The 115,343-nt window shown below is 34.7% G+C and carries 88 protein-coding genes and 2 pseudogenes (1 of these 90 only partly in view); 12 read left to right on the forward strand and 78 right to left on the reverse strand.

All coding sequences use genetic code 11. The features are described from left to right. From ade to I2490_RS02420, 3 genes are all read right to left on the reverse strand, one after another. Positions 1 to 219, reverse strand: the 5' end (the start) of a protein-coding gene (gene ade, locus I2490_RS02410; RefSeq protein WP_206458195.1) for an adenine deaminase. The gene continues 1,512 nt to the left of window position 1, outside the view; 219 of the gene's 1,731 nt are visible here — the first part of the coding sequence; it begins with the start codon at positions 217 to 219; its stop codon lies beyond the left edge, outside the window. Between the two features lie 17 nt (positions 220 to 236). After that, the gene (locus I2490_RS02415) at positions 237 to 2,021 is read right to left on the reverse strand and encodes an adenine deaminase (protein ID WP_206458196.1); all 1,785 of its coding nucleotides are present in this window, start codon (positions 2,019 to 2,021) and stop codon (positions 237 to 239) included. A 274-nt stretch (positions 2,022 to 2,295) separates the two neighbouring features. Then, positions 2,296 to 2,532: a pentapeptide repeat-containing protein gene (locus I2490_RS02420; RefSeq protein ID WP_206458402.1), complete on the reverse strand. Its 237-nt coding sequence runs from the start codon at positions 2,530 to 2,532 to the stop codon at positions 2,296 to 2,298. Positions 2,533 to 2,835: 303 nt separating this feature from the next. Here I2490_RS02420 and I2490_RS02425 point away from each other — a divergent pair. Continuing rightward, positions 2,836 to 4,199 (forward strand): annotated as a pseudogene (locus I2490_RS02425) (IS1182 family transposase). Between the two features lie 167 nt (positions 4,200 to 4,366). Here I2490_RS02425 and I2490_RS02430 read toward each other — a convergent pair. Continuing rightward, entirely contained in the window at positions 4,367 to 5,185 is an 819-nt protein-coding gene (locus I2490_RS02430) for a hypothetical protein (RefSeq protein ID WP_206458197.1), read from the reverse strand. 191 nt (positions 5,186 to 5,376) lie between these two features. Between I2490_RS02430 and I2490_RS02435 the strand changes: the two genes are divergently transcribed. Next, complete coding sequence (locus I2490_RS02435) at positions 5,377 to 5,964, forward strand: flavodoxin family protein (RefSeq protein ID WP_330634526.1); 588 nt, start codon at positions 5,377 to 5,379, stop codon at positions 5,962 to 5,964. Positions 5,965 to 6,064: 100 nt separating this feature from the next. Here I2490_RS02435 and I2490_RS02440 read toward each other — a convergent pair whose 3' ends face one another. The 8 genes from I2490_RS02440 to I2490_RS02470 all read right to left on the reverse strand — a co-directional run bounded on the left by I2490_RS02440 (position 6,065) and on the right by I2490_RS02470 (position 13,671). After that, positions 6,065 to 7,027, reverse strand: coding sequence for a DMT family transporter (locus I2490_RS02440; protein ID WP_206458199.1), 963 nt, complete (start codon positions 7,025 to 7,027; stop codon positions 6,065 to 6,067). A 321-nt stretch (positions 7,028 to 7,348) separates the two neighbouring features. Then, entirely contained in the window at positions 7,349 to 8,104 is a 756-nt protein-coding gene (locus tag I2490_RS02445; protein WP_206458200.1) for an ABC transporter permease, read from the reverse strand. 4 nt (positions 8,105 to 8,108) lie between these two features. Next, positions 8,109 to 9,050 (reverse strand): ABC transporter ATP-binding protein, encoded by a 942-nt coding sequence (locus I2490_RS02450; protein ID WP_206458201.1) that lies wholly within the window; start codon positions 9,048 to 9,050, stop codon positions 8,109 to 8,111. Between the two features lie 325 nt (positions 9,051 to 9,375). Beyond that, positions 9,376 to 10,131, reverse strand: coding sequence for a transposase (locus I2490_RS17130; protein ID WP_206458150.1), 756 nt, complete (start codon positions 10,129 to 10,131; stop codon positions 9,376 to 9,378). After that, positions 10,131 to 10,739 carry a transposase gene (locus I2490_RS17135; RefSeq protein ID WP_442859721.1) on the reverse strand — a complete coding sequence of 203 codons (609 nt, stop codon included), beginning with the start codon at positions 10,737 to 10,739 and terminating at the stop codon, positions 10,131 to 10,133. Before I2490_RS17135 ends, I2490_RS17130 begins: the two co-directional genes overlap by 1 nt. A 288-nt stretch (positions 10,740 to 11,027) precedes the next feature. Further along, positions 11,028 to 12,029: an ABC transporter substrate-binding protein gene (locus I2490_RS02460; protein ID WP_206458202.1), complete on the reverse strand. Its 1,002-nt coding sequence runs from the start codon at positions 12,027 to 12,029 to the stop codon at positions 11,028 to 11,030. A gap of 78 nt (positions 12,030 to 12,107) precedes the next feature. After that, a complete protein-coding gene (locus I2490_RS02465) occupies positions 12,108 to 12,914 on the reverse strand; it encodes an ABC transporter permease (RefSeq protein ID WP_206458203.1) in 807 nt (268 codons plus the stop codon). Continuing rightward, on the reverse strand, positions 12,907 to 13,671 hold the full coding sequence (locus I2490_RS02470; protein WP_330634527.1) for an ABC transporter ATP-binding protein: 765 nt from the start codon (positions 13,669 to 13,671) through the stop codon (positions 12,907 to 12,909). Before I2490_RS02470 ends, I2490_RS02465 begins: the two co-directional genes overlap by 8 nt. A 219-nt stretch (positions 13,672 to 13,890) precedes the next feature. Between I2490_RS02470 and I2490_RS02475 the strand changes: the two are divergent. Next, positions 13,891 to 15,259 (forward strand): annotated as a pseudogene (locus I2490_RS02475) (IS1182 family transposase). 59 nt (positions 15,260 to 15,318) lie between these two features. Further along, entirely contained in the window at positions 15,319 to 16,575 is a 1,257-nt protein-coding gene (locus I2490_RS02480; protein ID WP_442859719.1) for an IS256 family transposase, read from the forward strand. 313 nt (positions 16,576 to 16,888) lie between these two features. On the opposite strand, the gene I2490_RS02485 is transcribed toward I2490_RS02480, so the two are convergent. Further along, entirely contained in the window at positions 16,889 to 17,656 is a 768-nt protein-coding gene (locus tag I2490_RS02485; protein WP_206458205.1) for an MEDS domain-containing protein, read from the reverse strand. A 95-nt stretch (positions 17,657 to 17,751) separates the two neighbouring features. After that, a complete protein-coding gene (locus I2490_RS02490; protein WP_245157059.1) occupies positions 17,752 to 19,158 on the reverse strand; it encodes an MFS transporter in 1,407 nt (468 codons plus the stop codon). Positions 19,159 to 19,388: 230 nt separating this feature from the next. Here I2490_RS02490 and I2490_RS02495 point away from each other — a divergent pair, with 230 nt between their 5' ends. Both I2490_RS02495 and I2490_RS02500 read left to right on the forward strand, forming a co-directional pair. Next, positions 19,389 to 20,828 carry a glycosyl hydrolase family 18 protein gene (locus tag I2490_RS02495; RefSeq protein ID WP_206458206.1) on the forward strand — a complete coding sequence of 480 codons (1,440 nt, stop codon included), beginning with the start codon at positions 19,389 to 19,391 and terminating at the stop codon, positions 20,826 to 20,828. Between the two features lie 19 nt (positions 20,829 to 20,847). Further along, positions 20,848 to 21,480 (forward strand): SIMPL domain-containing protein, encoded by a 633-nt coding sequence (locus I2490_RS02500; RefSeq protein ID WP_206458207.1) that lies wholly within the window; start codon positions 20,848 to 20,850, stop codon positions 21,478 to 21,480. Positions 21,481 to 21,528: 48 nt separating this feature from the next. On the opposite strand, the gene I2490_RS02505 is transcribed toward I2490_RS02500, so the two are convergent. The 3 genes from I2490_RS02505 to I2490_RS02515 form a co-directional block, all read right to left on the reverse strand. After that, positions 21,529 to 23,886, reverse strand: coding sequence for a M56 family metallopeptidase (locus I2490_RS02505; protein WP_206458208.1), 2,358 nt, complete (start codon positions 23,884 to 23,886; stop codon positions 21,529 to 21,531). A 2-nt stretch (positions 23,887 to 23,888) separates the two neighbouring features. Then, positions 23,889 to 24,251 (reverse strand): BlaI/MecI/CopY family transcriptional regulator, encoded by a 363-nt coding sequence (locus I2490_RS02510; RefSeq protein ID WP_206458209.1) that lies wholly within the window; start codon positions 24,249 to 24,251, stop codon positions 23,889 to 23,891. A gap of 113 nt (positions 24,252 to 24,364) precedes the next feature. Further along, the gene (locus I2490_RS02515) at positions 24,365 to 24,967 is read right to left on the reverse strand and encodes a tRNA (mnm(5)s(2)U34)-methyltransferase (RefSeq protein WP_245157060.1); all 603 of its coding nucleotides are present in this window, start codon (positions 24,965 to 24,967) and stop codon (positions 24,365 to 24,367) included. Positions 24,968 to 25,228: 261 nt separating this feature from the next. Between I2490_RS02515 and gdhA the strand changes: the two genes are divergently transcribed. Beyond that, complete coding sequence (gdhA, locus tag I2490_RS02520) at positions 25,229 to 26,560, forward strand: NADP-specific glutamate dehydrogenase (protein WP_206458210.1); 1,332 nt, start codon at positions 25,229 to 25,231, stop codon at positions 26,558 to 26,560. A gap of 74 nt (positions 26,561 to 26,634) precedes the next feature. Here the strand turns inward: gdhA and I2490_RS02525 are convergent, their stop codons facing one another. From I2490_RS02525 to I2490_RS02615, 19 genes are all read right to left on the reverse strand, one after another. Continuing rightward, positions 26,635 to 26,922 carry a lipoyl domain-containing protein gene (locus tag I2490_RS02525; protein WP_206458211.1) on the reverse strand — a complete coding sequence of 96 codons (288 nt, stop codon included), beginning with the start codon at positions 26,920 to 26,922 and terminating at the stop codon, positions 26,635 to 26,637. A gap of 16 nt (positions 26,923 to 26,938) precedes the next feature. Beyond that, a complete protein-coding gene (locus tag I2490_RS02530) occupies positions 26,939 to 27,526 on the reverse strand; it encodes a DUF5714 domain-containing protein (protein ID WP_206458212.1) in 588 nt (195 codons plus the stop codon). A gap of 219 nt (positions 27,527 to 27,745) precedes the next feature. Further along, complete coding sequence (locus tag I2490_RS02535; RefSeq protein WP_206458213.1) at positions 27,746 to 28,861, reverse strand: transglutaminase domain-containing protein; 1,116 nt, start codon at positions 28,859 to 28,861, stop codon at positions 27,746 to 27,748. A gap of 74 nt (positions 28,862 to 28,935) precedes the next feature. Beyond that, positions 28,936 to 29,589 (reverse strand): N-acetylmuramoyl-L-alanine amidase family protein, encoded by a 654-nt coding sequence (locus I2490_RS02540; RefSeq protein WP_206458214.1) that lies wholly within the window; start codon positions 29,587 to 29,589, stop codon positions 28,936 to 28,938. A 593-nt stretch (positions 29,590 to 30,182) separates the two neighbouring features. After that, positions 30,183 to 30,923: a hypothetical protein gene (locus tag I2490_RS02545; protein WP_206458215.1), complete on the reverse strand. Its 741-nt coding sequence runs from the start codon at positions 30,921 to 30,923 to the stop codon at positions 30,183 to 30,185. After that, entirely contained in the window at positions 30,913 to 32,346 is a 1,434-nt protein-coding gene (locus I2490_RS02550; RefSeq protein WP_206458216.1) for a sensor histidine kinase, read from the reverse strand. Before I2490_RS02550 ends, I2490_RS02545 begins: the two co-directional genes overlap by 11 nt. Continuing rightward, positions 32,343 to 33,002, reverse strand: coding sequence for a response regulator transcription factor (locus I2490_RS02555; RefSeq protein ID WP_206458217.1), 660 nt, complete (start codon positions 33,000 to 33,002; stop codon positions 32,343 to 32,345). The genes I2490_RS02550 and I2490_RS02555 overlap by 4 nt, the downstream gene beginning before the upstream one ends. Before the next feature lie 195 nt (positions 33,003 to 33,197). Then, entirely contained in the window at positions 33,198 to 35,777 is a 2,580-nt protein-coding gene (locus I2490_RS02560; RefSeq protein ID WP_206458218.1) for a PAS domain S-box protein, read from the reverse strand. A gap of 302 nt (positions 35,778 to 36,079) precedes the next feature. Then, the gene (locus I2490_RS02565; RefSeq protein ID WP_206458219.1) at positions 36,080 to 36,895 is read right to left on the reverse strand and encodes a DNA glycosylase; all 816 of its coding nucleotides are present in this window, start codon (positions 36,893 to 36,895) and stop codon (positions 36,080 to 36,082) included. Between the two features lie 122 nt (positions 36,896 to 37,017). After that, the gene (locus tag I2490_RS02570) at positions 37,018 to 42,051 is read right to left on the reverse strand and encodes an InlB B-repeat-containing protein (protein ID WP_206458220.1); all 5,034 of its coding nucleotides are present in this window, start codon (positions 42,049 to 42,051) and stop codon (positions 37,018 to 37,020) included. Positions 42,052 to 42,122: 71 nt separating this feature from the next. Further along, complete coding sequence (locus I2490_RS02575; protein WP_206458221.1) at positions 42,123 to 42,698, reverse strand: TetR/AcrR family transcriptional regulator; 576 nt, start codon at positions 42,696 to 42,698, stop codon at positions 42,123 to 42,125. Positions 42,699 to 42,946: 248 nt separating this feature from the next. Beyond that, positions 42,947 to 43,423, reverse strand: coding sequence for a YbhB/YbcL family Raf kinase inhibitor-like protein (locus I2490_RS02580; RefSeq protein WP_206458222.1), 477 nt, complete (start codon positions 43,421 to 43,423; stop codon positions 42,947 to 42,949). A gap of 143 nt (positions 43,424 to 43,566) precedes the next feature. Next, a complete protein-coding gene (locus tag I2490_RS02585; RefSeq protein ID WP_206458223.1) occupies positions 43,567 to 47,514 on the reverse strand; it encodes an S-layer homology domain-containing protein in 3,948 nt (1,315 codons plus the stop codon). A 125-nt stretch (positions 47,515 to 47,639) separates the two neighbouring features. After that, entirely contained in the window at positions 47,640 to 52,760 is a 5,121-nt protein-coding gene (locus I2490_RS02590; protein ID WP_206458224.1) for an immunoglobulin-like domain-containing protein, read from the reverse strand. 216 nt (positions 52,761 to 52,976) lie between these two features. Then, a complete protein-coding gene (locus tag I2490_RS02595) occupies positions 52,977 to 53,576 on the reverse strand; it encodes a hypothetical protein (protein WP_206458225.1) in 600 nt (199 codons plus the stop codon). Positions 53,577 to 53,825: 249 nt separating this feature from the next. Then, a complete protein-coding gene (locus I2490_RS02600; protein WP_206458226.1) occupies positions 53,826 to 57,065 on the reverse strand; it encodes a BTAD domain-containing putative transcriptional regulator in 3,240 nt (1,079 codons plus the stop codon). A 163-nt stretch (positions 57,066 to 57,228) separates the two neighbouring features. Further along, complete coding sequence (locus I2490_RS02605; RefSeq protein ID WP_206458227.1) at positions 57,229 to 58,074, reverse strand: GNAT family N-acetyltransferase; 846 nt, start codon at positions 58,072 to 58,074, stop codon at positions 57,229 to 57,231. A gap of 64 nt (positions 58,075 to 58,138) precedes the next feature. Next, a complete protein-coding gene (locus I2490_RS02610; RefSeq protein ID WP_206458228.1) occupies positions 58,139 to 59,362 on the reverse strand; it encodes a [Fe-Fe] hydrogenase large subunit C-terminal domain-containing protein in 1,224 nt (407 codons plus the stop codon). Positions 59,363 to 59,510: 148 nt separating this feature from the next. Then, entirely contained in the window at positions 59,511 to 62,159 is a 2,649-nt protein-coding gene (locus tag I2490_RS02615; RefSeq protein ID WP_206458229.1) for a translation factor GTPase family protein, read from the reverse strand. A gap of 190 nt (positions 62,160 to 62,349) precedes the next feature. On the opposite strand from I2490_RS02615, the gene cyaB reads away from it, so the two are divergent. Next, on the forward strand, positions 62,350 to 62,907 hold the full coding sequence (gene cyaB, locus I2490_RS02620; protein ID WP_206458230.1) for a class IV adenylate cyclase: 558 nt from the start codon (positions 62,350 to 62,352) through the stop codon (positions 62,905 to 62,907). Here cyaB and I2490_RS02625 read toward each other — a convergent pair. The 5 genes from I2490_RS02625 to I2490_RS02645 are packed head-to-tail and all read right to left on the reverse strand — an operon-like array spanning position 62,871 to position 69,131. Then, a complete protein-coding gene (locus I2490_RS02625; RefSeq protein WP_206458231.1) occupies positions 62,871 to 63,503 on the reverse strand; it encodes an HAD-IB family phosphatase in 633 nt (210 codons plus the stop codon). The two genes, cyaB and I2490_RS02625, sit on opposite strands and share 37 nt — an antisense overlap. Before the next feature lie 21 nt (positions 63,504 to 63,524). Next, entirely contained in the window at positions 63,525 to 64,841 is a 1,317-nt protein-coding gene (locus I2490_RS02630; RefSeq protein WP_206458232.1) for a RuBisCO large subunit C-terminal-like domain-containing protein, read from the reverse strand. A 19-nt stretch (positions 64,842 to 64,860) separates the two neighbouring features. After that, positions 64,861 to 66,303, reverse strand: coding sequence for an aspartate aminotransferase family protein (locus I2490_RS02635; RefSeq protein ID WP_245157061.1), 1,443 nt, complete (start codon positions 66,301 to 66,303; stop codon positions 64,861 to 64,863). Positions 66,304 to 66,336: 33 nt separating this feature from the next. After that, positions 66,337 to 67,581, reverse strand: coding sequence for an MFS transporter (locus I2490_RS02640; protein WP_206458233.1), 1,245 nt, complete (start codon positions 67,579 to 67,581; stop codon positions 66,337 to 66,339). 32 nt (positions 67,582 to 67,613) lie between these two features. After that, on the reverse strand, positions 67,614 to 69,131 hold the full coding sequence (locus tag I2490_RS02645) for a xylulokinase (protein WP_206458234.1): 1,518 nt from the start codon (positions 69,129 to 69,131) through the stop codon (positions 67,614 to 67,616). 228 nt (positions 69,132 to 69,359) lie between these two features. On the opposite strand from I2490_RS02645, the gene I2490_RS02650 reads away from it, so the two are divergent. Next, positions 69,360 to 69,986, forward strand: coding sequence for a TetR/AcrR family transcriptional regulator (locus tag I2490_RS02650; protein ID WP_206458235.1), 627 nt, complete (start codon positions 69,360 to 69,362; stop codon positions 69,984 to 69,986). 95 nt (positions 69,987 to 70,081) lie between these two features. Here the strand turns inward: I2490_RS02650 and I2490_RS02655 are convergent, their stop codons facing one another. Then, a complete protein-coding gene (locus tag I2490_RS02655) occupies positions 70,082 to 72,064 on the reverse strand; it encodes an oxidoreductase (RefSeq protein WP_206458236.1) in 1,983 nt (660 codons plus the stop codon). Positions 72,065 to 72,239: 175 nt separating this feature from the next. On the opposite strand from I2490_RS02655, the gene I2490_RS02660 reads away from it, so the two are divergent. Then, complete coding sequence (locus tag I2490_RS02660) at positions 72,240 to 72,827, forward strand: TetR/AcrR family transcriptional regulator (RefSeq protein ID WP_206458237.1); 588 nt, start codon at positions 72,240 to 72,242, stop codon at positions 72,825 to 72,827. Here the strand turns inward: I2490_RS02660 and I2490_RS02665 are convergent. The 7 genes from I2490_RS02665 to I2490_RS02695 all read right to left on the reverse strand — a co-directional run bounded on the left by I2490_RS02665 (position 72,822) and on the right by I2490_RS02695 (position 79,097). Beyond that, positions 72,822 to 74,006 (reverse strand): GGDEF domain-containing protein, encoded by a 1,185-nt coding sequence (locus tag I2490_RS02665; RefSeq protein WP_206458238.1) that lies wholly within the window; start codon positions 74,004 to 74,006, stop codon positions 72,822 to 72,824. The genes I2490_RS02660 and I2490_RS02665 overlap by 6 nt on opposite strands. A gap of 248 nt (positions 74,007 to 74,254) precedes the next feature. Beyond that, complete coding sequence (locus I2490_RS02670; RefSeq protein WP_206458239.1) at positions 74,255 to 75,016, reverse strand: ABC transporter ATP-binding protein; 762 nt, start codon at positions 75,014 to 75,016, stop codon at positions 74,255 to 74,257. A 28-nt stretch (positions 75,017 to 75,044) separates the two neighbouring features. Next, positions 75,045 to 75,578: a TlpA family protein disulfide reductase gene (locus I2490_RS02675; RefSeq protein ID WP_206458240.1), complete on the reverse strand. Its 534-nt coding sequence runs from the start codon at positions 75,576 to 75,578 to the stop codon at positions 75,045 to 75,047. After that, on the reverse strand, positions 75,482 to 75,820 hold the full coding sequence (locus I2490_RS02680) for a hypothetical protein (protein WP_206458241.1): 339 nt from the start codon (positions 75,818 to 75,820) through the stop codon (positions 75,482 to 75,484). Before I2490_RS02680 ends, I2490_RS02675 begins: the two co-directional genes overlap by 97 nt. 226 nt (positions 75,821 to 76,046) lie before the next feature. Continuing rightward, positions 76,047 to 77,057, reverse strand: a complete 1,011-nt coding sequence (locus I2490_RS02685; protein WP_206458242.1) for a sensor histidine kinase — start codon at positions 77,055 to 77,057, stop codon at positions 76,047 to 76,049. Continuing rightward, positions 77,054 to 77,716 carry a response regulator transcription factor gene (locus tag I2490_RS02690; protein ID WP_206458243.1) on the reverse strand — a complete coding sequence of 221 codons (663 nt, stop codon included), beginning with the start codon at positions 77,714 to 77,716 and terminating at the stop codon, positions 77,054 to 77,056. The genes I2490_RS02685 and I2490_RS02690 overlap by 4 nt, the downstream gene beginning before the upstream one ends. Before the next feature lie 175 nt (positions 77,717 to 77,891). Continuing rightward, entirely contained in the window at positions 77,892 to 79,097 is a 1,206-nt protein-coding gene (locus I2490_RS02695) for a PucR family transcriptional regulator (RefSeq protein WP_206458244.1), read from the reverse strand. Positions 79,098 to 79,246: 149 nt separating this feature from the next. On the opposite strand from I2490_RS02695, the gene I2490_RS02700 reads away from it, so the two are divergent. After that, complete coding sequence (locus I2490_RS02700; RefSeq protein ID WP_206458245.1) at positions 79,247 to 80,521, forward strand: cysteine desulfurase-like protein; 1,275 nt, start codon at positions 79,247 to 79,249, stop codon at positions 80,519 to 80,521. A 71-nt stretch (positions 80,522 to 80,592) separates the two neighbouring features. Next, positions 80,593 to 81,750, forward strand: coding sequence for an iron-containing alcohol dehydrogenase (locus I2490_RS02705; protein ID WP_206458246.1), 1,158 nt, complete (start codon positions 80,593 to 80,595; stop codon positions 81,748 to 81,750). Between the two features lie 4 nt (positions 81,751 to 81,754). On the opposite strand, the gene I2490_RS02710 is transcribed toward I2490_RS02705, so the two are convergent. The 29 genes from I2490_RS02710 to I2490_RS02845 form a co-directional block, all read right to left on the reverse strand. Beyond that, positions 81,755 to 82,168 carry a RidA family protein gene (locus I2490_RS02710; protein ID WP_206458247.1) on the reverse strand — a complete coding sequence of 138 codons (414 nt, stop codon included), beginning with the start codon at positions 82,166 to 82,168 and terminating at the stop codon, positions 81,755 to 81,757. A gap of 176 nt (positions 82,169 to 82,344) precedes the next feature. Then, positions 82,345 to 82,614, reverse strand: coding sequence for a CD3324 family protein (locus I2490_RS02715; protein ID WP_206458248.1), 270 nt, complete (start codon positions 82,612 to 82,614; stop codon positions 82,345 to 82,347). A 265-nt stretch (positions 82,615 to 82,879) separates the two neighbouring features. Next, positions 82,880 to 83,443 carry an HD domain-containing protein gene (locus I2490_RS02720; protein ID WP_206458249.1) on the reverse strand — a complete coding sequence of 188 codons (564 nt, stop codon included), beginning with the start codon at positions 83,441 to 83,443 and terminating at the stop codon, positions 82,880 to 82,882. 273 nt (positions 83,444 to 83,716) lie between these two features. Beyond that, complete coding sequence (locus tag I2490_RS02725; protein WP_206458250.1) at positions 83,717 to 88,087, reverse strand: S-layer homology domain-containing protein; 4,371 nt, start codon at positions 88,085 to 88,087, stop codon at positions 83,717 to 83,719. 137 nt (positions 88,088 to 88,224) lie between these two features. Beyond that, entirely contained in the window at positions 88,225 to 89,712 is a 1,488-nt protein-coding gene (locus I2490_RS02730; protein WP_206458251.1) for a sensor histidine kinase, read from the reverse strand. A 211-nt stretch (positions 89,713 to 89,923) separates the two neighbouring features. Further along, a complete protein-coding gene (locus I2490_RS02735; protein ID WP_206458252.1) occupies positions 89,924 to 91,114 on the reverse strand; it encodes an ABC transporter substrate-binding protein in 1,191 nt (396 codons plus the stop codon). 67 nt (positions 91,115 to 91,181) lie between these two features. Further along, a complete protein-coding gene (locus I2490_RS02740; RefSeq protein ID WP_206458253.1) occupies positions 91,182 to 92,669 on the reverse strand; it encodes an extracellular solute-binding protein in 1,488 nt (495 codons plus the stop codon). Positions 92,670 to 92,813: 144 nt separating this feature from the next. Beyond that, a complete protein-coding gene (locus I2490_RS02745; protein ID WP_206458254.1) occupies positions 92,814 to 93,557 on the reverse strand; it encodes a response regulator transcription factor in 744 nt (247 codons plus the stop codon). A 231-nt stretch (positions 93,558 to 93,788) separates the two neighbouring features. Further along, entirely contained in the window at positions 93,789 to 94,109 is a 321-nt protein-coding gene (locus tag I2490_RS02750) for a hypothetical protein (protein ID WP_206458255.1), read from the reverse strand. Between the two features lie 18 nt (positions 94,110 to 94,127). After that, positions 94,128 to 94,892, reverse strand: a complete 765-nt coding sequence (locus tag I2490_RS02755; RefSeq protein ID WP_206458256.1) for a DUF2089 family protein — start codon at positions 94,890 to 94,892, stop codon at positions 94,128 to 94,130. Between the two features lie 114 nt (positions 94,893 to 95,006). Next, positions 95,007 to 95,414, reverse strand: coding sequence for a PIN-like domain-containing protein (locus I2490_RS02760; RefSeq protein ID WP_206458257.1), 408 nt, complete (start codon positions 95,412 to 95,414; stop codon positions 95,007 to 95,009). Positions 95,415 to 95,525: 111 nt separating this feature from the next. Next, complete coding sequence (locus tag I2490_RS02765) at positions 95,526 to 95,918, reverse strand: DUF3883 domain-containing protein (protein ID WP_206458258.1); 393 nt, start codon at positions 95,916 to 95,918, stop codon at positions 95,526 to 95,528. Beyond that, entirely contained in the window at positions 95,915 to 97,096 is a 1,182-nt protein-coding gene (locus I2490_RS02770; RefSeq protein ID WP_206458259.1) for a hypothetical protein, read from the reverse strand. Before I2490_RS02770 ends, I2490_RS02765 begins: the two co-directional genes overlap by 4 nt. A 411-nt stretch (positions 97,097 to 97,507) precedes the next feature. Beyond that, positions 97,508 to 98,017 (reverse strand): restriction endonuclease, encoded by a 510-nt coding sequence (locus I2490_RS16540; RefSeq protein WP_245157062.1) that lies wholly within the window; start codon positions 98,015 to 98,017, stop codon positions 97,508 to 97,510. Beyond that, complete coding sequence (locus tag I2490_RS16545) at positions 97,966 to 98,427, reverse strand: winged helix-turn-helix domain-containing protein (protein WP_245157063.1); 462 nt, start codon at positions 98,425 to 98,427, stop codon at positions 97,966 to 97,968. The genes I2490_RS16540 and I2490_RS16545 overlap by 52 nt, the downstream gene beginning before the upstream one ends. 13 nt (positions 98,428 to 98,440) lie before the next feature. Then, complete coding sequence (locus I2490_RS02780) at positions 98,441 to 101,764, reverse strand: DEAD/DEAH box helicase family protein (RefSeq protein WP_206458260.1); 3,324 nt, start codon at positions 101,762 to 101,764, stop codon at positions 98,441 to 98,443. 537 nt (positions 101,765 to 102,301) lie between these two features. Beyond that, positions 102,302 to 103,414: a restriction endonuclease subunit S gene (locus tag I2490_RS02785; RefSeq protein WP_206458261.1), complete on the reverse strand. Its 1,113-nt coding sequence runs from the start codon at positions 103,412 to 103,414 to the stop codon at positions 102,302 to 102,304. Positions 103,415 to 103,417: 3 nt separating this feature from the next. Next, on the reverse strand, positions 103,418 to 104,881 hold the full coding sequence (locus tag I2490_RS02790) for a type I restriction-modification system subunit M (RefSeq protein ID WP_206458262.1): 1,464 nt from the start codon (positions 104,879 to 104,881) through the stop codon (positions 103,418 to 103,420). A gap of 32 nt (positions 104,882 to 104,913) precedes the next feature. Further along, the gene (locus I2490_RS02795; RefSeq protein ID WP_206458263.1) at positions 104,914 to 105,126 is read right to left on the reverse strand and encodes a helix-turn-helix domain-containing protein; all 213 of its coding nucleotides are present in this window, start codon (positions 105,124 to 105,126) and stop codon (positions 104,914 to 104,916) included. Positions 105,127 to 105,531: 405 nt separating this feature from the next. Then, entirely contained in the window at positions 105,532 to 106,878 is a 1,347-nt protein-coding gene (locus tag I2490_RS02800) for a Na+/H+ antiporter NhaC family protein (RefSeq protein ID WP_206458264.1), read from the reverse strand. Between the two features lie 180 nt (positions 106,879 to 107,058). Beyond that, complete coding sequence (locus tag I2490_RS02805) at positions 107,059 to 107,898, reverse strand: amidohydrolase family protein (RefSeq protein WP_206458265.1); 840 nt, start codon at positions 107,896 to 107,898, stop codon at positions 107,059 to 107,061. A gap of 273 nt (positions 107,899 to 108,171) precedes the next feature. Next, positions 108,172 to 109,149: a lipoate--protein ligase gene (locus tag I2490_RS02810; protein WP_206458266.1), complete on the reverse strand. Its 978-nt coding sequence runs from the start codon at positions 109,147 to 109,149 to the stop codon at positions 108,172 to 108,174. Further along, a complete protein-coding gene (gene lpdA / locus I2490_RS02815; protein WP_206458267.1) occupies positions 109,142 to 110,851 on the reverse strand; it encodes a dihydrolipoyl dehydrogenase in 1,710 nt (569 codons plus the stop codon). The genes I2490_RS02810 and lpdA overlap by 8 nt, the downstream gene beginning before the upstream one ends. Before the next feature lie 13 nt (positions 110,852 to 110,864). After that, positions 110,865 to 111,218, reverse strand: coding sequence for a carboxymuconolactone decarboxylase family protein (locus tag I2490_RS02820; RefSeq protein WP_206458268.1), 354 nt, complete (start codon positions 111,216 to 111,218; stop codon positions 110,865 to 110,867). Positions 111,219 to 111,333: 115 nt separating this feature from the next. Continuing rightward, complete coding sequence (locus tag I2490_RS02825; RefSeq protein WP_206458269.1) at positions 111,334 to 111,783, reverse strand: MarR family winged helix-turn-helix transcriptional regulator; 450 nt, start codon at positions 111,781 to 111,783, stop codon at positions 111,334 to 111,336. Positions 111,784 to 112,917: 1,134 nt separating this feature from the next. Next, entirely contained in the window at positions 112,918 to 113,304 is a 387-nt protein-coding gene (locus tag I2490_RS02830; RefSeq protein WP_206458270.1) for a VOC family protein, read from the reverse strand. Positions 113,305 to 113,666: 362 nt separating this feature from the next. Beyond that, positions 113,667 to 113,861, reverse strand: coding sequence for a YwbE family protein (locus I2490_RS02835; RefSeq protein WP_206458271.1), 195 nt, complete (start codon positions 113,859 to 113,861; stop codon positions 113,667 to 113,669). A 177-nt stretch (positions 113,862 to 114,038) separates the two neighbouring features. Further along, on the reverse strand, positions 114,039 to 114,524 hold the full coding sequence (locus I2490_RS02840) for a hypothetical protein (protein WP_206458272.1): 486 nt from the start codon (positions 114,522 to 114,524) through the stop codon (positions 114,039 to 114,041). A 113-nt stretch (positions 114,525 to 114,637) separates the two neighbouring features. After that, complete coding sequence (locus I2490_RS02845; protein WP_206458273.1) at positions 114,638 to 115,111, reverse strand: DUF2284 domain-containing protein; 474 nt, start codon at positions 115,109 to 115,111, stop codon at positions 114,638 to 114,640. Positions 115,112 to 115,343: the final 232 nt, after the last annotated feature.

Consider the following 115,343-nt stretch of genomic DNA (forward strand, 5'->3'; position numbering starts at 1 on the left):
GTCAATAAATCCCGGTGCCGCATATTGTCCCTTTGCATCGATTTCCTGTAACCCGTCATATTTTCCTATACCTGCAATCCATTCATCACACAAGGCTATATCCCCTTCAATGATTGCACCATTGTATACGTCTACGACTTTACAATTTTTTATTACAAGATCTGCAGGAATCCGTCCTCCTGCAACATCAATTAGTTTTTTCAACTGTTCTTTTTCCATTTCTGCAACCCCTCGCTTTATTTCGATTCAATCAATTCTAAAATCGGATTAAATGTCGTTAATGCAATACAATCAACAGGACCAACATCTGTAATTGCATAATCAGGAATTGCTGTAATCGGCAAAAAAAACATGTACATTAATGGCTCCGGCAAATAACACCCCAACTGGTTTGCAGCTTTTGTAAGTAAAGTTTCACGGTAAGCAATTTCTTCCGGCTCTAAATCACTTGCAATTCCACCCACAGGTAAAGAAAGGAATTCCATTACTTGCCCATCCGCTACGACAACTTGCCCACCGCCATTTTCGATTAAATGGTTGACTGCAATTGACATATCAGAAGGATCAGCTCCCATTACGATAATGTTATTATCATCTGGTGCTGCAGAGGAAGCCATTGCACCTTTTTTTAAATTCCAACCGGAACAAAATGCCAATGATTTATTTCCGTTTCGTCCAAACCGTTCTAAAACAGAAACCATAAGAACATCCTGTTTAGTGTCCGGCATTACGATGGAGTCTTTTACGTTTAAAGTTACATCTCTTCTTTTACGTACAAAAGGACCTTTTACATCCATAGAAAGCACTTTTGCTTGTCCATTTTTTATATCTACTTTATATTCAAAATCTTCTTTTGTTGTATACGCACATTTTAATGCACTGCTCAGTATACTGCTTCTTTTTGGCGCTTTTAGATCATAGGTTAATTTCCCATTTTGAGCTACAAGTCTTCCATTTGTGATAACTGTATCTACATGAAATGCTTCAGGAGTGTCAACCAATAGGATATCTGCAATTCTTCCGGGAGAAATGGATCCAACCAAATGATCGATTCGATAAGCTTCTGCACTATTGATTGTTGCCATTTGAATTGCCGTCATAGGTTCTACCCCTTCTGCAATTGCCAAACGCACTAGATTGTCTAAATGACCTTTTTCCAAAACATCCGTAGCAGTCACATCGTCCGTACAAAAACTTACACGACGAGCGAGAGCCGGATTTACTTCAGTAACCGCTCTAATATTTTCTTTCAAAAAATGGGTAACGGATGACTCACGAATCAACATATGCATCCCATTCCGCATTTTTTCAACAACTTCCTCATGATCATAACTTTCATGATCCAAACGAATTCCTGCACAGAGATAGCCATTTAAGTCCTTTCCCCTTGCCATCGGTGCACAACCAAAGACAGGAAGCCGGTTTTTAAATGCTTCTTCAATCGCACCCAGCGTATCTTCATCTTCTTCCTGTACATATTCACGTACGGTTTCCCAAACACCAAAGCATTCCGGCCATTTTTGTACGACAGAGTGAACTTCCTGATTGAAGTTAAAAGCAACGGTCGACTGTGGAAATGTGTAAGGTGTTTTATATGGAGCTCCCCAAAATACTTTAAGCGGGCTCGCTTTTACCTCTTCAAATACTTCCTTTAAGCCTTCTAATCCGGAAACCGAGATATACTCGTCCAGCCCTGAAATGATGCTGGTTGTTCCACATGGTACCACAGCTTTTGCAAAGCTCGTTATACTTAGCTTGCTGCATTCACTGTGAATATGCCCGTCAATCAATCCCGGTACCAAATACTTGCCTGCGGCATCAATTGTTTTCGTATTCGGACCAATGTAATCACTTACATCACCAATCGCTACAATTGTGTCTTCATAAATGGCCACATCGGCTGGATAAATCTCAGCAGACATTACATTTACTAAATTTCCATGAAGTACTACCGTATGCGCCGGAGCAATTCCTCTTCCTGCACGAATCAGTTGTTTTAAGTTGTTCTTGTTTTTTTGCATAAAAAAACCTCCAATAAATAATTTTAGATACCCCGACCATTGCTGGCGAACCAGGTTTCCCGTCCTGCAGCTTGTATCTTGACGAATTTTATATTGGATTGAAAATATTAAATATAATATTTTATGATAGATAGAGTAACATAGATTAGATAAAAAATACATAAATTTTACATAAAAAACAGTTAATCTTAATAAAAAAATGAACTGTTTTGGTTAAAACACGTATCATTTAATTTTTATTTTGCATAAATGTTCGTAAATTCATTTATATATTCTAAAATAAATCATAGCCTATTGGCCGAGTGAGTGAAGATGGTAGTTTTGTATTTATATCACCTTTTGCAACATTGATTTGTGATTGTGTTAGAAATATGCTCTTTGACAAATCTGCTCCTCTAATATCTGTATCTCGAAGATCAGCTCCGATCAAATCCGTTCTGGTGAAATCTACTCCTCTTGCATCAGCGGCAATCAAGCAAGCCCCACGCAAATTCGCTCGACTTAGATTTATTTTTCTTTAGAAATAATATGATTTCCCTCCTTTAACTTCAAGTTACAATAAATTTTTGGTTTTAATATTGATTATTCCTTATCAGCAAAAATAGGAATGTATTGTCCAACTAAGTTTTCAATAATAATGAATGAAATAATTCTTATAATTAAATAAATACTGAGTTCTTAATAAAGAATTCAGTATTTCAGACTGTAGACAAGGATATCTCTATCTTTGCCTACAGTTTTTTTTACATAATGTAATACATTTTATTGTATTTATGGTAAAATATATGTATAAATACATGGAGGTATTTGCTTTATGATGGGTAAGAAAGATTTATTAGGTCGTGATCAATTTCAAATGGTAACCTTGAATTCTCTTGTTCCACAAGATCATATTATTCGTAAGATAGATACTGCGATTAATCTCTCTTTCATTTATGACCTTGTAAAAGATTTGTATTCTGATGTGGGAAAAGAAAGCATCGACCCTGTCGTCTTAATTAAAATTACCCTCATTCAATATACCTTTGGTATTCGATCCATGAGGCAGACCATTAAAGAAATTCAAACGAATGTAGCTTATCGATGGTATCTTGGTTATAGTTTAGAGGAAGAAATTCCTCACTTTTCTACCTTTGGTAAAAACTACTCTCGTCGGTTTCAAAATACTGACTTATTCGAACAAATCTTTCAAAGAGTCATTGCTGAAATTATGGAATATGAATTCATTAATTCAGAAAGCATTTTCATTGACGGTACACATATTAAAGCAAGTGCAAATAACCATAACAGTGAAAAAGAAACCGTTTTGGAATCCGTTAAATACTATGAAAAAGAACTAATGAAAGAAATTAACGAAGATCGCATTGAACGAGGAAAACAAGCTTGTAAAAAAAAACGGAAGCCAAAGAAAAGACAAAAGTAATCAAGAAAAGTACCGTAGATCCGGATTGCGGTGTATTTCATAAAGGAAAGCATAAGGTAGTATTTGCTTATGCTGCAAATGTAGCTTGCGATCGAAACAATTACATACTTGCTTTTCATACAAATCCAGGAAATGTACATGACTCAGTTGCATTCCCAAAGATTTATGAAAAAGTAAAAAGATATAAAGGTGTAAAAAATATTGTAATGGATTCCGGATATAAAACACCTGCAATTGCTAGAGAAATACTCAAAGATAAACGAATTCCTATCCTACCATACAAACGACCTATGACAAAAAATGGTTATTTTAAAAAACACGAATATGCTTATGATGAATACTATGATTGCTTTGTATGCCCAGAAAACCAAGTGTTAAACTATACTACAACAAATAGAGAAGGGTATCGGGAATATAAGAGTAAAGGAGAAATTTGCAAGAGTTGCCCTTCCTTATCAGAATGCACAGCAAGTAAAGACCATGTAAAAGTAGTCACACGTCATATATGGGAAAACTACATAGAGCAATGTGAGGACATTCGTCATACTCCAAAGTATCGAGATCTTTACAAACTACGGAGTCAAACCATTGAGCGAGTCTTTGCCGATGCAAAAGAAAAACATAATATGCGTTATACACAATATCGAGGGATTCAGAAGATAGAAATGGAACTGAATCTTCTTTTTGCGTCCATGAATCTAAAAAAACTAGCAACATGGATTCATAAATCTGAAAGAAGGAATCAAATGGCATAGAGATATCCTTTTATTTTTTCTTTTTTTAAAAGCTTTATAGAAAAAATAGAAAATACCTTGCAGAAATTATAAGAATATAAATTTAGCAAGGTATTTTGTCTACAGTCTGAAATACTGAGTTCTTAATAAAGAATTCAGTATTTATTATTGATATAAATTTTCTATCTTTAAATTGCACCTTTCATTTTTAAAAAACTATATATATCTTTCTTGTTAAATTCCGGTTTATAATCTAAATGGTAAAGAGAATGAATATATTGTTTCCCATCCGGAGTTTCAAAGTAAAACTTCTTAACGATACTGTAAGCATTATATTTTTCCATATCTTCTTCGCTAACCTTAAAATTACTCTCGAAGGTAATGGAATCTCCTTTTGAAATTGTATAAGGTAGTGAGACTTCATTGCTTTTATCCATATTAATATATAAATGGTCCTCCACTTCAAAGTCCAAATCACTTTTTACCTCCGAAAGCAGCATCTTTTCTAATGCTTTATATGTGACACTGGATGAATGATTACTTGAGGATGTAGTTGAAAGTGTAAGAAACGGAATCTCTTGTTCCATTTCTTTTGATAAGACAATTTTTCCAATATTAGTGGGTATAATTCTGCCGTCAGAAAAGAAAACCTTAGCGGTTGTAACTTTTGTTTCTGGTATATATGCACTCTCGTTTTCTTCGAAACCCATTGAAACAACGTTTAATTTATAATGTCCATACACACCATGGGCTTTAGTATCCTTTACTACGCAACGTATATCCATTCCTATAATTTCCGGAAATGTAATGTGAGTTACTATATTTTCATCAGATTTATTTGTAATATAATAGAATTTAAATATAGAGTTATCACTGATTTCTTTTTCATAATAGTGATTAAGAAATACAGGACGTTCTAATGTACTCGTTATATAAAGAAACACATTCAATATTAATACCACTATAACGACGACAAGTATCGCAATAAGTGTTTTAATGCTTTTCATATTAAATATTCCTCCAATATGGATTATGGACCCCATTTACCCTATTAAGAATTGTCTTTATAAGCATTTTCAATTGTTAGTTTAATAATACATCCAGATAAAATTTCTGTCCAGTTAAATATAGGTGTTAAGCTTATAAATACCATAGATATATGATATAATGATATAAATTTATTACCTTATAATTGGAGGTGGAAAAAATTAAAATATCAATTATATTCCATAGTGTATGCGGTAATACCTTTTTAATGGCAAAAGCATTTTATAATTCCCTAAAAGCCCAAAACAAAGATGTACACTTATATAGAATAAAAGACGATGATTTAGAAAAATGGGTTGATACTTTTTCAGTAGCAAAAGAATTTTTTAATGAGATGAAAAAAATCCCCATTGCAGAACCTGAAGTCATGTTGGAAAGTGATTATATCATATTAGGAAGTCCTACCTATTTTGGTAATGTTTCGAGTGAAATGAAAGCTTATATGGACTCTGCCTCTATATTTTGGATTGATGGAAAGTTAGTAGGAAAAAAGCTGACTGCATTTACCTCTTCAAGTAATGCAGAAGGGGGCGGAGATCTTTGCTTACAAGCAATCAATACGTTCGGTCAGCATATGGGTATGATTTCTATACCAATTCCAGCTAATCTCTCCTCCAATAAAAATTTTCCTGCTTACGGATTTATTCATTATTCTGGCGGATTAGGTGATCAAAGACCAAATGACGATTTATACTCTGCAATCAAGAAATATACTGAACTTTATATTGCAGGCTGCTAAATAGTTTATTTTATTTCCACACTATATATAAAAGCATCAAAACGATTAGATTTTGATGCTTTTATTTTCTTTCTTATTTTAATATAAATTCATTGTTTCTCTATTTTATTTCTTGTTTTATAATTTTATCCTCCATTGGTTCCTCTATTTTTATAGAGGCTTGCTCCTCTTCCCCACTAGGTTTTTCATAAATTGATGCTATTACAATACCAATAATTATTAAACTTGCACCAAACCATCCCAATAAATTTAATCTCTCATTCAAAATAATCCTTGAAAAAACAGCCGTAAAAATAGGTTCAGAACAAAAAGCTAATGACGCAAATACAGCTGATACTTTTTTTAATGCAAAGTTTTGAAAAATATAGGCTAAAAAAGTACAAGCTACTGCCGAATATAAAATAGCACCCCAACCAGTTGCGGTGATAGTTAGAATTGAAAAAGAACGTTCGAAAAATGCGATGCAAATCCAACTAATTAAAGCAGTAATAATCGTCTGCATTGCAGATAATGTAATTACATCTATATTTGACGAGTATTTTGAGGTATAAACAAACACACATGCAAGAAAAACAGAACTAAGAAGCGCCATTATCTCTCCAAAGCCAAAATGAAATCCTTGATTTCCATTGCAAAGGAAAAACAGCCCAATGACTACTATAATTACAATGGGAATATTCGCTATGTTAAATTTATTTTTTAATATTATAACCGATAGAAATGGAGTAAAGATTACTGCCAACGACATTAAAAACCCAGCAATTGTAGCAGAAGTAAGTAATAGAGAAAAAGTGCATGTAATAAAAGATAACGCTGTAAATAGGCTAACAATTAAAATATGTTTTATATTTGCAGTTTTCAATTGATAAAATATGTGTTTTCCAAAAACAATTAAAAAAATGATTCCAGCAATTGAAAATCTCAAAGCCAAGCAATAAAAGGGTAACACAACTTCGAGAGCAATTTTTGTTACGGGATTTCCTAACCCCCAAAGTAAACATTCTAGTATAATCAAGGAACCGGCAAAAGAGGATGTGTCTAATATACGATTAATTTTATTCATACAAAACGTCCTTTCAAAAAATAAAAAATCACACAAATATACGTATATACCGTAAACGATTATAAAATTTAAAATGCATCTTATTTACAGATTGATTATAATTTTGTGTGATACAATTTATTGTTCAGAATGTGTTCCAATGCTAATTTCATAATATCTTTCCCTTCATGTACTTCGCAAATATATTATAACATAATTTCTATATATAACCAATTTTTATTATATTATTTTAAACAATAATTAAATTATACTTTTTATCCTGATTAAAAAAATAAGACAGTATTGATGTATACAATACTGTCTATCATTCATTGATTGAAATTATTGTATTGTTTCCTTTTTTAGCCTCCAAAGTGCCAATGTAAAGCTACCACAGCAAAGGCAAATAAATAAACTGCTTACAAACAATACGTTTTGTAAATCAACGGTAGTTTCTAAAACTAAATTACGAAGACAATTTATTACATGTGTGAAAGGATTTATCGTAACTGCAATTTTAAGACCTCCCGATATACTGTCCATCGGAAATAATGCGGTACTGGTGAAAAAGATAGAAAGTACAATTAGATTCATAATGGTTTCATAAATTGCTTCATTAGGCAGACAAAGACTAATCGTATAGGATATTCCCGACATAAAAAATGCTGTAAGGAAAATGATTGGCAACATGAGAAGCAGTCCGGTAAATCCAGATGCAATGTGTACCGACAAGAAGATTGACAATATCAACATAATGCTAATTTCTATAAAAGAAAGAAAAACTGCTTCGAGAATTTGTCCCAATACAATAGAACTCCTTTTTACCGGGGCGATTACTATTCGATAGAAACTACCTTTTGTTTTCATGATGAAATTAAGATAACCACCACTACTGCAACAGGATAATATAACAAGCACCATAATACCTGCGAGAATAAAAGCAGTGTAGTTGCCCTGAGCCATATTCTTCATCGATTGACCTGCGATTGCACTATATAATACTAACCAAATCAGTGGCTGTATAATTGTAAGTATGATTGAAATAGGGTTTTGAAATCGCCACTTCATATTACGCCATAATATATTTATTGTATCCATTTGCTTACCTCATTTCCGTTCCAGTTAACTTTAAAAAGACATCTTCAAGACTGGGCTGTACCATTTCAATTGCCTCAAAGGGAATTTGTTTTTCCAAAAGCCATCGATTTACATCTTCAAACGTTTTTCTATCTTCTGTACAATCTGTAAAGATCGAATTCCCTCGTATATTTAAAGGCAAAAGCATCTGTACTCCCTTAAGCATCTTAGCGTATTTTTTTATCTTTTCTATATTTGAAAAACCAATTCTTAAGATATTCTGACGTGTATATTGACGTAAATCACTAGGTTTTCCTTGTATCAGTTCATGACCTTCTTTCATAATGCAAATAGTATCACTAAGTTGATCTGCTTCTTCAAGATAATGTGTCGTCAGAAAAATTGTTGTTTCAAAATCATCCCGTATTTTCCGCATGATTTCCCACATCGCTTTTCGGGAACTAATATCCATACCAACGGTCGGTTCATCTAAAAACAGTATTTTAGGATAAGAAACCATATTCATCGCAATATCCAGACGACGTTTCACTCCACCGGAATAGGAAGCAACGGGATATTTTAAATACTGTGACAGCCCAAAGCTGTCGATCAGAGTGTCAATCCTCTTTCTTGCCGTATCATTATTCACCTTGTAAAGTCGGCTTTGAAACATCATATTTTCCATAAGTGACAAATGTTCGTCAATAGAAACATGCTGTGCAACACAAGCAATTTGTGTACGTACCCATGAAGACTCTTTCGATAGATCTTTATCTAGTATCGTTACTGTTCCAGAAGTAGGTGAATAATAGGTAGTCAAAATATTGATCAGTGAAGATTTCCCTGCACCATTGGGGCCGAGCAGAGAAAAGATTTCTCCTTTCTCCACCTGTATATTTAAATCATTTAAGGCTCTAACACCATTTTTATACTGTTTCACCAAGTGTTCAATTTTAATTGCTGTCATTCTATTCCTCCTTATTTTCTTTTTTTATTGCAATCCAAACTTCTGCATACCCATGTTTAGATTGTTGATCGTTAACAAGGTAAACCTCCATTTCTCACCTCCTGATAAAAGACTATCATTATAAAAAATTAATGTCCTCTCTTTTGGTGTTCAAAAATGTAAACTTAAAAATTAAAACAATAAAAAAACTATATTCTTTGCTATAGAATATAGTTTCAGACTGTAGACAAAATACCTTGCTAAATTTATATTCTTATAATTTCTGCAAGGTATTTTCTATTTTTTCTATAAAGCTTTTAAAAAAAGAAAAAATAAAAGGATATCTCTATGCCATTTGATTCCTTCTTTCAGATTTATGAATCCATGTTGCTAGTTTTTTTAGATTCATGGACGCAAAAAGAAGATTCAGTTCCATTTCTATCTTCTGAATCCCTCGATATTGTGTATAACGCATATTATGTTTTTCTTTTGCATCGGCAAAGACTCGCTCAATGGTTTGACTCCGTAGTTTGTAAAGATCTCGATACTTTGGAGTATGACGAATGTCCTCACATTGCTCTATGTAGTTTTCCCATATATGACGTGTGACTACTTTTACATGGTCTTTACTTGCTGTGCATTCTGATAAGGAAGGGCAACTCTTGCAAATTTCTCCTTTACTCTTATATTCCCGATACCCTTCTCTATTTGTTGTAGTATAGTTTAACACTTGGTTTTCTGGGCATACAAAGCAATCATAGTATTCATCATAAGCATATTCGTGTTTTTTAAAATAACCATTTTTTGTCATAGGTCGTTTGTATGGTAGGATAGGAATTCGTTTATCTTTGAGTATTTCTCTAGCAATTGCAGGTGTTTTATATCCGGAATCCATTACAATATTTTTTACACCTTTATATCTTTTTACTTTTTCATAAATCTTTGGGAATGCAACTGAGTCATGTACATTTCCTGGATTTGTATGAAAAGCAAGTATGTAATTGTTTCGATCGCAAGCTACATTTGCAGCATAAGCAAATACTACCTTATGCTTTCCTTTATGAAATACGCCGCAATCCGGATCTACGGTACTTTTCTTGATTACTTTTGTCTTTTCTTTGGCTTCCGTTTTTTTTTACAAGCTTGTTTTCCTCGTTCAATGCGATCTTCGTTAATTTCTTTCATTAGTTCTTTTTCATAGTATTTAACGGATTCCAAAACGGTTTCTTTTTCACTGTTATGGTTATTTGCACTTGCTTTAATATGTGTACCGTCAATGAAAATGCTTTCTGAATTAATGAATTCATATTCCATGATTTCAGCAATGACTCTTTGAAAGATTTGTTCGAATAAGTCAGTATTTTGAAACCGACGAGAGTAGTTTTTACCAAAGGTAGAAAAGTGAGGAATTTCTTCCTCTAAACTATAACCAAGATACCATCGATAAGCTACATTCGTTTGAATTTCTTTAATGGTCTGTCTCATGGATCGAATACCAAAGGTATATTGAATGAGGGTAATTTTAATTAAGACAACAGGATCGATGCTTTCTTTTCCCACATCAGAATACAAATCTTTTACAAGGTCATAAATGAAAGAGAGATTAATCGCAGTATCTATCTTACGAATAATATGATCTTGTGGAACAAGAGAATTCAAGGTTACCATTTGAAATTGATCACGACCTAATAAATCTTTCTTACCCATCATAAAGCAAATACCTCCATGTATTTATACATATATTTTACCATAAATACAATAAAATGTATTACATTATGTAAAAAAAACTGTAGGCAAAGATAGAGATATCCTTGTCTACAGTCTGAAACTATATTCTTTGCTATAGAATATAGTTTTAAAGTTTGTGATTTAATTATCTGGTAAAAAGAGGTGAAGACTATCAACATAATTGATAGTCTTCACCTTTTAATATTTATTTTTAAAATTCATTTTCTATATCTAATTTAAATAATTATGGTCAAGCCGCTTATTCTTTTTCTAATTTATAACCTTTTCTGCATAGGTATTGTTTACAACTTCTTCATATGGAGCCTTTTGTTTTAATTCTCCTGCTTGCGTCATTACTTCCTGTAACAAATTAAAGGATTCCTCTTTCAAAATAGGATCGCTGTTCCATACATCAATATCTTTATATCTTTGTACTACTGTTGTCAATAAGCTTACATCTGTATCCGGGAAGGATGGAGCAACCACTTCAGCAATTTCTTTAGCATCATGGGATTCGACCCATTTTTGCCCTTTATAAATCGCCTTAGTAAATCGTTCAATCAGATCCTGGTTCTCCTCAATAAAGCTTTTCTTTGCAAAGTACGCTGTATATGGTATTTCACCGCTTTCTTCCCCGATTGAGGATACTATGTACCCCTTACCCTCTTTTTCTAACATAGATGCGGTTGGTTCAAACAATGTAACATAATCGCCGGTTCCGCTTGTAAATGCCCCTGCCATCAGAGCAAATTGAATGCTATTATCAAGAATCGTATCCTTATATGGGTCTAAACCATTCTGACGAATTACATACTCTAATGTCATATAAGGTACTCCACCTTTACGTCCCGGCAATACCTTTTTCCCACGAATCTTATCCCATGAAAAATCCGAATCCTCTTCACGAGCGACAAGAAAAGAGCCGTCACGTTTCGTTAATTGTGCAAATACTTCTGTATAATCATCCTTACCTTCATTATAAACATAAATAGATGCTTCCGGCCCAGAAAATCCAATATCTACATTATTGGATAGTACCGCAGCCATAACCTTATCCGCACCCTGACCGTTTGTAAGCTCTACTTCAATTCCTTCTTCTTCAAAGAATCCCAAATTTATTGCGGCATATTGCGGTGCATAGAAGATAGAATGAGTCACCTCACACAAACTTACCTTATCCTTTTCTTGTGGTTTTGACCCACATCCCGCCATCACAGAAATAATTAATAAAAAGCATAAAGTAATACTAAATAACTTAAAATATTTTCTCATTTCACCAACTCCTTATATATTATTATATTTAGGTTAAGAAAGGTAACCTATAACCCTTTCTAAAATGGAACGAGTCACTTAATGCCCATACCATTTCATAACTAACCTTTGCATAAGTACAACCGCTTGATACATAATTGCTGCTACTATTGCTAAAATAATTACACTTGCCATAACCAAATCAAGTTGAAATACCTGCCCTCCATAAACAATTAAATATCCCAAACCCGCTTTTGAAACCAGAAACTCACCGGCAATTACACCAACTAAAGAAAGTCCTATGTTTATCTTTAAAGAATTGAATAATGTTTTTATGTTATATGGAAATACAATTTTTTTAAATATTTGTAGTTTTGAAGCGCCAAAGGTCGTCGCCATTTTAATATACTCTTTATCCGTATTTTGAAACCCATTTAACATCTCTAACACAGTAACAATAAGAGAAATAGCCAGTGCCATAAAAATAATCGCTTTGGTCCCAGCTCCAACGATAATAATAATAACTGGGCCTAAAGCAATTTTAGGTAAACTGTTTAGTACAACGAGATAAGGTTCACTTACTTTAGCGATAAAGCTGCTCCACCAAAGTATAATTGCAAGTACAGTCCCGGTAACAACTCCTAACGTAAACCCAATCAAGGTTTCATAAACAGTAACACCGATATGCATAAGCAGACCATTTTGAGCCATATGGATGCAAGTATTCCATATACGTGAGGGCTGGCTCAAAATAAAGCTATCAATCAATCCAAGTAAGGCTGAGATTTCCCAAATCGCTATGAAACAAAATAAAATTCCAATTTGCCAAATAAGAATCATTTGTTTGCGACGTTTTTCTTTTATTAAATATATAACTCTTTCTTCTGAAAGCTGATATTCATTCATCGGAAGCTAACTCCTTCCATATATGATCAAAATACTTACTAAACTTAGGACTCTTCCTACAATTTAACGGAGTTCTATTTTCAATTTCAAAATCAATTGGGATAATTTCCTTTACAATTGCAGGTCTGGAGCTGAGAATAACGACTTTATCTCCCATACTAATTCCTTCAGGAATATCATGTGTAACCATTAAAGTTGTAACTTGCTCTTGTTTTAAAATTCGGTAAACATCATTTGTAACCGTTAATCTCGTTTGATAGTCCAATGCGGAAAAAGCTTCATCTAATAGTAAAATATCAGGATTGATTGCTAATGTTCTAATTAAAGCAACCCTTTGCCGCATGCCACCAGATAATTGTGATGGATATTTATCCTTAAAATCATAGAGTTCATAGGTTTTTAATAATTGAATGACTCTCTGTAAATTTTCAGGTGTCAAATTATTCTGAATTTCCAGACCAAAGATTACATTCCTGTAAATTGTTCTCCATTCCAACAGGTTATCCTTCTGCAGCATATATCCTATATGAGCAGATATCCCTTCTATTTTTTCTCCGTTTACAAAAATCTCTCCCGATGTTTGTTTTAATAATCCCGCAATAATAGAAAGCAGTGTAGATTTACCACAACCACTAGGTCCAACAATACTAATAAATTCTCCTTTTTCAACACTGAAATTAATTTCTTTCAATGCAGTGATTTCTCCATTCACTGCCTGATATTTTTGTTCTATTTTATGTACATCAAGTACTACCAAAACACTCCACCTCATTGTTTATTTTGTAAGCATCATCAACTCTATTTTATGCTATCCGATCTAAATCTGTGAAAATGAAAAACACACCTTTATTAGGTGTGTCTCAGACTGTAGACAAGGATATCTCTATCTTTGCCTACAGTTTTTTTTACATAATGTAATACATTTTATTGTATTTATGGTAAAATATATGTATAAATACATGGAGGTATTTGCTTTATGATGGGTAAGAAAGATTTATTAGGTCGTGATCAATTTCAAATGGTAACCTTGAATTCTCTTGTTCCACAAGATCATATTATTCGTAAGATAGATACTGCGATTAATCTCTCTTTCATTTATGACCTTGTAAAAGATTTGTATTCTGATGTGGGAAAAGAAAGCATCGATCCTGTTGTCTTAATTAAAATTACCCTCATTCAATATACCTTTGGTATTCGATCCATGAGACAGACCATTAAAGAAATTCAAACGAATGTAGCTTATCGATGGTATCTTGGTTATAGTTTAGAGGAAGAAATTCCTCACTTTTCTACCTTTGGTAAAAACTACTCTCGTCGGTTTCAAAATACTGACTTATTCGAACAAATCTTTCAAAGAGTCATTGCTGAAATCATGGAATATGAATTCATTAATTCAGAAAGCATTTTCATTGACGGTACACATATTAAAGCAAGTGCAAATAACCATAACAGTGAAAAAGAAACCGTTTTGGAATCCGTTAAATACTATGAAAAAGAACTAATGAAAGAAATTAACGAAGATCGCATTGAACGAGGAAAACAAGCTTGTAAAAAAAACGGAAGCCAAAGAAAAGACAAAAGTAATCAAGAAAAGTACCGTAGATCCGGATTGCGGCGTATTTCATAAAGGAAAGCATAAGGTAGTATTTGCTTATGCTGCAAATGTAGCTTGCGATCGAAACAATTACATACTTGCTTTTCATACAAATCCAGGAAATGTACATGACTCAGTTGCATTCCCAAAGATTTATGAAAAAGTAAAAAGATATAAAGGTGTAAAAAATATTGTAATGGATTCCGGATATAAAACACCTGCAATTGCTAGAGAAATACTCAAAGATAAACGAATTCCTATCCTACCATACAAACGACCTATGACAAAAAATGGTTATTTTAAAAAACACGAATATGCTTATGATGAATACTATGATTGCTTTGTATGCCCAGAAAACCAAGTGTTAAACTATACTACAACAAATAGAGAAGGGTATCGGGAATATAAGAGTAAAGGAGAAATTTGCAAGAGTTGCCCTTCCTTATCAGAATGCACAGCAAGTAAAGACCATGTAAAAGTAGTCACACGTCATATATGGGAAAACTACATAGAGCAATGTGAGGACATTCGTCATACTCCAAAGTATCGAGATCTTTACAAACTACGGAGTCAAACCATTGAGCGAGTCTTTGCCGATGCAAAAGAAAAACATAATATGCGTTATACACAATATCGAGGGATTCAGAAGATAGAAATGGAACTGAATCTTCTTTTTGCGTCCATGAATCTAAAAAAACTAGCAACATGGATTCATAAATCTGAAAGAAGGAATCAAATGGGAGTATCCTAAAGTTTGTGTAAACCTCTAAACTGATGTAAGATAAATATATCAGTTTGGAGGTTTTATTTATGCCCAAAAGAAGAAAAGAATCACCCCAAAAACAAGCAATCAGAAAAATGATGCAGGAATACTTAAAAGAGAATGATATTCCTATCAAAAATGGTACAGATGTCAATTCTGTTATGCGTGATATGATGTCTGTATTACTGGAGGGTTCTCTGGAAGGAGAATTAGAAGACGAACTGGGATACTCAAAATATGACTATCGGAATAAGGAAACCGACAATAGTCGGAATGGATATTCTTCTAAAATCATGCATACAAACTATGGAGATATGAATGTTGCTATTCCTCGTGACCGTAATGGAGAATATGAACCCCAGCTTATCAAGAAATATCAAAATACCGTTACGCAAGATATGGAAGAAAGGATACTTTCCATGTATGCAAAAGGTATGACTACAAATGATATTGAATCCCATATGCGTGAGTTATATGACATTGATATTTCTGACAGTACGATTAGCCGAGTTACTGATAAAATTATACCGATTGTAAAGGAATGGCAGGAACGTCCTTTGGAAGAAGTATATGCGGTTGTTTTTATGGATGCAATTCATTTCCACGTTCGTAGTGAAGGAAGAATACGAAAAAAGGCTGTGTATATTGCTTTGGGAATTGATATGAATGGTAGAAAGGACGTTTTAGGTATGTATGTTGGTGAAAATGAAAATGCTAAATTCTGGCTTTCTATACTGAATGGGCTAAAAAATCGTGGTGTAAAAGATATCTTAATAACATGTATTGATGGACTAAGTGGATTTCCACAAGCAATTGAAGCAGTCTATCCTGAAACAGAGATACAGCAGTGCATTATTCATCAAATCCGTAACTCCACTAAATTTGTATCCTACAAAGATTTGAAAGCTCTGATGGCTGATTTGAAGCGAGTCTATACTGCCCCAACAGAAGAATTAGCCCTAAATGAATTGGAGTTGTTTCAAGAAAAATGGGATGTAAAATATCCGAAAATCTATAAATCTTGGCATGATAATTGGTCAACTTTAGCAACCTATTTTAAATATCCTGAAGCTGTTAGGCGGCTTATTTATACCACAAATGCCATTGAGGGATTTAATCGTCAACTTCGTAAAGTAACAAAAAGCAAGACAATTTTTCCTTCTGACGATAGCCTTTTAAAAATGCTATATCTGGCAACGATAGATATCACAAAAAAGTGGACAGGATATCGTAGGGACTGGGGACGGATATATTCCCAGTTAGAGATTTATTTTGAGGAAAGACTAAAAAATCTCAACTTCTAAAAAACAACTTGTTCGGCAAGTTTTATTGACATGCAAAAAAATCATTGTATAATGCAAACAAGGGTAGAATCCCAAAATTGACTCTGCCCTTAAGTAACTATTCACATATCTTATATCAGATTTTTGAGTTTACACAAAACTTGAAACTGTCCCAATCAAATGGCATAGAGATATCCTTTTATTTTTTCTTTTTTTAAAAGCTTTATAGAAAAAATAGAAAATACCTTGCAGAAATTATAAGAATATAAATTTAGCAAGGTATTTTGTCTACAGTCTGAAACACACCTTTATTAGGTGTGTCTATCTTCCTGAACTATATTTTTAATTTATTTTCTAAATTCTCCTCGTTTTTATATCTTTCTAAGACTAAGTCTTTTAAAATATAAGAATGTGTGTCTTTTGATTTCTTTATAACCTCTTCATTTATGTACTTACCTTCGACAATATAATCGTAGGCATCATACACACATATCAATGAAACATTCCTGTTTTCGAGAGCTTTGCTTAAATCAATTTCCCAGTCTAAAAAATCCTCTTGGGAAGTAGTCTGAATCGCATAAGTTGGTTGCCCAATCCATCGAACACCATTGTATTCTTTTACAGCATCTTCTACGCAAATGCTATCAATTTTATCTCTTAATCCAACGAATCCTTCTTTTTTATGACACAGGATTAAATCCTTCACTGGTCTAAATTTAATGTGCTCTATACATACATCTTTGCTTCTTAAAAACTCTATTAGCTCATGGTACAAATCATGCTGCATAGAAATATAAATAAGCTCATTATTCTTAATCCCTTCTGTAATATAAAAGAACATATTTGTAAAAAGATGCTTATGTCCATAATAATAAAAACTGGAATGTATCCCAAATATATCTTTTAACCCTACACTAGCAGTGTAAATTGATTTATTCACGCATGATATACACTTATACACTAAATTATCAAGCAATTGACTTAACTCTATCACTTCTTCATCGATTAAATTATCCCTTTTTTTAATTACCTTATTATTTAGTCTTACTCTATATTCCTCTAGACTAGCATTTAAACCACAATCCTTACAATATACTCTCATATTTCGCAAACCCTTTAACATTATTAATATTAAATCAATTTTATTGTTAATTATAGCATAAATTACTACAAAAAATAAAGAAAAAAACTAGATAACTACAATCTATCCGGTATTTTTATAACAGACAATACCGCTAACGATACAAGTCCAAGTCCAATTAAAAAGGTATCTCTTTGTGCAAATAGATAGATTTCATTATCACTCAACTGTAAAAATGAATAATGTGTTTGTCTGGTAATAAGCATAACACTTCCAATGGCGGTTCCAAATGTATTACCGATCGTTCTCATAGTTGCAAGAGTCCCGGAAGCAACTCCTAAATATTCCTTTGGAACCGAACCGAGTATTGCAGAGTTGATCGCAGAAACACTTAGCCCATTTCCACCTCCAACCATAATCAATGTAAGTATAATAAATATTATATTTGAATTTTCATTAAAAAAACCAACTAAAATACAGTTTAATGCAATCAGCAAAAGTCCTGCAACAGCCGGTCTACGTGTGCCATAATAATCCGATAGCGTACCACCAAAAGGAGATGCAATCATCATAGCCAAAGGAAACGAAAGCATTACGATACCAGCTTTATCTGGTTTTAACATTACAATATCAATAAGAAAAAAAGGAAAAAGATAGGTTGTCAGCTGTTGAGTCATATAAGATAAACAACATGCAGCATTTGCAAAAGAAAACGTTTTATTATGAAATAAATTTAATTCAATCATAGGTATATCTGTATGATTCTCCCTCCATAGAAAGAGCATGAATGATAGGATTGATAATGCAATACATAAAACAAATGCAACAGAACGCAAACCCCAGTCATCACTAAAGTTCAGCCCAACGGCCAATGCTCCGATGAATACTGCAAAAAAAAGGCCGCCTGGCCAGTCTAATCTTTTCTCACCGGTTCGCCGGTAATCTTCCGGCATAATAATAATGGTTGCAATCAATCCAAATAAGCAGAACGGAATCGGAAAATAAAAAATAGAATGCCATGAAAAATGGGTTAACAGAAATCCTCCAATTGAAGGACCCGAAGCTAATCCTACCGATACAAAAATTGCATTAATACCAAGTGCTTTACCCCGTTCATCCGCATCAAATGTTTTGGTAACGGTAGCTTGTGTGATAGAAATTAGTAAACAATAGCCCAGACCCTGCATTGCTCGAAAAAAAACCAATGTAATAAGACGATCCGACAAAATCGGCGCTAATACAGATGCAACTGCAAAAAAACAAAAACCAATTTGATATTGTCGCTTATATCCGTAAATATCAGCGGCTTTTCCGCAAATTAGCAGCATGCAACATGGGATAAATGTATATACAAGTGCCAGCCAACTAACTTCTCCTTGTGAAACACCAAATTCATCCATAAGTGTCGGAAGTGCCAGATTTAAGCTGTTAATTGCAAAACATACACTGAAATTAGCCATACCTGTAATTGCAAAAATGCACCATTTTAATTTTTCGTCTCCGCATTTCATCTTATTTAGCAACGCACGAATCACCTCTATATTATATTATGATGTATAATATATATCTTATCCTGTAAATGTTAAGAATTTCATCATGCGAGTTTATATTAACTATCTGATTTAGTAATCGATTCTATTTTTTCTAAATGAACTTCCTAAGAGGATAACTGTATTTTCCAAATTTTGAGTATTTCTTAAGGAAAAAGCGACATGTTATACTTGCATAAATAAAATAAGAAAGGAAGAAACCAATGATGAAAAAACGTATCCACACAACTATACTAGCTTTATCCATTATTCTTCTAACCGTCTTCAGCAGCTCTTTTAATTATACCCTAGCTGCCAAGCCTAATCGTACTGGACCGGCAGCACCAACAAATTTAAAAGCAGCTGTTGTCACAGACACATCTATTACACTCTCTTGGAATGCATCTACAGACAATGTTGCGGTAAAATCATATTACATATACCGTGATAACTCCTATTTCGCCTCAACATCAGCAACTACCTATACCATAAACAATTTAACTCCTGCAACGAATTATCAATTTTATATAAAAGCAAAAGATGCAAGAAAAAACATATCAACTGCCAGTGATATTATTTCTGTAACAACAACATCACCGGCTCAGCCATTCTCTAAAAAAGTTGTTGGGTACTATGCTGCATGGTCTTCCTACTCTGGATATTATCCCAATCAGATTGATCCAAGTAAATTGACGCATATTAATTATGCTTTTGCAAATATCAGTTCTGATTTAAAAATTACAATGGGATACCCTGACATTGATGAAAATAACTTTAAGCTACTGAATGAACTTAAAATGACAAACCCCAGTTTAAAAACACTGATCTCCATTGGAGGCTGGAGTTGGTCCGGAAAATTCTCTGATGCTGCTTTGAGCGACGCTTCTAGAACTGTATTTGCAGAAAGCTGTATCGATTTCATAATCAAATATGGATTTGATGGAGTGGATTTAGATTGGGAATATCCGGTCAGCGGTGGTTTAACAAGCAATTCAAAGCGACCGGAAGACAAACAAAATTTCACATTACTTCTTCAAAAATTGAGAGAAAAATTGGATGAACAAGGTACTATGGATAATAAGCATTATCTTCTTACCATTGCCGGAGGAGCAAGTAGTTCTTATTTGAATAATATAGAGATAACGAAACTGTCTCAATACATCGATTATGCAACAATCATGACTTATGATCTGCACGGTACTTGGGACAACTATACAGACCTTCATGCACCGCTTTTTAATAACAATGATTCATCTCCACAATACAAGGGAAGTGTCGATTCTTCTGTAAATGCATGGATTAATGCCTCTTTTCCATCCGACAAACTGATACTTGGCATCCCATTTTATGGATATATCTATTCTTCCGTAACTAATTCAAATAATGGCTTATACCAGACATATGGCGGTGCAAATTCCATAAGCTATCAGAAGATTGCAGAAAACTATTTGAATCAACATGGATTTATCCGATATTTTCACTCACAATCATTGGTTCCTTGGCTATTCAATGGTTCTACGTTCATCAGCTATGAAGATCCTCAATCCATTTCATATAAAACAGATTATATCAAAACAAAAAACTTAGGTGGTGCCATGATTTGGGAACTAAGCCAGGACCCAAATGAAGTTCTCCTTAATACACTATACAATGAAATAAAATAGTAGGAGAGGAGATCAGCCTATGGCACAGTCTTTAACAGGAAATAACTATTCCAACCATACCATGACATTAAACGGTCAGGGGCAAGTTACGGCAACTCCCGATTTAGCCGTAATCCGATTGGGAGTTCAAACAAGCGGTTATGATTTAACCCAGATACAATCTGAAAATGCACAAATTATCCAAAGAATCATACAATCCTTGAGTCAAGCCGGAATTGCAGATATAAAAACGATACAATATAAAATCGATAAGCTGTATGAATACAAAGATGGAAACCGAATCGATAAAGGATATTCGGTACGAAATATCCTGGAAATCAGAACCAATGACATATACCAGGCAGGAGACATTATTGATACAGCAGTCAATATGGGTTCCAATGTTGTGGAATCCATCTCCTTCGAATTATCGGAACCGGAACTATATTATCAGTACGCTTTAAACATGGCGGTTGAAAATGCAATTCAAAAAGCAAAATCGATTTCAACAAATTTACATCAAAAATTAAATCCCATACCCATACGCATCATTGAAAGTGGCAGTTCACCAATTCCAATGCAGCAATTTCAACGTGAGGCTGCTGCAACACCAATCGTTCCCGGTCAATTAAAAATTGAAGCATCGATTAGTGCAGATTTTCTCTATGCGTAACAAAATAACCAACGAAGAATCTTTTCTTGCCTTAGACCTATAATGAGTTTAATTTATTGGTAGTACGCTGTCATCGTAATCCGTAATAAGAGAAATTCCTGTTTGATTAAATGTATTTAAATGATCAACCAGATTATTTCTTTGCATCTGGCGCAAATCCTCATAATTGCTATAATGATTTAGGATTATATCGGCAAGACCGGGGATTTCTCTGCCGGATAAAGGAAACGTACAAAATTCTTTGATTGAGGGCGCAAAACGTGTACCGTCTTCCGCTTGCACATATTCCTCAATAGAATAACTACCATCTACGTTTTCTGTATAAGTAATGGCAACAGGGATAATACTCCCCCCCATACTTTTCAACTTCTTCTCATAAAGTACATAATCCTCGCTAAAAATAGTTGCAAATACTTTCAACTTATTTTCCTGCCCCGTTGTATTAAAAACGCGAACAGCGGGAATACAGAATGCATTTTCATTGTGATAATTTTGATAACGTGAAATTTCTGTATCGTATACTAATTTTAAAATCTTATCATCACCGGAATAGGAAAAATGAGGTAAACGTACCGTTGCACCATCGCCAGTTTTTCCGTTTAAAAATTGCAATAGTAAAAATGATTTTGGCATATGTTTTTCAAAATCCTCTTCTCCTAATTTGCTTTGCATATTTACCGCATTGTCTTTAAACGCATCATACCAATCCTGTCCGGTTGTTGCTGAAAGATCAATATCTTCTTCCGTACATAGCGAACGACACGCAGCCATCATCAGTTGACCTTTCAAGTCCGTTTGACCACCTTGTTCAAATAATCGGTAGCAATACAAAAGTGTACTATCCCCATAACTTAATATTTCATCGAATGTTTCTTGATTTGCTTTAATATAGTCATTGGGACTCGATGACGCCTTCGGTTTTCTCATGATTGTTTCAAAATGCGCTGTGAGGAGTTCGTTAATTTCAATGGCAGATGCCAGATTGTTTTTACCATTTTCGTATTCCGACAAAACAGCAGTAGTGTATTTGTAAGGTGTACCGTTCAATTTCTCAAGCAATTCTCCAAACGTCTCCTCACTAACGGCAAACTCTCGTATATCTTTATCGAAGTTCATATCTGCCCATTGTCGTGTATACTGCATCGTATAAGGTTCTGCCACCTCATCATCAATGCAGAAATTAATATATTCTACATTTCCAACGAGCGCAAACAGAATAAGCGCATTGTTTTCAAAGGGTTTTTGAAGTGCTTCCCCTGTATAATAATTTCGTGTTTCAGTATCAGCTTTGAGATTAACAGTTACCGCATAAGGCGGTTCGTCTGTAAAAAGCTCTAAACCGTTATATGATATTTTATCGGGAAATGGAAGCAAACGGAGGATTCCACTCACCTTAGAGATATCACCAACATATTCGGTTTTAAATTTCAGAAATTCAGCAGAACCATTGTCTTGAAAATTCTCCTCACTCTTCGGATCTGCCATAAGTCCTATACAAACCATCAAAACAGTAATGATACAAACAATGATAACCCAAAATGCAGGTTTCTTGTAATTCAGTACATTTTTAATTCTCCCCCTTGTATCTCCCTCTCCAAAAGCAAGAGGAACACCATTTACAATTCTACTACCTGTTGCAAGCGATAAAAGTGAAGAAGAATAATCTTTTTTTATATCATTACCAAGTTGTTTGATTACGCTTTCATCACAGGACATCTCCATATCCTTAGCACTCATAAAGAATGCCAACCACACAAAAGGATTAAACCAGTGAAGGCACAGCATAAAAAAGCTGATGATTCTCACTACATGATCAAACCGTCTGATATGCGTCTGCTCATGCAGAAGGATATATTGACGCTCTGCGTCATTCAGATTAGCTGGCAGATAAATTTGTGGACGGAAAACGCCCATGACAAAGGGTGTCTGAAGATTAGCTGCAATATAGATGTTATCACTCTCATGCATTGTACCTTTTAACTGCTTTTTTAGCTTTAAAAGAGATACTACACTGTAAATAAGAAGTGCAACAATGCCCATAATCCAGATCAATGTAAACGTGTTTTCCATCAACGGAACAGCTTTGTGGACTGTTATTGATTGTTCTACAATAACCTCGGGACTCCCTACCATTGCATTGTCTGCATATTGTATTGGGTTCAGTGTTGTAAAATGTTCCGGAAAGGGTTTCATCTGTTCCACTTTCATGCCGCGGATTGAAAACCAGCTAAACCGGCTTTCAAAGGAAAACGGGCATAGGAGTCGAAACAATACCACGCTCCAAAGCGAATAGGAAAAAATCTTTGGGGCTTTTCGCAAAAAAAATCTTACAATTAAAACAAATAAAATTACATAACTTGCGGTAAAGCTCATGTTCAGAATCTGTAAAAATAAGTGATCCAACATTCCTATCCCTCCTTATGTGCATCAATCAGCTTCTGTAGCTCATTAATTTCCTTGCTGCTAAGTTTGTTTCTTCTTGTAAATGCAGCTAAAAACTGTGGCAAGGATCCATCAAAGGTTTCCTTTATGAATTCCTCACCCTGTACTGCATGAAAATCAGATTTGCTAATTTGCGCTGACACAGTTCCTTTGTTATTTTCAAAAAGTCCCTTATTACACAATCTTTTCAACATAGTATAAGTAGTCGTTCTTTTCCAGTTTAATTCTATCTCACATAGCTTTGCCAAATCTCCCGAAGCAATCGGTTCATTTTTCCATATCAAATCAGCAAATTTCTGCTCCTTATCACCTAACTTGTATTGATCCATTTTGTTAACCTCCCTTCGTCTAATGCCATTAGACAAATACAGTCTAACGTCATTAGACAAAATTGTCAATAAAAAAGTGCTGTTATTATAACCGCACTTAAAACTGAATTTTCTCAGCATACCTTTTCAATGCAAATAAGCTCAGATGGATGATTAATCTGATTCAAAAAAGAGAGCTTTGTTACAGTAAATTTTTTTTGATTCAATTTTGAAGTAAAATTTTCTAAAGCCTCTTTTTCCTCACTTCCGCTTAAATGCCCTGGATAGATTACTAATAATATGACTCCCTTCAGCTTAAGTATATTTAAGCACTTTTCAACTGCTTCTATGGTAGTATCTTTCTTTGTGGTAATATCATGGTTTCCTTTGGGTAAGTACCCCAAATTAAATAGAATTAATTGAACTTCTTCTTGCACATATTTATCAATGTTTTGATGACCATCCAGTATTAACTCGGCCCTTTCGAGATAGCCATATTGCAGAAGATTCTGTCGTGTATTGAATACGGCACTTTCCTGAATATCAAATGCATACACTTTCCCATCCTCTCCAATTAAACTGCATAAAAATACGGTATCATTTCCCATGGTACAGTCAATCGCAATATCTCCTTCTTTTAATCTCTGCTCACAAATTCGTTTCGATATTTCAACTGCATTCTTAAATAAATTCATAAAATGCACTGCCATCCCTTCCCATTCTTTTATTAGTTTCATAAAAAAGTTTACATTTTACCGTATCACATTTTATTCTATTTTAAAAGAGCTAATGCAAAGGTTATTTATCCATAAAATTTAACAGAAATAATTTCTGTTAAATTTTAATTTTCTACAAATATTAATGTTTTTATATTAAAATAACATCAATAACAGAAATTATTATTGCATTTTATCTTTTCCTATGCTAAAGTATTAAATTAATTCGGCATTACTTATATGAACGAGATTCAATACAACTTACAGCAAGGAGAGGATAATATGACTTACATGGTGAATCAGCTTGACAATTTAATGAAAAACAACACGAACGAACCGGAGTTTCTTCAAGCAGCGACTGAAGTTCTGCAATCGTTGGAACCCGTTATTGCGAGACATGCTCAATACCGTAAATCAGGAATTTTGGAACGCTTAACAGAGCCGGACCGTCAGATTAAATTTCGCGTTTCTTGGATCGATGATCAAGGTAAAATTAGAATCAACCGCGGTTACCGCGTACAATTTAATAATGCGATTGGCCCTTATAAAGGAGGACTACGCTTTCATCCTACAGTTAATTTCAGCATTATCAAATTTCTTGGTTTTGAACAGATTTTTAAAAACTCTTTAACAGGCTTACCAATCGGTGGTGGAAAAGGCGGATCAGATTTTGATCCAAAGGGAAAATCTGACCGTGAAATCATGACTTTCTGTCAAAGTTTTATGACAGAACTGCACCGCCATATCGGTGCAGATACCGATGTTCCTGCAGGAGATATCGGAGTGGGTGGTCGGGAAATCGGCTATCTTTTTGGACAATATAAACGTTTATGCAATCAACATACAGGAGCTCTTACCGGAAAAAGCTTATCTTATGGTGGTTCTTTAGTCCGAAAAGAATCCACAGGTTTTGGTCTTCTTTATCTTTTAGATGCAATGTTAAAAGCAAACAACAAATCAATAGATGGAAAAATCTTTGTTCTCTCCGGTTCCGGCAATGTTGCCATTTATGCTTGCCAGAAAGCACAAGAAATGGGCGGAAAAGTTGTAACAATGAGTGATTCTTCCGGATGGATTTACGATTCGGATGGAATTCACTTAGAAGTGATTAAAGAAATAAAAGAAGTAAAGCAGCAACGCCTTTCTGAATACATATCTTATCGTCCCAATGCAGTGTATCATGAAGGAAAAGGAATATGGAGCACACCATGCGACATTGCCCTCCCTTGTGCAACACAAAATGAATTGCAGTTGGATGATGCAAAAGAATTGGTTAAAAATGGTGTAATTGCTGTAGCTGAAGGTGCTAATATGCCCACTAGCTTAGAAGCTACTCATTATTTTCAAGCGAATCATATATTGTTTGCTCCTGGTAAAGCATCAAATGCAGGCGGCGTGGCAGTTTCCGCTCTGGAAATGGCTCAAAACAGTATACGCTATTCTTGGGAATTTAATAAAACAGATTTAAAGCTGAAAAAGATTATGAACGATATTTTTGAAAAAATTTCTGAATCTGCAAAAGAATACGGAGTACCCGGAAACTATGTAGATGGTGCAAACATTGCAGGCTTTTTAAAAGTAGCCGATGCTATGATGGCACAGGGTCTTTTCTAATATAGTAAAAAAAGTGAGGGCAAATTAGGCATTAGACAGCCTGATTTTTGCCCCAACTATCACTTTAAATAATGTTAATCTGTTTCTAATATACCGAGTATACTCCCTAATGTACAATCATCCCCGTCTTCCATACAGATTTCAACCAAATGCCCTGCATAATCCGACTTAACTTCACCCACATTCTTCTCTAATTCTATTTCGCAAAGGATATCTCCAATTTCCACTGAATCATTTTTATCCTTCCTCCAAAAAACTTTACCTGTTTTTTCTTCCATATTAATTTCTGTGCACTGGCATTTACAAGCATAAGCACCGACTTTTTTCATAATAAATTCAGGAACGGTAATATTTACTCTCATATTTGACACCTTCTTTTTAATTCACCGGGAAAAATGGACATTCCTTCTGTCTGCAGTCTTGGTTATTGGAATAAAAAGTGCAAGAAATTTTTTCTGTTGTACCTAAATCAATTCCAAATTGGTCTTTCGTAAATTTCTCCCCTAACAAAAGTGCAAAAAATGAATTTCGTTTGCAGCACCTCGGCCCGTTTATTTCTGCGATTTGCAATAAACTTTCTGCAACAATTCGATTTGTCAAAGCCCATGTTTCAACAGAATGAGGTGTTGTATCCGTTAGAATGCTTGAAAAAATACCCAATCCTACTGCTGCACCACAACTTCCATATAGGCCGCAAAAGCCAGCTAAAACATTTTTAGCTCTCAACATTGCTTCGGTCAATCCATCCTGCAGCATTTCAATGGGTCTTCCCTGAAATTTATAAGCTGCCGTCAGCATAACTGCAGGAATTAAATAATGATGTTGAGGGCAATGCATCTTCATTTCCGGAAATTCCATTAAATGTACCGCTAGATCGATTGGATCAATCACATCTTTTTCTCTATAATTTCGAATACACTCTTCCGTAATATACTTAGTTACACTATCATAAGATGTCAACTCCATAGTTTTTCCTCCTTTAAAAAATCATTTATTGTCTTATTCACGTTTATTAGATTAAATCAAGTATTAGATATGCTCTAGTAAAATTTTAACAGGTATTTTTATAAAAGTAAACGAATTTTTTGAAAACTTTAATATTACATACTTTAAAATTGCCTCTCCATGCAGAAAAGCATCATGAAACACTTCATGATGCTTTTACAACTGTAGACAAAAGAATCTTCAGTTTATAAGTTCTTTCTCTGTACCATCGATATTCATTACATATTTTTTTCCGTCTTTGCTGTCTGTAAATTGAATTTTATTCTTTACCAGTTTGTAGTCTTTCACATTTCTAAAATATTCAAACCGATTATCATTACAAATTACAGCCTCTTTGCCTCTTTCGAAAAATGGTTCATTCCAACTGAGCAATAACCCCTCATTTGGTCGTTCTTCATCCGTAAAATTAAAATGCTCTAAATTCTTACCACTATCAACATCATTTGTTAAATCAACATGATAATATTTACCGTCAATTTTAACTATATTCCAAGAATGAGTGTTCAATTTATCAGATATCACTCTTGTCTCTATACCTATTTTGTTATATAAGAAGTTGAGAGCTCCTGCAAAGCCAAAGCATATACCTTTTTTATTTACAATTACTCCATAAGCATTTGCAGTATTATATTTTTTTGCTCGATTGATAACTTCCGATTCCGCCATTTTTTCCCCAATATCTTCTAATTCTTCATCACTAAGCTGCATTAGCTCTTCTGGAGTCATATCGATTCCATTATCAAAAAAATCATAATTATAAGTGCAACTTTTTAACAAATAATCATATATACTAAATTGTTTTTGTAAATCCGTTGCATTTTGATCAATCATGTCATTTAAAATATGGTTTACTTCTTTAGCAAACTTATCTTTTAGTTCTAATATTTCATCTTTTGAAAAGGCATATGTAATTTTCACAGATTTATTGTCTTGAGAAACAGTCGGCATTTCCTTTAAGTAAAAAAATTCAGCATTCCCCTTATCCCATATAATTTCCAAAATATTTTGTAGCTCCTCTTTGCTTACCGTATATGCAGAAATATCTACTTCATCTTCCATCGCATTTGCTGCATCATACACAACTTCATATAAATCCATATTATTTATGGGAGCAATTTCCTGAATTTGCGAAGAAATAAAATATTTATCTTTTTCCATCCAATCAATCGTTTGTGCTTTCTCATCCTCCGCCTTAATCTGCCCCGTATCTCCTTCATTCCCAGCAGTGGGAACACAAGCAGCTAATGAAATAGCCAATATAAGCATACACAGAATGGGCCATTTTGTTTTTCTCATCTTACTATCCTTTCATAGAATAAATCGTATTTTATCACTCTTATCCCAACTCTAAATATTTCTAGTTAAAGGAACTATTTCAACTGTTTTTGAATTTCATCACACAAAATATCAACAAGTTTTTCTTGATATTCTTTCGTCTGCAGATTTGTTTCATCTTCAGCATTTGACAAAAATCCACATTCAATAATAAACGATGGCTGATTACCAAAACTCAATACCGCATATTGGTCTTTAATTATATTTAGACGAGTACCTAATGCATTATTAAATGTGTTCTGAAATTGTGTAGCAATGTCTAAATACTCCTTATCTCGAAGTAGAATTTGTACCCCTTTAATTTTACTGCTATCCTCGTTAAAATTTTGATGTATGCTCAACATCATATCGGCATCTGAACCTTCAATAATTGCCCCACGTTCCTCAAAAGATAGCTTTCTTTCATTCCTTAGCGCTTCTGTTATTTCTTTCGTCCTTGTCATCACAACACTGGCACCCATTTTTTTTAGGTTTGACTCTAATAATGTTGCAATTTCTAAATTCAAAACATCTTCTCGTATACCAGTCATTAGACCTAAAGTTCCTGAATCAGAGCCTCCATGTCCTGCATCAACTACAATTGTTTTCCCACTCAATGGTAAATTTTCATTTGCATAAGATGTCTTAGGCAATGATTTAGAAAATAATTTTAATCCATTAATCCCCAAATCCGGCATCGCAATTTTCATTCCAACAACAAAACAAATTCCCCAAATAATAAAAAGTAAGATTAACCGAATATGTATATTTTTCCCCCCTTTGTCTTTCGTTTCTTATTCCGTTCATATTTTTACCTAATCCCCCCGTTATCTCTTTCCCAATAACTTATGAAAATACTATTTAAACAAATGCTCTTTTCTACTTAATGACAGCCATCTGAGAAATACGATAACAAATTATAAAATCACCGTTATTAACTTTCCAAATATCCATCCCATGGTAATAGACATCACACATGATAAAATTAAAAAAGCTAACCGTATTATATTTTGTTGTTTTTCTCTTCTTTTCCTATTTTTAATTGCTCTTCTCGACCGAATCTTCACTTTGTTATTCATTCTTTTCCCCTAGCATATAAAAAGCACTTATCTCGAATTTATTTTACGAAATAAGTGCATCATACTTGTTGTTGTTTTGCATCAAAGTAGCATACTTATTATTATTATTTTAAGAAACTATTTTGAGATAACAATAGAAATACAAAATTAAACGCTCTGCATCTCATTATACAGAGCGTTTGTATCCAATTATTAACTTTTTTGCATCAAATTTGCATCATTCTTTAAGTCACTAAATAATAAGCAATATATTTTTTCTCAATCGTATAATAGTACTGAACTACACTTTCTTCTTTCTCTAAATAAAAATAACCTTCCCTATTTTCTATTGAATCATCATATAATACATCTTTTTTATGAAATTTTATATTTTCTGTACCATTACTAATATAATCTAAAAAATTCTTTTCAGATATGTTAGATATATCAAAATTAAATGTTTCATTATCAGAGAATAAAGAAATTAAATAAAGCATATTTGTTTCCACATCCATCCATACTTCAATAGAAACATTAGTATAATTAAGTAATATCTTCCAAATACTCACAGATTTTTCAGGGTACATACTATCCATATACATTGTCTTATTAATGTTTTTTATATAATAAGTATTTGCAATATCAAAGGTAGGTATCGCATTTTTTGTTTGAAGAATTTGCATCTGTTCTTCGATTTTCTTTACAATTTCTCCTAACCGTTCCTTATCCTTAGCAATATCGACTTTCTGCTCCGTAATGATACCTGTCTTTTGATTATTTGCATTGATAATCATTTTAATTCGCTCAAAAGATTGCATTGTATTTTGCTTTTGATGATTTAAATAATCATCAGGCATAACTGTTACAATTGGTCTATTTAATAATCGCATATTATCGTACTCGGTCAATAAAATAGGAGTTGCTGCCACAAAAAAAAGCAATATAAAAAGAAGACCCAATTTCATAAAATTCTTTTTATTTTTCATAGGCATGCCCTTTCATTGTTATAGTAACCGTAGTTCCTTCATTTAATTTGCTGTCAAAGTCAATGGTAAATCCATGCATTTTTAATATTTGATCACATAAAGCTAAGCCAAGCCCAGCACCGCCCTGTTTTCTAGCTCGTGACTTATCTACCATATAAAAAGCATCTTTTATTTTTAATAATTCCTCTTCTTCCATTCCTTTTCCATTATCTATAATTTTTACTTTATATTGCTGTTCCTCTACTTTCCCTTGTACAAATATTGTTCCGCTATGATCAAAAGCTTTTCTTGCATTATCAATAATATTAAGAAATACTGTTTTCATAAGCTCTGGTTCAAACGATAAAATCACATCCTCAATTTCAGTTTGCAAATAAATATCTGATTGACTTAATTGATTTTCCACTACTGCAAATATCTCATCAAAAAATGTCTTAATTGATATATCTACCGGATATATCTCCTGATTCTTAACTACAATAAATTCTAAGAGTCGCATTGAAAGCATCTCCAGTCTTTTTCCTTCTGTATATATATAATTTGCACAAAGATGTATTCTATCTTTGTCCATTTCTTTTCTTCGAAGCATATCAGAATATCCGATTATCGAGGTAAGTGGTGTTTTTAATTCATGGGAAAAGGCACCGACAAACATTTCTTTTTTTTCTGCTTCATCCTCAAGCAAATGTATTTTTTCTTCCAAATCATCTGCCATTTTGTTAAAGTTCGAAGAAAGCAATGCAAATTCATCTTCACCAGAAATGATAACTCTTTTTTCTAGCTTTCCAGCAGAAATCTCTTTCGTTACTTTACTCAAAGACACAATCGGTTTTATTAAGATTTTCGATAATAAAAAGGTAATAATACCTGCTAACAATAACATACCTAAAATAATCTTAACCAATAATTGATATTGCTCTCTTTGCGTTTCAAAAATATAAGAAACATTACGAACAGTTTCAATATGGTAATCATATCCTAAAAAAACAGCAGGTCTTAATGCTTGTAAGTAAATCCCTTCTTTCGTTTTTTTTAAGGTATATCCTTTTTCATCTTCACTCATTGAATTTAATAAATTTTTATCAAATTGTTTGTCCAACGACGAAAATAAGATTCCTATGTCATCACTTATAACAGTAAATAAGATTTTCCCATTGGAATTTTTAATATTAATAGATTCAGAAATATTGGATATAAAATCAAAAACTTCAGAATCCAATTCACCTGTAAAATAATATTGATCCATAAACCTTAATTCATTATTCAGTGAATAATACACCATATCCCCTAACTCATAAGCAATATTAGCCTCATTTTTTATAAGTGCATTCATATTGGAGTTAACTAAAAAATATCCTCCCATAGAAAAGCAGGTAATGCTTACGAACATAGTAGTAAAGAATATCTTCCAAAAAAAATTCAATCCGTAACCTCCAGCCGATAACCAACTTTATAAAGTGATACAATTTGCTTCTCTAATGATAATTTTTTTCGCATTCTTTGTACGTGTAAATCAACGGTTCTACTGTCACCCATGTATTCTTCTCCCCAAACTTGAGAATAGATTTGACTTCGATACAACGCTTTATTTTTATTTCTTGCAAATAAAACAAGCAGATCAAATTCTTTCACCGTTAAATTAATCGGTTCATTGTTTTTATAAACCATTCTTGCCAGAATATCAATTTTGATATCAGAAAAACTGATCTGTTGCGAAGTTTTATTATATCTTCGAAGAACCCTCTCCACACGAGCCAAAAGTTCCATAATATCAAACGGTTTTGTCATATAATCTTCTGCGCCGGCTTTCAGTCCTTTTACTTTATCTTTTACACTTACTTTTGCTGTTAAAAAAATGACTGGTATTTCAAAGGATTTGATATACTCAATTAACTCATATCCATCAATTTTAGGTAACATGATATCTAATAAAATTAAATCAAACACTTGTTTTTCTATTAAATTTGCAGCTTCTTCACCATCATAGGCACAAGTACAATCATAGCCTTCATCAAGTAAATTCATCTTAATTAAATCAGAAATAGATTTTTCATCTTCAACAATTAATATTTTTATCATTATCCTTTGACCTCCATTGATTCATAATGCATAATACATCATAATTGTATCCAAATTGTATCTACCATCTTATTTAATATTTAATTCTTTCTTCTTGGCTTTCGAACAGAAATAAACAATATTGTACTGCATGCCAGCAGAATTGGTTTACTATTTTGACATCTTATTCATTATATCTTTTTTATTAATTCTATATTATAACTTGTCCGTTCCATTATTATCCTGTTCTCTTTGTAAAACTGTCACAAATATTTCCACAATATCCGGTGAAAACTGTGTTCCGGAATGACGGATCAGTTCTTTTATCGCATCCTCTTGACTAAGAGCTTTTCGATAAACTCTGTCATTGGTCATTGCATCAAAAGCATCTGCAACGGCTAGAATGCGGCAGTATATAGGAATTTCTTCACCCTTTAGACCTTTTGGATACCCATTTCCATCCCAACGTTCATGATGAAATAAAATATATTCTGAAACAAGTGAAAGCTCAGGTGCATTTTGAGTAATGCGATAGCCGATTTCCGAATGCTTTTTCATCTCATTCCATTCCTCCGGAGTAAGAATACCGGGCTTTTTTAGAACGCTTTGATGTATTCCCACTTTTCCAATGTCATGCAATAAAGATAGCAGCGATAATTCATTCATTGCTTTATCCGTAAGATTCAGTTCCTTCCCAATTGCTTTGCAATATTTTGAAAGCCTTTTAGCATGTTGCTCGGTTTCCATACTTCTTTCATAAAGCGTAGCTAGTAATGTATTAATTATCGTATTTCTATAACTTTTTCCTTCTAATAATTTTTGATGGTACATCCACTCTTCTGCCTGCCGAATCACATAATCTAGTTTCTGATTTTTTTCTGTTCTCTCTGCACAGCCTAAAGAGACACTCAAATGTAAAGTGCCAGCTTTTTTGTTCTTAAATTTCTCTTTTAATTTTTCAATCATTCTTTCAGCATAATCAATAGTTGCATTTGGAAGAAGCAATAAAAATTCATCTCCGCCCCATCGAGCAATAATATCATCCTTGTCACAGGTTTCTTTAAAAACCTCTGACACTTTTTTCAACAGCTCGCCACCCATTTTATGTCCAAAAACATCATTTGTAATTTTAAGACCATTTACATCTCCCATTACAACAGAAATTGGAATATGTCTGTCATAGTCTAATCTTCGAATTTCCTCCTCAATAAAACGACGGTTGTAAAGGCCCGTAAGAGCATCATGATAACTGAGAAAAAGTATTTTATTTTGCTGCGCTTTCTCTACTCTGATATCACGGAACACCATTACTACACCAAAGGTCTCCCCATCTTCATTTTTTATCGGTGCAGCACTGTCTGCAATCGTAATTCTTTGACCATTTTTATTGATCAAAAAAGTATGATTTGCAAGACCAATTATCTTTCCAGTTCGAAGAACTTTTTTTATTGGATTTTCAACCAGTTCTTCAGTTTCTTCATTTCTTAGTATAAAAACTCCTTCAAAATCTATTCCGACAGCCTCATCATTACTCCATCCTACAATCTCTTCCGCTACTTTATTCAGTGACGTAATTTTACCATTTGTATCAGTTGTAACAACTCCGTCTCCAATCGATTTTAAAGTTGTATTCAATAACTCTTTTTCACGAAATAAATTTTTCCGATATGTCTCTCGATCCGTAACATCAAAAATGATAGAAAAAAGCTGCGGTTGTTCTAACTCTCCAATTGGACAGGAATATACCTCTACAAGTCTGATTTCTCCACTACACAAACGATGCGGAAAAATAAAATGCTCTTTTTTACGTTCAAATGCAGATTTTCTTAATTTCGCAGTTTCTTCTGCCGGCAGCATATTAATTTCTTGTATGTTCATACGTAAGAGTTCGGATTTTCGATAACCATAGAAATCACATGCAGAAGGATTAACATCCAATATTCTCCCGGTAATGGGATCAATAATCAGCATATTTGCGATGTGATCACTGAACATGGATTGCAGTCGCTGTAAAAGAACAAGATGGTTTTCTTGGAGTTCTTTATATTTTGTAATATCCTTTCGAGAAACAATAATATATTGATGTTCCGATTCGGTAGCGAGGGATAAGCTGGTTAAAAAATTGTACATTCTACCGTTTGTATGTAAAGTTTCCTCTAAAATAAGATTTTTGTTTTCCTTGATTGGCTGTAAATAAAATTCATTAAGATCTCTTCCATCATGCTCACCCCATACTTCTACCGGAGTTTTTCCTATAATATCGCTATTTTGTAATCCGGTAACCTTTTCGTGAGCAGCATTCAGACATATATAGTAAAAATCATTGTTTTTATATTCGGCCATAAACATTGCATCTTGTGTACTATTAAATACAAAATCAAGATTAGTTCTTGTCTCTTCCAATTCTTTTTTCTGCTGCATCAATTCGCTTAAAATTAATTTTTCCTGTGTGATATTGCGTAATAGGATTGCAAACATATCATTGTCTATTATAAAAGCATTAAGGTGATACCACTCATTTTGGAGTTCGAAATAGACCTCTTTTAATTCAGCATTTTTATATTTTGTTAATCTATCATATAATTCATTATCATCAATTCCTAATTTTTTAAAAAAGTCGGATGTACTTGCACTGATTAGAGCTTCACGACTTACTTCGAATGTTGATTCAAAGTTAGGATTTAATTCAACAAAAATACTGTCAACAACTTTACCATTTTGATCATAAACAAACCGATTGCAAGCAAATGCATAAGGGAATTGGCGAATAAGCAGATTTGATAATCTCTCCATCATGAATAACCATCCTCTCTTTTGTTCATTCCACAAGCGATACAATATTCTATTTTCATCATAACTTTAGCTGGCTTAACTGTGCATCAATAGGTTATCGGCAATGTTTTACCAAAAGATTCCTATATTTATTATCATATTCCCATGGCAATTTTATGTCAATTAATAGAATATAAAGTCGACTGACAATAAATCTAGATACTTTTCAGTCAAATTATCATACAGAAATAAAAAAAAGACGAGAATGAGACTTTCGCTTCATTTTCGCCTTTTTTTTGAGTAATTAATTATTTATACTATTCAAATTACACATTTCCATTTTTTAAATCAAAATAAAAAATATATTGTTGAATAATACCCGTATATCCTAAAAATGTTTCAAATGGAAACCCTTTTGGATAATATTGATTTAAAACCTTTTTGATATGTGTATCGATCGGAAAAGCATCCAAATGATGCAGTGAAAACAGACAAATACAATCAGCCACTTTTTCTCCAACTCCGGATAGCTTAATCAATTCTACTTTTGCATCCTTATAATCCATTTTCTTTAAAGCATTAATGTCAACCTCTTTATTCAAAATACTTTTCGCTGTATTTAAAATATATCTACTCCTATAACCCAAATTGCAATCTCTTAATTCTTCTTCGGTTGCTCCGGCTAAGGCTTGAATTGTTGGAAAATCATAATATATTTCAGTTTTGTTAATAAATTTTTTCTCTCCATATTTTTCACACAATAATTCTATACATTTCCTAATTCTTTTGATGTTATTTTGCTGTGAAATAATAAAGGATATAATGATTTCCCAAACATCCTGCTCTAATATTCGAATGCCCTTTCCAAATTGAACTGCACGATACAAATACTCGTCTTCTTCAGTTACAGACTCAATGAATCGTTTGTAATCGGTATTTAAATCAAAATAGTGTTCCCAAACCTGAACATACTCTTCCGGTGTACAATGGAATGTTATTTCATTTTGATCCTGTTCCAGTTCTAAATATCGTCCCAATGCAATCATTGAATATTTATTCTCTTCAATTTTCTTTAGTCGGAAGCACTGGCCCGACTCACATATTTGTTCTATTGAGAAATTACAGTCATTTACTTTTATCATTCTTTATTTCCAACCTATTGAGTTCATAATTATTTTATAAGAAATCAACTTCCTATCATCTTTTTAACTCTAACTATTTTTTTATGTATACTATGTAACATTGAAGACTTCCACACTTATTTTTACATGCGAAGCAGCTCAATCATGCTAAATAAAATTTGAGCAATCTCCGCGCGTGTTGCTGTTCCTGTTGGATTAAGTGTGTTGTTATATCCATGTATAATATCTCTCGATACAAGATATTTTGTAGCCTCCATCGCATAGTCTGATATTTTATCTAAATCATTAAATTCATCAACTGAAAGATTTTTACCTTCTATATCTACATTTTTTTGAATCATTACCATATAGAAAATATACATAATATCTTGACGAGTGATTGGCTCATTTGGATTAAATAAATCCTCATCTACTGGAGGTAATACTCCTAATGCTTTTAATGTCGATATTGGCATAGAGTAATACTTATCATCCGCTACATCTACAAAACTTTTTGTGTTTTCACTAGTTAAATTAAAATACCTTGAAATAAGTGTAACAAAATCTGCTTTTGATATCGTTTCATTTGGTGCAAATTTTGTTTCAGAAGTCCCCATGATCACTCCTCTTACAGCGAGTGCCTCTATCGCCTTTTTAGCCCAGTGACTTTTAGTATCTTCAAATGACTTTTCTACATATTCAATTCTATATTTTATGCCTTTTTCACTTATAAAGGATATTTCATCATCTACAATAATAGCATCTTTCATTATCTTCTCGCTGCCGTCTTTAAAAATAGCTTTCACTATATATCTATGTCGTTCTTCTTCATTAACATTTATTTTAGTTGTTATAAAATGAAGGTCATCACCGCTTCTAATATTTATTATAGTAACTGGTCGCCCATTTTCATCTGTTGTATTTTCTGTAGTGATTGTTTTTTTGCTTGTTGACACAGACTTTTTCTTTTCCCATTGTGCATATAATGTCATAGTAGCATTATTTATTGCACTAAGGTTAACTATACTTTCTCCATCAAGATAATTTATACCACTCCCATCTGAAATTGTATTCCAACCTTTAAAATTGTAACCTATTTTTGTTAACGTATTGTTAGATAAGTTTGCTGAAATACCATATGTAAATGTTTGATTATGCATAGGAACATTAGAAGAAGTTTCACTTCCTGTGCCTAGGTTTGCATCAAATATTATGTTATAGGTATTTGGTGTCCATTTTGCATAAAGAGTCGTATTTTCTGTCACCGTATCTACATCAAAATCCCATTTAGTATTAAATTCAGAATCTTTATACCAATTTTCAAAAGTATATCCGGTTTTTATTGGATTGTCCGGTTTTGATATTTTGGTATCATAATCTGCATTAATATTTGGGACATCACTTCCATTGTTCACATCAAATATTATATTATAGGTATTTGGCGTCCATTTTGCATAAAGAGTCGTATCTTCTTTTATTGTATCTTCATTAAAATTCCATAAAATTTTAAGTTCAGAATCTTTATACCAATTTTCAAACGTATATCCGATTTTTATTGGATTGTCCGGTTTTGATATTTTGGTATCATAATTTGCATTAATATTGGGGACATTACTTCCATTGTTCACATCAAATATTATATTATAAGTATTTGGTGTCCATTTTGCATAAAGAGTCGTATTTTCTGTTACCGTATCTGCATCAAAATTCCATAAAATTTTAAGTTCAGAATCTTTATACCAATTTTCAAACGTATATCCGGTTTTTATTGGATTGTCCGGTTTTGATATTTTGGTATCATAACCTACATTAATATTTGGAACATTACTTCCATTGTTTACATCAAAGCGAACCTCAAAACCGGTTACATTAACTGTAACATCCGTGTATTTCATACCATCTAATGTAAAAATAGTGATTGTTGCTGTACCTACTGCCTTCCCCTCAACTGTAGCATTGTTATCAACACTAACAATACTTGGGTCGCTAGAAACATATTTAATCAGCTTAAATGTTGCATCACTTGGTAATACAATTGGGTTTAATGTAAATGTTTGATTCATTTTTAAGTTTAATTCTGTTTGTTCGACCGTTATATCTGTAGGCGCAATTATTTGACTCTTTAAAGTAGGATAATTACCTTCTTCTATATCCCAAACATCATTAAAGTCAAATGAACGAAAACTACTAGCCGTTTTTTTTGTATCATCCGTTTTATCATAAAGAACACAATCAGAAATAACTGGATCGCCATACATATCATAAAAATATTTAAAAATATCAACACCGCCAAATTGATATATGTTATAAGCATGAGCGAATTTTCCACTTATGCTTCCTATGCTATATTCATTATTTATGGTATAGCATCTTACTGTATTTGATGGTGCGTCCCATTCAGCTCTATCAACACCTAATATTCCATAATCACTACCAATTTCTCCTGTGTTATAGCAATCTTCAATACTGCCATCGCTTATTCCAGCAATCCCACCAATTTCTACATAATTATTTCTTTCAAGAGATGGGGTACTTATTGATACATCATTATAAGATGTTCGAATCGTTCCACATTTATTTTGTCCTGTAATCCCACCGATGCATGATTGACTAGAGCTATATATTCCGTTTGAATTTACATCACCTAAATTAGCACATTTCTCTATAATTCCTGTATTTTTACCAGCAATCCCTCCTAGGCAATAATATTGTAAATAACTAGAAAATCTCCCTGATTGGCTAAATGTAACCGTTGACTTATTTACACAGTTGAAAATAATTCCGTCATTCCTTCCTGCAATCACACCAACAGCTACACTTTTATCTTTCGTATTACTATATCTTATATTACAGTTTTCTAAAGTAATATCTGTTATTGTTCCATGATTCATTCCAAAAATACCTACGTATGTTTGATCATCGGTTCGATCTATATTCATGTTAGAAATAGTATAGCCATTTCCATCAAAAATACCTCTAAAATCTATTGGAATAAACCCTTTGCCATCATAATAATAATCTCCACCGACGCTAGTCGCTGGTCCCATATCTATATCGCTTATTAATCGAAAGCACTTATCCGGATAGTTTCTTACACCATCTAATGAGCTTGGCGAGTTGATAAGATATGGACTTTGTACACTTCCATTACCTCCCGCAAAAGCAAGCGATGGCGTTGAAAAGCTAACTGACCAGCCCCCTGCCATATTGTTTCCAGATTCATCATTAATTGCATCTTCGCCAATAGATAGCGTATATGTCGTAGAATCTAAAAGTACTTGGCTGAACTTTATCGTTATACTTTTATCACCCAATGTACAATTTAGTGGTATATAATTCGTTCCATCAGTAAGCGTTATGTCGCTAAAATTGCTTCCCTCTATAATGTAATCATCAAACTCTACCAGCATATTTCCATCATTTCGATAATTTGTTTCTCCACCTGCCGGGTTTGAATTTACAACATAAGGATCTATATTATCAATCGCATCATCTTCTAATATTATCAGCGTCACAGATGTTGATGTACCGTCTGGTAGTTCTTCACTTCCACTTGGGTTTTCGATAATAAATGAAAACTGTCGATCTCCGGTATATATTCTATCGCTAATGCAAGGTACGCTAATATACTTTGATGTTTCTTTATCACCAAAAGTCACAGTCCCTGAAGTTTCTACGTAATCAATCCCAGCAACTGCTGTATCATTAACTGTTTTATAATTTACAGTAAAGCTTCCTTCGCTCCCACCATTTCGTCTTATTTCTACATTAAAACTATAATCACCATCTATAGGATCAACTTCTGAAACGCTAGCGCTTGCAGCAGGAAGATATGGATACCCTGGATCTCTTTGCTTATATGATGTAATAGAATTAGCTGTCACAAAATATACATAACCATTGTTATCTATCGCTTGAGAGTAAGCACTAGGTTTACTCCAAAGCACTTCTCCATCTGTATTAAGAACAACACCATTGCTTAGATATATAATGCCATCCTTTGTTATCGTTGGAGAATGAAACAATGATTTTCCTTCTGGCGCTGTATATAAGGTAGTAACATTGTTATCCGTATCTATTTTTAAAAGTCTTCCCGTTTTTTCCTCAACATAAGTACCATGATATATAATCAGTCCAGTCACAGCATATGCATTGCCTTCATTGTCTACAGCAACTTTACAATTTATATATGGCGTATTGCTATATGGATCACCATTGTCAGTTATTACTATAGTTTCAAGTATTTCTGTACGTGCTTCATTAAATTTAATCTTTACAAGGGAACCATATGGTTGCACAAAGCTTGAATCCTCTAGCTCAGCATAAGTAGCAACAAAGATTGTGTTATCCGGACCTATTGTTATATCGTATACACTCGGAAGATAAAATGCATCGTTTGACGATAAATGAACTTGATTGAATGCACTGTCGAAAATGCATAATTTGCCGTGTATAAATACATAAATATATCCATCATCATCTATCGCTACTGAGCTCTCGCTTTCTAGATCCCCATACTCGGATAAAGGTAAAGAACTATATTCTTGAACAATATATCCTTTTATATATTCTTTACTCATTCTAATAAATCTATATTTGTCCACATACCCGTATCCACTTCCCGTAGCTTGTTTACTTACTTGTGTGAATAAAAGGTTGCCTGAATTATCAACTGTTAAATAATTATCGCCAGCACCTTTATATTCATGGGATTCTCCAAAAGTATCTTCTGTAGATAAGAATACCAACGTACCTTCACTGTTAAATCCTCTAACATGATCATATTCTAGAACATATACGATTCCATCATCTGCTACGATCGGAGCCCCTCCACAGATATTACCACACTCTGCAGACCATTGAAATACACCACTTGTGTTGACACAATATAAATAATGATTATTCTCCAAACGTTTATAAAAATAATAATTGTTTCCATCGTTGCTGAAAACAATTGGAGAATCAATAGAACCGTCGGAAAGAGTATAGGAAGCAACTTTATGGGGATCAGTGATGCCAGGGTGTGACGAAAGTCTATCCGTTGCAGATTGTGAAGGCCAAGGATTATTCTTATCAAACCCGCCCCCATGGCTACCAGAATCCCACGCAAATACAAGGGTATTCATTCCACAAAGCATATAGATGAGTAACCAAAAACAAAACACTAGTTTAAACATAGATTTAATAGATTTCATTAATATCTCCTCCTTAAACATAATCATTTTTAATTGTTCCAATAAAGCTCATATTAATTTTTTAACTCTATCTGACTTAGCATCATATTCGTTATTTCCATGCCATAAGTTCTAAGATTAAATTCTCCTTTTCTTAAACACCAATCATAAATAACACCTCGGACACAACTGGTTAAAATGTCAGCAATATGTTCTGGAGTTTTTTCCTGTTTTATTTCATTATTTTCCTGCCCTTCTTTAATTGCTTTTTTTAATAATTGATAATAGGTCCTTTCTGATGCAATTAAGAATCGTTCCGTTTTAAAATCTTTAATTTGAGAAGAATATATCGTAGAAATAAATTCTAAGCCAATTTGTTCTTCAATATTTTTAAACACGTATTGAATAAATAAAGATATTTTATCTATTATTTTTTCAGTCTTTATATCCATCTTCGAAAATTCAAAATACGCCTCATCCGCTAAGGGTATCATGTTAAAGAGTAATTCTTCTTTGCTCTTAAAATGTGTATAAAAACTACCCTTCGACGAATTTGCGTTTTTTATTATTTCATCTACCGTTACAGAATAATATCCTTTTTCTTTAAAAAGCTCACGCGCACACTCGATAATCCTTTTTTTTGTTTCCATTCCTTGAAGTATTCTTTTATTCATTTAAACCCTATTTCCTCTTCATAACTCTTACTTTACTACATACAGACCATAGTCTGTATGTAGTATTATTAAATACTATATTTCGTAAAATGTCAAATAAATGATTGAATTCAAAAATAAAAAAGAAGGATATTCCTATGACTTGAAATCCTTCTTTTTTAGATCTTAATAAATACGTATCTCTGATGACAGGCATCATGAAAATTTCTCAAATAAAAACCCAATCATTCTCTATAACTTTGGAATTTCCCCGAAAGAATTGCTTGCTGAAGAATATGTCCTTCCATTTGAACTAACAAATCTCGTTTTCTACTGTTAGGAGGCAATTCCAGCTTACAGTCTAAAATATAAAAAGTAAACACATAAGTATGAATTGACTTAAGCGGTGGCTTCGGGCCTTTATATCGATGTTTCCCATAAGCAATCCCTTGCATAGCACCTCCAAGACTATTTACAACAGTGCCATGAGGTATGGCTTCTGGAATCACATTTTGTATGGGTATATTCCATATTACCCAGTGATTATAATTTGGAAAAAGTGGGTGAGAAGCATCATCGAAGGTAATTGCAATTGATTTTGCATTTGCAGTTATACCTTCTAATTCAAAACAAGGAGATATATCTTCACCACGAGCAGTGTTTTTAAGTGGGATCCATTCCCCTTCAACAAATGATTTACATTTAATCTTTAACTTATCCATAATTACACTCCAGTTTTTTTAGAAAACTATAACATAAAATTATAAGTATTTAATTATTTTTATTATATCTTATTTTTAAATTGATTAAAATTGCTTATAAGTAAGGCTTCAAGAAAAATATCTCTTGAAGCCCTTTTGTTGCATTATATTAATTCTGATTTTTGCAATAGCTTTCTAATAGTCACTGCAACTTCAGCTCTTGTAATATAGTCTTTCGGAGTAAGCATTTTGTTGTAATTACCAGATACAATGCCCACTTTCACACAAGATGCAAGGCTGGATTTTGCCCATTTTGAAGTTTCATCATAATCTTTAAAACTGGAAAGGATACTTTCGATTTCTCCACTCTCAATATTAATTGTTAAATCTGTAAGACTCATTGCCCTTGTTAATATCACTATAGCCTCTTCTCTGGTTATTTTTCCCTTAGGATTAAATTTTTTGTCTCCATACCCGGATATTAAACTATATTCATAAGCGGTTTCAATCGATTTACAATACCAATCACCGGATTTTACATCACTAAAGAGATTTTTTTCTGTTCCTTCCTTTAATCCAAGAGCCCTCACTATAGTTGCTGTAAATTCTCCCCTTGTAATATCACGGTCAGGTTTAAACATACCATTCCCGACACCACTTATTACCATTCTCGAACCCAAATCGTTAATCGCATCCTTTGCCCAATGCTTCTTTACATCAGAGTACTCAACCGAGTGCCATATCAAAGTATAGAGACTGTTTGTTAAACTATTGATCTTTGCATAATACCTTCCGTTAACATTCACTACTTTCGTTGGTACATGATGTATACTTCCATCTTCATCGATTCGTACACCTGTAGTTATGCGATCAGAATGTATCTCAGCAGGTATTGCTATCGCTCTTTCAACATATTTGTTAAATTTAGACGATTCCACAGTTTTGTTACGGAAGCTGCACTTTATTTCAAAATTTACAGGATTGCCTACTGTCTCATATTCCTTTTGTTCTATAGTACTCTCGATCCTTTTCACCTCTTTTTCCGAAGGATTTGAGATTTCTATTTGAACTAAAATTTCTTCTAATGAAACTTGGTTGTCCAGTTTATCCATTATGGAATCAATGTTTATCTGTTTTGCCGGCAACAAATAAGACGCAGCTGCATTTTTAATTTCCAATGCCACATTTTTATTCTCCATTTGCTTAATATCAAGACCGGTTAAACCATCTATGATTATCTGAGAATTTCTTTCTGTCGATAAACTTATAACATCTTCTATCCTATCATTTTCTAATAATTCATGTACACTGCCATTAATGATAGAAATTTGCACGCTGTTTTCATTACTTGAGTTTATTGAAGCCATTTCTTTTATGTGATTTAGTTTATCTCCATCCAAACTGATTTCCACTAGGTTTGAGTCCTGATATTTCTTGGATTTTTTGGTCTTAACGGTTACTTCATCTGTTTCTATTACATTTCCTGCTTTATCCCTAGCTCTCATTTTAAGTACATACTCGTTGCTTGACAAAAGATTTGTAAACTGATATGTACTCTGTTCCTTATATTCGTTATTATATTCACTATTTAAGCTAAAATCATAAAATACTGCTTCTGTTCCTGATACGATGGCACTGTTAGAGGTACTATCTATTGTTTCTCCACTGATTGTAATTGAATGTGCCTGAACGGAATCTACATTGATCTCAAAGATTTTAGGTACTGTTTTATCCAGCTTGTAAGGCCCACTATAGCCTGTTACGATATTTCCTGCCAAATCTATTATCTTATAATGGATAAAATTTTCACCTTCTCTGTTTATGCTTATACTTTTAACAACTGTTTTAACATCTTTTTCATAGCTTACATTTTCGTTTACAAAGTCATCGTAAATAACCGGAGGTTCTATGCTCTGCGTTACTTCATAATATATTTTGTCTATCCCAACTGTATCCGCATATGTCATGTCCACTGAATAATCAGTGTTTGTCCAGTCTACCGTTTTATTTTCCTTGCCATTAGTAAATATGGGTCCGTCGACCGAAGTAGGAACAACTTCCGGATTGGTCCGATCTATATATACTGTTTTCGTTGTTTCGGTACTGATATTTCCTGCATTGTCAATGACTCTTGCTGTTATTTGAGTAATACCTTCCTGGGCAATAAAAAATTCTTCTTTGTATGCAACAAATCCATCTGTTTCTTCTGCCCCTCCCAGCATATATTCAATCCTGTTTACTCCACTCTTAGAACTACCTAAATCGTCATTATCGGCAATTTTTACCACCTCAAAATTCTGACTGCTCCATCCGCCGTAAACGGTTATATTCGGAGCAAGAGGGCTTGTTTTATCGACAATGATATCTCCTGTATAACTCATCGAATCTTGGTTATTTTGAATGTCTGCTGCAGTAATTACCAATCCTTTGTAATTATCCTCTGCGATGCTATCTGTATCGATATCCCATCTAAGACTCCAATCAGCACCATCTGATGTATTAGATATATTAATGCTCTTTTCTTTGCCGTTTAGACTAGCGCTTACGGTAACGTCTTCGTTATCAGCATCAGAAACGACTCCAGTTATTTCAATCATTTCCCCTGCTTTTTTATATATATTACTTAGGCTGTTTATTACTATTTCAGGTACTTTGTTCGTTTTGTAGGTTCCTACTTTTATTGGTGGATTTTCTACTCCGTCTTCATTTTTTACTTTTACCCATAAATCATATTTTGTGTTTTCCGGAAGTGCAGTAAAGGTTCGTTCCAGTTCTCTTGAATATGGGCTGGAACTTACAATATTATCAAAACTGTCATCCTTTCGCGTAATCCAAACCTGACATTGTGGCGCTACAGCATTATGAGAATTTGCTATAAGCGTTACATTTAAGGTATCTTTCGTACATGATTTTGCAATGGATCCTGTAGGATCTTCTGCCTTGGTGTATTTACTCACTTCGGATGTTTGTATTATATTCCCGGCTTGATCTTTGGCTTTCATTTTGAATGTATATTGTTTATTTGGCTGTAAACTTACAAAATGGTATGATCCATCTGCTTCGTATACTCCATTGTATGCTCCGTCTATGCTGTAGTCATAAGGTTCTGCTGCCAGGTCCGAGACCACAGAACTGTAGGCGTTACTATCTGTCGTTGTTCCGTTTACAGTAATTTGTGTAGTACTGTCTATAACGGTATGTATTATAAAGCTAATAGGTGCTGTTTTGTCTACTTTATACACTCTGCTTTCTATTTCATTGCTTACATTCCCAGCATTATCGATTGTTTTTACTTTTAGCTTATAAATACCATCCTCAATAAATGAAATATAATCTCCCGATGTATAAGCGTTCCATGGACTCCAAGTAGTATCGTTTAAAGCCTTTGCATAACAATATTTCGTATCCGCTATCCCGGAGCCTTCCTTATCTTCAGTGATAAAATTAACGGTAATATCTGCACTTGTCCAGTCACTGCTGTCAACGGATAAGGATACCTGTGGCTTTGTACTGTCAATCTCGAATTCATTGCTTTCTTTATAATCAATCGACCAAACTTTACCGTCATAAGAGCGAATCCTCATCTTAGCCTTCTTGATGTCCACAGTTGGGATAATAAACGCCTTTGAAGTCTCTGTTATATTTTTTCCTATATTATTCCAATCTGTTCCATCATAATAATCAAGCTCATAGCTCAAATTGTCTTCATCTGCATCAAACGCACCATTCCAGGATACAATTACACTCTCGCCACCCTTGTACGGTGATAAACTGTCCATTATTAGATTAAAAGGAGCAGTCGGTGTATCATTTATCGGATTTACCTTAATTGTCACAATCGCTGTAGCCGTTCCATTATCACTGTCACATATTGTATAGGTAAAGTTATCCGTACCGCTCCAGTTTGCATTCGGTAAATAGGTAACGGTTCCATCCCCGTTGTTCGTCACAGTCCCGTGAGCTGCCTGTGTTACAGACTGTACAACTAAAGAAACCGTATCTGTTTCCACATCATAATCATTATTTCTCACATTAACTCTAACACTGCAGTCTTCGTCCGTACTTCCCGAGTCATTGTTTGCCGATGGGACGTCATTTATGGAGTGAACCATTATATTTACCAAACTTTCGTTTGATTCATTGTCATAACCATCGTAAGCGCAATAACGGAAATAGCTACTACCGTTCCACTCAGCTTCTGGAATAAATTCTATGCTGCTAATGTCTCCACCGTCTATTATCTGGTTTTGCGTAATCGTGCCACTGCCAAGTTTAATTGCCCATTTGCAGGCAAACTTAATATCTTAATCTTAGATAACGAAGTTACATCATCGCTATACGAAAGAATAAAATCTTCTTTCGTTAAAGATAATATATTATCTTCATTTACATTAAGATCTACAGTAGTTGCAACTGGAGGAGTTACATCTATAACATTGACGGTTCTTCTTAAATTTGTGTCATTTCCTGCACTATCCGTTACAAGATAGTCCAGAGTATACGTTCTCAAAACATTGCTTTTTATTATGCTGAGATCCGCAGCCGTATATCGTGGCCACAAATCGTAGTTGTCACTATATTTTACTCCTTTTTCTACGTAGGATGCCCTGTATGGCAGAGAAGTTGGATTATCTCCATTTAAGATAACAACAGGAGCTGTATTATCAAATTTAAATAGTTTAGATGCATAATAATAAGAACCATTTGCACTAACCCTAACATGCAAATAATAATCTCCATTTACGATATCCCGGCTTATAGTACCATTATTTTCAATAGCACTTTCCCAATTTGTTGACGGAATTTGTGAATTTTCCGTCCATTGATAATTGATTTCTCCTTCGGTAAATCCATTAAAATCAACGATAACCTGAACTGAATGAGACTTTTTATACGTCATCGCATCAGACGACTGTAAAGTAATACTCGGTACTGCCGAATTAATTACATAAGGGCCGAAATAACCAGTAACTGTATTGTTTACTTCGTCCACCGCTCTATAATGAATGTAATACGTGCCTTCACGATTCAAAACTATCGGTCTACCGTCATAGAAATCATAAATAGTCGGTGTTCCTGTACTACTCGTTACTTTATATTCTTTTCTTCTCACGACCCCCATCTCTGCATCACTGTAAATTAAGGTAACTGCAATCGAACTGTCTTTTGCACCATAATCAGTATTATCAGCATCTACAAATGGTGGAGTTTTATCAATATTTGTTATACGAATGTCTCTTGTCGTTTGATTTCCTAGAGCATCTTTTGCTGTAATTTGGTACAAACCGTTTTCCGTCACATCAAAAACAAATGGTCCGGTATACTCTTCAAAAAAGGCACTCCCTTGTTTCCGAATCATGATTCCCCCAATGCCTCCATATTCAATTACATCCCCATTATTGTTATAAATAGGCGAAGCATTGTCTTCCGAGGAAATAGTTAATGCAATATTACCTGCCGTCCAATCTTCTGTTGATTTCGAAACGAGAATTTTAGGTGCATCTGCGTCTATTTTTGTAATATTAATGCCAGCTTCGGCTGTATTGCCAGCTTCATCAACTGCAATGAATTTATAATAGCCATTCTTGTCTGCCGTGAAAGTCGTATTCACAATGCCGTTAGTAGCTGATACGGTTGTCAAATCGGGCATCATAACATAATCTAAGTTATTTTTTGAAGCGGATACAGTCAGTATTATCTCTTGATTGGTCCAATCAATAAAATCAGAGCCTGTAACATTGATCTCCGGTCCAATATTATCCAAAATAAATGGGTTGGAACACGTATAGCTTTCATTACCTGCATTATCAACCGCCTGTATATGAAGATACCAAATACCTGAAGCAATCTTTTCCAGTCTTTCTCCCGAAGAAAAATCCATCCAACCTTCTTTTGGCTTAGTAGAACTATTCGTCCATACATACTGAAGCGTACTTAGCTGGGAACCTCCTTCATCCACTCCTGTTGCTTTAGTGCTTGCCAAATAAACTGTTTTTCCGTCAGATCCATTCGTCTCGGTATCTATTTCTACCACAGGTAATATTTTATCAACATTTGAGATTTTAATTGTATTCACATACTTTTTACCCATATTGGTCGTCAGACAGACGGAATAAAGATCATTCGTGCTTACAAGAAAACTACCGCTGCCAGTAAAGTCCGTTCCACTCCCAAAATTTTCTACCGTATAAAATCCCGTTTTATACTGATAACTGGAAATAATGGCATCTGTCGGTATATCACTTACCGTAATCTTCACATCATTCTTTGTCCATTCCAATGTATCAGGGATAAGGGAAAAAGTAGGTTCCGCATTGTTTAGTATAAAAGGATTTGAAATGACATAAGTTTCATTGCCATAGTCATCTCTGCTGCGAATATGCAGATAAAAGCTCCCTGTCGCGCCTCCTATGTCCAGTGTTTCCCCATTGTTAAAGCTTTTAAATCCTTTAATTTTTGTATTCCGATCAGTAGCCCAAAGGTATTCGGTGGTAGTAATTTTTGCAGGATCGGAAAGACTTTTTGTTACTGTTACCGAAGTACTATGGTTTAATGCAGGGGTGCTGTTTCCATTTGGTAAAAAAACGATATTATGACAAGTAGAAGCAATATGTGCACTTGCATTGATAACTGTAGAAGGAACTACACCAGTAAAAGCGTTCCCCGCAAGATCATTTATATTTCCATAATTATCAAAATTTGTTTCTGCAAACTCAAGCTTACTGTTATATTTTCCAGCAGGTACGACAAAACGAAACACCAGCGTATCCGTATTAATGCCAGTTATATAATTTGCTTTTTGGATTGCCTCATTTCCGTCAATATCATATAGCTTAATATTCATTCTTACATCTGTGATATTGCTGCTTGTTACAATTTCATTAAATACCGTTGATACATAGACTGTATCGCCTTCGGCATAATCTCCATTTATTGAATAAAAATACTCAATCCTTGGAACACTTATATCTTTTATATAAATCTGAACGCCAGGGTCTTTAACGCCTCCATGATCCGTAAATCCGCCGGCATGTTCTACATCAATCTTTAGCTTAAGCTTCGAGGCATCTTTCACGTTTACCCCATTATCTCTTGTATACTTGAAACCATCTATACTTGCAAAGTAACTATAACCAGCATCTACCCACGATGTTGTTAATTTTAAAAGTTGAAATCTCACATCAACTAAATAGGTTTCTATCGTTCCATATCCTCTACCCAAAAAACTGGAAGCCTGCTCTCTCCAGTACGCATACTGAGCTAAACTAACCTCTGGCGTATACATAGTCTTATTGCTATCAGAGGTATAGTCATCATAAGTCGACCATATAGAATCCCAACTGCCATTCTTGATATTTGAGATATCATCTGTATCATTTGTAAATGTCACTGAAGCAAAATTACTGCTGCCAATATTTCCTTTTCCTTCAAGCTGGTATATTTCAAAATAAAATTGTCTGTTTGCCTTTTCCCAAGTTGAATAATTTAATGTGCTTACAGTTACACTTTTTGTAGTACTGTCACCATCAGCAAATGTAACAAAACCAAAATTATTATTAAAATGTATTCCTTCCACCGCAGAGCCGTTAATGGTCCGATAATATACCTGAACTTCCCCGTCGCTCCCACCGGTTCTGGCAATATCAAATTTGATGCTGTTTCCTTTTTCAATACGAATATTTGTGTTCGTTAATTGAAAAGAACCATAACTTTTATTATTGGCTTCAAACGTTTTATTTTGTCCATATACAATTCTTCCCGTTGCCGTTTTAGCATAAGCACGTACATTATAGGCTGCATTTTCTATCAAAGAATTTATCGCAATGGTTTTACTAAAATTATTCTTGTTTAATATATCTGTTGTCCAGCTCTGTTTCCCTTCATTATTATCTATAGTAGGATTGCTTATAATACCCCAAACCAATCCCTTTTCGGTTATCTCTTCTTCACCAAAGTAAGCTAAATTTCCATTTATAGAAACGTTCGAAGGATCCTTAAAAATATCACCAGTCATTACCTTTAAAGGTTTATTTTTAACAATAACAATCCTGGAAGTACTGTTTGAGTTCCCTGCCCGATCAAAAATGGTATATTTAATTGTGTAAGCACCCGGCTGAGTATCAGCTATATTTAAGCCGTTATAATCAATTTCCGGTTCCATGGAATCAAATCCCGATAAATTATCAGAAACAGAAACACCTGGATCAACATAGATATTTGTCTCCAAGGTAATAATTGTCGGATCGCTTAATATTGCTATTTGCGGTGCTGTTTTATCTATATTAGTTACTTTATGTACAAATGAGGTTACCGTACCGTCCGGTTCAGCTACTTTAAAAGTATAAGCACCATTTTCACTCACAGTATAATCTGCTTCATAGTCATACACCTTACTCCCGTCGGGAAGAATAAGGTGACTAAAAGGTCTTTTGAAAAGATCATCAACTGTGGCTTTAATCGTTATACTTCCATTGGTATATCTACTGCAATCCTGTTTAAAATTTAATCCAAAGTTTCGAAGACCTTTCGAATCAGTATAATAAAAGCCTTTACTTTCTACTGTTAAAGCTCTTTTATTTTGTATAATAATAGAAAACAGATTCCAATTTCCGGTTTCATTTGGTGAGCTTCCATCTTTCTCTACATTATCTGGAAGTGTTACTCGAAAACGATATTTATCTTCAGAAAGATCTAATGTTGCATAATCCGAGCTTGAAAAATGATTTTGTCCATAAAGACCGATGCTATTTACAAGCTGTAACCCCGCAGTTGTATTAATATTTTGTGTTGTTGAATTGGCATAGATATCTGCAAAGTAAGTATCTATCTTAGAATTATACGTCATACTCCAATCTTCAAATCTAATATTTTTAATTTGTCCGTTTGTTTTATTTCCTCCGTCAACTACTATGCTGACCGAATCAACCTTCGCCCATGCCATTCCATATACAAAGAACTCTATCGTATTATTTCCTTGTTTCACATAATCATTGGGAAGTTCAAAAGCATAATACAGATTATTTAAGCCAGATCCAACATATCCCATATTATTCCCATTAAAAGCTAAGTGGGCAAACCCACCAAAAGCACCTCTAAGTACTAAGTACGAAGAATCTGACGGTAATGAGTCCACATCCAGTTCTATTTTCAAATATCCATAATTATAAATTGCTGCAATCCTTAATTTATCAAGATCATCTCCCGTATCTTTAAAATAGGTTGCACCAACAGGTTCTCCTTCAGATAATAGTGGTATTGTACTCATAGACATCATAGTTGGATTTGCAGAAACACTCATCATCGGTGCAGCCAATCGGCTGCTTCTTAAATTATCATATAGATAACTAGTATCTTCCAAGAAATACTGTCTTTGGTTTGGAGCAGGATGAATTAGAATGGGATTTAAAGAATCAAGAACTAAAACTGCATACAAACTTTATTGATGATTGCAATAAAGAGGTTAATGCTTATGGATATGTGTGGTCCTATGATAATGAGCAGCCTACCGTTGTAGAGAATCAAGGCTTTGTTGAGATTGGACAGGGCAATCAGTTAAGCAGTTTTGACTATAGCCTCACCTATGGCAAAGGAGACATCTATGTAAGAGCTTACGTAGTATATGATGAAAATTATGTAGGATATTCATCTCCGGCCAAATAATTCCAATCACATCTTCTTCTGTCATAGAAGTATAATTTTCCATTATATACTTTTCTGCATCTACTAAATCATCATAATTCACCGGTTCTGTTTCATCTATTATAATTGGTTCTTCTATAATCGGTTCCTCTGGAATTATTTCTTCAGGAATTATTTCTTCAGGAATTATTTCTTCAGGAATTATTTCTTCAGGAATTGGTTCCTCTGGAATCGGTTTAATAGGAGTCTCTGGGATAACCTCATCTTCCGAAATTGCTTCATTTGGTATCGGTTCTGCTGATATAGGAGTTTCCGGTATTGGTTCTTCTGTATTTGATTCCTCTGAAATTGATTGCTCTGATATTTGCCCCTCTACATTCGATTCTTCCGAAATTGAATTATCAGTAACAACCAAATCTTCGGTATTACCAATACCATCGGTGATATGATCCATTACAGCATTTACATCTGTCATATCAGGAATTTGATTTTCCTCTATATTAGAATCGGCAAAAACACAATTCAACACACTCATGTATGTCCAGTTATTTAGGCAGATAATTAGCATTATTGTAATTATGATTCTGAATAATGATTTTTTCCTCATTATACCAATCCTTTCCCTGTATTTTGATTATTTCAGACTCGCTTTTCATCTATACAGATATAATTCTACAAATTCGAACATTATTATTTGTATAATACTATTTTATTCTGAATAGAATCTGAATAAAAAAAGACAGATCGTTTTAATCTGTCTTTTTTATCAAAGTATTCTACTTTTTTATTTATCTTTTTTATACTTATCATATAAATCTTTTATTTCTTCTTTCGGTTCAATTCCGAGTTCATTTTTTATTATTCTACAATACTCCTCATACTGATTTATTATAGCCATTCGGTTGCCTGTCTTTTCATAAATATTAATTAACATTTCATGCGCATTTTCTGATAATGGGTTTGTTTTTAAAATCAAAAGTAAACAGTTTACTGCATAACTATATTCTTCTTCTTCCATATATAATCCTGATAATCTTTCCAAAGTGGTTAAATATATGTGTTCTAACCGATTTTTTTCTTCCATAATCCATTTATTATACCATCCTTCCAAATATTCTCCCCGGTATAATAAAATCGCTTTGGCTAAACATTCAATGGAATGATCATTTTCTTCTGTCATAGAATGATGAATAAAAGTTTCAAATCTGTCTGCATCACTATTTATTCCTGTTGCTTTCAAACTGTACGCCTTATTTTTATACACCAAATTATCTTTCATTCCAAACTTTTTCATTGCACTTCTTATTTGGTAAACATATGTATGTAACCATTTTGTCGTTTGTTCCGGGTTCATATCCGGCCATATATCTTCCAGAATCTTCTCTTTACTAATTGTCTGATTTGCATTCTTTATAAAGTAAGCAAATAGTTCCATAGCTTTCGCAGTTTTCCATTGAACAGGCTTTAATTCTCCCTTCCCATAAACTTCAAAATTACCAAAACAGTATACTTTAAGCACTTCTTCTTCTTTATCCGGTTCTTTGTTTGATAGTATGTCCTTATTCTTTACAAGCGCCAGCAGACTTGCATCCGCTTTGCTCCCTAACCTTGAAACAATCTTATTTAAGAAATCTTCTTCGATTCCCATTTCGAGTCCAAGTTTTATAATGGGGAAGGATGTTTGTTCGTAAGATAGAAATATCTGTAAGTAATTTCCTTCTCTTGCTAAAGTAAAGCACTGCAATGCATACTCTTTTGCTTTTTTTTCGATTCCCATTTTTAAATATATATTAGACAATGCCCAACAACACTGACAGATTAAATTTTTTGCACCAACTTTTTCTCCTACTTCCAATGCATGTTTTAAAAGTTTTAACCCTTTATCAATGTTTCCATCATCAATGTAAGCATAACATCCAACAAACTCACAAAGAGCCAAATTAAACTCTGAATTTTGTTTTGAATATTTTATTGCTTTGTCTATAAGTGATATACCTTTTTTTGTTTTGCCATTATCCAGTAATATTTTCCCGTATAAAGCTAAATGCCATGTCCACTGAAAATCTCTTCTTTCCAGCTTTTCATACATTTGATCCGCATGCTCAAAATATCTTTCAGCAGTTTCTTTGTCACCTAAATCATTGTAAATCAGTGCCAATTGATGATAAGCCCGAGGCAAATCATCGATGAGCCCAAGTCTCTCTTTCGTATCAATTTCTTCTTGAACTAATTTTAATGCTTTGTCTAATTCACCCCAATCTCTATAAATGCGTGCAAGAGTCGTTCTTTGAGAATATCTTTCTTTCTCAAATTCAGTAAGGGAATTATATACCGGTAAAGATTCTTCCATAGAAGACTCATAATATTTAATGGCTTTATGGTAATCTCCCATTGTGTAATAAGTTGCACCTAAATGCTCCATAAAATAAGCAATCAATCGATGTTCTCCATCACGCTGCGCAAATTTGATCCCCCATTTTAAGGTTTCAGCCGCTTCTTTAAAAGCACCGCTCCATAAAAGTGTATTTACTTTTTCTAATATCATATCGTACCATTCAATAATAGGTAGATGACCGGAATCAATGAGTATTTTATTTAACACTTCTAAGCTTTCAGATAATTGACCTGCTCTCCTAAGAACAACCGCTTTAAAAAAATGTGCGTTTAATAAGTGTAGATATATCTTATTATCTTGAATAACAAACAACTCTATCGCTTTATCAATTTGAAAAAGTGCTTCGCTCCACATTCCTTTTTGATTATATATAGCACCTCTCAGAAGCATTAATTGAGGAGAATTTTCTCTAAATGATTTTGGAATCTTTTGTAGCCATCGATTGATTGTCTGCCATTTTCCAAATTTAATCATTTGTATCCCGATCTCTTCCATATTGAAAACAGCTTTTTCAAAGAGACCGGCAAGTATAAAATATTCCACAGCCTGCTCATAATACTCTTTATTTACAAAATATTCTCCCGCCTTTTCAAAAAGTGCTTTCTTTTTATCTCCCAAATTTGCTTGTAAGAAATCTCGAAACAAATGATGATATCGATAAGAGGCTTCTTTTTCTTCCAATTTTATTAAAAATATATTTTGTTTTATTATTTTTTCCAGCATATCATTGCTGTCTTCTCTTTTTGTCAATGCATTGCAAATATCTGGTGTTAATACGTCAATGACAGACGTATCCATTAAAAATGTTTGAAATTCAATTGGTAATTCACGAAACACTTCTTCAGCAAAATAATTATAAATATCTTCATGATTTTTTCTTTGAGAAATCAAATTTTCTTTATTGTTACTTTTTAAAGAAGAAGCTTTCAACAAGGATAAAGCAACTGCCCAACCACCTGTTTCAAATTGATATTTTTCAACTAATTCTTCTGTTATACCACTTTCCCTTTGGGAATTAAAAAACAGCTTGACTTCATCTTTGCTGAATTTTAAATGATTATATGTAATTTCGTTAACTAGTCCATGACTTCTCAATCGAACAAGATTAAATGGCAGCTCGTATCGGCTCGAAATTACTAAATGTACACCTTCTGGAATATATTGAATCAATTCTTCAATGAATTTATGAATCATTTTTTCATTAATTAAGTGATAATCATCTAATATAAATGTGAGCCCCTCTTTCGCTCTTGCTTCCAATTCGTTTACAAGAAGCGTGACGATGGCTCTTATTTGTTTTGAAATATCTTCATTCTTTTGAATAAAATCTAAAGTCTGTATTCCATATTGAGGAATTTTATTAGCTATTGCATTTATAAAATATCGAATAAATAATATTAAGTCATTATCAAATTCATCCAATTGGTACCATACAACTGGGTTATTTTTTAGAGAAGCAAACTGAGAAATTAATACGGTTTTCCCGTATCCTGTAGGAGCTGACACAATTGTTAATTTCACACGTTCATGATCATTAAAATTTTCTATCAATCTCTTTCGCCAAATGGTTTCTAATCCAATTCTCGGAGGACTCATCTTTGCAGAAAGCAACTTATCTATAAACTGCATTAACACTATCTCCTTAGCTATATCAGATATGGTATGTCATTTACAATAAAAAAACTTACGTTTAATTATAACACGAGGCAGATAAAAACGAAGCAAATTTTAAATTTATACATATAATTAATGCCAAATTAATTACTATAACTTAGCATTGATACGCATTGTTTTATAATCCTAAAAGCATCTCATACTGACCAACACTATACTCAAATCCTAATTGTTTAAAAAAATCTTCAGCTGATTTAAACTGAGTATCTACATTAAGAATACAGATTTTATTTGATTCTGTACTTTTTATCATATCGGAAATGATACTTCTAGCAATTCCATTTCCCCTGTAGTCCTTATTTACCGCTAACTGCGGAATATCTCCTGTTTTTTTATCAATAATTCCATACCCAACAATGTTATTATTAACACGTACAACAGAATAAATAAAAGCTTCTGGTATTGCATTTACAGACTCAATCGAATTCTGCCAAGAAGGCTTAAAGTCCCAAAATTCTTTTAACTGATCCAGCTCAATTCTCCCAACATGCTCGGTATTATAGGTTGACTGTGGAAAATACTTATCTCTTTCTATTTCAAAGCATGAAAATTCCCTTTGAACTTTAAACCCTTGTTTTTTATAGAGTTGTACAGCGGATGTGTTTGATTTTATGACTTCAAGTAAGTATTGCTCTAACCGCTTGCCTTTAAATCGTTTTTTTACATGTAAAAGCATTTCACTTGTAATGCCTTTCCTTCTAAATTCCGGTATGACGCCGGTTCCAAGGTCATATGCCGTTGCTCTTCCATTCCATTTTCGAAATCCATTTAGAACAAATCCAACTAATCGATCATTTTCAAAGGCACCTATAGAAATTTCGGAATGATAACCTCTTCTTTGAAGCATTTGCTCAAACTTCCAAAATGGTAAATCAATTTTAACCTGATAATCAGAAAATGCATCAATAAACGTTTTATAAAGTCTTCCTTTATCTATTTGTTCCAACGACTGATATGAAATCATTTTACAACCACCTTTCTCTTTGTAAAATTTTATTCCTATTATTTTATTCCTATTATTAGTTTAATTAATCAGTGAAATATCTGGTTAGTATATCACTTTTTTCTAAGAAGTCATTAACCGTATGGAAATTAAGCCGATGAATGATTTCAATAACATAAGGGTTATCTAATGGTGTGTGATAGGATGCTTTATCCGCATATTGATTTACAAACTCTTTTCCTTCATCTTCGTTAATGACACTTTTCGGTCCTCCTACACATCCGCCTAAGCAACCCATTCCTTCATAAAAATTGCCTTTAATATCATTATTTAATATTGAAGTTAATAATTCTTTACATTCTTTCACTCCATTGGCATAGACAGGCCTTAATTTACGCTTTACTTGCAGCCGATCTGCTGAAAAAGAAACAGCTTCGCTTACGCCTCCTGTTCTGGCATACAATCGTCCTGCTGTTGAAGAATGTTCTTTCGTGTTTTCCTCTAGCTTGGAAAAGTCAACTTGAAATGCGTTAAAGATATCTTTTAACTCTTGAAAGGTAAGTACACAATCAATTGCCCCTATAAGATCTTTTTCTTTCGATTCCGCTTTTTTAGCAAGACAAGGACCTATGAAAATAGTTTTACAACCGGGATGTAGTTCTTTTACAATTCTTCCACAAGCAATCATAGGTGAAACAGAAGGAGGAAGATGATTAACGATATCCCTATAATTTCTTTTAATTAATGATATCCAAACTGGACAGCAGCAACTCGTTAACTGAAATTGCATGTCATTTTCTATATTCTTTTTAAATTCTAAGGCCTCTTTTAGTGTCAAAATGTCTGCAAAAGCCGCTACCTCTATCATGCCTGCAAACCCAAGCTGCTTTAAAGCAGTTCTTATTTTTCCAGGTGTTGCTTCCATCCCAAATTGCCCTACAAAAGCCGGAGCCATAAGGGCATATACTTTCTCTTCTGATTCTTTTAAAATTTCGATTGCCTTAATGGTATCACGACTCTGCTCAAGATTATGTTCCTTACAAGCATCGATGCATTCATAACAACCTGTGCAATTTTCATTTTTAAAAGAAATAGATCCATTTTTAATTTCTATCGCATCAAAAAGACAAGATGATACACAACCTTTATCACTGCAATTACACTCTCTAACTTTCCAGACCAATGAGTGCTTATCCGGGTGCAAAAGACAGTCCATATGATTTTGATCGTAATTTAATCCTGTTAAATCAAGTGATTTGCCGTTTGCTTTGTCTTTTGTCAACTTTACATACAGTTCTTCAAATGTCATATCATGTACTCCTATTCTATTTGATATTTTCTTATAATATCAATAAAAAACTACCAATTATAAATAGTGTATCCTTTAAAATTTCATTTACTATATATTTTCCATAATACGAACTGCGATTTATAACCCTAATCCCTTCATCTTCAAATTATTCATTTTCTTTTTTTATTAATTGCTCTATCTGTTCCTTTGTTTCCAAAGACAAGGAATTGATTAAAGTAATTCTTTCTTCACCCTGCATTTCCTTATATTCCTGCATGATTCTTTCATTCGCCGCGTCAACCTCAATTTTCAGTTCTCTTGCAGATAACAAGGCCCCCCCTGTTCCTCTTACAATCATCTGCTGTAAACCATCTGATGTTGCTACTTCTATACGATATTTTCCTTTATTATCATGAACAAATTTTTCAATATACGCATCAGCCGTTTGCGCCTCTCTAGTATAAACGATATGAATGTTATAATAGTCAATTACTTCTTCACGATGTCCCTCAACACGGTACGCGTCAAATACAACAATAATCTGACATTTTCTTATGCCCTGATAATTACTCAACGAATGCAGCAAACTCATTCTTGCACCATCCATATTCTCCTCTGCAAGTTCTTTTAAATCAGGCCATGCATAGATAATATTATAACCATCTACTAGAAGATACTCCTCATTGCTTTCTTTCTGTATGCTGACATAATCCGTAGGTTCATAATGACTCTCAAGTGCTGTTTTCCCTCTTTTCCAAACAGACTTCTTACCTTGATTTGCATAGAAAGTCTTATTCATAATTCGGTCAATCTCTTCTAAACTAATCCAGCGTTCTTCTGCGGATGAGACTTGATTCTGGGTTGTTTCTACCGATGAATCATCCTTCTTCTTAAGATAGCTTTCAAGATGCATATGTTCCTTTACTTCATCCCAATTTACCAGATATCCTGCACCATGTGTACAAAATACAGAGCCTGTCGGGTTTTCAATGTCTCTTTGTGAATCATATCCGATGCTTTCTATGACCTCCTCAGCATTATGACACGTTTCATATCCTTTCAAGCTGCAAAACAACCTGCCAAGACCCTTGGTATACGCAACTACTTCTTTCTGATAATTCCTCATTGTTGCAACAGGAGCACTCCCTACAAGAACCGCCATCTCACCATCCGTCTGTGATATTTCACATGTCCCATGCATTTTCTCAATGTCAGTCATTGCTCTTCCTACTATCTTCTCAGGTAATTCCAACTGAAAGGAATAATACGGCTCAAGCAATACGGATTCTGCCTCCATTAAGCCTTGACGCACTGCACGGTAAGTAGCCTCTCGGAAGTCACCGCCTTCGGTATGCTTGTTGTGTGCTCTACCTGATACTAAAGTAATTTTCACATCGGTAATAGGCGATCCTGTTAAAACTCCTTTATGAGTTTTTTCTTCCAGGTGAGTTAAAATAAGTCTTTGCCAGTTTTTACTCAATAAGTCTTCACTGCATTCTACAGAAAACTGTAGACCGCTGCCTGGTTCACCTGGCTCCAATAAAAGATGGACTTCCGCATAATGCCGCAATGGTTCAAAATGTCCGACTCCTTCCACTACATTGGCAATTGTCTCTTTATAAACAATCCTTCCAATACCGAAATCTACATGAACACCAAAACGGGTTTGTATCATGCTTTGCAGAATTTCAATCTGCACCTCTCCCATAATTTGTGCGTGGATTTCCTGTAACTGCTCATCCCATATAATGTGAAGTTCAGGCTCCTCTTCTTCAATCTGACGTAGTTTGGGAATCAGCACTCTTGGATCACAGTCTTCCGGAAGTATAATCTGATAGAACAGTACTGGTTCCAATATCGGTGCACTAGAAGCTTTCTCTTTCCCTAAGCCTTCTCCTGGCCTAGTTTGACTAAGCCCTGTTACTGCACATACAGAACCTGCCTCCAGCTCATTCACTGCCTCAAATTTCTGACCGGAATAAATACGTATTTGATTCACTTTTTCTTCCCATACACCATTCGTTAAGACATCTTTTACTTTAAGCTTGCCTCCGGTAAGCTTCATATGGGTAAGACGGTTCCCTTGCTCGTCTCTCGTTATTTTGAATATTTTTGCTCCGAATTCATCGGGATAGCAAGGTATTTTTGCATACTGTACCATCCCCTCCATAAATGTTTCAATACCCTCCAATTTTAAAGCCGAACCAAAGAAACAAGGAAATACTTTACGCGCCTTGACTGCTTCTATAATCTGACAAGTTTCAATCTGTCCTGTTTCCAGATAATCTTCCATCATAAATTCATTACACATTGCCAGCTGATCGTAAAAGTCGTCTGTCTTAACTTGTCCAAATTCAATGCATCCATCATCCAACTGCTTTTTTATTTCTTTTATTAACTTTTCCTTATCCGTCCCATTCTGATCCATTTTATTAACAAATAAAAATACAGGAACCTGATACATGTCAAGAAGATTCCATAATGTTTTAGTGTGCCCCTGCACCCCATCTGCGCCGCTTATTACTAAAATAGCATAATCCATAACCTGAAGAGTTCTCTCCATTTCTGCCGAAAAATCTACATGCCCTGGAGTATCCAACAAGGTAATTTGCATGTCTCCGATTTCCAATATAGCCTGTTTGGAAAAAATGGTAATACCTCTTGCCCGTTCTAATTCATAGGTATCCAAATAAGCATCCTTATTGTCCACCCTTCCCAATTTTCCGATTTTGCCATTTAGATACAGTATACTCTCCGATAATGTTGTCTTGCCCGCGTCCACATGCGCTAATATTCCAATGACTAATTTTTTCATAATCTATTTTAATCCTTTATTTTTATCCGCTTTTATAAACCCATTGACATTTTGTCCTGCACGATGATTCTTCTATTATTATGATACCAGTAAGGTTGGAATTTGACAATTAAATGGGTAATTCTATTATACATTGTTGCTTAAATATGTAATAATATATCTAATAAAATATTAACAGAGGGGTAATTTTATGTTTGAAGTTGAAATAAAGGCAAAACTTAGCGATATTGATTTAATAAAAGATTCTCTGCTTGATTTATCTTTTGTTAAGGATACGTCCGTACGAGAGATTGACATTTATTATACGGGTGAAGAAAGAAATTTACCAAAAAGAGACGAAGCCCTTAGAATCCGTTATTCAAATATAATCGGAGAATCCTCCTATCAAGCATTTATTACTTATAAAGGGAGAAAGTTAGATACCATTTCTCAAACCAGAGAAGAATATGAATCTTCCATCGGAGATATCGATGCAATGAAAGCAATTTTATCTCATTTAGGCTATTACCCTCTATTTACCGTTAAAAAGACAAGAGAATTCTACCATTTTGATGCAATAACTGCATGTATCGACCAGGTAGATGATTTAGGATTATTTTTGGAGCTCGAATACATGGCTGAGAATAAAGAAAAAAAAGAAGCCGCTTTGGAGCAGCTTCTTAATATGCTGGATTCTTTACGTATTCCTCGAGAATCCTTAACAACGAAATCTTATTTGGAACTTTTAATCGCTTCGCAAACGTCATAAAAATTGTTCCAAGGGATATAGCATCTTCCTTCTTTTTTTAAATAATCGGCCAAAATGTCCCTTGCAAAGACAACATCAGATGCACCAGCCATATTAATATCCGTATAGCTGTCTCCTATGCATATTGCCGACTCGTAGTCATACTGTTCCATAATCTCCGTCTTCTTCAGCAATTCTTTTCCATCATCATATTGAGATACAAGCTTCATCTTTTCCCCTGAAAGATCAAGATCTACATAATGTACTCCAAGAAAATGATCTTTATATTTCCCAATTTTTGCTTCAAGCAATTGCCTTAGCCCGCCAGAGATAATGACTACAGGGATTCCAACGCTGTTCATTTCATCGAGAAATTCTGAAAATCCGTCTCTTATTTCTATCGTTTCAACGTACTCCATAATCTCATGAAACCGATTCGATGGAGTATGATCAAAGACCATATGAAGTGCTTCACTCAACGTTATCTTACCATGAATCAATTCATTTAATTTTTCTTCGTATTCTTCCTTTGAAACAAACAGCCGCATAGCACCGTCAAGGGTATCTTCCATTGTAATCGTGCCATCAAAATCAACAAATATTATTTTTTTGTACATAGAATCCTCAAATCTTTAAATTTAGTTCATCAGATCAAAGTTTTTCTTTGCATCTGGTCCCAGTAATTCGATCATTCTTTCTAATTCTTTATGTGTCTTTGCATATTCAAACAGATTAACTCCCTGTAACGCTGCATCGATCGCTTGACGCATCGATTTAGCTCCGGCTTCACTTCCGTCAGGATGACCATGGACGCCGCCGCCTGCTGCTAAAATGATATCCGTTCCTACTGCATCGATACAATTCTTTACAACGAGCTGTGTCGTGCCACCGGAAGCAGCATACATCATTGGCTTAATATTCCACCATGGTTGTGTAAAGAATTTAAAGCTACGATAGAATAATTTATTTGCGATTGGGAATTTGCCCCATGGATGACCGTTAATCTGGAAATCTCCGCCTGCCAGTCTTACAATTTTACCAATTAGTAATTGTGCAGCCATTCCAGTATAAGTAGAAGCACAATACGCTCCGGCAAAATCCACATGTGCTAAAATTGGTACATTGATATTAGGGTCATCCGCAAGCATTTTTAATGCACCAAATCCAGCTGTATAGGTATTCAGCATCAAACAGTTCGTACCATACTCAATGGCTTTATATGCATTTTCTTTTATTTTTTCAATACTGTCTGTAATATTGACTGCATATAAACTGTGTTCCCCTGTTTCCTCAAATACACGTTTTTCCATCGCCATAAATTTACGTACTCTTTCTTCAAGCGGACAATGGGATTCATTTGCCGGCATTAACTCATCGTCCTTAATAATATCAACGCCACCCTTAGTCGCCTTGTAAAATAGTTCTGCACCTTCATCCGGATTCCATCCAATATTTGGCTTGATCATCGCATTCAGCAATGGTCTGTCAGGAACATCCAAAATATCTCTTAAACCTTGAACACCAAATTTAGGTCCCTGGAATTGTTCAATATATTTCTTCGGAAAAGCACAGTCTATAAATTTAATCATCCCAGATGCGGAAATATTGCCAAACAGGGTAGTCAGCAGCATAGGAATGCTCGTTCCAAAGTTTGTAATCGGATATGCAATCTGAATGATATAAATTGGCGGTTCATCTGACATATAGTCTGCAGCAGTATCAGGTACTTCATAGATAGAAACTACCTTAGCCCCAAATTTTCTTTTTTTATCATTTGAATCCGCACCGACTTTAATCCAAGTTCCTGTTGTTTGCTCATCTGCAATTGCTAAGGCTAATTTTTCAATGTCTCTTGTTTTTACTTTTGCCTGATATGTAGCAATAATATAGTCCTCAGAAAAGGCTACCTCCGGAAAAGCATGCATTAAGTTCTCATCATCAAGTTTTCTGATCATTTTTATTTCCCCCTTTATTTTATCTTTCTAAATTCTTAAAAATATCTTCAAATGCATTCAGAGTAAAAGCAATCGTTTCATCGTTATCCGCCATACTCGTATAGATTCTGCTGCCTGCAAGAGTTATGACACCATTTGCAGTTAGCGCAGCTCCGAATTCTTCGATACAATGCTGTCGTTCCTTAATTTTTTGCATTAGTTCTGGATCTTCAACTAATAAATACATTACCCCTGATACTTCGAAATGAACGATTGATCCAACATTCCAAGCAACAAACGGAAGTTCATATTTATCAATTAGCTTTACTAACCCTTCACACAGTTTATCTCCATTTTCACCTGCCTTTTTTGCTGCATCCTGTTCAATGATTTCTTTAATTGCATAATATCCTGCAGCACAGCTAAGAGGATTTGCGCTTAAGGTTCCACCAGCATATGCTTTAGGTTTTCCAGGCTTCACCCCTGCCGCTACACAAGACATAATATCGGCTCTTCCTCCAACGCCGCCAGCCATAGGATATCCACCCGCTACGATCTTTCCAAATACCGTAAGATCCGGTTTTACATTAAAGTAACCCTGTGCACCTCCCGGCCCCATACGAAATGCGGTTACAACTTCATCAAAAATCAGCAATGCATTGAATTCATCGCAAAGTTCCCTTACCTTTGCATTAAAGTCTTTGGATACAAGCCTTGTTCCACTTTCCGGACCGATTGGTTCAAGAATTACAGCTGCAGTTCCCCCCTCTTTTTCATTTTTTTCTAAAACCTGACGTAGTCCATCTATATCTCCCGGATAAAATTCCTTTGTATTTGCGGATGCTTCCTTCGGAATTCCATGCGCCTCAAAAGTCTTCGTTCCGGGTATATGAAGGCTGTAAACCATTTGATCGCTAAAACCATGATAAGCTCCACCAACTTTTATGATTCTTTGCTTACCTGTAAATGTCCGGGCAATTCGAATCGCTATCATGTCTGCTTCTGTACCGCTTGCAAGACTTCGATACATTTCTACCCAAGGCATATTTTCATGGATGATTTTTGCAAGCTTCATCTCATATTCATGAAACAAACCGGTGCACGGACTCGCTTCCTTGATGACTTCAATCACCTTTTCCTGTACCGGCAAGTAATTGCTGCCAAGTAAGGTTGGACCTCCTGCCTGTAAATAATCTACATATCGATTTCCATCCACGTCATAGAGGTATGCACCTTCGGCCTTTGTTATCGCAAGAGGAAATGGATAGTTGAAGGCAAGGTTATGCTGTACTCCTCCTGGGATATATTTCTTAGCTTCCTCAATCATCTTTTTGGAACCCTGACATTTTGTTTCAAAATAATTCAAATATTTTTCCATAAATTCAGGTTTAATCTTATAAACTTTGCTTTGAATCAAATGATTCATCTTCTCATTGATTTTCTCTACATCCGGCCATGCGGATACAGAATACCCTTTACACATACTTTCTTCCTCCTACTATTTCTATTTCTATTTTTACCTTGTCTTTATTTCCAGCTTCGATTCCTTTGACATAAATATCAATATGATATAGATTACAGTAATCGCTACCATGGATATCATCAATAAGTTATGATTTCCATGGAAAAGTGTTGCTGCTCCAAGGAATATCACTCCGGCGACATTACCAGAAAACATTAGTAATCCTTCCGATGTTCCTTCTGAAGTCGGATATGCTGCCTCTGCAGCAAAAGTTAAGACAAGGGGTGCTCCTCCTACAATGAAAAACCCATAAAGCACTGCCGCAATTGCCATTTCAAAAAATCCACCCGCAATGATGAATATCATAAGACCAAAAGCTCCAATAATGTTGCTGATGATCATATATGGTTTTCTTCTATGAAGTTTATCTTTGTCTGAAATGAAACAAATTACAAAGCTTCCTACTATGGCAACTCCCAGTATTAGAACGCCTATTATTCCAACCTCTGTTGCGTCTATATTATTTTTGCTGAGCTGTTTTAATATCGGTTCTATCATCGTAAAGAATGTATTGAAAATACCAAACATACAGAAAAATATGATTAGACTATATCTAAAGTCCTTTCTCTTCCATGCACCTTTTATCCCTACTTTAAAATCCGAACGCAATGCCTGTTCTTCGGGACATGGTGGAGTTTCTGGTTTTTCTTTTACAAATATTACAAATAAGATTGCAACGACAGCACCGATGATTCCATATAGAATAAGCATTTCTTTGATGCTCATTCCACCTTCGACTATAACTGGTGTTAAGAGTAATCCAATACACATACCGATATAGCTTGACAACAAACCGATACTATTGGCAGTTGCTCTTTCTGATTCCGGAAACCATTTCCCTGCTACTAGCCCCGGTGAATTTAAAATAAATGGTTGTGCAATTGCAAAACCAACTGTAGCGATCATAACCATAGCATAGCTATCTCCGAAAAATCCTCTAAATATCCCGCTTACACCCATTAATACGACTCCAAAACCTACCGATTTTTTAAATCCAAACTTTTCAAATGCGGCAAGGGAAGGAATAGAGAGAGTGATCATCCCTATCATAAACACGATAGATAGAAAGCTGATTGCACTTTCCCCATTGGCTGCATCTGTGAAGCCATAATACTGCCATGCATTGGTTGTTATTGAGAAATATGTGGTCCACATTAATTGTATAGCTGCTGTAGATAACCCATAGACGGCCAGCACTATCCAACGATAGTTATATACCCGATACTTTCCTTCGCTCAAGGTACTCACCTAACCTTTCTTCGTTAGATTCGCTATTTCTTATTTACTTTTTTGTAAAAGTCTTTCAATTCCTCATAGGATTGTTTAAAGTTTTCAAATTCTTCTTTATATAATGCAACGTTTTTAGGATTCGGTTCATATACTTGAGATACCATAGCCCATTGCTTTGCATCATCAAAGGATTCATACATTCCAAGCCCTAACGCCGCTAAGAATGCCCCTCCGATTGCACCTGCAACCTGAGAATCCTTAACAACCTCAATTTTACGATTGAAAATATCGGCAAATATCTGCATCCAGGTTTTACTCTTTGTGCCGCCACCGAGAATTCTGACCACAGAGGTCTTCTGACCCAAATCATTTTCCATGCTGTCATAACACCACTTAAGGTTATATGCTATGCTTTCCATCACCGCTCTCAGCATATGATTTTTTGTATGAAGCATTCCTATGTTCAGGAATGCGCCTCTAACAAATACGTCCTGAACTGGACTCCTTTCTCCACTAATCCAAGGGTTAAAAATCAATCCGTTGCATCCCGGTGGAATCAGCTCTACAAGATGATCCATAAAAGCATAAATGTTCGGAATCAGAGTACTTTCTTTTTCTGATCCAAAGAAATTATCAATAAACCAATTATATGTAGCACAGCAAGTTTCTGTAGAATATACCCATAGTTGCATATCCGGATCGGCAGACATAATGCAGCCTCCGCCATTGGATAGTGTAGCTACCTTATTCGTACCTACTGCTGCCCAGCCAGAAGTCCCCAGATAAATATGAGCCTCTTCATGACCAGCCATACCGGAACCAATGGTCGTAGCCTGAATGTCACAAGTTCCTCCAAATACTGCAGTATCCGTTGTAAGACCAATTTCTTCTGCCACCATAGCTGTTAGATTCCCAACTTTTTCAAATGATTTTACAATGCGTGGGAATTTTTCCGGATCAAATCCTGATGTTCCGATCAGTTCCGGAATAATGGAAGCCGATTCTCTGTCATATCCAAGGAAGGACGCACTTGCAATGTCATATACCATTTCACCGGTTGCACGATATGTAAGGTATCCGTTACAGTCGAGGAAGCACTTCATTTTTTCGAATGTCTTCGGTTCATTCTTCATCAACCACCTAACTTTTGGCAAAGAATCCATTCCTGTAAACACAGTGCCCATAACTGCTTCGCACGCTTCCACTCCACCGATCATCTCTACAATCTCACTGGCTTCTTCATCAGCTCTGCTATCAAGCCAACTGATTGCCGGTCTTAAGACTTTCCCGTCATACCCCATTGGAATTACATTTAAAGCTTGTGTGCAAAATACAATCCCTTTTACTTCATTAGGCAGAACATCGCAACTTGACATGATTGTCTTCGTCGTTTTAATAATTGCAGCCCACCATTCTGTCGGATCCATTTCTACATACCCATCCTGCATCAGGTTTACTTCATAGCACTCCTGAGCGCTTTGTTTAATCTCTCCGCATTTGTTGACTAAAATAGCCTTTAAGGCACTGGTCCCTACGTCAAATGATAAGATATAATCCATTTCTTCACTCCTTCCAAATATTTTTATATATTATACGTTCCAATTTTCAGTTAAATTATACTCAAGTCTAATTTTGAAGTCAAGTCTAATAATTATTTTTTATTGGAATATTTAGAATACTTTAATAATATAATATTTTTTTATAGGCAAAACTACAATTATGTAATATAATTAAAGTATTTAATTTATCATTTTTTTATTTAAATGTTTTATCATTTAGGAGAGATTATGAAAGGTTCAAGAAGAGAATTAAATAAAATAAAATGCCGAGAACGTATTTTGAAGGCCTCTCGTCGTCTGTTCAGCAGTAAGGGGTATGAGGATACTTTAATTGAAGATGTTGCTAAAAAGGCAGAAATATCGAAAGCAACCTTATATAATTATTTCCCCAATAAAGAAAGTCTCCTGCTGGGAATTGCGCAAGATGAATTGGATCAGATAAAATATCTCTTAAACCACGAATTAAAGGATGCCGTAAATAGTGAAGACAAGCTCAGAAGAGTTTTGGAGGTTTTTATTCTTGACTCCATTCCTTACATCAATTTATCCCGTAAAATTACTTACTTGAATTCTTGTGAAGAAAGTAACCTTTATGCAACCCGTTTAGAAATGATGCGCATTTTTCGAACACTGATTGTTGAGGCTCAAGAACAGAATATCTTTAAGAAAGAAATCAGTGCTGACGAAATCCTAGACATTGTTATGAGTGTTTATCTGATGGCTCAGTTTGAATGGTCTCATATGGCAAATTATTCTCTGGAATTTTGTAAGGAAAAGTTAAATAGAATGCTTGATTTGATTCTTTCCAATATTTATGTAACAAACCCTTTTGATCAATCAAATTCAAAAGGATAAGGTATAAGTCCCAACCCACCATTTGAATAATTGATACAAAAATCAAAAGAGACCGTCTCACTTTATTTTTGAGACAGTCTCTTTTTGTCTAACTCTTATAACTCTCTAGCCAATTCATATGCGTTCCAAATGGAATACATAATATTATGCACTTTTTGAGAATCACCAATATTATGCACAATCATATCAGAATTCTTCAAGCTTTCATACAAACCATTATTCTCTTTATATCCAACTGCTGAAATTACCATATCGACAGGAATGCTTTCTGTTCCATTATCATTTTCATAAGTGACAGAGCCTTCATCAATGGATACTACTTTTGTAGTCTTAAGAATCTTTACTTTATGAAATGCCAGTAAATCTTCTAACATAAAACGATTCATATGAGGAAGGCCATGAGGCCCGCCTAAAATTTCAGGCGTTGCTTCAATTATGGTTAAATTTGCTCCCTGCTGCGCAAGCCACAAACCAGTTTCACAACCAACCAATCCCCCGCCTATAATTGCAATGTCCTTGCCCTGTTTTTCTTTGCCCTGCAATACTTCATTAGCCAGTATTGCTTTTCCGGTTCCACCAAACGATAATTCAATTGGAGTCGATCCAGTTGCCACAATGACTTCGTCAGCTTGATAGGAAGAAATCTTGTCAGCAGTAATTTCGCATTTCAGATTAACATCGACATTCAATAGTTCTAATTGTCTTTGATACCAATTTATCAAGGCTCGATCATAACGTTTAAAATGTGGGACACTTCCTGGAATCAAGTTTCCGCCAAGTTCACCGTTTTTCTCGCAAAGAACAACCTTATGCCCTCTTTCCGCTAAAACTCTGGCTGCCTCCATACCACTAGGGCCGCCTCCGATAATAAGGAATTTCTTAATTTTATGTGCCGGAACAAGTCCGTAAATCTTTTCCCGACCGCAAGACGGATTAACCGCACAACTAACAGGTGCATTTCCGATTCTTCCAAGGCAACCTTCATGACAGCCAAGACATGGACGCACTTCATCCAATCTGCCGGTACGTATTTTTTCGGGATAATATGGGTCAGTTAGAAGTTGTCTTCCTAATCCAATCATATCGCAGCTCGTTTTCAATGCTTCCACTGCAAGTTCAGGATTTTCCATTCTGCCCGCCAAGATGATCGGTACACTTATATGTTCTTTCAGTATTTTTCCAAATTCACGATACATTCCTTCTTCAAAATACATAGGCGGGTGATTCCAATACCAGGAATCATAGGTACCGGCATCAACATTTAATGCATCGTATCCGGCTTCCACTAAAATTTTAGCTGCTTCAATTCCTTCTTCAATGTCTCTTCCAGCTTCTTCATATTCTTCTCCCGGAAGTCCGCCTTGACGAAGACCCTTCATACAGCTCTTCAGGCTATATCTTAAAGAAACAGGAAAATCTTTGCCACAAGCGGCTTTGATTCCCTTTACGATATCGGTTGCGATTCTAAGTCTGTTTTCCAATGATCCACCATATTCATCGGTTCTTTTATTAAAAATCGGAATCGCAAATTGATCCAAAAGGTATCCTTCGTGTACAGCATGTACTTCAATCCCGTCAAAGCCTGCTTTTTTCGATATAGCTGCCGCCATTGCAAACTTTCGAATCAAGTTTTCTATTTCTTCTTTCGTCATCTCTCTATGAATCACTTTCGGATCAAATCGATTTCCATTATCCGAAGGAGCAATACACTTGCTTACAAATCCTGGCAAGGCACTTCTTCCAAGACCACCAGTCAATTGGACAAATATCTTTGTGCCATAAGCATGAATGCGCTCATTCATTTGATAGGCCGCATGAATAAATGCCAGAGGTGTCTGCGTTGGACATGGCAGTCCGGGTTTCGACAACCCTTCTATATCAATGTCTACACTGCAAATACCTGTAATAATCAGTCCGATTCCACCTTTTGCTCTTTCAACATAGTAATCCTGCAGTCTTTGGTTAAATGCACCAAAAGCATCTGCATAACCAACAGGTCCCATTGGTGCCATTGATAATTTGTTTTTTAAAACAACCTTACCAATTTTAGTTGGTGTAAAAAGCTCCGGATAATTCATTTCGTACCTCCTTATTCATTAAAAAAAATAAGATAATTGATTCGCCGAATTCGTTATGTCAAAATTACTATATAAAATATTATATAGTCTGTCAATATGATACCTTCCTTATACTAATTGAAAAAAACGTTTTTTTATTGTATATTGTTAATGAAACATTCAAAGGAGATATCAAATGAAAGCAAAAACGTCGAGGACATTACAAGCTGAGAATACAAAGAACAGAATTTTAGATGAAGCATTGAAATTAATGGAACAAAAGAATTATGACGATATCAGTATTAAAGAAATTTGTAAGAATTCCGGAGTATCCGTCGGTGCTTTTTATCACCATTTCATTAGTAAATCAGGAATCGTCGTAGCAGCCTACGAAAGAACGGATGATTTCTTTCAAACAAATATAATAAAAAAAATAGACTACTCTAACATCAAAAAAGCCATAGTCTTATATTTATGTGAGCAAGGTGCTTATGCAGAATATGCCGGAATTGACATTATCAGAAATATTTACAAAGCTCAAATGGATAATGGCAGTATGTTTTTTTTATCAAAAGATCGGGCGTTACCAAAGGGTCTGCACGATTTAATTGTAAAAGGACAAGAGACAGGACAGCTATCAAAGTCGAAAGATGCTGATCAAATCACGGATGAGCTTTTAATCATCTCAAGAGGAGTTATTTATAACTGGGCTTTATCTTCCGGAAATTATCAAATATCTGATAAAATGACTGCAATCGTATGTGGTTTTCTGGAGAGCTTATAAAACCCTTTTCATATTGTTCTTGTTTTCATACATCCGTTTATCTGCAGTTATTATCAATGAGTTGATATCTTTTATATGCGCTTCACTTATAGATGCAAGACCCATAGCAAAACTTATTTGAATCTTATTATTTTTGTTAATATGTATTATTTCTCGATTCAGATTACCTATCTGTTCCTCAATTATCACTTTTGATATTCCACAAAAAACTACTATGAATTCATCCCCTCCTACTCTATAAGTTTGTGAATCATTAAATACACGTTTCAGAATATCAGCAAATGTTTTTATAAGCTCATCGCCTTTATCATGTCCATAAATATCATTGGTCTCTTTTAAATTATTCAAATCAAACGAAAGACAAGATATCATATCTCCATTCTCAATATTTTTAAACAGACTCTTCTTTCTTTCTTCAAAATCCGCACGGTTTTTCAAACCCGTTAATGCATCTGTATAAGCCATTTTATAATACAATTCCTTGAACTTAAGCTGACTGTTTTGCAGCGCTATTTTGGTTTCAAGCAATTCTTTATCCTTCTGTTCATCATGAATCTTAATGGATTTAATTACTGTCTGGTATATAACTACATAGACAAATAAAATAGTGATACTGAAAAAAATTAAAACCGGCAGATATTCTCTTCTTTCTTTTATAGGAACAGGATAGGATATTATCATATAAATCATGATATAAAACATAACTGCAACAGATCCAAAACTCCTCCATCCACTTTGAAGTGTTCTTTGTATCTGAATATACTGTTTTCTAAATTTCCATGAAACAAACAGCAGGAATGATAATCCAGTGATAGTAAATGATAATATCACAATAGAATTATCGTTAAATAAGATAGCAATCATTCTTGCTATTATGATAATGATAAGTCCCATAATGTCAACGGTACAAAAAGTAAAAACAAATCTGCTGTCTTTGTTTTTTGAAAGAAGTAAGCATAAAATAAAAGAAGGAATTGTTAAAGTAATTGCCGAAGATTTACCTTCACCAAAATCCATAGACACAAACTTTAAGTATGTGAAAAAAGCAAAAAGAATAAAAGTAACAATAAAAATAAAGGTTACCTTTTTTGAATATTTGAGTTCTATAAGAACTAAGAATATAATTGCAAGATATATACATGATATAAAATCACTTACACTGACTAAAGAAGGATTCATAAATTCACCTTATTCTAAAATTAACTCTATAATTCTTACAAGCAAAATTAAATCATAACCATTCTGAAAATAATAAGTGATCCTATTTTGTTATATTCAGTATAAATATTATATTCTTTTTATAAAATCATATCAAGTTTATAGCGTACATTGTCGTTACTCTTTTCGTGTAGAACTGACCAAAATTCGATTAAAGAGAGTATAGTTATTATACCTTGAACTGTATAATTATCTATTTCATCGTTTTTTTAAAATCCCTGTTTCTCCAACCATTCGGATAACCTTTTTTCACGTAATGATTTCATCTCATCGTAACCTTCAAATTTCCCCAATGTTAATTCATCATGAATCTTTCCATCCATAAGGAACAGTACCCGATTTGCCCTTGCGGCCACTTTCGCATCATGGGTAACAATGATAACAGTTGTGCCTTCATCATTGATAGAATTAAGGATATCCATTACTTCTCTCGTCGTACTGCTGTTTAATGCTCCCGTAGGCTCATCAGCTAGAACCACTGTTGGATTTGTAATAATAGCTCCTGCCGATGCAACTCTCTGCTTTTGCCCTCCCGACATTTGATAAGGATATTTCGAGAGAACATCAGTGATGTTAAGAATATTTGCAACCTCTTTAATGTATTTATCAATCTGATTTACAGGGGTTTTTAAAATTGTTAATGCAATTGCAATATTTTCATAAGCTGTTAAAGTATCAAGCAAATTAAAGTCCTGAAATATAAATCCAAGTTCTTTACGCCTAAACTCTGCTAGCTCTTTAGATTTCATTTTAGTTATATTTTTACCATTAATGTAAATATGTCCTGCCGTTGCACTATCAATAGTAGAAACACAATTTAGTAATGTGGTTTTTCCCGAGCCCGATGCTCCCATGATACCTATATATTCGCCTTCCTCTACTGACAAGCTAATATTATCAACTGCTTTGGTGACAATTCCCTTGCCACCATAATATTTTTCTAAGTTTTCTACCTTTAAAATTTCACTCATAATATTTTATAAACCTCTTTTCTTTTTATTATTTACCTATTTTTGAAAGTGCCTTGTTAATAAGTTTTGTATAACCCTCTACGATTTCATCTTCACCGCCTGGAGCACCAACTTGAGGAGTTCCTACAAGATTGCCTTTACTATCTACAAAAATCGTAGTTGGGAATGCAGTCACAGAATCTAATAAGCATTTTTCAAGATCTTTATTTCCTTCAAGTGTTATAAATTTTGCATTTACTGAATCCAATATTTCTTTTGTAAGCTCTGGCTCATCAGAAGCATCTCCACAAATAGTAATGGTGTTTACGTTTTCAGGCAGATTATTATAAAGTTCTGCAAGCGCAGGCATTTCTTCTACGCAGAAACCACACCAAGTTGTCCAGATGTTTACCATTGTTATGTCATAATCCTTTAATATGTCTTGCGTTACTTCCTTACCATTTACATCGGCTATAGTAAATTTGTTTAAATTTCCTTCAAAAACATAACTTGCGCAACAACTTCTGATGACAAATAACCTATATATACTTGACTTGGACCTCCCACCATCATATCCATACATTCTTCATCAATACTTTTCCAAGACTCAGGGTTAACAAAACCAAAACCTAAAGCTTTATCTACAAACGCATTTTCATTATCTTTAACAGAGACTTCCTGCCCACTAATAGTAATCATATTTTCACGATTATATTCCTTATTGTAGCTACTACCTTCTTCTGTAGTACTTGTAGTACTGCCACAGCCTGTCATAGCTCCCATAACCATAACTAGTGCTAAAAGCACTGCCATTATCTTTTTCATTTCAATACCTTTAATTGTTTTACATTTTTTTCTACGTTTTTTTCTTTTATAGATATATAATACAAACTTTTTTAAACTTCAGCCATCTATTTTCCTTACAGAAAACGAACATTTTTGTCACCTAAGCAACAAACTGCTTTCAAAAAAATTCGATATTTTTTATAATAAAAATACACCTCAAAACATTAGATATTAATCTAATATTTGGGGTGCACTTAACGTTTATCTATTCAAACATAATACTTTTATCTTTTGGGAATACAATAGAAACACAAGTACCGATTCCTTCTTCTGAGGATATTTCTATCTGTAGATGCATCTTATCACACATCTTTTTGCACAGGTATAAGCCTATACCAGTTGATTTTCCAAAACCTCTTCCATTTTTACCTGTAAAACCCTTTTCAAAAACTCTTTTTAAATCTTTTTCAGCTATACCTATACCGTTATCCTTTATAGCTAATATAACCTGTGTTTCATTTTCTGTTGCAGAAAATGAAAGCTTAAAATTTTCACTTCTATATTTAATGCTGTTAGAAATTAATTGCCCCAATATAAAATCCAACCACTTAGGATCAGAATAAACTATATACTGTAGTCCTCCAAAGTCTAACTCTGCTTTTGCAGAAATTAATTGTTTTGAATGTTTTTTTACAACTGACTTAATCATTGTATCAAGCTGAACATCTCGTATAAAGTAATCCTTCTCAAGTACAGAACTTCTAGCATAAAATAGCGCTTGTTCTACAAAAGCATCAATACGCATTACCTCTTCAGAAACACTTTGAGTAATATCATTATTATTATTCTTGCAGATTAAATCAATACAAGAAATAGGAAGTTTTACTTCGTGTATCCATGTTTCGATGTATTCCTTGTATTCTTCTTCTGCAATCTTCTGAACTGCAATCTCATCATTCATAGCTTTTGTTGCCTGCTTTAAAATATCGCAAAGGATTTCAGCCTCAATGAAATCTGGTTCTTCAAGAAACTGCGCAATATATTGTTTCTTTTCCATATTATCAAATACTGAGTATAGTCTTCTGTAATAGCGGCTTTTTTTTATATATTCATAAAGTAATGTTGTAGCCATAATAAGAAGTATAAAAAAAGTTATTAAAACTACAGCTTGATCACTTATTTTTAACACTTTAAAAAGCGTACTAATAAAAATAATTAGAAAAATTTGCGCCACTATAAATATAATTTTATCTTTCAAAAATCCTATTAATCTCATATTAAATAACCTTGTCCCCGCTTTGTTACAATATAATTATTTGCACCTATGTCCTCAAGCTTTCTCCTAAGCCTGTTTACATTTACGGTCAAAGTGTTGTCATCTACAAATTCATCCGACTGCCAAAGCTCATCCATAAGCTCATCTCGAGTTACGATTCTCCCTGCATTTTCAATTAATACACTTAATATCTTCATCTCATTTTTAGTAAGTTCTATCTCATTATTTTCATAAGTTGCTATTCCTCTTGCAGTTTGCAAAACTACTCCATTATGACAAATCTTTTTTTGTGTTGGTTTTGTTTCACTTCTTTTTAAAACTGCTTCAATATGAGCAAGCAAAATCTGTGTATTATATGGTTTTGTTATAAAATCGTCTGCTCCAAGATTCATACTCATAAGCTCATCCATATCACCTGCTCTGCTGGTAACTACAATGATAGGCACATCTGAAGTTTTTCTAATTTCTCTACAAATGTGATATCCATCAAAATATGGAAGGTTAATATCTAGCAATACTAAATCTAGATGTGAATTTAGTATAATGTCAACCATATCCTTATACTCTTCACTAGAATCGCACTCATAACCATAATTACTCAAAAAAGTAATTAATTCGTTCTTTAATTTTTTATCATCTTCCACAATAAATATTTTCATTATTCACCTAATTCTTAAACCTTCTCTATTGTTTTAACGATCTTCCCATTATTTACAGACCTTTTTTACAGTCTGAATATGACTTTTGGAATTTCAAAATCCATATTATAGACATACACCGAAGATATCAGCCTTTACATTAGCTTCAGAGTCTCTCAATACCGCTATCCCTAGATTATACCAACAGTTCTATTATTTGTCTGGTCCTTACATATATCATTATCTGTGTTTGGAAAGCCAATTCGTCTTTACAGTTCCAGGCATACTTTACCTTGGAAATCCTGTATCGGATGGTATTTGCATGTTGATGTTTTTTCGCAGCTACTGCATTCACATCTCCATTGCATGCAATATATTCAACAAGAGTTTCTTTCAAACTGTCACAGCTGTTACTTGCACCTGTGTTCTCTATCAATAAATCTAATGATGCCAAAAATGCACGAGTTTCCTTGGTCCTTGCAGACGGGCAAAGCATGCGATCCAATCCTGTATCGTCAAAACTAAGCATGGTCTTATTATTCAGAATACAAGTGATATTAGAGTACATTGCTTCTCGTAATGCATCCTGAATCACAAGATAATTACCCTGCGTGGAGCTAATACCTATACGAAAATCATCATTGATATCAAAAAATTTTTCAAGAAACTTTTTGCTGAAACTTTTATCAATCGAATCAGTATCTTTCGCAGTAAATATGTGAAATATCCCCCTTTTATATGGGAGAAATGTGTATTTTACATTTTCATGCATTCTCTTTTGTATGGCCAGTTCTTCAGTATAAATTTTCATATTATTATTCCCAAATGAATTATACTTCAGTTTAAGCGTATCCGGAATTTCGGTATCATAGCCTGCAAGGGAAATATACGCACAAAATACTATATTATCTTGAAGAAATGAATCAAGCTGCGAAATCATTTCGCGAAGTTTTCTATCTCCAATGGTATTATCATACAGTAATGAGGAAAAAATGTATTGGGAATGTTCAGCGCTTGCACGACGGATCTCTGTCTTGATTACAAACAGCACGTCATCGACGAACAAATCACTGAAAAAAATAATCGGTACATTGTGTTCGTTTGAGCATTCTTTGATATCGTCTGATACGTCACTGAAATATATATCCTTTATTACAATTGCTGTGACTTTGTTCCTGATCAGTGTTTTAATACAGCTTTTTGCAGACTCCGGTTTGTCTTTAACAACAGCGAGTGTGGTAACAACAAATTCTCCTTTAGCGAAGTTTTTCGTAATATCGGATCCTGATTCCCATTCGAAGAATCCCGTACTTGTTACTGGTTCATTTATCCCATTGAACCCAGACACAACTCTAAAATTGGAAAACTCCGGTATGGCTAAAATATCTCGTAATAAAACCATAATCTTTACCTCCCTCAATAATTATATATTATGTTTGTAAACATTACAAAACATTGTCTTGAGATTTGTAACGCTACCAATAGCAAGTGTTATATCAGGCTGATATGCTCTATATAAGATATAACTAAAGACTCTAAAGGAGGTAAATAATGAAGAGGTTTAAGTTTGATGTAGACTATTTCAGAAATCAGTTTCCAGCTATGAGAAATACTGTAAACGGTTACAATGCGGTATACATGGACGGTCCTGGAGGGACTCAGGTACCACAGCGAGTAATGGATGAAATGAAAGATCATATGGTCATGCATAATTCTAACATCCACGGAGTATTTAGAACATCACTGGAGAACGATGCACTAATCGTCAATGCACGTAAAACATTTGCGGATTTCTTTAACTGTGACTGGCATGAAGTCTGCTTTGGAGAAAACACCACCACAGACAATTTCAAACTGGCAATGGGATTCGCACGTACATGGAAGAGAGGCGACGAAATACTCATTACAAACATGGATCATGAGGGTAACCGTTCGCCTTGGAGAACCCTTGAAGACTTTGGAGCAGTAGTAAAAAGCGTAAAACTTAAATTTGGCGTTGTGGAACTTGATTATGATGACTTCAAGTCTAAATTGTCAGAGAAGACCAAAATTGTGGCAATAAACTGGGCGGCCAATTCCTGCGGTACCATTACTGATGTAAAGAAATATGTGGCTGAGGCTCATAAGGTTGGGGCTATAGTTGTTGTTGACGCTGTGCAGTATGCCCCTCACAAGATAATCGACGTAAAAGAAATCGACGCTGATATCGTTCACACTTCTGCTTACAAGTTTTATGGACCTCACTGCGGAGTGTTCTACTGTAGAAAAGAGCTTGGAGAGTCTCTTAAATCAGCCCGCGTTATGGCTGATGATAATACAGAAATGCCATTCAAGCTGGAAACAGGTACCATGTGCATGGAAAATGCAAGCGGAGCCGCTGAAGCCATTGAATTCATAGCTGACATAGGAAGAAAACATGCATCTATGTTCGCAGAGGAAACTTTAAATCTCAATGGAAGAAGAAAGGATATTGTCTGTGGAATTTTAGCTATGGACACGTATGAAGATCAGCTTGCTAATCGCATGAGAGAAGGCATTAGGGATATTCCGGGGATAAAGATTTACGGACCGAGCAAAGGTCAGCCACAGACAGCCACTGTCTCAATTACTGTTGAAGGCATGAATGCCAGCGATATGGCTAAGCAATTAGCTGAAAAAGGTATTTTTGTCTGGGATGGCGAGTTTTACGCTATCGCAACTATATGGGAAGAACTTAAACTTCAGCCTTATGGCGGGATGCTGAGAATAGGTATGGCACCATACCTTTTGGAATCAGATGTAGACAGAACGGTTTCAGCAATTAGAGAAATTTGCGGAGTTCAGTAATTCCTTTTCTACAGCGGGTGGCAATGAGTACTCACTGCCACCCATCACTATTTTTAAAGGAGGCATTGTTAATGCTAGATTATATGTTTTCACTTCCTACCGAAGTACATTTTGGTTCAGGAAAAACTAAAGAAACGGGGAAGTATGCTAAAGTGCTTGGTGCAACTAATGTAATGATCGTAGCTGATAAGGGTGTAATCAATGCCGGGCTTACTGAGGATGTTGAAGCCAGTTTAGAAAGCGCATCTATTCCTTACACATACTATAACAAAATCGTACCAAACCCAAGAGATTATAATGTGACGGAAGGATATTATGTAGCAAAGGATGCAAATGTAGATGTGCTTGTAGCTGTCGGCGGGGGAAGTTCCATAGATACTGCTAAAGCAATCGGCACGCTCCTGACTCATGGAGGAATCATCCAAGACTGGTGTGGAGCTGGAAAGCTTGAAAGGAAAATTACACCCCTTATCGCTATACCTACCACTGCCGGGACAGGAAGTGAGGTCACACCATTTGCAGTCGTTACAGATTCAAAGACTCATGTAAAGCTAAATATATTTGATGCTAAGGCAGCGCCTAGAATTGCATTGGTAGATCCGGCAATGCTTCTTACCATTCCGCCTCATATCATGGCAGCAACGGGAATTGATGCTATGACTCACGCTGTAGAAGCATATACATGTACTCTTGCAGTCCCTCACACAGATGCCTATGCGATATATGCAGTAAAGCTTATTGCAGAGAATTTGGCAGATGCCGTTAAAAACAGAAGTCTGGATTCATGTACAGGAATGATGCTCGGCAGTACAATAGCAGGCATCGCATTTGGGTATTCTGACGTGGCAGCTGTCCATTGCATGGCAGAAGCCCTCGGAGGTTTGTATGATCTACCTCATGGTGTTGCAAACGCTATGCTGCTTCCTACCGTAACAGAATATAATGTGACAGCTAATTTGAAAAAATACGCGGATATATCAAATGCCATGGGGCTTGATACCGCTGGAAAATCCATAGAAGATGCAGCCACTATGTGCGCAGGAGGATTGCAGGAATTATGCAAAGAGGTTGGCATAAAGGCCATGAAAGAATATGATGAAATCAACCCTGCAGATTTTCATGAGTTGTCTGTTGCCGCTATGGCTAATGTTTCAACGCCTAGCAACCCTAGAAAAATGATGGTAGAAGAATATGAAAAGCTATTCGACAAAGCCTATTACGGTAAATGATATATCATTTTGTATTGTCTACTACTGCTGCTACTGCTTCAATTTCTACCAATTGATTTGTATATCCTAATACTGTAACACCAGATAAGATGCTTGGAACATCATGATTACCAAATTCTGTTCTTATTGTTTCCCATGCAGTTACCAAATCTGACTGATCGTGAGATGCTACAAGAACTCTGGTATATACTACGTCTTCCAAAGTAGCCCCACAGTCTTTCAGTGCTTCTCTCAAATTCTCTACACAAAGCTTTGCCTGAAGCTCATAATTACTCTGGCTGGGTACTTCTCCGTTTTTATTAATGGGACATGCCCCCGCCAAAAATAATAAGTCCATTCCTGAAGGTATACGTCCAGCATAAGCATAATCTACTGGAGCTAAATTTGTAGAATGAATTAATGATATTTTTTTGTTCACTTTAATTCTCTCCTTTTGTTATAATATCTATTAGAAGAATTACAAATTCATTTTTAAACGAATTTTATCTTCAATATCATTTTAAGGCTTCTACATTTTTTAAGAAAGATAATAATCATTTCTATATCATCTTTTACACAAAAGCTACCACACATTACATGAGTGGTAGCTTTAACCTACTTATCTTTTTTATATACAATTTTCTTAATACTACTATCTGAAAGAAAGAATTCTTCAGCTAAATTGCTAATTGATTGCCCACCTATATATTGGTTTAGAATCTTTTCATTTCTAGCTTTTAAATAATCTCGGCTTTTAGATTTTTCACCCCATCTTTTTCTCTTTTCAGGAACGGAAGGGATGTATACATATTCACCTTGGATATACTTTTGAATTTCTTTAACTAAATCATCTGGTAATATTCTATCAATTCTTACATATTTCATAAAGCTCACTTCCTTAAATTTATTATTTAATTAAGGAAACAAAGCCTGTATATGTATGAATTCATTTATCAAAAGCGACTAAATATTTATCCCTGTGCAAATTGTCGCCCAAACTCATACCTACAGACTTTGCACAGAGCATTTCAATCATTTTTCTGTCCATGAGATTAATATTCATGATATCACACTCCCTATTTGTATTAAATCAATTATATTCTTTATTAAGATGAACGCAATTCATTACCGATGTTCATCTATAATATATTTATTTTGCTTCTTCAATCTTTTTGATCGTATCTTCACGGACAGCTTCTCTTAAAGATTTCAGATAATCGGAAAACGCAACCTTATCATCTGAATAAGTCAAATTGAGGTCAAATTCTTTCGGAATCCAAGTAGACAAATCGGACAAATTGTGCTGAATCAATGCTTCAAGACCATCAATAGCTTTGTAGATTTGAGCTTCAACTGTTTTTCTCTCTTTCATTTCTTCATAAAGTTCTCGCATTTCTATTGCATACTCTTCCGGTAAGGAAGAAACCCAGTTATACAGCAAATTTTCTTCGATCTGCTCATGGGTTTGGTTCTTTTCAAAAGTAGGAATATCCCCAGTAAAACATTCTCCTAAGTCATGAATAATGCACATTCTGATAACCTTATCCATATCAGCGTCGGGGAACTCATCTCTCATAAAGAAAGCCATTAATGTCATCATCCAACTATGTTCTGCAACACTCTCATGTCTGCCTTTGGATGTAAAGCAATGCCGAGTTGTATCTTTCAGCCTTTCAGCAACAAATAATGAGTCCAATAATTTTCTTGCGTTCATATCAAATCCCCCTAAAAATTCAAATTTTCCACTGCAGCTGAGCCCATTTTTCCTTATTTAATTATACATAACATCAATATACCTTTCAAATGCTATAAATCTTTGTAAATGTGAATGTTATACCTTTATCCTTATATACGCCATCTATTTTGCATGATTAGAGATATAAGTTTATATGAAAATAGAGGCATCAAGATTTTTCTATCTTAATGCCTCTAAATTTTCTTTTTTGCTCCCGATCAAATTTCGCTAAGCTCATTGTTTCTCAAAATTTCATTCTTCTATAAACCTCATTAGAATGGTTGCAGTTTCTGCTCTTGAAGCTTTGCCTCTAGAATCAAGCTTATTGTTTCCTTTTCCTGAGATAAGCCCTTCATTGTAAGCCCATTTCATGGAATCAAGTGCCCAGGTGCTTACGGAAGCACTATCAGCAAAGCTTGAAATTTCTTTTGAACCTGTCGTATTGATATTTTTTAATTTTGCATAGCTCATTAGTATTAAAGTCATCTGCTCTCTGGTAATACTATCCATTGGTCCGAATTTGCCATTGTCGTAGCCCTTAACGATTCCATTTTCTGCTGCCCAGCTTACAGCTTTTTCATACCAAATGCCTGAAGAAATATCAGAGAAGGTATTGCTGCTTGTATCAGCTGCAGGTTCTCCTGCTAATCTGTAAAGGATTGTAACTACCATCGCACGAGTAGTATCTCCCTTTGGATTGAATTTGTCAGCAGCGACACCTGACATTAGATTGTTAGTGTTAACATATTTAACCGCTTCAAAATACCATGCAGTATTTGCAACATCTGCAAATGGGTTTACCCATACTTGAGTTTCATCATAACCAATTGCGTATAGTGATAAGTGATTTGTTGTGAAGATTACGCTCTTTGTTTTTGTGTCATACATTGTTGTAACCTTCTTAATGTTTCCATAATCATCCACATACCAAACAACGATGCCAGAAGGATTTTCTCCATCCTTTAATTCGTAAGGGAGGTTTAGCGTTATTAAACCACCGTCAAAGCTTGAAATATATGAACTGCCGGCTTTAATTGATATGTCATAAACCGGTGCATCACCAATTGCATCTTTTTGCTTTTCGTTAAGCTCCTTTTCTTTGTCAACCTTGCCTAGGTTAATGGTAATGTCTGATGACCCTGCTTGTTTTGCAATAGATTCAAGAGTTTTATCAGAAATATCCATCGAACCCAGCTCTGAAGAAACCGTTACAATTCCTGTTTTACTGTTAGCAAGAGCTTTTACAGATTTATTTGTAAGGGCAACAGATACGGCATCTGTGTTTCTTGTATTCGGTACATTAAATTCTACAGTTGCACCCTCTGCTGTTTTTTCAAGAGCCTCTGTAACTGCTTTGTCACCAACAGAAGCATTGGCAGTTCCATTTTCAACAGTTGGCGTCACACTTGTTTTAACTTCCTTTTCGGTACCTTTAGTCGGTGTAGTAGTACCGCCACCGTTACCTCCACCACCGCTTGAGCCGCCAGAAGATTTAGTTGAAATTGTCAGCGTGCCATCTGTTACTGTGATATCATAGTTGTCTGCTGTGAGAGACGGTACAGTGCTAATGAATTTAATAGGATATGTTCCGTTTATTGCACTACTTGTCAATTCAGTTGTGCCATCTGTCTGATAAATTTTCATGGCAGGCATTGAGTCATCGCCGCTTACTACATCTTTAGTATCACTGCCTTTTAGTCCAATATAATCTATCGCTGTTGGAGTAGGAAGTGCTGTTCCATTGTATATTCTTAGATTTGCAGGCTTAACGGTTAGTGATGCCTTGCTTATTGTAAAGTTCATAGGTCCAAGCTGGCCCATATATTCCCCATTAGAATCAGGGATTTTAACTGTTAAAGTGTAGTCTCCTGCATCTTTTGGAGCAGAAGCAAGTGTGCTTGCACCGGACATCCAAATGTATTGGAAATCATTACCGGTATAGACTGTCGGTGAAGACACATCCCCATAGGTTCCAGATGGAGTACCAGTTGCTGAGATTGCATTTCCGTCATAGTTCTTACTTGCAACGGTAACCCCTGTAATTGTAACAGGTGTTTTGTCCACCAATTTTACTACTACATTTGTGCTTGCATCTCCGTAGTTTTGCATTGTTACAGTCACAGGAATTGTTACTGTGTTACCAATAGCTCCTGTAGTTGTTGAAAACTTTATACCATTCATTGTATTTTGTACTTCGCTATTAAGGATAGCAGTCGTTCCTTCCGGTGTTCCCGCTGCGAAGCTAACTGTTCCACAATCTTCAGGAAGCCCTGTAATTACAGCTTCAATATCAGTGTAAGGAGTACTGTAAAGCAGATTCTTAGTTGTATCTGCCAAGGTCGGTGCTGCTGCCTTGCTGATACTCAGAACTGCAGGGTTTACTACTACATTGTAATTTCTACTTGTGGCAGAGGTGCCTGTGATTGGGTAGTCTCCGACATTTGATGTAGCTGTAGCTGTTGTTGATAAGGCTACCCCTAGATCTTTTTCAGCATCACTGCCAACCAAACTATCAGCCGATACTGTAAAGGTCAATTCAGGATTTGCTTCTCCAAAGGTCTTTGTCTTATCCTCAGCCTGTACTGTTATGTTTTTCTTGTGAACAGTCAATGGGTAAGTTATCGAGGTCTCTTTGTATGTCCCTTCTACTTTTGCAGCAGTCGCTTTGATTTTCGCCTCTCCGGCACCAACTATTGTTAATGAACCAGTACTAGAATCAACTGCAGCAACAGAGGTGTCACTGCTTGAGTAGGTTATGGAACCGCCATTGTCACTTGAGTTGGTAGCTGTTTTACCTTCAATAGGCGTGCCATAGTTTGTTGAAAGCCCTTCTCCTCCCCCACTCCATGAAATTGTCTGTCCTGTCAAACCATCATCTTGAACGAAGTTCAATTTATGTCTTTCTTGTGTAAAGCTTACTGTTGCTCCTGAGATGACAGGATTGGTAAATACAGTTACATATACACCTAAATCCGCATCTCTCTGATCTGTAGCTAAACCAAAATATCCTTTGCCCTCTGGCTCATAGTCACGAACATAATCTTTAAAAACTAAAGTTCCATCCCCACTGGAGAATAAATTTGCATTATACTTAGTTGTATTGATATATACAGATTTACCTGAAGACAAATCAGGAACAGTATATGTGTAGACCTCCCGGTCTGATCCATCTATATTCTCTGTGGCTTTAGTATAGGTCGCTGTTAAGTCTTCTAAATGCTCATTGTTTATTGTAACATTGCAATCAAAGATAACTTCCTCTGAGCGTATTTCTTTTTCACCTTCTTGTTCTCGAAGATTATTTATTAAAATATATTTGGTTATAGTTTCAGTCCATTTATCTCCTACCTTTGAATCCGTAAGATTACCTACATAATTTAATGTATCATAATTCATTACCCCTTCAGATTCTCCCCCTTCTTCATATCTTGTAAGATATGAAATGGAATAGCCTTCATAGTCATTATAGTTTAATTGTTTTCTTGAAAGTACAGGCAATGTGGCATATCTTTCAGAGTTGCTCTTCATTTCAAACTTAATATCGGAAGGAGCAGGGCAAATTATAATATCTTCTGTAATTTTAACATCATAAGTGCTTATGTTTGGTGCATAGTGCCCCGTTCCATCCGGTTTTTCCGTTGAACCTACCAGGACCTCTACCCGAGCTCTATCACCAATTTCTCCGATAGCTGTTACAACGCCTGTCGTTGGATGTACATGTACAGACGGATGGTCTGAATGATACAGAATAGATCCGCCATCTGCCCCTGCAGAATTTGTGGCAATAACTTTCTTTGATTTACCTTGGGCTATCAAAACCTTATCACCTTCATCAAAATAACTTGGATCAATTGATAATGTTTGAGAATTATCATATGTAGGCTTAGTTGGATTATTTAATGGATATATTTCCTGATTTACTGAAACTGTTTTGTCTTCATGATTAATAATCGAATCTGTAAATACAACTAAATAACGATAGCAGGTATTATCTCCAACATGATAATACCCTTTTGGAGATTCTTCATCAGTTCTATCGTGTATAACTAAAACTCCATCCTCGTTAATCTCAAATGGCTGCGCAGCCCCCAAATTATCTGCAGCAGCATAATCGTCGCTACCCGATATATAATTGGTATAAGCATAGTATGCTGTACAATCAGCAGGTAAGCCTTTGATTGTATATAATGCAGTATTATCTTTTATAAATTCTGTAACATCTACAGCTTCTTTCTTTATGGATTTAAAGTTGATTTCATAAGGGATCATTACCGCCGTTGAAGTGCCTAAATCCGTTTCAGTACGGAGCTCCATATTATTGATTTGGGAGCTCCAAGAAGCATCAGTATTCGCACGATATACCTCCTCATCGCTAGCATCCCAAAGAACTGAATAATTATTTGATGTCCCCGAGCTGTGATTCGTATAATCTATACCATACGAACAGCTATAGTCTTTTTTGTCCCATGTTAATGTGGGCATCGTTTGAAAGATTTCACCTACTGTAATTTTAGGATTTGCAGGTGGTTGCGGGGCATCAACCGTGCCCGCAAAGGCTGCCCCCGGCCACAAGGTCATTATCATACATATGGTAATAACCAAAGATAAAGCTTTATTTTTCATAATCTTATTTTCCTCCTTAATTGGTTTATTTAAAATGCTTATTAAAATAGAAAGACATCCTGTTCATTCTATAAAAAAACCCCCAATTAAAAAATTGAGAGGTTTCACATTCGTTGGTAAAATATTCACATTTTATTCTAAAGTATCGGAAGTGATACAGTAACCCTTGTTCCTATGTTTTCGGCAGACTCTATTTGGAGACCATAAGCATCACCAAAATATGATATAATTCTTCTTTGAATATTAATAAGAGCAACATGAGACAGGCCTTCAACTTCAAAATTTTCTTTAATAGAAACATTTTCAATGCTAGTACGAAGTCTATTTAGAGTATCACTATCCATGCCGCAGCCATTATCCTCAACGACAATATCTATCGTCTTACCTTGCAAGCAGCTGTAAATATGTATAATCCCCAAGACATCGGAGACTGCCTTATTACTATTGAACCCGTGGACAATGCTGTTTTCTATAATAGGCTGCAAGAGCATTCTTGGAAGCTTAATATCCTCCAAGTAATCCTCCATGTCAATCTCTACAGAAAACCTGTTCGGATAGCGGATTTCCATAATCCCTATATATTTTCTTAAGATGAAAAATTCTTCTAAACCATTAATATAAGAATCCCCCTCATTGGCATACCTATAAAGAGAGGATAGTCCGTCGCAAAGCAGACCTGCCTTTCCATTTTCCCCCTGATTGGAAAGAGCTTTTATTATGTTAAGAACATTTATGGTAAAATGAGCACTTATTTGTTTTTTTAGTGAGATAATTAAGGAGCGTTGCTTGACTATTTCTGCCTCATGTAGGGAAAGGGTAGCTTTGTAAAGCTCTCTTTCCTTTATCTCAATACGGCTAATCATATCGTTAATCCTACATATCAAGCCATCCAAATAATCATATCCCGTGAGGGGCAGGCAGCTATTGGCAGTGCCATCAATGGACTCGACCTCAGTAATGACCTTTTGAATAGGGATAAAAAAGTTTTTTCTCCATGCACTTACAAAAAACCAAAATGCAATTAAGAGCATTAAAATTAATATAATTAATGCAAGTATGAAAAACAAATTTAAGTTTTTATCGGTTTCAGTATAGGAAATAATCAGCTCAAAAGGAGTAAAGCCTATACTCTTGCGTAAAACGTGTGTCTGACTGTTTTCAAACTCAGCAATAGACATCCCTTGTAGCTCTAGTTGGTTTGACGTAATGATTGTATCAGCAGCCCCCAATAGTATTTTTAACTTTTCATTACCTTCAACTCTTACAAATAATTGAAGAATTTCTTTTTCACTGATAAGCATCACGATTTGTCCACATGGCTTATCAAACTCATCAAGAATCGCTATGGTATAACCTATATATCTTTCGCCATCAAGGGAGATTTGAATATGCTGTTCTATTTCATTGCTTCTGATTAAGGCTTGTAATCGTTTAATACTGGTATTGTTTAACTGTCCGGAAAATCGATAAAAGCGATTATTGTTTGCAAAAATAATTACTTTTTCAGCAAACGGAGAATTTTTAATCATTTCATTAAGATCTGTGTTTACAGCCTCTGCATTTTGATAAAAATCAATTAAATCTCCTGATAGCAGCATCTTCTTGACATTATCATTTTTTGACATGGAAAAAGATACCTCTTCCAAATGGAGAAAGGATTGGTTTAATTCCGAGATAATTCGTAAAGAGGTTTGCTCCATGTTTTGAATCGTATGTTGCTGTAAAATATTTTGCATAGACACATAGAAAAAAAACCATATAAATAACACGGCTATTCCCAATGCAAGCAAAGTGATTTTCAGTTTTTTTAATAATGAATTCTTTTTTATAACCATACTATTGGGTAATATTCTCCTTTAATAACGATTTAAAGAATTGGTCTAAATATTCCGTATTGCCGTCAATAAAACTATTTGCATATTTTATAACATCAATTTCATCTAAAGGAATATCATTGCCGTCCGCAACATCATCTCGACAAGACCATGTACCGGATGTGCAGAAAGGCTTATACCCTTCACCTGTGCCGTCAGTTTCACCAAGCAAAAATCTAATAAATAGTTTTGCCGAATTAATATTTTTCGCCCCCGCTGCAAGCATGACACTATTAGGTGTATATACTGCGGCAAAAGGCTCTAGCTCATAAATAGGCTCAAAGCTATAGCCAAGCTCACAAAGCCTTAATTTGCTTGATAGCATTATGCCTAAAGCATAAGAATTGTCACCGGTACCAATACCCTCAGCAACCTCATCACTGGTATTTACAAAAACTATGTTCTCTGCTGCCTGCTCCCAGAAATATTCCCCTATGGATTTATCCTTAGGGAGAACAGGCTCTGTGCCAAAATATAACTTATAGGCAGTAAGCATTTTTTCCTCTTCTTTTAAAACAGTCGCACAAAAGCCGTAAGTAGTAAAAGAACTAAGAGGCGAGGCCATAACTATTTTATCTTTATATTTATTTTCAGTAATTTCCCATATATTTGAGATAGGGCTTTGCTGATAAAGCTCACTATTATAGGCAAATAAAATTACTTCATCTAAAAAATTTAATTTGGTATTTATATGGTCGCTTTTAATCCTTGGTTCAATATCCCAAGGAATATATGGGAGAATTAGACCTGGTTCAATGAGCTCATTGTAAAGGTTCCCGGCACTGTCACTACAAATAAGCATATCACAATCAAAGGAATTGGTATCATAATTAGTACGTATCATTTTAATAGCATCTTTACTTCGGATATCTTTTATTTCAACTGTAAGTCCGGGATAAGCTGTTTCAAAGTATTTTTTAGTGTCAAATAATCTAGTAGTAACTGAGTAGATTGTTAAAATATCCTCTTCTAAGGCGGCCTTATACAATTCATCAGGCGTTTCTTTCGCTTCAAGATTGGCAGAAAGCACCCAGCTTTCTAAAAATTCCTGCTGCGTTGCTTGATTACCTGCACTTCTGCCACCGCACGCAATTAAGGTAAAAGATACCATAACACAAAGCAATGCCACTAAAACTATTTTTTTCACTTCCATTACATTAACCTCCAAAACGAGCAATCCGTAAATTAACAAATTAATATATTCTTATATTCGCACCCTATTACTCTGGATTTGATAAAAAGTCATCTCCAATTAGTTCTTTGCATTTTGTAATAAAAGCTTTCCAGTGGTAATCTGAATTAATATCAAGTTCACCAGTAATAAATTTATTAATCATATCATCACAGTAATTTGTCAGCTCTGTTGGATTTCCCAATTGGGTATATAAATATTTGCTATCCTCCTGAATTTCTCTGTTATAAAAAGGCTCATACACTTTTGCCGCACGAGCATCCAAATATTCCACCAATGAATTGTCCCCATTCCAAGCAACACCATCAATATAGGTTTCATCTACATAGCGTACCCCGGCTCCAGCATAGTTTTTGTTTTGTGTTTTGCTTTTTAGATAATTCAAGGTAACAATTTCTGCCTTATTTCCATAAAGGGAGATGTCATCGCCAAGGGAAAAGGTCCAGTCCACATCATATTCACCGAAAGCGCCAATTAAAGCTCCTTCTTCTGAAAGCATGGCGTCTAAAACTTTGAAAGCTTCATCAGGATTCTTGCTATTAGCAGGAATAAAAGCTCCGATTGATGGTTTAGGAGTTGTGTATATGGCATTTTTATAACCCCTTGGTCCAATTAGGGGTGGCACTTGAATATAACAGGATAAAATAGCAGGTGCATTGGCATAAATATTATCAACGATGCTTTGGCTGGTAAAAGCGCCTACAATATCCTCCGGTGAACACACAGTTTCTAAAATTTGATTTTGGGTAAAGGTAAAACTGATGTCTGCTAATAAATCCTCCGAATACAATCTATGGCAATATTTTAGACCATCACGAAAATCATTTGTAATAGGGGAATAAATAGAATCGTTATCACCCTTGTAAAATCTTAAATTTATTGGATCGTTATGAATGAAAGCGTTTAAAAGAAAGTTATAGCTTTGAAGTGAATAGTTGGATTCACAGCCAACTAAGGGTAGTTCATCAGAAATACCATTATTATTGGGATCCTTATCACGAAAGGCTATTAGTACATCGTGAAGCTCATCCGTCGTTTTAGGAATCTGAAGGCCTAAGGCTTTAAGCCAATTGGTGTTAATCCAAAACGTTTGAAAGTTTTTACTGGTTCTTGAGGTTTCCGCATTTGGAAAATAATATAGATTACTATTAATCAGAAGGCTTTCTTCTGGCAGACTATTATCGGATTTATGTAAAATATTATAATAATTAGTGCCTTCGGCGGTTAAGCGATTTAGACTATAAATCAGTCCTTTTTCTGCATAGCTTAAGAAATCCTCTTTTGATATGATTGATTGGTTTTGCGGTAAAATTACGCAATCAATTTTACCAGAATTCGCTGTAAGCAAGGCTTTTATATATTCTTTTTTGTAGCCATGAGGGATGTAATCAAATTGAATCGAGCAATTTGTTTCGGATTCAAGCCAGCTTGTATAATAGTTAGTGGTGTAGTCTTGTACGAGATCATCTTGAACTATAGCAATGGTTATAACTTTTTTACCAGTATCAGTCTTCATTGCTTGTCTCTCGACTACAAAAACTACTATCAGCATAACTATGATTAGTAGTGTTATAAAAAATATAAAATTTTTTTGCTTTTTCTTGAATTCCATTTGTTTGTCCATTCTTATTTTATATTTTATATGTATTTTATGTTCCCTTTAATCCTGTTTCGTGTATTTACTAGGAGCAACCCCATAATACTCTTTAAAAACCTTATTAAAATAATAGTAGTCGGTGTAGCCACATTCAAGGGCGATTTGCTTGAAGGAAAGGTTACTTTCTATGATAAGTGAACTAGCATGCTTCATTCTTAAATCTGTAAGAAAACATGTCAAGGTCGTGTTGTAATATTTAGAAAAAAGATTACATATATAACCAGGACTTAGAGCAAATTGCTTTGAAAGCTTATTTAGTGAGAATTTCTCTTGAAAGTTTTTTTCTAGGTATTCTGTTAAATCAAGGAAAGCCGGAGTTATATTTTCTTCCGGAGTTTTCGGTAAAAATGGCCGTTTTTTGGAAAGCTTATTTGCAAGTCTTTCTAAAACCAGCTGTAATTCTTCTATCTGAACAGGCTTCAAAATATAGTCAAAACCGGAGTGGTTAAAAAAGGTTCTGGCATCATCAAAGGTACCATAGGCACTTACCATGACAAACTCAAAGTTTAGATTAGAGTCAAGTAAGGTTTTCATAAAAGCATGTCCATCTATATCAGGCATTTTAAGGTCACTGAAAATAACATCTGGACAAAGCTCTGGTATGCGTTGTAGAGCATGGACAGGATTGCTATCATAGCCAATTACTTTAAAACCGTTATCCATCCAAGGAACAGTTTCAAGTAACTCTTTTAGAATTAATTCATCGTCATCTAGTAGAAAAACCTTATACATAACAATATCCCTCACAACATCCCTCTTTTGTATATAATATACAAATTGTTAGAAAAATCCTTTAAAAGTAATAATAAACTTTTCTAAGCAAAATAAAAATATAAAATCTTAGGATTTATTAGTAAAATTTTAATATACGCTATATTTAACATAATTCTCTTTTAATACTTCAGAAATTAAATCCAGAACATATTTTTCATCGCTATCTATCCGCATTCTAACCACCTCTATTTTTATCAAAAGGCATTACACATGCGATTGATCTGGATTATATCCAAACTGCTTAAGTCTATATCTGCATATATTTCTTTCTTCATCTGTGAATAGTTGCACATATTCTGGTTTTAGTACATGAGCTTCAATTGAAAGGTCTAACCTTCTGTGCTCCGAAAGAATCTCAAATCCATATGTTCCGCCATCCTTTGCTATTAACATCTTGGCAGCCTGAACACCTCCTTTTTCAGAGAAAAGCTGTAGGAACCGAGTAGCGTTATACTTAAGCTCTTTCTTTGCTCTCAGGTATATATTCTTCATATCTTCATTAAAATTCTTCTCTAAAGAATTCATACGAACACCTCCAACAGTTTATTTAATCTCGCTCATGTAACTAGGGTTTATTGTCAAATACCCTCTCTCATTGCGACAAATCCCCGCCCAATCCAAAATCGCAGCAATTACAAACGCCGGTCCGAAAGCGGTCTCGCCGATTTGTGCGCCATGTACCTTATGTGCTATATAGCCTTCTACTGAATCTAACGGCAAATCATCACTTCCAAGTTTTGCACCTGAACGAGCTTTGCCCTTTATGGCTTTTCCACCATTCTGAATTACAACTTCAACAGCGGCATCAAACACGTCCCAAGTAAGATGATTAGGAACAGGAATCTTTGGTGAAACAAGGCCCTTACCGTTAGGATCAAAGCCAATATCGCACAAATCACCGCTATAAAGAGGAATCAAAGCTCTACCACCAACCGCATTAAGCTTCTCTTTTATTATTTTAATAACCGGGCTGTCGGTTTCTTTAATAGGCTGATTGTCCACTGTTATCATGGCGGTCTCATTCCTTTCTTCACCTTTTATTGGAGACAGGTTTAATTTATCAAGAATATCATTAAACTTCTTTTTTACAGCGGGATAAGACATCCCCTTTTCATTTTGAAGGGCCTTGAAATTTCCTTGCGCCTTCAAAAAGCTTTCAACAAAATCGAGTTCGTCTGCTGTAAGATAGTCAAATTTACTAAGAGGAAAATCACCATTTAATTCTAATTCACAATTGTCGCAACTAAGTTTGGTTGCGATTAACTTTTCATTGCATCTTGGGCATGTTTCCACTAAGTCCTTTACCATAATATCCCTCCTCTTATAGGAAAATTATATCTCTCAAATATATTGTTGTCAATGTAGTTTGTAATTTTATTTACAACTACTTTTAAAGTAATAAAAAACACGGCTGACTTAGATCTAATTCCCAATCAGCCGTGTTTCATGTACTATTTTATTCACCGCCGCATTCCATATAATCTTATCTATCAACTGCTTAATTTTATCTTCATCCAAAAATCGGTTATTAATTTCATCCAAAGTGTCATGTTCCAAAGCATATTCTTCAAATGCATTTTCTACCGCTTCAATTTGCTCTTGCACCTTTTCTTCTAACTCTTTAATATCAGGAAACTTATACCCTTTTAATATATCAAATTGTTTGTTAATTTTATCTTTCATCTGATCCAACGGTTTGTTTAGTATTGATGAAACATTTTCAAATTTCTTTCTTTGACGATTTAAACAGGTACTATGGTTTCGATCAAACTCTCGTTTTACAGTCTCTGGAAGCACCAGTTTATCTAATATAAGCTCTGATAGTTCCACAAAAAAGTCGTCACCTCTGGAGAATACTCATATAAATTCAAATATATATTAGTATCATAAACCACGCAGATTTGGTTGCTTTGTATTAAATCTTAAATATCTTTTTTTATATTATGATGATTTTTCTACATTATCTAGTCCCTCCTGTTTCACATTAATTGCGACCTTATACTGTGTTGGCACAATCTTTACTATATCTTTTTGAAGAAAGGGGTTTTTTATCTTCCATATTTTAGGATTGCTAGTATCAGCTTCATAAACAATATAAATCCAATAATTATCGACTTGTTTAGCCTTTGTCAGTTCATTATCCGATAAATAAAAATTGGCATCGCCGATTTTAGCTTTTGTTGATTTAACCTCAATCTTCATCTCTTTTCCATATTCATCATATGAGAGTATATCATATCCAGCTCCATCATCTTCTGCTGCAATATGCTTAACAAGTAGATTTGATTTTCCTGCCGCCTTAAGTTTATCTTCCTCGGCTTTAATTACAATCAACTCCCCCGATCTCCTATTCGCTTATTGTCCTTGGCTTGCTTTTCATAGTTTCCTTTGCCCTTTTTCCCCTGAACTTTTTTTTCATCAGAATTAGGCTCAAACTTTTCTGGTAGTAACTCTATTATTTCGTATTCAGTTTTTGAAATAGGTACAAAGATGTCAACCAATGCCAAATACGATTTTTCCACTGCAACACCCTTTTTATTCTCATTTGTAGGACTTCCAAATAAATAGTATAAACATCTACTAAATTCAAATATGCTCCAATTTCTCATGAATGGATGGTGATCTTTATAATTTAACAATAACTTCTGCTTTTCGATTTCACTCATACTGTTTTTTGTTTCTTTTATGTTAAGCTGTGCAATGAAATAATCTAAATGAGAACTAGAAAATATATTTAAGTATAAGTGAGGATAATAAAGAGATAATAGTTTACCTTTCATCATGGGAGAAAGCTTATTTTGATTTATTTTTTCTATATCGTAGTTTTTACCAGCCATAATTAGTAATACTAGCTGCTCTTTAACTTTATCTAAAGCTTCTTCCTTTGTATTACCATATCCTTTAGTCCATCTATATTTTTGAATATGATCACTTCCTTTTTTACCAAAATAAATCCCAAATTTTGCAGAAGTGGAACCATGCATATCTCCCCACGCTTGTAATTCATTCTCTAACCGATAGCAAAACGAAGTTTTATCTTGTTTACCAACTACATATTCATCCAAAGACATATGCCTTAATTTTTCAATACTATAATCTTTAGTAAAAGATAGTCTTTTTTCTTCTAGTTCTTCTCTTTTTTGAGTATACGTAAATCTGAATTTTTCAAAAACTTTCAAATAATCTTCATATTCATTATCTGAAATTTTCATTTTTTCACTTGTAAACAGTGTATCCCAAACAAGTTCTAATTTTTCTATATACTTATTCCTTATTGAAATTCCTGACCCCTGTGGGCTCCAATTTTGCTCCGGAAACATTTTTTTCAAATCACTTTGTTCTAAAATTTTATCTAAATCATAGTCTAAAATTCTATTAAAATCAATGTCAACTCGCCTTACAGTTTCACCTTTATTTTTCTTATCTTCATTCCAATGTTCAGAGTCATAAAATTCACTTGTAATAATCCCAGATGCTATAATTCCTCTAGGTGGCTTTCCCAATTTAATCAAATATATTTTATCACCAATGTTTGTTTGCTTCGTATTGCATGACCATCCATCACAATAAATAGAACCAGTTTTTGCAGATTTAATAGCCTCTTTATATTCATACCAAGGCCAAAGCTCTGTATTCCACGTCAATAACCATGTCCCCATTTAATCTCTCCTCTTCTGCATAATAATTCCAAATTATACTTAATATTATACTACAACATTACGTTATCCAATAACACTTCTTGTTCCTAATTAACAGCCTTACAAAAACAAATAAAAAAAACCGGTCAGAATGCTATATTAACACTCCAACCGGTTTTAATTACTTTGTATATTTAATTTCAACATCAAGTCGAAAAATCATATGGGGTATACCAAAATTATTCAAAAATAGATAGATAGGGGGTGAGCGAAAATATTTAATTTTTATTCTCCATTAAAATAATCCGTGTCAATTTTTTTGATTAAATAGGTGTTTTCTACAGAAACGCCAAGATTGTGTTCAACCATAAGCGCTGCTAAAGATTTACCATCAATTAATGCGATTTTGCAGGCATGTTGCTTGCTCACATACTCTTTAGCTTCTTTTGTAAAACTTGCAGTTGTAATGAATGCTCCTTTTGTTGCTCCTTGTCCGGTTAATGCACCAACAAACTTTTGAAGTTCAGGTCTACCAACTGTTTTTTCAGTATCCCAGCGCTTCGCTTGTACATAAATCTTGTCAAAACCTAATTTATCTTCCTTAATAACACCATCTATGCCTTCGTCACCAGATTTACCAAGAACTTGGCTGTTTTCAATCTTACTGCCGCCATAGCCCATGGAAACCAACAAATCCACCACTAATTTCTCAAAGAAGTCCGGTGATTGATTCATAACTTCAGTCAACAGATCATCAGCCAAAGTGTTTGAAATCGTCTTATAAGCTCTATCCAATAAATCTTGGGTGACTCATCACTACCGATATTAGAAACATCATTGTCAAGCAGTATGCTATCAGAAGTGCTGTTAATAAAATCTTGAAAACCTTCAAACTTCTTAAGATAATTTTGATCCACTACCTTAGGATTTTCTTCTAGCACTTTATGACCAAGTTCAGTAATTCTAAAACTGGCTCTTGCAGGAGACTCAATCACTTTAGCCTTTTTCAGATAAGTCAGTGCCCATCCAATTCGATTTTTATAAACCAGTTGTTTGCCACTTGGCAGCCACTCTTCAAGTTCAGCCTCAGTAAGTTGAAATTGCATTGCCAGCACCTTATACATATCCACACGCTTGTGCATTTGATCATCCTTTAATAATTCCAATACTGGTTTCATAAATTCATGATATTTGGGTATTGCCATGCCCTCGCCTCCTTTAGACACTCAACCGTCCATTAATCTTATCAATAACGCCAATGATTCGTTTTGCCACATCAAGTTTACCATCAAATAAATGCATGACATTGCCACGCTTGTTAAATGGATGTTCATTAAGCACTCGTTTATCTAAGCTACCATTTTTAATAATGTAATTCACCACCAGTTTTACAAATTCCATCTGATTCAAATTAAGGCTTTGATCAGACAAGAATTCTGAAAAGACTTCATTTGCTGCTTGTGGGTCTAGTCCAACAATTTTACTTACCAATTTAAGAAGTGGCTCATCACCAAACTCTTTTTCATAGTCTTCTTTTGTGCCAAGGTCTTGCCATAGGATTTTTTCAAAATATTTGATGTCATCTTCCGTTAAAGGTTTGTTGCTTCGCAGTTTATAGATCACTAAATCATTTTGATGCTCCATTAAGTACTTATTTACCTTCTTGCGATAGCTTTGCATATCATTGACTGAGTATTCACCAGGATTTTCTCTAGTCTCCATGATTTCATCAGTAAAATTGGTATAATAGATTTCACCGGATTTACTATCTAGGAATTTAATTAAATCTCTCAATGCCTCACGAACATCTTCATGATCGAAAATGTCTGCTTCTTCCCAGTATTCATTGGTCTGAACTTTGTAGATTAATTCTTTCTGCTGTTTCACCTTTTCAATCGTCCCTTTAAAGGTGAGCTTTTCAGCTGTACTCACAACACGATTTTTAGGCTTTGAAGCTGGTACTCGCTTAATATCGGCGTATTCAATGGTATACATTAAATAGTCAAATCGCTTTGCCAATTCATCATCATCTATTGATGGTACAAGCGGTGCAACATGTTCTTCAAGGTCTCTGACATCAGTGTCTGAAAGGCTTTCAAATGCACTTTCTTGATTGAATTTATGGATATATTGAAGCTTCATTCTGGCATTGAATTTACTCTCATCAATGCCCTTTATTTCTTTCACGATTCCTTCAATCAAAGTGTTTCTATGCGCAATGTATTCATCAGTCTGGTAGTCAAGCACTTGTAATTCTTTAATAATTCCAACACGGATATTAAAAAGATTCTCTGTAAGTGATTTCATCATTTTAGCTTCTTTACCGTTTTTGTTGGTTCTGAAGAACTCAAAATTACCACAGTAATCAAAGATTCTAAAACCTTCTTTGTCAATGCCTACGCCATACAAATCTTCACAAAGACGTGTACCACGACCAATCATCTGCCAAAACTTAGTCTTCGATCGTACTTTCTTGAAAAATACAAGGTTTAATATCTCTGGAATATCAATCCCAGTATCCAGCATATCTACAGACACGGCGATTTGTGGTAATTTGGTTTTTACTTCAAAATCATCCATAGTGCTTTCCACATAGTTGATACCGGTATAAACAGGTTTTGCAAAATTACCATGATATTCAGGATATAGGCTATTAAAGCGTTTTACGATAAAATCTGCATGTATTTTATTCTTTGCAAAAATTATGGTTTTACCTAATTTGTCGCCACCCTCAACCTTTAAACCTTTCTCCATTAACTCCTGAAGCACGGTATCTATGGTATTGTCATTAAACAGAAATGAATTTAATGCTTCACCACTAATGTCTTTTACATCATCATCAAAGGTTTCTTCAAATTGTTCCTTTTCTTCATCCGTCAAATCATCATAATGAATGCCTTCTTCAAGGAATTTCATCTTGGTTTCTATGGTATGATAAGGCACCAAATAACCATCTTCAATTGCTTCACCCAGCTCATAAGCATAAGTTGGTACATTGTTCTCAAGCTCAAAAATAGCGTAAGTATTTTTATCAAGATCATTTTTGGGCGTCGCTGTAAGCCCCAAAAGAATGGCATCAAAATAATTGAAAATATCCTGGTATTTCTTATAGATACTACGGTGACTCTCGTCTATAATAATCAAGTCAAAATGTCCACTGGTAAATAGCTTTTCACTGTGTTTGTTTTTAATGTCATCAATGGCATTCATCATGGTTGGATAGGTTGAAAATACCATTCGGCTCTCTGGGCTATCCTTACTGTCTAACAGATTACACAGTGACAGTTCTGGCAATAGCGCTTTAAAATTCTTCTTAGCCTGCTTCACAAGGGCTGTACGATCTGCAAGGAACAAGATATTTTTAACCCACCCTCTTTTAATCAGTACATCAACGGTTGATATGGCTGTTCTTGTTTTACCTGAACCTGTTGCCATAACAAGCAGTGCTTTACGATTCCCTTTTTCCAGAGTGTCGCATACAGCTGTAATTGCCATTTTCTGATAATGTCGGTTGGTGATGTCATCATTGATGACAGGGTCTTTCAATGACGATTTATTTTCGCGCTTAAAATAAAGCCATTCCAGCTCTTCTTTCGTATATAAGCCCGACACCAAGCGTTCCGGATAACTGGTATCATCCCATAAATAATATTCAAATCCATTCGTATAGAAAATCACAGGTCTCACTTTATACTGTTTCTCTAAACAATCTGCATAACGCTGTGCTTGTATTTGCCCTACACGAGGATTCACGCTAGTTTTCTTAGCTTCAATAACCGCAAGTGGCTTGCCATTATCACCAAACAGAACATAATCTACATAACCAAGACCTGCCTGATTAGGCATGCCTTCCACCTCAACTTCTTCAAGACAATCCTTACCGATTACCCAGCCGTTCAGCTCGATTTCAAGATCAATATACATCTTACGTGTCTTAAATTCAGAAATCTCATCGACTTTAAACTCACGGTTTTTCTTATTATCCACACGCTTCGCTGCATTAACTCGTCTCAGCTCTTCATTTTCTTTAATGATTTCTTCAAGCTTACGATCTTTAGCACCTAGTCGGTCATAAAGGTCTTTAAGCTCCTCTCTTGTCTTTCTCTCTTTCTCATTATCCCCAAGAAGACTTTCATCAAAGGCAATCTCTTCATACTCGTCTGAATAGCAATAATCAATCCAAGAAATGAATTCAAAGAGGTTATGAAGTGCCATTACTGCCTGTCCTCTTGTAATAGGTGTTGCAGAATGCACTGCTTTATTCCCTAATTGTTGAATATATTTAATCATGGGAAATAGTTTCGTATCAATAATGCCTTTAAACCTGTAATCATGAATCAATGATGCTAAATTATCCTGATAAGGTGCTTCTAGTTCTTGGTCATAACTAAACACCCACTTTACAGCCAGTTCTAAAGCTCTACGTGCAAGAATCGCTGTACTGGCATAGGAAACCACCAAGCCCTTTTCAGCTTCAATACAGGCGTATGTAAAGTCTTTATATTTTTCTTCTTTCTTTAGGAAATCAAAATTGTAGCACATGGTATTCCCCCTTTTATTTACATTTACTGATTTTATTTTTCTTTAGTCCTCTTCCTCATCGACATCTTGAACAGTCATATAATCTTTCAAATTTAAATTATATGCTTCAATTATCTCCGTTATTGTTTCATAGATTATTTTTAATTTTGGTTCTTCAGGCTCATCCAATGTAATATCAATTTTTTTTCAGTTTCTATGAGAAAAGTATAATATCCAGTTCCACTCCTGCAAGAAGCAAAGGTTCATTATCACTATTAAATTTCTCATAATATTCTTTGAAAGCATCAAGGTTTATAATATTGTGATCAGTTAACGAAAATATTGAAACATCTTGTTCTTTTAGCTTGTTGTGCTAGCTATCGATAGAAAAGACACCTTTATAATCATTTTTCTTTGTCTTCCTACTATAATCAGTATGAATATGAAGATCAATCTTTAGCCAATCAGAATATAATTTTGATATACGTTCTCACCCCCATTTTTGGAAATAAAAGTCTCGATAATTATTACTTATTCGTAATCGTAAACAATATATATTTAATTGAAGTACTTTTGCATAATTGAATTGAATAGCACTTGCATTTCATCTAATGAGTTTTGCACTTCTGATTTAAATTTGCCAACCTTTATTGCAAATTTCTCAAACACTCTTTGAATATTTATATCAGGATTCATAACATCTATAGACCTTACTTTTTGGATTCCAAAAGCTGCTTGTGATGTAGAATTTTTTGCTTCAAGAAACTGTCTTTCTATGAAATCTGACATAAATGAATACTTTAAAAAATATGGTGATACTTTATTTCTATTTGGCTGTACTAAAACAACATTTGCAGAAAGTGTATAATCATCTCTTATTGGAACAAATATTGGGTTTCCAATAGTTCCAATTTTCCCAATTATAAAATCGCCATCATGAAGGGTATATCTTTTACGATGTTCGTCAAGTACATTAAAACCTACTTTTCGTGCGTTGCCAAAATCAATTTTCCCAGTTCTATAATCACAATCTTTAATACTAATATATGGTATCCCATCATCTGATACAGGCGGAGTTCTATGACTCGGTTGAGGGTCAATAGCTCCAGCTATATCTCCTACCTTATGAACGCCCCATTTTGCAGTTCCATTTAAAGGATCACCAAACATCTCATAAAACACCGACCGAACCAACTCATCCATCAACCTGATTTGCTCTTTTCTTGCATCAATAAGCCCCTGAGCCTTGTCCAAAACTTCAACGATTTTCTTTTGGGTTTCGAGTGGTGGTACTGGTATTTCAACATTTTCTAAGTACTTCTTAGATATATGTTTCAATCCTGCTCCTTTAAAACCATTTTCTAGTATATGGATATTCCCAGTTAGAAAGAGAAAAACGAATCTAAGATCAATTTCAAACTTTTTACTATTTTGAACTACAAAACAGTCGGTAGAAGTTGAAAATTTACCATATGAATGATGTACACTCGCACTGCCTCCAGTTCCAAAGATTAGTGATTCTCCTTCGATTTCATATGAATCCAGATATTTACTTAGAATAGAACTTGATGTATAAAAGGGATATTTACCGACTTCAAGGCCCTCACCAGCCTTAATCTTTGATTTTTTTAAAAATATAAATGCATCTTTAATTTTTATGACTTCAATCATTCCCTATACCATCCTCTCAATGTCATTAAGACCATCAAGAATCTGTTGTTCCAGTTCTTTTATTCTTTGAATAATTACCTTTGGCGCTTCATATTCCACTTCATTATATTCAATTTCCTTATATCTATTGATAGACAGGTCATAATCATTCTTTACAATTTCCTCTTTAGGAACAAAGAAAGACTTCTCTGTACGCTTTCTATCGTTTTCATTTTCAAGGTTATGGTAACGGCTGATTATATTAGGAATATCATTGGCTTCCACCGGTTGACGTTTATCATCTAGAGATAAACCATCTGCCTGCATATCATAGAACCATACTTTTTCCGTGCCACCTGCACCAGTCTTAGTGAAAATCATAATAGCTGTAGAAACCCCTGCATAAGGCTTAAACACACCACTAGGCATAGAAATAATCGCTTGTAGTTGATGATTTTCAACAATTTCCTTACGAATAGATTTATGGGCATTGGAACTACCAAACAACACGCCATCTGGCACGATAGAAGCACACCTTCCGCCTTTTTTGAGCGTTCTTAAGAAAAGGGCTAGGAATAGTAGCTCTGTTTTCTTAGTTTTGGCTACTTTTAATAGGTCTGCCGATACGCTATCATAATCAAGCGAGCCTTTAAATGGTGGGTTTGCAAGGACTAATGTGTACTTTTCTCTATCTCTATTGGTTTCTGATAAGGAATCTCTATATTCAATATTTGGGCTTTCTACACCATGAAGCATCATGTTCATGGCACCAATACGGAGCATAGTTCTGTCCATGTCGTTACCGAAGAACATCCCCTTGTGATAATGGTCTTTCAGTTCCTTGATGGTGAACATGTCCTCGTTATTTCGTTTTAAATATTCACCAGCTTCAACTAGGAAACCTGCTGATCCAGCTGCTGGGTCAACGATAATGTCCGTTGGTGTTGGCTGCATCAAGTCCACCATCATTTTAATGATGTGTCTTGGCGTTCTGAACTGACCGTTTGTACCGGCTGTTGCAACCTTAGAAAGTAAATACTCGTATAAATCCCCTTTGGCATCATCTGTTGTGTTGCCTTCTTTAATAGGTAGTCCATCAATATTTGTGACTATCTTTTCTAACATTTGTGGTGTAGGAATCATAAAGATGGCATCATCCATGTATTTGGTAAAAGCTGAATCTTTATCAACATGCATGGTTTTAATAAATGGAAACACTTTCTTTGAAACTGTTTCATACATCTCAGTTGCACTCATTTGTTTAAAGTTATGCCATCTAAGGTTTTGCTGATCATCGTTAAATATTTTATTGAAATCTGTACCGACAAACTCCGCCAGTTTTTCTTCTTCCTTTTGCTTGTCATCAAGTCCCTTTATAAATAAAAGATAGGTAAACTGCTCAATAACAGAAAGTGGATTGGTGATCCCACCTGTCCAGAATATCTCCCATATTTTATCTACCTTGCTTCGTAATTCACCTGTAATCATTGTAATTCTCCCTTGGTTTCATCTATTTCAGTCTAGTAATCCAGTAAATGTTTAATCAACGCTTCATTCAGTCCTTTCTCATTACAAAAGTCATAAAGAGCTTTCTTTGCAAGCATATTGGGACTATTTTTTCCATTTTCCCATCGATTAACTGTCGCAAAGCTGACGTGCAACTCTCTGGCCAGTTGTTCCTGACTCATATTCAGTTTGGCTCTAATTTCTTTTACTGTTTGGGCAAAATCCATTCCATACACCTCCAGTGCTCCACTTCATATTATAACAAATGCTATAATATATGCCCACTTTAATTTGAAAATAAATAATTTGCTATATCCGTCCAAAACATGAAAAGCTTGTTTTGCTACTATCGCTTCAACATGCCTAGACTAGACAAAAATGATGCCGCCAAAACCCACTGGTTCCTTGGCGGAGGGGTATTTTCTTCTAAAATATATAACTCTGATCTGTTTTTTTTACCCAACCCACTCTTTGAAAATCTGAAGGAGCATTATTGAGATGACCGATATTAACTGTGTAGAAGAGAATGTTTTTAATGAATTAATATGTGGCTAATGAAAAGAACTGGACTTCACTTAAATGTGGAGTCCAGTTCTTTTTTATCTTTTATATCCATTTAGGGCAGTGAAGAATTAAGAAACAAATCCTAAAATTAAATATCCAACCACAGAAGTAATTGAAATCAAAAGAGTATAGGGTAACATTGTTTTTATAATTTGAACATTGGATACGCCAGTACCGGCTGCCGTCATGAATACCGTGTCTGAGTAGAAACAAAGAGTAAGTCCCATTACCACACCGCTCATTACTGCTGCTAGAACAATGATGGTAGATGCACCTGTTGCTGCGGCAAGAGAAAGAAATATCGGTATTGCAATCAGCATTACGACCCAGCAACTTCCTATTGCAAATACGCACAAACTTGTCAAAAGAAATGCTACAGCAGGAAACAGGGATACCGGAATCATCTGCCCTACACTTCCGATTAACAAGTCAAATAGACCAAGTTCTTCGTTGGCTTTGCTTAAAGTAAAACCAAAAGCAATTACAATGGCAATCAACATCATTGACTTGGCTCCTTCAAAGAAATTCTGAAAAAATTCTTCCACTGTCATCAATTTCTGACCGATATACAAAACAAACTGGACAATGAGAGCAATAAAGAGCCCATATACCAAATCATTATCAAAAATAAATACTCCTGTAATCATCGCAATGATAGGGAGAATTGTATTAAATGCACTTGAAACTTTATTTTCATTAAAAGCTTCCAAATCTATAATAGAAGAAGCTTCTTTTTCTTTCAAGAATGTAGGACCTCCACTATTAACTCTTTTGTATGCTTCATTTAGAGTACCAATCCGGGGGAATAATTTTAGTGCTAAAAACAAACATAGAATAACCATCAGTATTGGGAAGAACATGTATGGGATTGCCCGAAGATATTCATTGAATCCCATTCCGTTTTCCGAAATAATACTAATTGTAAAAGCCGTCCAGCTTGTAAACGGAATCAGTATACAAAGACTGCAAGACATACCGTGAGTTTGAAGTGCAAGATGTTCACGGGGAACTCTGTTTTTATCAGTAATATCGTGCATGGCAAAAGAAGTCGTCAATGCATTGAGATAGTCATCAACAAACATAATCAACGATAAAAGCCATGCAATAAATAGTGAAGAACGGGGACCTTTTGCCACCTTCAGTACTAAATTACGAAACCCCATCAGTGCACCGGATTCTTGCAGGAGCTTTATCAATGCTCCAAAGCAAATGATTACCATGAGTGAAAATTGGAAAGATCTATTGGAGAGTGTTGCATAAAGTGCATTAATAGTGCCTGCAAGAAAATTTTGCTTATGAAGAATGACCATTGCCAATAATGTACCAATAATCAGGGATTCAGACATTCGCTTTGTTATAAGCGCAGACAATATTACAAAAATAAGTGGTAACAAAACAAGAATATTATGAAACATTTATTTTACTCCCTTTACGCTTTTTGATAAAATTGTAGCTTCAAATATAATATAAGTCAAACTGTGATTATTTATATAAAATTAAAGGAAAACTTATATATCTATTGTGGTATAAAAATAGCACAGCTATAATGGTAATGTTGGGAGGTCATTATGGAAAAAATTAATGTAGGAGTATTCCTAAAAGTTGTTAAAACCGGTAGCTTCAAAGCAGCTGTTTGCAATATTATCACCACATATTAGCGCAATTTCATTGTCAGAAAGCGATAATTGAATTAGTTTTTTACGAACTTTGTCTATATTATCAATACCATATGGTGTATCACTTCCTAATAATAATCTTTGTACTCCAAAATTCTTCATACATTTATTCAAAATATCCAATGAATAAAGCTGTGGAGCGGATAAATCGAAAAAGACATTTTCATTTTTAAGAGTATCATTCATATAATCTGCACCTATCATATGTGCCACAATAAAAGTAGTATCCATAAATATATTAGCAATTTCTACAAATTTAACTACCTGCTCATGCGACAGCAAGTGGATAAAAACAGGAAGATGATGATTTGTTGCCCATTTAAATATTGCTGTACATTGTTCACAACTTATGTCAAAATTTGTCCAGCACTGATGAAGTTTTATCATCTTAAATTTATATATTGGGTAATACTCTTTAAGCTTATGTATGCAATCTTCATCTAATGGATTTGCCCAATATGTATTGATTACCTTTTGAGGTAACTGGCAAGAAAGATTAAAGACAAACTCATTTTGTTCATCTATATTGTTTGCTACATGATTCATCTTTGTAACTCTACATATAATTTTATTGAAAAAATAGCTAAGCTTTTGTCCTTTAAATAAATTTGAGAGCATTGGATAAGCATAATTTTTAATGCTGTTTGGCTCACCACCGCAAAGCACAACTTTATCAATTCCATGTATAGCTAAATATTTTTCAATATTTTCAGGTGTTAAATATGCGCCGCAAGCGTGTGCATGACCGTCTATTATCATATACTATTCACCTTACCTTTAAAATTTTCTTTCCACCCGTTAGGGACAGTTCTTTTTTTATCACACTTCCAAAATATATGTTTACCAATGTCATAATCAAAAACGCCCTATGTCATCTATATTTTTGTTGTTATCATAATTTTTTTATAAGTTAATGTGTTGGTCATACATTAATTTTACCATAAATCCCTTACTCTCGAGTTTGGGATTTATTTGTTGCCATAAAAAAAACTGTGCACTAAATCATTATTTAGTGCAACAGCTCCATTTTTGTTAAATTATTATCATCTCAATAAGATCTCTTCTAATGGTCTCATCGGAAATCCATTGGTGAATACACTGATAAATGGTTTCTTTCTGATATCTTTTACCTATGAAAGCCTCACCTAATTGTTGAAAGTTTTCATCATTTAGCGCGTCCGTAGACAAATGGCAGTTTTCGACAATTCCCTTATGCACTTCCAGCTGAACCATGATACTCCCCCAGCTTAAACGGGATTCGAATTCAATATTAAACTGAGGAATACTCCCTATTTGCCACGACCACTGATCATAATGAGATTTATACGCTTCATAACATTCTGGCGAGATCGTTCCCTCTTCAAGGAAGACGCCGTCGAACGCTGACTTAAACGTTTCAATCAATTGGTGCCTCACTTCTGATACAGTACACTTTTCTGAAAGTGTGCTCAAATTGACAACCCTCGATCTCACAGAGTCGATGCCCTTGGATTCAATTTTTAGTTTAGATGGCGTCAAATACTTTGACAATAGCTCTAAAGAGGATTCAATCAGTAAAGTGCCATGATGACAGTGTACACCATATTCTTCGAGAAAAGCATTTCCAGAGAATTTACTGCCGGAGACCGTCAAATCATTGCGACCACTTAGTGTACTCTCAATGCCAAAAGCCTTTAACGCCTTAATAACCAATTGATAATTTCTTTGAACATCCGCTCGATCTAAATGCGTTATAAATGAGAAATTCAAATTTCCAAGGTCATGATACACTGCACCACCACCCGATTTACGTCTAACCAATTGAACTTGGTCTTTTTCCATAAGGGGTAGGTTGCATTCTTTATAGGGGTTTTGGTGACACCCTATAACCACAGTGTGGTGACTCTGCCATAAGAAAAGTATGATTTCATCGGGCTCGCATCTTTTCATAAGGTAGTTTTCAATCGAAAGATTTTCTATGGTATCTGCTTTCCTACCAACTACCAATGTGTGTTTTTTGAATTTATCCAAAGTGAATGCCTCTTCCATCTGCCATCAATAAGGCTTCATGAATGGTTTCTCCCAAGGTTGGATGTGCATAAATGGTCGCAAGTGCATCAGATACTTTTGTTTTACTTCTAATGAGCTCACTGATCGTCGCAATCAAATCTGTACCGTGTGCTCCGACAATTGCACCACCCAAGAGTACTTGGTTCTCCGTATCGACAATAAGCTTCACAAAGCCCTCTGTAGCATGCATTGCAACTGCTTTACCAGATGCCATAAATGGAAATTTAACCACTTTGATTGAGCAACCTTCTGCTTGAGCAGTTACCTCATTGAGCCCAACTGCGCCAACTTCTGGCATTGTAAAAATGGTTGAAGGAACTAAATCGTAATGCATTTTGCTATCTTGTCCTGCGATATGTTCAGCTGCTATCATCCCCTGATGAGAAGCCACATGTGCCAATTGAATGATATTGGTTACATCTCCGATTGCATAGATGTTCTCATTGCTGGTCTGCATGTGTTCATTAACAGCGATACCATTTGAACGCTTATTAAGTTCAACTTCCAATTTTGCAAGATCAAGGGCATCTAAGTTCGCTCTACGACCAACCGCCATAAGAACTTTCTCGCTACTGATGAGATGCGCTTGGCCCTCTACTTCTATTTCCGTTACAAAGGTCTGACCTAGCGTCTCGCGAATGCTTGTCGCCTTTGCACTTTCATAGATTTTAATGCCTCTTTCAATGGCTGATTGGCATACCACATCACTGACATCAGGATCTAACATGCTCAACACTCTAGGCAAGAACTCAACGACGCTGACATCGCACCCTAGCGCATTGTATATAAAAGCGATTTCCATACCGATAACACCGCCACCAATAATGGTTAAGGATTTTGGCAATTCCTCAAGCGCCAGCACTTCTGTACTGGTGAGAATACCAGACAAATCACTTCCTTCAATTGGCAACTTAAAGGCACTAGAGCCAACGGCAATGATCAATTTGTCAAATTTAATCGTTGCATCAATCTTCTTAGTCTTAACGCTAATGGTTTGAGCATCTACTGCAACAGCTTCACCATCGATTACTCGAATCTGATGGTTGTTCATTAAACCGCCAATACCACCGACCAAGTTTTGAATAACCTCATCCTTATTGGCCATGGTCTTTTGAAAATCTATTTGGATGTTATCCACTTGAAATCCCAGTTTAGAAGCACTTTTCATCTCTTCTAGAACTTCGACGCTGTGCGCCAAAGCCTTAGTTGGAATACAACCGTAATTAAGGCATGTGCCTCCGAGGGCATCTTTCTCAACCAAAACTGTTTTTTTGCCAAGTTGAGATGCTCTAATAGCTGCAACATAACCGCCAGGACCGCCACCCACGATTAAGACATCACAGTGAATGTCTTCCTTCATCGGGGTACTGATTCCAAAACTGTAGCCCTTTTTCTTTGGTGGCTCATTTTTCTCGCATTGGTAACCCGCAGCGACTTTGATGACACCAACTTTCTGATTTTTCTTTACGACATCGCCATCTTGGACATCTAAAGACTGAATCAGACCGGGAACGCTCGCTAAAATTTTAACAGCACCCTTGCCTGATTCAAGCGTAAGTAGGATATCTCCTTCTTGAACTTCATCGCCAACGGCTACTTTAACTTGTCCAACTTTCGCTTCTTGATCATGACCAGATATCTTGTCAATTATAATATCTTTCATTTCATCACCTTATTCACGCTGTAAAATCATTTGCAAATTCTTCTAAACACTCTTTTAATAACGTTACAGAATACGCCATTGAAGGGCCACCGCCAAATGCTACTGAAACCATTGCAGCTTCAATGATTTCTTCTTTAGTAGCACCAGCTTCTAAAGCTTTATATGAATGGTATACGATACAATATTCACATCTGTTGTAACATCCGATAGCAACACTGATAAGTTCCTTTGTCTTAAGATCTACTGCACCTGGCTCATATGCTGCACCAAGTAAACCCATAAATGCGCCTACAGCTTCACCATTTGTTGTCGCTAAGTTCTCTAAACCGCCTACAAAACCATTCAACATTTCTCTAACATTGTACATAAGATAACCTCCATTTTTTATTTGTCATACCAAAGTTTGCATATGCAATTATTATTATAGCAAATAGCATATTTTTAATCAATAAGATTTTTATACAAAAATAAAAATCTCAGAGTTATATCTGAGATCTTTCGTCATTTATGATATTTTTATACATCTTTGCTTGAACGTTTAGGAAAATTTCAATTTCTTCTTGTGGTATCCCTTGGATGAGGACTTGGTTAAACTGCTCACCAATTGGCAATAATTTATCCATGAGGTCTGAACCTCTCTGTGTCAAATCCAAATGAATGACCCTTCGATCTTCCTCACTTCTCGTACGGGTTACAAAACCATCTCTTTCCAATCGGTCAACCAACCTTAAAGCGCTGGAATCATTAATCTCCATTGCCTGTGAAAGTTCCCTTTGAGAGAGTTTACCGTTGGTTTTTAAAAAGAAGAGTGCAATCCACTGTATCCTCGTAATACCAGAGCCATCTAGCCACTTTCCAAAGACTTCACTTAATTTCTTTGTATTATTTAGCGTTATGTAATTAACACATTGGCGTATATCAAATTCCGTCATTTTCAAGTTCCCCTCTAAATAATTGTGATTTTCTATCAGAAACCATAAAGTACTAAAAGTATACCAAATACTATCCCTCTTGTCTATTAAACAATATACACTGATCCATCACATTGTGCATCTATTACCCTTTTTTCAAATTCAGTGCATTGCTTTATATAATGTCATATGATAAAATCTTGCAATGATAATCATATCAATTAGCCAGTGCGCAACTTAATACTTTTGATTTAATTTAGGAGACATCATGGCGCGAATGAAAGGACCGAGATTTAAACAGATGCCCCTTTCTTTTAATTTTCTTATGATGATTAATGTATCTAAAACATCCCTAGATAATCAATCTACTGAGCGATTTAGTAAGAATGTAATCAATCTCACCAGCGCAAGCTTTATTTATCATTTTCTCTAAGTTGAACTGACCTTTTTATCTGAGTCCACTACCATAATCAAAATAAACTCCCGCGTATTCCCACTGTAGATTACTTTGTATTATGGTTTCATAATTAGAAATTTGCAGAGCAATGCTACTTAGTTAGCTTTCGAATTTTGTGCTAACTCTACAGTATGCAGCGACCTTCAACTTCTTCTTTTCTTCTTTGACGGGTTCTACTCTTATCAGCTTTCTCATATCAATCTCTTTTCTCAATTAAGGATACAAAAACCCGTGAGCTGATTTTAACTCACGGCTTTCGCTAATTTTTATTCTATGTTATATCTCAGCACGTTCCAACAGGCATACAACCTCACAATGCCTTGTGTGGGTAAAAATGATGTCGTAGGAGCATATTGGCTCCTTGGTGGAATATTATATTTCTGAAAATCACTTTTAGATCATAGTAGCAATATAGAAATTTGTCAAGCCTGACCCCTTTCTTTTCTTCAACGTCGTCGAATCGAACCTATAAGGAATACCTCCTAGTGGTGCTTGCACCCGATAAGACGATGTGGCATGGCAATTTTTTTGAGATGACTCCTTCATCTACATTCGTTATTGGAGACCCTACCATGCCCGAAGCGTAAGTACTTTGTTAGCTGATGTGGGACCCCAGACTCAGAAGCCGACATGGACGTCAGCTCCTTTAATCATATCTATTACTTTAAAACTTTTACCCCTATTTATTAATATTTTGTTTATTTAAAATCCGAAAAAATCTCATGTATATTTCCATCAGGATCTGAAAACAATGCTGTTCTCTGATTCCACGGCATATTTTGAGGTTCATGAACAGGCACTCCACCTTTTGAAATTATATCTTTATATGATTTATCTACATCTTCTGGACTTTTACATGGAAAAGCCAATTCAAAAGATTGACCAATTCTTAGTTTTTTATACTCTCCACTATAATTATACATAACCTTTCTAAGGCAAAGAGCAAATCTAACACCTTCATTTTTAAATTCAACGTATTCACCAAGATCATTTTCTATTTTAAAACCTAGCACTTTATTATAAAATTCTTTCATTGGAATTACATCATCTGTCCATATGGTAATTAAATTAATTCTTGCTTCCATTCTAATAACCTCCCTTTACTTTACAACATCATACTATTGTATATTAACTCTACAAAGCTTATCCCATACAAATCCGCATGGACGCGCGGCCTTTTCGTCCTATGTCAGCTAACCTTCCGTGTATTCACGACGTCCTTGCGCTCACACCGTATTTCAAAGAACATCTTCTTTTATATCAATTTGACTCTTATAAAACATTTTGATTTCCAAGTACACAACACCTTCCCTCAGTATCTCAAAAATATTCAATTCATATTCTAATCATACTCTTATTGGTTACATGTGGCAATAAAATCAATTATTTAAGCACTAAAAAAGCACCTAACCTTTTCAGCCAAATGCCCTTTACAATACTTAAATATTTAATCCAATATTTCCTCAACTCTACCTACTATTCCACTCTCAAGCATCACTTTAATTCCATGAGGATGAGTAGATGAATTTGTAAGAATTTTTTGAACCACACCTTCTGTTAATTTTCCTGAACGCTGGTGTTGCTTTTGTACAACTCTAACTTTTATTCCCTGTTTTATCTTTTCTCGTTTAGTTCCATTCATACTAATCCTCTTTCTTTATTTACGATATAGCTTTACAACGGCCTCAACGTGCCTTAAGGTGACAAAAATGATGTCGTAAAGAGCTGGTGGGTACTTGACGTAAATGATTCATTAAGAGTTTAGAACTAATTAGTATAGCAGTAGCCTTACCCTTAGATTAAATAAAATTTTGCCATTTTAACTATTTTCCATCTCTATTTCCCCAAGACATTGGGGAAAATCTGCCATTTTGTCCGATGCAACATAGATATTCCAGCCAGACAACGCTCTTTGCAAGGAATATTGTAGCATAAAAATTCCGTGGGGAATCACTAATGTTCGAGAATCAATCTCGGATTCTATATTTCGAATAAAATGAGTAATCGTATCTGTGATAAAAAGCCCTTCAGAATATGCATGGAGAACTGAATGACGGTGGGTGTCCATTAAGAGTAGCTGAACGGGAATCTTTGATTTTGCAATTTCGTTAATTAATAACGGCGTTGTGATCTCTGAATCACAGGACAACACACAAATAGAAGAAGACTCTGCACCATTCAGAGGATAGATACCAGGGCGATAAGGAGTACAAGCTCTCAGATCAATGGCACTACTAATCTCCCCTGCCTTATAAAGAGAATCGACATAATGCTGGCCTTCGATAAAAGTCGGATATTCGCGCAATAATACCTTCTCACCAAAGCTAAGATCGGGAACATCGTTGCAATTAAACAGAATAAGAGCAACGCAAGTATAGCCTCGATTGTTGGAAAACCTTGAAAAATGATACTGCTCCATCATCGAAACCATTTGAATCCCATGAGATTCAACGGAAGATCCCGCAAGCTCGGGGAAACGGCAGGGAGAATCAGGAAGGTTTTGCATATCGTGCAGAAAGTACGAAGAATTAATGCAGGTTGCCCAGTAAGTTCTTCTAGATTTTTTCCAATCTCTAGAAAAACAGGGTTAAGTTTTTTGCGACATTTAACATATAATTCTTCATCATTTTTATCAACAGTTTCTGGATCCAATTCTAGATAAGATGAAAGTATCAGTCCGTATTGGTACTGTTTACACTTCATGATATTTTGGTCAATAGAACCGACATTCGGAGGACAAGACCAATTTTGATTAAAATTGGGACAAAACAATTCACAATGATCTCTAAGTCGTTGAGAATAAGATATATCGGATTGATTAAGAAAAACATATTCCGATATATTTTTACGTTTTAAGTTATTAATGAATATCTCTAAATCTTGCTCGTTCATCATTTTTTCCTAATAATCTTCCTTTGTACTATTTTGGTATTTGAACTACATTCCATGCCTAGCTATTGCCGACAATTTTATCAAATTAAAAGGTAGTTCAGATTCGCTAAGTTCAGATTCGCTAAGAGGCAACCTTTTTGACAAACATTACTTCTTTATTCATATTCTATTGCACGGTGTCTGAAATATCAAACAATATTTTTTTATTAGCTTATTTCCATAATTCCACTGT

This window comes from Anaerovorax sp. IOR16, assembly GCF_017168145.1.
In the GTDB taxonomy this organism is placed as follows: Bacteria; Bacillota; Clostridia; order Peptostreptococcales; family Anaerovoracaceae; genus IOR16.

What these genes read in the sequence shown, in the direction of transcription:
- I2490_RS02825 (WP_206458269.1), bottom strand. Translation starts at nt 111,783, where the DNA reads ATGACGGAATTTGATATACGCCAATGTGTTAATTACATAACGCTAAAT.
- I2490_RS02675 (WP_206458240.1), bottom strand. Translation starts at nt 75,578, where the DNA reads ATGTATGGATATGATGGTGGGAGGTCCAAGTCAAGTATATATAGGTTA.
- I2490_RS02800 (WP_206458264.1), bottom strand. Translation starts at nt 106,878, where the DNA reads ATGTTTCATAATATTCTTGTTTTGTTACCACTTATTTTTGTAATATTG.
- I2490_RS02715 (WP_206458248.1), bottom strand. Translation starts at nt 82,614, where the DNA reads ATGAAATATGTAAGAATTGATAGAATATTACCAGATGATTTAGTTAAA.
- I2490_RS02515 (WP_245157060.1), bottom strand. Translation starts at nt 24,967, where the DNA reads ATGAAACTAATAAAAGAATGGGAAGGGATGGCAGTGCATTTTATGAAT.
- gdhA (WP_206458210.1), top strand. Translation starts at nt 25,229, where the DNA reads ATGACTTACATGGTGAATCAGCTTGACAATTTAATGAAAAACAACACG.
- I2490_RS02820 (WP_206458268.1), bottom strand. Translation starts at nt 111,218, where the DNA reads ATGTACAATGTTAGAGAAATGTTGAATGGTTTTGTAGGCGGTTTAGAG.
- I2490_RS02480 (WP_442859719.1), top strand. Translation starts at nt 15,319, where the DNA reads ATGCCCAAAAGAAGAAAAGAATCACCCCAAAAACAAGCAATCAGAAAA.
- I2490_RS02500 (WP_206458207.1), top strand. Translation starts at nt 20,848, where the DNA reads ATGGCACAGTCTTTAACAGGAAATAACTATTCCAACCATACCATGACA.
- I2490_RS02580 (WP_206458222.1), bottom strand. Translation starts at nt 43,423, where the DNA reads ATGGATAAGTTAAAGATTAAATGTAAATCATTTGTTGAAGGGGAATGG.
- I2490_RS02510 (WP_206458209.1), bottom strand. Translation starts at nt 24,251, where the DNA reads ATGGATCAATACAAGTTAGGTGATAAGGAGCAGAAATTTGCTGATTTG.
- I2490_RS02450 (WP_206458201.1), bottom strand. Translation starts at nt 9,050, where the DNA reads ATGACAGCAATTAAAATTGAACACTTGGTGAAACAGTATAAAAATGGT.
- I2490_RS02570 (WP_206458220.1), bottom strand. Translation starts at nt 42,051, where the DNA reads ATGTTTAAACTAGTGTTTTGTTTTTGGTTACTCATCTATATGCTTTGT.
- I2490_RS02665 (WP_206458238.1), bottom strand. Translation starts at nt 74,006, where the DNA reads ATGAATCCTTCTTTAGTCAGTGTAAGTGATTTTATATCATGTATATAT.
- I2490_RS02720 (WP_206458249.1), bottom strand. Translation starts at nt 83,443, where the DNA reads ATGAACGCAAGAAAATTATTGGACTCATTATTTGTTGCTGAAAGGCTG.
- I2490_RS02555 (WP_206458217.1), bottom strand. Translation starts at nt 33,002, where the DNA reads ATGATAAAAATATTAATTGTTGAAGATGAAAAATCTATTTCTGATTTA.
- I2490_RS02445 (WP_206458200.1), bottom strand. Translation starts at nt 8,104, where the DNA reads ATGGATACAATAAATATATTATGGCGTAATATGAAGTGGCGATTTCAA.
- I2490_RS02615 (WP_206458229.1), bottom strand. Translation starts at nt 62,159, where the DNA reads ATGAAAAAATTAGTCATTGGAATATTAGCGCATGTGGACGCGGGCAAG.
- I2490_RS02650 (WP_206458235.1), top strand. Translation starts at nt 69,360, where the DNA reads ATGAAAGGTTCAAGAAGAGAATTAAATAAAATAAAATGCCGAGAACGT.
- I2490_RS02625 (WP_206458231.1), bottom strand. Translation starts at nt 63,503, where the DNA reads ATGTACAAAAAAATAATATTTGTTGATTTTGATGGCACGATTACAATG.
- I2490_RS16545 (WP_245157063.1), bottom strand. Translation starts at nt 98,427, where the DNA reads ATGGCAATACCCAAATATCATGAATTTATGAAACCAGTATTGGAATTA.
- I2490_RS02790 (WP_206458262.1), bottom strand. Translation starts at nt 104,881, where the DNA reads ATGATTACAGGTGAATTACGAAGCAAGGTAGATAAAATATGGGAGATA.
- I2490_RS02600 (WP_206458226.1), bottom strand. Translation starts at nt 57,065, where the DNA reads ATGCAGTTTATAGATAAGTTGCTTTCTGCAAAGATGAGTCCTCCGAGA.
- I2490_RS02575 (WP_206458221.1), bottom strand. Translation starts at nt 42,698, where the DNA reads ATGGAAACAAAAAAAAGGATTATCGAGTGTGCGCGTGAGCTTTTTAAA.
- I2490_RS02530 (WP_206458212.1), bottom strand. Translation starts at nt 27,526, where the DNA reads ATGGAGTTGACATCTTATGATAGTGTAACTAAGTATATTACGGAAGAG.
- I2490_RS02485 (WP_206458205.1), bottom strand. Translation starts at nt 17,656, where the DNA reads ATGAGAGTATATTGTAAGGATTGTGGTTTAAATGCTAGTCTAGAGGAA.
- I2490_RS02545 (WP_206458215.1), bottom strand. Translation starts at nt 30,923, where the DNA reads ATGAAAAATAAAAAGAATTTTATGAAATTGGGTCTTCTTTTTATATTG.
- I2490_RS02845 (WP_206458273.1), bottom strand. Translation starts at nt 115,111, where the DNA reads ATGAACGAGCAAGATTTAGAGATATTCATTAATAACTTAAAACGTAAA.
- I2490_RS02690 (WP_206458243.1), bottom strand. Translation starts at nt 77,716, where the DNA reads ATGAAAATATTTATTGTGGAAGATGATAAAAAATTAAAGAACGAATTA.
- I2490_RS02685 (WP_206458242.1), bottom strand. Translation starts at nt 77,057, where the DNA reads ATGAGATTAATAGGATTTTTGAAAGATAAAATTATATTTATAGTGGCG.
- I2490_RS02460 (WP_206458202.1), bottom strand. Translation starts at nt 12,029, where the DNA reads ATGAGAAAATATTTTAAGTTATTTAGTATTACTTTATGCTTTTTATTA.
- I2490_RS02560 (WP_206458218.1), bottom strand. Translation starts at nt 35,777, where the DNA reads ATGATGGAGAGATTATCAAATCTGCTTATTCGCCAATTCCCTTATGCA.
- I2490_RS02415 (WP_206458196.1), bottom strand. Translation starts at nt 2,021, where the DNA reads ATGCAAAAAAACAAGAACAACTTAAAACAACTGATTCGTGCAGGAAGA.
- I2490_RS02495 (WP_206458206.1), top strand. Translation starts at nt 19,389, where the DNA reads ATGATGAAAAAACGTATCCACACAACTATACTAGCTTTATCCATTATT.
- I2490_RS02525 (WP_206458211.1), bottom strand. Translation starts at nt 26,922, where the DNA reads ATGAGAGTAAATATTACCGTTCCTGAATTTATTATGAAAAAAGTCGGT.
- I2490_RS02780 (WP_206458260.1), bottom strand. Translation starts at nt 101,764, where the DNA reads ATGTGCTACAATTTTGATTTCCTAAAGAAAGAAGAAAAATATAAAGAC.
- I2490_RS02655 (WP_206458236.1), bottom strand. Translation starts at nt 72,064, where the DNA reads ATGAATTATCCGGAGCTTTTTACACCAACTAAAATTGGTAAGGTTGTT.
- I2490_RS02730 (WP_206458251.1), bottom strand. Translation starts at nt 89,712, where the DNA reads ATGTCAAAAAATGATAATGTCAAGAAGATGCTGCTATCAGGAGATTTA.
- I2490_RS02805 (WP_206458265.1), bottom strand. Translation starts at nt 107,898, where the DNA reads ATGATAATAGACGGTCATGCACACGCTTGCGGCGCATATTTAACACCT.
- I2490_RS17135 (WP_442859721.1), bottom strand. Translation starts at nt 10,739, where the DNA reads ATGATGGGTAAGAAAGATTTATTAGGTCGTGATCAATTTCAAATGGTA.
- I2490_RS02755 (WP_206458256.1), bottom strand. Translation starts at nt 94,892, where the DNA reads ATGGTAAAGGACTTAGTGGAAACATGCCCAAGATGCAATGAAAAGTTA.
- I2490_RS02630 (WP_206458232.1), bottom strand. Translation starts at nt 64,841, where the DNA reads ATGATCAGAAAACTTGATGATGAGAACTTAATGCATGCTTTTCCGGAG.
- I2490_RS02540 (WP_206458214.1), bottom strand. Translation starts at nt 29,589, where the DNA reads ATGAAAATTGCGATGCCGGATTTGGGGATTAATGGATTAAAATTATTT.
- I2490_RS02680 (WP_206458241.1), bottom strand. Translation starts at nt 75,820, where the DNA reads ATGAAAAAGATAATGGCAGTGCTTTTAGCACTAGTTATGGTTATGGGA.
- I2490_RS02465 (WP_206458203.1), bottom strand. Translation starts at nt 12,914, where the DNA reads ATGAATGAATATCAGCTTTCAGAAGAAAGAGTTATATATTTAATAAAA.
- I2490_RS02835 (WP_206458271.1), bottom strand. Translation starts at nt 113,861, where the DNA reads ATGAATGGAACTAAACGAGAAAAGATAAAACAGGGAATAAAAGTTAGA.
- I2490_RS02505 (WP_206458208.1), bottom strand. Translation starts at nt 23,886, where the DNA reads ATGTTGGATCACTTATTTTTACAGATTCTGAACATGAGCTTTACCGCA.
- I2490_RS02785 (WP_206458261.1), bottom strand. Translation starts at nt 103,414, where the DNA reads ATGATTGAAGTCATAAAAATTAAAGATGCATTTATATTTTTAAAAAAA.
- I2490_RS02585 (WP_206458223.1), bottom strand. Translation starts at nt 47,514, where the DNA reads ATGGTTCACTCCATAAATGACGTCCCATCGGCAAACAATGACTCGGGA.
- I2490_RS02670 (WP_206458239.1), bottom strand. Translation starts at nt 75,016, where the DNA reads ATGAGTGAAATTTTAAAGGTAGAAAACTTAGAAAAATATTATGGTGGC.
- I2490_RS02645 (WP_206458234.1), bottom strand. Translation starts at nt 69,131, where the DNA reads ATGGATTATATCTTATCATTTGACGTAGGGACCAGTGCCTTAAAGGCT.
- I2490_RS02660 (WP_206458237.1), top strand. Translation starts at nt 72,240, where the DNA reads ATGAAAGCAAAAACGTCGAGGACATTACAAGCTGAGAATACAAAGAAC.
- I2490_RS02750 (WP_206458255.1), bottom strand. Translation starts at nt 94,109, where the DNA reads ATGAATTCTTTAGAGAAGAATTTTAATGAAGATATGAAGAATATATAC.
- I2490_RS02595 (WP_206458225.1), bottom strand. Translation starts at nt 53,576, where the DNA reads ATGAGTGTGTTGAATTGTGTTTTTGCCGATTCTAATATAGAGGAAAAT.
- I2490_RS02440 (WP_206458199.1), bottom strand. Translation starts at nt 7,027, where the DNA reads ATGAATAAAATTAATCGTATATTAGACACATCCTCTTTTGCCGGTTCC.
- I2490_RS02700 (WP_206458245.1), top strand. Translation starts at nt 79,247, where the DNA reads ATGAAGAGGTTTAAGTTTGATGTAGACTATTTCAGAAATCAGTTTCCA.
- I2490_RS02535 (WP_206458213.1), bottom strand. Translation starts at nt 28,861, where the DNA reads ATGAGAAAAACAAAATGGCCCATTCTGTGTATGCTTATATTGGCTATT.
- I2490_RS02830 (WP_206458270.1), bottom strand. Translation starts at nt 113,304, where the DNA reads ATGGAAGCAAGAATTAATTTAATTACCATATGGACAGATGATGTAATT.
- cyaB (WP_206458230.1), top strand. Translation starts at nt 62,350, where the DNA reads ATGTTTGAAGTTGAAATAAAGGCAAAACTTAGCGATATTGATTTAATA.
- I2490_RS02565 (WP_206458219.1), bottom strand. Translation starts at nt 36,895, where the DNA reads ATGATAAAAGTAAATGACTGTAATTTCTCAATAGAACAAATATGTGAG.
- I2490_RS02735 (WP_206458252.1), bottom strand. Translation starts at nt 91,114, where the DNA reads ATGGAAGTGAAAAAAATAGTTTTAGTGGCATTGCTTTGTGTTATGGTA.
- I2490_RS02795 (WP_206458263.1), bottom strand. Translation starts at nt 105,126, where the DNA reads ATGGATTTTGCCCAAACAGTAAAAGAAATTAGAGCCAAACTGAATATG.
- I2490_RS02635 (WP_245157061.1), bottom strand. Translation starts at nt 66,303, where the DNA reads ATGTGTAAAGGGTATTCTGTATCCGCATGGCCGGATGTAGAGAAAATC.
- I2490_RS02610 (WP_206458228.1), bottom strand. Translation starts at nt 59,362, where the DNA reads ATGACATTTGAAGAACTGTATGTAAAGTTGACAAAAGACAAAGCAAAC.
- lpdA (WP_206458267.1), bottom strand. Translation starts at nt 110,851, where the DNA reads ATGAAAGATATTATAATTGACAAGATATCTGGTCATGATCAAGAAGCG.
- I2490_RS02430 (WP_206458197.1), bottom strand. Translation starts at nt 5,185, where the DNA reads ATGAAAAGCATTAAAACACTTATTGCGATACTTGTCGTCGTTATAGTG.
- I2490_RS02740 (WP_206458253.1), bottom strand. Translation starts at nt 92,669, where the DNA reads ATGAAGACTGATACTGGTAAAAAAGTTATAACCATTGCTATAGTTCAA.
- I2490_RS02705 (WP_206458246.1), top strand. Translation starts at nt 80,593, where the DNA reads ATGCTAGATTATATGTTTTCACTTCCTACCGAAGTACATTTTGGTTCA.
- I2490_RS02695 (WP_206458244.1), bottom strand. Translation starts at nt 79,097, where the DNA reads ATGGTTTTATTACGAGATATTTTAGCCATACCGGAGTTTTCCAATTTT.
- I2490_RS02725 (WP_206458250.1), bottom strand. Translation starts at nt 88,087, where the DNA reads ATGAAAAATAAAGCTTTATCTTTGGTTATTACCATATGTATGATAATG.
- I2490_RS02605 (WP_206458227.1), bottom strand. Translation starts at nt 58,074, where the DNA reads ATGATTTCATATCAGTCGTTGGAACAAATAGATAAAGGAAGACTTTAT.